General features: G+C 39.1%; 87 protein-coding genes, 7 tRNA genes and 18 pseudogenes (2 of these 112 running past the window's edge). 72 read left to right on the forward strand and 40 right to left on the reverse strand.

Annotated elements, in window-relative coordinates:
- The 3 genes from hrpA to ACZ1G6_RS06855 form a co-directional block, all read left to right on the forward strand.
- Positions 1–2004, forward strand: partial view of an ATP-dependent RNA helicase HrpA gene (hrpA, locus tag ACZ1G6_RS06845; protein WP_472618615.1) — the 3' portion only. 603 nt of this gene lie to the left of the window's left edge; only the last 2004 of its 2607 coding nucleotides appear in the window; its start codon lies off the left edge, out of view; it ends in the stop codon at positions 2002–2004.
- Positions 1994–3232 carry a DUF3418 domain-containing protein gene (locus ACZ1G6_RS06850; protein WP_472618616.1) on the forward strand — a complete coding sequence of 413 codons (1239 nt, stop codon included), beginning with the start codon at positions 1994–1996 and terminating at the stop codon, positions 3230–3232. The genes hrpA and ACZ1G6_RS06850 overlap by 11 nt, the downstream gene beginning before the upstream one ends.
- Before the next feature lie 61 nt (positions 3233–3293).
- The gene (locus ACZ1G6_RS06855) at positions 3294–3596 is read left to right on the forward strand and encodes a PilZ domain-containing protein (RefSeq protein WP_472618617.1); all 303 of its coding nucleotides are present in this window, start codon (positions 3294–3296) and stop codon (positions 3594–3596) included.
- Positions 3597–3601: 5 nt separating this feature from the next.
- Here ACZ1G6_RS06855 and ACZ1G6_RS06860 read toward each other — a convergent pair.
- Positions 3602–4804 (reverse strand): annotated as a pseudogene (locus ACZ1G6_RS06860) (class I SAM-dependent rRNA methyltransferase).
- On the reverse strand, positions 4801–5262 hold the full coding sequence (gene rnhA / locus ACZ1G6_RS06865) for a ribonuclease HI (protein WP_472618618.1): 462 nt from the start codon (positions 5260–5262) through the stop codon (positions 4801–4803). The pseudogene ACZ1G6_RS06860 and the gene rnhA overlap by 4 nt, the downstream one beginning before the upstream one ends.
- A gap of 95 nt (positions 5263–5357) precedes the next feature.
- On the opposite strand from rnhA, the gene dnaQ reads away from it, so the two are divergent.
- The 8 genes from dnaQ (at position 5358) to ACZ1G6_RS06905 (ending at position 10011) form a co-directional block, all read left to right on the forward strand.
- Positions 5358–6026: a DNA polymerase III subunit epsilon gene (gene dnaQ, locus ACZ1G6_RS06870; protein WP_472618619.1), complete on the forward strand. Its 669-nt coding sequence runs from the start codon at positions 5358–5360 to the stop codon at positions 6024–6026.
- Positions 6027–6118: 92 nt separating this feature from the next.
- The gene (locus ACZ1G6_RS06875; protein WP_472618620.1) at positions 6119–6466 is read left to right on the forward strand and encodes a hypothetical protein; all 348 of its coding nucleotides are present in this window, start codon (positions 6119–6121) and stop codon (positions 6464–6466) included.
- Positions 6467–6479: 13 nt separating this feature from the next.
- Entirely contained in the window at positions 6480–7502 is a 1023-nt protein-coding gene (locus ACZ1G6_RS06880; protein WP_472618621.1) for a hypothetical protein, read from the forward strand.
- A 156-nt stretch (positions 7503–7658) separates the two neighbouring features.
- A tRNA-Asp gene (locus ACZ1G6_RS06885) sits at positions 7659–7735 on the forward strand.
- Positions 7736–7771: 36 nt separating this feature from the next.
- Positions 7772–7848: transfer RNA gene (locus ACZ1G6_RS06890), tRNA-Asp, on the forward strand.
- A 31-nt stretch (positions 7849–7879) separates the two neighbouring features.
- Positions 7880–7956 (forward strand) — tRNA-Asp (locus tag ACZ1G6_RS06895).
- Between the two features lie 127 nt (positions 7957–8083).
- The gene (gene lolD, locus ACZ1G6_RS06900; RefSeq protein ID WP_472618622.1) at positions 8084–8749 is read left to right on the forward strand and encodes a lipoprotein-releasing ABC transporter ATP-binding protein LolD; all 666 of its coding nucleotides are present in this window, start codon (positions 8084–8086) and stop codon (positions 8747–8749) included.
- Positions 8750–8787: 38 nt separating this feature from the next.
- Complete coding sequence (locus ACZ1G6_RS06905) at positions 8788–10011, forward strand: FtsX-like permease family protein (RefSeq protein WP_472618623.1); 1224 nt, start codon at positions 8788–8790, stop codon at positions 10009–10011.
- A gap of 54 nt (positions 10012–10065) precedes the next feature.
- On the opposite strand, the pseudogene ACZ1G6_RS06910 reads toward ACZ1G6_RS06905, so the two are convergent.
- Positions 10066–11368, reverse strand: a pseudogene (locus ACZ1G6_RS06910) (dicarboxylate/amino acid:cation symporter).
- 139 nt (positions 11369–11507) lie between these two features.
- Here ACZ1G6_RS06910 and ACZ1G6_RS06915 point away from each other — a divergent pair.
- Positions 11508–13424 (forward strand): Ig-like domain-containing protein, encoded by a 1917-nt coding sequence (locus tag ACZ1G6_RS06915; RefSeq protein ID WP_472618624.1) that lies wholly within the window; start codon positions 11508–11510, stop codon positions 13422–13424.
- Positions 13421–13669: a hypothetical protein gene (locus ACZ1G6_RS06920; protein WP_472618625.1), complete on the forward strand. Its 249-nt coding sequence runs from the start codon at positions 13421–13423 to the stop codon at positions 13667–13669. Before ACZ1G6_RS06915 ends, ACZ1G6_RS06920 begins: the two co-directional genes overlap by 4 nt.
- Before the next feature lie 65 nt (positions 13670–13734).
- Here the strand turns inward: ACZ1G6_RS06920 and astB are convergent, their stop codons facing one another.
- A complete protein-coding gene (gene astB / locus ACZ1G6_RS06925) occupies positions 13735–15075 on the reverse strand; it encodes an N-succinylarginine dihydrolase (RefSeq protein ID WP_472618626.1) in 1341 nt (446 codons plus the stop codon).
- A 285-nt stretch (positions 15076–15360) separates the two neighbouring features.
- Between astB and topA the strand changes: the two are divergent.
- A pseudogene (topA, locus tag ACZ1G6_RS06930) lies at positions 15361–18032 on the forward strand (type I DNA topoisomerase).
- Positions 18033–18166: 134 nt separating this feature from the next.
- Here the strand turns inward: topA and rne are convergent.
- Complete coding sequence (rne, locus tag ACZ1G6_RS06935; protein WP_472618946.1) at positions 18167–21130, reverse strand: ribonuclease E; 2964 nt, start codon at positions 21128–21130, stop codon at positions 18167–18169.
- Between the two features lie 682 nt (positions 21131–21812).
- Here rne and rluC point away from each other — a divergent pair.
- From rluC to rmf, 22 genes and pseudogenes are all read left to right on the forward strand, one after another.
- Positions 21813–22778, forward strand: coding sequence for a 23S rRNA pseudouridine(955/2504/2580) synthase RluC (gene rluC, locus ACZ1G6_RS06940; RefSeq protein WP_472618627.1), 966 nt, complete (start codon positions 21813–21815; stop codon positions 22776–22778).
- 37 nt (positions 22779–22815) lie between these two features.
- Complete coding sequence (locus tag ACZ1G6_RS06945) at positions 22816–23466, forward strand: HAD-IA family hydrolase (protein WP_472618628.1); 651 nt, start codon at positions 22816–22818, stop codon at positions 23464–23466.
- A 27-nt stretch (positions 23467–23493) separates the two neighbouring features.
- Positions 23494–23946 carry a GAF domain-containing protein gene (locus tag ACZ1G6_RS06950; RefSeq protein WP_472618629.1) on the forward strand — a complete coding sequence of 151 codons (453 nt, stop codon included), beginning with the start codon at positions 23494–23496 and terminating at the stop codon, positions 23944–23946.
- 27 nt (positions 23947–23973) lie between these two features.
- The gene (locus tag ACZ1G6_RS06955) at positions 23974–24273 is read left to right on the forward strand and encodes a hypothetical protein (RefSeq protein ID WP_472618630.1); all 300 of its coding nucleotides are present in this window, start codon (positions 23974–23976) and stop codon (positions 24271–24273) included.
- A gap of 84 nt (positions 24274–24357) precedes the next feature.
- The gene (proQ, locus tag ACZ1G6_RS06960; RefSeq protein ID WP_472618631.1) at positions 24358–25053 is read left to right on the forward strand and encodes an RNA chaperone ProQ; all 696 of its coding nucleotides are present in this window, start codon (positions 24358–24360) and stop codon (positions 25051–25053) included.
- Between the two features lie 51 nt (positions 25054–25104).
- Positions 25105–27229, forward strand: a pseudogene (gene prc / locus ACZ1G6_RS06965) (carboxy terminal-processing peptidase).
- Between the two features lie 92 nt (positions 27230–27321).
- A complete protein-coding gene (locus ACZ1G6_RS06970; protein ID WP_472618632.1) occupies positions 27322–28650 on the forward strand; it encodes a sodium-dependent transporter in 1329 nt (442 codons plus the stop codon).
- Positions 28650–30133, forward strand: a pseudogene (gene nhaC / locus ACZ1G6_RS06975) (Na+/H+ antiporter NhaC). The gene ACZ1G6_RS06970 and the pseudogene nhaC overlap by 1 nt, the downstream one beginning before the upstream one ends.
- A 12-nt stretch (positions 30134–30145) precedes the next feature.
- Positions 30146–32752 (forward strand): aminopeptidase N, encoded by a 2607-nt coding sequence (pepN, locus tag ACZ1G6_RS06980; protein WP_472618633.1) that lies wholly within the window; start codon positions 30146–30148, stop codon positions 32750–32752.
- Positions 32749–32928 (forward strand): DUF2835 family protein, encoded by a 180-nt coding sequence (locus ACZ1G6_RS06985; protein WP_472618634.1) that lies wholly within the window; start codon positions 32749–32751, stop codon positions 32926–32928. The genes pepN and ACZ1G6_RS06985 overlap by 4 nt, the downstream gene beginning before the upstream one ends.
- A gap of 247 nt (positions 32929–33175) precedes the next feature.
- A pseudogene (locus ACZ1G6_RS06990) lies at positions 33176–35244 on the forward strand (DUF1302 domain-containing protein).
- A 10-nt stretch (positions 35245–35254) separates the two neighbouring features.
- Positions 35255–36623, forward strand: a pseudogene (locus ACZ1G6_RS06995) (DUF1329 domain-containing protein).
- Positions 36624–36674: 51 nt separating this feature from the next.
- Positions 36675–37706: a WD40/YVTN/BNR-like repeat-containing protein gene (locus ACZ1G6_RS07000; RefSeq protein ID WP_472618635.1), complete on the forward strand. Its 1032-nt coding sequence runs from the start codon at positions 36675–36677 to the stop codon at positions 37704–37706.
- 1 nt (position 37707) lies between these two features.
- Positions 37708–40027, forward strand: a pseudogene (locus ACZ1G6_RS07005) (efflux RND transporter permease subunit).
- Between the two features lie 187 nt (positions 40028–40214).
- A complete protein-coding gene (locus ACZ1G6_RS07010) occupies positions 40215–45059 on the forward strand; it encodes an NAD-glutamate dehydrogenase (protein WP_472618636.1) in 4845 nt (1614 codons plus the stop codon).
- 80 nt (positions 45060–45139) lie between these two features.
- Positions 45140–46143, forward strand: a pseudogene (gene pyrD, locus ACZ1G6_RS07015) (quinone-dependent dihydroorotate dehydrogenase).
- The gene (gene rlmKL / locus ACZ1G6_RS07020; protein WP_472618637.1) at positions 46136–48253 is read left to right on the forward strand and encodes a bifunctional 23S rRNA (guanine(2069)-N(7))-methyltransferase RlmK/23S rRNA (guanine(2445)-N(2))-methyltransferase RlmL; all 2118 of its coding nucleotides are present in this window, start codon (positions 46136–46138) and stop codon (positions 48251–48253) included. The pseudogene pyrD and the gene rlmKL overlap by 8 nt, the downstream one beginning before the upstream one ends.
- Complete coding sequence (locus ACZ1G6_RS07025; protein ID WP_472618638.1) at positions 48250–48480, forward strand: glutaredoxin family protein; 231 nt, start codon at positions 48250–48252, stop codon at positions 48478–48480. The genes rlmKL and ACZ1G6_RS07025 overlap by 4 nt, the downstream gene beginning before the upstream one ends.
- Complete coding sequence (gene uup / locus ACZ1G6_RS07030) at positions 48477–50411, forward strand: ATP-binding cassette ATPase Uup (protein ID WP_472618639.1); 1935 nt, start codon at positions 48477–48479, stop codon at positions 50409–50411. The genes ACZ1G6_RS07025 and uup overlap by 4 nt, the downstream gene beginning before the upstream one ends.
- Positions 50412–50425: 14 nt before the next feature.
- Positions 50426–50935 (forward strand): hypothetical protein, encoded by a 510-nt coding sequence (locus tag ACZ1G6_RS07035; protein WP_472618640.1) that lies wholly within the window; start codon positions 50426–50428, stop codon positions 50933–50935.
- The gene (locus ACZ1G6_RS07040; protein ID WP_472618641.1) at positions 50932–52098 is read left to right on the forward strand and encodes a DUF3466 family protein; all 1167 of its coding nucleotides are present in this window, start codon (positions 50932–50934) and stop codon (positions 52096–52098) included. Before ACZ1G6_RS07035 ends, ACZ1G6_RS07040 begins: the two co-directional genes overlap by 4 nt.
- Positions 52099–52407: 309 nt before the next feature.
- Complete coding sequence (rmf, locus tag ACZ1G6_RS07045) at positions 52408–52584, forward strand: ribosome modulation factor (RefSeq protein WP_472618642.1); 177 nt, start codon at positions 52408–52410, stop codon at positions 52582–52584.
- Between the two features lie 47 nt (positions 52585–52631).
- Here the strand turns inward: rmf and fabA are convergent, their stop codons facing one another.
- Positions 52632–53150, reverse strand: a complete 519-nt coding sequence (gene fabA / locus ACZ1G6_RS07050) for a bifunctional 3-hydroxydecanoyl-ACP dehydratase/trans-2-decenoyl-ACP isomerase (RefSeq protein WP_472618643.1) — start codon at positions 53148–53150, stop codon at positions 52632–52634.
- 135 nt (positions 53151–53285) lie between these two features.
- On the opposite strand from fabA, the gene ACZ1G6_RS07055 reads away from it, so the two are divergent.
- Positions 53286–53603: a hypothetical protein gene (locus tag ACZ1G6_RS07055; RefSeq protein ID WP_472618644.1), complete on the forward strand. Its 318-nt coding sequence runs from the start codon at positions 53286–53288 to the stop codon at positions 53601–53603.
- Positions 53604–53606: 3 nt separating this feature from the next.
- On the opposite strand, the gene ACZ1G6_RS07060 is transcribed toward ACZ1G6_RS07055, so the two are convergent.
- The 3 genes from ACZ1G6_RS07060 to ACZ1G6_RS07070 form a co-directional block, all read right to left on the reverse strand.
- Positions 53607–54221 carry an FAD-binding domain-containing protein gene (locus ACZ1G6_RS07060; protein WP_472618645.1) on the reverse strand — a complete coding sequence of 205 codons (615 nt, stop codon included), beginning with the start codon at positions 54219–54221 and terminating at the stop codon, positions 53607–53609.
- Between the two features lie 82 nt (positions 54222–54303).
- A complete protein-coding gene (locus tag ACZ1G6_RS07065; protein ID WP_472618646.1) occupies positions 54304–55110 on the reverse strand; it encodes a deoxyribodipyrimidine photo-lyase in 807 nt (268 codons plus the stop codon).
- Positions 55101–56459 carry a DASH family cryptochrome gene (locus ACZ1G6_RS07070; protein WP_472618647.1) on the reverse strand — a complete coding sequence of 453 codons (1359 nt, stop codon included), beginning with the start codon at positions 56457–56459 and terminating at the stop codon, positions 55101–55103. Before ACZ1G6_RS07070 ends, ACZ1G6_RS07065 begins: the two co-directional genes overlap by 10 nt.
- 122 nt (positions 56460–56581) lie before the next feature.
- Between ACZ1G6_RS07070 and ACZ1G6_RS07075 the strand changes: the two genes are divergently transcribed.
- From ACZ1G6_RS07075 to ACZ1G6_RS07085, 3 genes and pseudogenes are all read left to right on the forward strand, one after another.
- On the forward strand, positions 56582–58003 hold the full coding sequence (locus ACZ1G6_RS07075; RefSeq protein ID WP_472618648.1) for a cryptochrome/photolyase family protein: 1422 nt from the start codon (positions 56582–56584) through the stop codon (positions 58001–58003).
- Between the two features lie 11 nt (positions 58004–58014).
- Positions 58015–59556: pseudogene (locus ACZ1G6_RS07080) on the forward strand (cryptochrome/photolyase family protein).
- The gene (locus ACZ1G6_RS07085; RefSeq protein ID WP_472618649.1) at positions 59543–59689 is read left to right on the forward strand and encodes a DUF2256 domain-containing protein; all 147 of its coding nucleotides are present in this window, start codon (positions 59543–59545) and stop codon (positions 59687–59689) included. Before ACZ1G6_RS07080 ends, ACZ1G6_RS07085 begins: the two are co-directional and overlap by 14 nt.
- 1 nt (position 59690) lies before the next feature.
- Here ACZ1G6_RS07085 and ACZ1G6_RS07090 read toward each other — a convergent pair whose 3' ends face one another.
- Positions 59691–60446, reverse strand: coding sequence for a DUF3307 domain-containing protein (locus ACZ1G6_RS07090; RefSeq protein WP_472618650.1), 756 nt, complete (start codon positions 60444–60446; stop codon positions 59691–59693).
- Positions 60447–60448: 2 nt separating this feature from the next.
- The gene (locus tag ACZ1G6_RS07095; RefSeq protein WP_472618651.1) at positions 60449–61093 is read right to left on the reverse strand and encodes a hypothetical protein; all 645 of its coding nucleotides are present in this window, start codon (positions 61091–61093) and stop codon (positions 60449–60451) included.
- A gap of 125 nt (positions 61094–61218) precedes the next feature.
- Between ACZ1G6_RS07095 and ACZ1G6_RS07100 the strand changes: the two genes are divergently transcribed.
- Both ACZ1G6_RS07100 and ACZ1G6_RS07105 read left to right on the forward strand, forming a co-directional pair.
- Positions 61219–62586: an SLC13 family permease gene (locus ACZ1G6_RS07100; protein ID WP_472618652.1), complete on the forward strand. Its 1368-nt coding sequence runs from the start codon at positions 61219–61221 to the stop codon at positions 62584–62586.
- Between the two features lie 14 nt (positions 62587–62600).
- Complete coding sequence (locus ACZ1G6_RS07105) at positions 62601–63044, forward strand: YaiI/YqxD family protein (protein WP_472618653.1); 444 nt, start codon at positions 62601–62603, stop codon at positions 63042–63044.
- A 10-nt stretch (positions 63045–63054) separates the two neighbouring features.
- Here ACZ1G6_RS07105 and ACZ1G6_RS07110 read toward each other — a convergent pair whose 3' ends face one another.
- Positions 63055–63924 (reverse strand): NAD(P)-dependent oxidoreductase, encoded by an 870-nt coding sequence (locus ACZ1G6_RS07110; protein WP_472618654.1) that lies wholly within the window; start codon positions 63922–63924, stop codon positions 63055–63057.
- A 59-nt stretch (positions 63925–63983) separates the two neighbouring features.
- Complete coding sequence (locus ACZ1G6_RS07115) at positions 63984–64868, reverse strand: hypothetical protein (RefSeq protein WP_472618655.1); 885 nt, start codon at positions 64866–64868, stop codon at positions 63984–63986.
- Positions 64869–65070: 202 nt separating this feature from the next.
- On the opposite strand from ACZ1G6_RS07115, the gene ACZ1G6_RS07120 reads away from it, so the two are divergent.
- Together ACZ1G6_RS07120 and ACZ1G6_RS07125 are read left to right on the forward strand one after the other, a co-directional pair.
- Positions 65071–66606 (forward strand): DUF3612 domain-containing protein, encoded by a 1536-nt coding sequence (locus tag ACZ1G6_RS07120; protein ID WP_472618656.1) that lies wholly within the window; start codon positions 65071–65073, stop codon positions 66604–66606.
- Between the two features lie 583 nt (positions 66607–67189).
- Positions 67190–68050 (forward strand): tetratricopeptide repeat protein, encoded by an 861-nt coding sequence (locus ACZ1G6_RS07125; RefSeq protein ID WP_472618657.1) that lies wholly within the window; start codon positions 67190–67192, stop codon positions 68048–68050.
- A 459-nt stretch (positions 68051–68509) separates the two neighbouring features.
- Here the strand turns inward: ACZ1G6_RS07125 and ACZ1G6_RS07130 are convergent, their stop codons facing one another.
- The 4 genes from ACZ1G6_RS07130 to ACZ1G6_RS07145 all read right to left on the reverse strand — a co-directional run bounded on the left by ACZ1G6_RS07130 (position 68510) and on the right by ACZ1G6_RS07145 (position 71534).
- Positions 68510–68860 (reverse strand): hypothetical protein, encoded by a 351-nt coding sequence (locus tag ACZ1G6_RS07130; protein ID WP_472618658.1) that lies wholly within the window; start codon positions 68858–68860, stop codon positions 68510–68512.
- 82 nt (positions 68861–68942) lie between these two features.
- The gene (locus ACZ1G6_RS07135; protein ID WP_472618947.1) at positions 68943–69224 is read right to left on the reverse strand and encodes an RHS repeat domain-containing protein; all 282 of its coding nucleotides are present in this window, start codon (positions 69222–69224) and stop codon (positions 68943–68945) included.
- Between the two features lie 90 nt (positions 69225–69314).
- Positions 69315–70520, reverse strand: a complete 1206-nt coding sequence (locus tag ACZ1G6_RS07140; RefSeq protein ID WP_472618659.1) for a cytochrome-c peroxidase — start codon at positions 70518–70520, stop codon at positions 69315–69317.
- Positions 70521–70649: 129 nt separating this feature from the next.
- On the reverse strand, positions 70650–71534 hold the full coding sequence (locus ACZ1G6_RS07145; RefSeq protein WP_472618660.1) for an alpha/beta hydrolase family protein: 885 nt from the start codon (positions 71532–71534) through the stop codon (positions 70650–70652).
- 217 nt (positions 71535–71751) lie between these two features.
- On the opposite strand from ACZ1G6_RS07145, the gene ACZ1G6_RS07150 reads away from it, so the two are divergent.
- From ACZ1G6_RS07150 to bfr (ACZ1G6_RS07195), 10 genes are all read left to right on the forward strand, one after another.
- Positions 71752–72828: an efflux RND transporter periplasmic adaptor subunit gene (locus ACZ1G6_RS07150; RefSeq protein ID WP_472618661.1), complete on the forward strand. Its 1077-nt coding sequence runs from the start codon at positions 71752–71754 to the stop codon at positions 72826–72828.
- Positions 72829–72886: 58 nt separating this feature from the next.
- A complete protein-coding gene (locus ACZ1G6_RS07155; RefSeq protein ID WP_472618662.1) occupies positions 72887–73180 on the forward strand; it encodes an efflux RND transporter permease subunit in 294 nt (97 codons plus the stop codon).
- 43 nt (positions 73181–73223) lie between these two features.
- The gene (locus tag ACZ1G6_RS07160; protein WP_472618663.1) at positions 73224–75953 is read left to right on the forward strand and encodes an efflux RND transporter permease subunit; all 2730 of its coding nucleotides are present in this window, start codon (positions 73224–73226) and stop codon (positions 75951–75953) included.
- Between the two features lie 141 nt (positions 75954–76094).
- On the forward strand, positions 76095–78803 hold the full coding sequence (locus ACZ1G6_RS07165; protein ID WP_472618664.1) for a DUF2339 domain-containing protein: 2709 nt from the start codon (positions 76095–76097) through the stop codon (positions 78801–78803).
- Between the two features lie 44 nt (positions 78804–78847).
- A complete protein-coding gene (locus ACZ1G6_RS07170) occupies positions 78848–80302 on the forward strand; it encodes a flavin-containing monooxygenase (RefSeq protein WP_472618665.1) in 1455 nt (484 codons plus the stop codon).
- Positions 80302–81231, forward strand: a complete 930-nt coding sequence (locus ACZ1G6_RS07175) for an alpha/beta fold hydrolase (RefSeq protein ID WP_472618666.1) — start codon at positions 80302–80304, stop codon at positions 81229–81231. The genes ACZ1G6_RS07170 and ACZ1G6_RS07175 overlap by 1 nt, the downstream gene beginning before the upstream one ends.
- A 106-nt stretch (positions 81232–81337) precedes the next feature.
- Positions 81338–81538, forward strand: coding sequence for a hypothetical protein (locus ACZ1G6_RS07180; protein ID WP_472618667.1), 201 nt, complete (start codon positions 81338–81340; stop codon positions 81536–81538).
- A 146-nt stretch (positions 81539–81684) separates the two neighbouring features.
- Entirely contained in the window at positions 81685–83280 is a 1596-nt protein-coding gene (locus tag ACZ1G6_RS07185) for a cation:proton antiporter domain-containing protein (protein ID WP_472618668.1), read from the forward strand.
- A gap of 139 nt (positions 83281–83419) precedes the next feature.
- The gene (gene bfr, locus ACZ1G6_RS07190) at positions 83420–83890 is read left to right on the forward strand and encodes a bacterioferritin (protein WP_472618669.1); all 471 of its coding nucleotides are present in this window, start codon (positions 83420–83422) and stop codon (positions 83888–83890) included.
- Positions 83891–83895: 5 nt separating this feature from the next.
- The gene (gene bfr / locus ACZ1G6_RS07195; protein ID WP_472618670.1) at positions 83896–84363 is read left to right on the forward strand and encodes a bacterioferritin; all 468 of its coding nucleotides are present in this window, start codon (positions 83896–83898) and stop codon (positions 84361–84363) included.
- A gap of 4 nt (positions 84364–84367) precedes the next feature.
- Here bfr (ACZ1G6_RS07195) and ACZ1G6_RS07200 read toward each other — a convergent pair whose 3' ends face one another.
- The gene (locus tag ACZ1G6_RS07200; RefSeq protein WP_472618671.1) at positions 84368–84817 is read right to left on the reverse strand and encodes a hypothetical protein; all 450 of its coding nucleotides are present in this window, start codon (positions 84815–84817) and stop codon (positions 84368–84370) included.
- 205 nt (positions 84818–85022) lie between these two features.
- Between ACZ1G6_RS07200 and ccoN the strand changes: the two genes are divergently transcribed.
- From ccoN to rssA, 12 genes and pseudogenes are all read left to right on the forward strand, one after another.
- Entirely contained in the window at positions 85023–86477 is a 1455-nt protein-coding gene (gene ccoN / locus ACZ1G6_RS07205) for a cytochrome-c oxidase, cbb3-type subunit I (RefSeq protein WP_472618672.1), read from the forward strand.
- A pseudogene (ccoO, locus tag ACZ1G6_RS07210) lies at positions 86474–87080 on the forward strand (cytochrome-c oxidase, cbb3-type subunit II). Before ccoN ends, ccoO begins: the two are co-directional and overlap by 4 nt.
- 11 nt (positions 87081–87091) lie before the next feature.
- The gene (locus tag ACZ1G6_RS07215; RefSeq protein WP_472618673.1) at positions 87092–87274 is read left to right on the forward strand and encodes a cbb3-type cytochrome oxidase subunit 3; all 183 of its coding nucleotides are present in this window, start codon (positions 87092–87094) and stop codon (positions 87272–87274) included.
- 4 nt (positions 87275–87278) lie between these two features.
- Positions 87279–88233 (forward strand): annotated as a pseudogene (gene ccoP / locus ACZ1G6_RS07220) (cytochrome-c oxidase, cbb3-type subunit III).
- A gap of 117 nt (positions 88234–88350) precedes the next feature.
- Positions 88351–88845, forward strand: a complete 495-nt coding sequence (locus ACZ1G6_RS07225) for a FixH family protein (RefSeq protein WP_472618674.1) — start codon at positions 88351–88353, stop codon at positions 88843–88845.
- Between the two features lie 30 nt (positions 88846–88875).
- Positions 88876–89296: pseudogene (locus ACZ1G6_RS07230) on the forward strand (heavy metal translocating P-type ATPase metal-binding domain-containing protein); the annotation flags it as partial.
- A gap of 330 nt (positions 89297–89626) precedes the next feature.
- On the forward strand, positions 89627–91315 hold the full coding sequence (locus ACZ1G6_RS07235) for a heavy metal translocating P-type ATPase (RefSeq protein ID WP_472618948.1): 1689 nt from the start codon (positions 89627–89629) through the stop codon (positions 91313–91315).
- Positions 91316–91341: 26 nt separating this feature from the next.
- Entirely contained in the window at positions 91342–91557 is a 216-nt protein-coding gene (gene ccoS, locus ACZ1G6_RS07240) for a cbb3-type cytochrome oxidase assembly protein CcoS (RefSeq protein WP_472618675.1), read from the forward strand.
- Positions 91532–92224 (forward strand): sulfite exporter TauE/SafE family protein, encoded by a 693-nt coding sequence (locus ACZ1G6_RS07245; RefSeq protein ID WP_472618676.1) that lies wholly within the window; start codon positions 91532–91534, stop codon positions 92222–92224. Before ccoS ends, ACZ1G6_RS07245 begins: the two co-directional genes overlap by 26 nt.
- A 22-nt stretch (positions 92225–92246) precedes the next feature.
- Positions 92247–92984 carry a fumarate/nitrate reduction transcriptional regulator Fnr gene (gene fnr / locus ACZ1G6_RS07250; protein ID WP_472618677.1) on the forward strand — a complete coding sequence of 246 codons (738 nt, stop codon included), beginning with the start codon at positions 92247–92249 and terminating at the stop codon, positions 92982–92984.
- Between the two features lie 174 nt (positions 92985–93158).
- A complete protein-coding gene (gene ttcA / locus ACZ1G6_RS07255; RefSeq protein WP_472618678.1) occupies positions 93159–94067 on the forward strand; it encodes a tRNA 2-thiocytidine(32) synthetase TtcA in 909 nt (302 codons plus the stop codon).
- 8 nt (positions 94068–94075) lie between these two features.
- Positions 94076–94997, forward strand: a pseudogene (gene rssA, locus ACZ1G6_RS07260) (patatin-like phospholipase RssA).
- 1 nt (position 94998) lies between these two features.
- Here the strand turns inward: rssA and ACZ1G6_RS07265 are convergent.
- The 12 genes and pseudogenes from ACZ1G6_RS07265 to ACZ1G6_RS07320 form a co-directional block, all read right to left on the reverse strand.
- A complete protein-coding gene (locus ACZ1G6_RS07265; protein ID WP_472618679.1) occupies positions 94999–95631 on the reverse strand; it encodes a DUF2987 domain-containing protein in 633 nt (210 codons plus the stop codon).
- Positions 95628–96401 (reverse strand): glucosaminidase domain-containing protein, encoded by a 774-nt coding sequence (locus ACZ1G6_RS07270; RefSeq protein WP_472618680.1) that lies wholly within the window; start codon positions 96399–96401, stop codon positions 95628–95630. The genes ACZ1G6_RS07265 and ACZ1G6_RS07270 overlap by 4 nt, the downstream gene beginning before the upstream one ends.
- Positions 96394–97152, reverse strand: coding sequence for a hypothetical protein (locus ACZ1G6_RS07275; protein ID WP_472618681.1), 759 nt, complete (start codon positions 97150–97152; stop codon positions 96394–96396). The genes ACZ1G6_RS07270 and ACZ1G6_RS07275 overlap by 8 nt, the downstream gene beginning before the upstream one ends.
- Positions 97153–97189: 37 nt before the next feature.
- Positions 97190–97825, reverse strand: coding sequence for a LysE family translocator (locus tag ACZ1G6_RS07280; protein WP_472618682.1), 636 nt, complete (start codon positions 97823–97825; stop codon positions 97190–97192).
- A complete protein-coding gene (locus ACZ1G6_RS07285; protein ID WP_472618683.1) occupies positions 97818–98732 on the reverse strand; it encodes a sulfurtransferase in 915 nt (304 codons plus the stop codon). The genes ACZ1G6_RS07280 and ACZ1G6_RS07285 overlap by 8 nt, the downstream gene beginning before the upstream one ends.
- A gap of 124 nt (positions 98733–98856) precedes the next feature.
- Positions 98857–98943 (reverse strand) — tRNA-Leu (locus ACZ1G6_RS07290).
- A 39-nt stretch (positions 98944–98982) separates the two neighbouring features.
- A tRNA-Cys gene (locus ACZ1G6_RS07295) sits at positions 98983–99056 on the reverse strand.
- Positions 99057–99111: 55 nt separating this feature from the next.
- Positions 99112–99187, reverse strand: a tRNA-Gly gene (locus ACZ1G6_RS07300).
- A 97-nt stretch (positions 99188–99284) separates the two neighbouring features.
- A complete protein-coding gene (pgsA, locus tag ACZ1G6_RS07305) occupies positions 99285–99854 on the reverse strand; it encodes a CDP-diacylglycerol--glycerol-3-phosphate 3-phosphatidyltransferase (RefSeq protein WP_472618949.1) in 570 nt (189 codons plus the stop codon).
- 55 nt (positions 99855–99909) lie between these two features.
- Positions 99910–101734: pseudogene (uvrC, locus tag ACZ1G6_RS07310) on the reverse strand (excinuclease ABC subunit UvrC).
- A 5-nt stretch (positions 101735–101739) separates the two neighbouring features.
- A pseudogene (gene uvrY, locus ACZ1G6_RS07315) lies at positions 101740–102382 on the reverse strand (UvrY/SirA/GacA family response regulator transcription factor).
- 148 nt (positions 102383–102530) lie between these two features.
- A tRNA-Ser gene (locus ACZ1G6_RS07320) sits at positions 102531–102622 on the reverse strand.
- A gap of 209 nt (positions 102623–102831) precedes the next feature.
- Here ACZ1G6_RS07320 and ACZ1G6_RS07325 point away from each other — a divergent pair.
- Genes ACZ1G6_RS07325 through ACZ1G6_RS07345 form a run of 5 tightly spaced genes read left to right on the forward strand, consistent with a single transcriptional unit; the run spans position 102832 to position 104922 of the window.
- A complete protein-coding gene (locus tag ACZ1G6_RS07325; protein ID WP_472618684.1) occupies positions 102832–103491 on the forward strand; it encodes a Bax inhibitor-1/YccA family protein in 660 nt (219 codons plus the stop codon).
- 44 nt (positions 103492–103535) lie between these two features.
- A complete protein-coding gene (tusD, locus tag ACZ1G6_RS07330; protein ID WP_472618685.1) occupies positions 103536–103961 on the forward strand; it encodes a sulfurtransferase complex subunit TusD in 426 nt (141 codons plus the stop codon).
- Positions 103958–104311: a DsrE family protein gene (locus ACZ1G6_RS07335; protein WP_472618686.1), complete on the forward strand. Its 354-nt coding sequence runs from the start codon at positions 103958–103960 to the stop codon at positions 104309–104311. The genes tusD and ACZ1G6_RS07335 overlap by 4 nt, the downstream gene beginning before the upstream one ends.
- A complete protein-coding gene (locus ACZ1G6_RS07340) occupies positions 104311–104562 on the forward strand; it encodes a hypothetical protein (protein ID WP_472618687.1) in 252 nt (83 codons plus the stop codon). Before ACZ1G6_RS07335 ends, ACZ1G6_RS07340 begins: the two co-directional genes overlap by 1 nt.
- Before the next feature lie 24 nt (positions 104563–104586).
- Positions 104587–104922: a TusE/DsrC/DsvC family sulfur relay protein gene (locus tag ACZ1G6_RS07345; RefSeq protein WP_472618688.1), complete on the forward strand. Its 336-nt coding sequence runs from the start codon at positions 104587–104589 to the stop codon at positions 104920–104922.
- A 14-nt stretch (positions 104923–104936) separates the two neighbouring features.
- Here the strand turns inward: ACZ1G6_RS07345 and serS are convergent, their stop codons facing one another.
- From serS to lrp, 6 genes and pseudogenes are all read right to left on the reverse strand, one after another.
- Positions 104937–106226, reverse strand: a complete 1290-nt coding sequence (serS, locus tag ACZ1G6_RS07350) for a serine--tRNA ligase (RefSeq protein ID WP_472618689.1) — start codon at positions 106224–106226, stop codon at positions 104937–104939.
- Positions 106227–106234: 8 nt separating this feature from the next.
- Positions 106235–106618, reverse strand: a complete 384-nt coding sequence (gene crcB, locus ACZ1G6_RS07355; RefSeq protein ID WP_472618690.1) for a fluoride efflux transporter CrcB — start codon at positions 106616–106618, stop codon at positions 106235–106237.
- 4 nt (positions 106619–106622) lie between these two features.
- Positions 106623–107801, reverse strand: a complete 1179-nt coding sequence (locus tag ACZ1G6_RS07360; protein ID WP_472618691.1) for a replication-associated recombination protein A — start codon at positions 107799–107801, stop codon at positions 106623–106625.
- A gap of 112 nt (positions 107802–107913) precedes the next feature.
- Positions 107914–108606, reverse strand: coding sequence for an outer membrane lipoprotein periplasmic chaperone LolA (gene lolA, locus ACZ1G6_RS07365; RefSeq protein WP_472618692.1), 693 nt, complete (start codon positions 108604–108606; stop codon positions 107914–107916).
- 1 nt (position 108607) lies between these two features.
- Positions 108608–111040, reverse strand: coding sequence for a DNA translocase FtsK (locus ACZ1G6_RS07370; protein ID WP_472618693.1), 2433 nt, complete (start codon positions 111038–111040; stop codon positions 108608–108610).
- Positions 111041–111170: 130 nt separating this feature from the next.
- A pseudogene (gene lrp, locus ACZ1G6_RS07375) lies at positions 111171–111654 on the reverse strand (leucine-responsive transcriptional regulator Lrp).
- Positions 111655–111775: 121 nt separating this feature from the next.
- On the opposite strand from lrp, the pseudogene ald reads away from it, so the two are divergent.
- Positions 111776–112908: pseudogene (gene ald, locus ACZ1G6_RS07380) on the forward strand (alanine dehydrogenase).
- 73 nt (positions 112909–112981) lie between these two features.
- Here the strand turns inward: ald and pyrF are convergent.
- The 4 genes in view from pyrF to ACZ1G6_RS07400 are tightly spaced (at most 31 nt apart) and all read right to left on the reverse strand, a layout consistent with a single transcriptional unit that may run on beyond the window.
- Positions 112982–113680 carry an orotidine-5'-phosphate decarboxylase gene (pyrF, locus tag ACZ1G6_RS07385; RefSeq protein ID WP_472618694.1) on the reverse strand — a complete coding sequence of 233 codons (699 nt, stop codon included), beginning with the start codon at positions 113678–113680 and terminating at the stop codon, positions 112982–112984.
- A 13-nt stretch (positions 113681–113693) separates the two neighbouring features.
- Positions 113694–114863, reverse strand: coding sequence for a lipopolysaccharide assembly protein LapB (gene lapB, locus ACZ1G6_RS07390; protein ID WP_472618695.1), 1170 nt, complete (start codon positions 114861–114863; stop codon positions 113694–113696).
- On the reverse strand, positions 114863–115123 hold the full coding sequence (locus ACZ1G6_RS07395) for a lipopolysaccharide assembly protein LapA domain-containing protein (RefSeq protein ID WP_472618696.1): 261 nt from the start codon (positions 115121–115123) through the stop codon (positions 114863–114865). Before ACZ1G6_RS07395 ends, lapB begins: the two co-directional genes overlap by 1 nt.
- A 31-nt stretch (positions 115124–115154) precedes the next feature.
- Positions 115155–115343, reverse strand: partial view of an integration host factor subunit beta gene (locus tag ACZ1G6_RS07400; RefSeq protein ID WP_472618697.1) — the 3' portion only. Its footprint extends 90 nt past the window's final position; only the last 189 of its 279 coding nucleotides appear in the window; its start codon lies off the right edge, out of view — the gene reads right to left on this strand; its stop codon occupies positions 115155–115157.

Genomic DNA, 115343 nt, shown 5'->3' on the forward strand with positions numbered 1-115343 from the left:
TCAGCCACAATAGATCCACAGCGTTTTTCAAAACATTTTGACGATGCACCAATTGTTGAAGTCAGTGGTAGAAGTTTTCCCGTTGATATTCAATATCGAACCTACATTGAAGAAGATCAAGCACAAGACCAAGTAGAAGCGATAGCCTTGGCAATTGATGAACTTTTCAGTCATGGCAAAGGGGATGTATTAGTTTTTTTAAGCGGTGAACGAGAAATAAGAGAAACCCAGCAATTCTTGCAAAAACGCGCATACAAGGGGACTGAGGTCATTCCTTTGTATGCAAGATTATCCGCAAGTGAGCAACAAAAGATTTTTCATCCAAAAGGTGGAAGGCGAATCGTATTATCAACGAATGTCGCCGAAACATCACTCACTGTGCCGGGTATTAAATATGTTGTGGATACGGGCCTCGTAAGGATGTCACGTTATAGCCACCGTTTAAAGGTTCAAAGATTGCCAATTGAAGCTATTTCACAGGCTTCTGCAAAGCAACGAGCAGGTCGCTGTGGGAGGACCTCTTGCGGTATTTGCATTCGATTGTATAGTGAACAAGATTTTTTATCTCGAGACGAGTTTACAGACCCCGAAATCACCCGTACTCACTTAAGTAGTGTCATATTACAAATGCTTTCTTTGGGCTTAGGAGAGATAAATAAATTTGATTTTCTTCAAGCGCCCGAAGAAAAATACATAAATGACGGCGTGAGATTGTTGCAAGAACTACAGGCAGTTGAGCTTCACAACAGACGTTTACGGTTAACATCATTGGGTCGTAAAATGTCAAAACTGCCTTTAGACCCTAAATATGCTCGCATGCTATTGCACGCAGGACAGTTAGACTGTGTATATGAAGTGATGGTCATAACTGCTGGTTTAAGCGTCCAAGACCCTAAAGAGCGCCCTCATGATAAACAGGCTAAGGCTGATGAGGCTCACCAAGGCTTTGCTGATAAAAATTCAGACCTTATGAGCTTACTAAACTTGTTTGAAGCATTTAAAACCGAACAAAAATCGTTGACTCAAAATCAATTACGAAAATGGTGTATTAGTCATTTCATTCACTATCAACGAATGCGTGAGTGGCAGGATATTGTGCATCAAATTAAGCATATGTTGGTGCCCATTGGTTTGAACCTAAATACACAAGTTGCTCAGTACAAAACAATACACTGTTGTATGATTGTTGGCTTGTTGTCGCAATTAGGTGTAAAAGATCAAAAAGGGCAGTATTTAGGTGCTAGAAATAGTCAATTTAAAATATTTCATGGTTCATCGGTGTTTTCGGCACAACCAAAATGGATTCTAAGTGCTGAGTTAGTAGAGACATCTCAGCTTTTCGCACGGCAAGTTGCTCGAATAGATGTTGAATGGGTTGAATCCCTCGCTGAACATTTATTAAAAAGAAACTATGTTGAAGCGCACTGGAGTAAAAAACGTGGTGCTGTGATGGCCTACATGAATGCCTTGTTATTTGGTTTACCTATTGTAAGTCGCCGTGTCATTAATTATTCACATATCAATCCTGTAGAGTCGCGCGAACTGTTTATTAGAAGCGCTTTAGTAGAAGGGGATACCAAGCTTAATTATTCGTTCTTGCGTGACAATCAAAATTTAGTCAATGATGTTGAATTATTGGAGAAAAAATCTCGCCGCAGAGACATATTAGTCGATGAGCAGGAGCTAGTTGAGTTTTATGAACAACGATTACCTGTGCATGTATGTAGTGAGGCTTCCTTTAAAAAGTGGTGGAATAAAACGAGTCAAACAGACAAAGAATGTCTTAACTTCTCACAACATCAATTGCTTAAGCGTGAAGCAAATGACGTAACTGTCGCTGATTTTCCTGATACGTGGCAGCAGGGCGACTTACTCTTGCCATTAAGCTATCAGTTTGAGCCTAACAGTGATCATGATGGTGTATGTCTTGATATTCCCATCAGTGTGCTCAATCAAATTCAAGACATAGGGTTTGATTGGCTGGTACCTGAGTATGCGCCATGAATTATTGGTTGCTTTAATTAAAGCCTTGCCTAAACGTTTACGCCGTAACTTTGTTCCTGCGCCTGATTATGCGAACGCGTGCATGCATGAGTTAAAAATGTTTGATAAAAATGGCGCTATTCAATCGATTACTCAGGCGCTTGCGACCAAATTGTTCAGAATGTCCGGCACAGAGGTTAAAGCGGATGATTTTGACCTCGATAGCTTGGCAAAACACCTGCGTTTCAATTTTGCTGTAAAGGATGATAGAGGTAATATTTTAGCTCGCGGAAAATCTCTTGGTGATATGAAAAAAGAGTTACAGGGCCAAATAAATAGTACGATTAAAAAGGTAGTAAAAGATAATATTGAGCAAAGTCAGTTAACTAATTTTGACATGCCTTCATTACCTACCATTTACACTCGAAAGCAAAATGGGTTCGAAGTTAAGGCTTTTCCCGCTTTTAAGGTGGTTAATAATAAAGTTGACGTTAAATTATATACTAATCCAAAGGAGGCGAATGAATCACATCAAAATGGTATTATCCATTTGCTGAAACTAAATGTGCCATCACCGGTGAAATACCTTCAAGAAAAACTTCCAAACAAAGCTAAATTAAGTCTTTATTTCAACCCTTTTGGCCAAGTTCATTTATTAATTGATGACATAATTGTTGCAGCGATACAAGCAATTGTCGAAGAACATTGCCCAACAGCGTCACTTAGAGAACAAAATAGCTTTAAAAAAATTCAAGAACAGGTGCGTAATCAACTAAACGATAAAGCATTATCGATAGCCCAAGAGGTCGAAACCGGTCTAGCTACCGCAAATCAAATACAAAAGCAATGCAAAGGCTCGATTCCCTTAAACATGGTGGCTAACATTTCTGCAATTAAAACGCATCTAAACAGTTTGGTTTTCAAAGGTTTTGTTGCGCAAACAAAAGCGAAAAACTTAACAAATTGGAATCGATATTTAAAAGCACTTTTGCATAGGAGTGAAAAGCTAAAAGTAGATCTTAATCGAGACAGGCTAAACCAGCTTGAAGTAGACAAAGCAGTAGCCCTTTATGAAGATAGCGTTGATGAATTCACAAAACAATTAAAGGATGTGGATGAATTGCTGATAATTAAAGAAATGATAGAGGAGTTTAGGATTTCGTTGTTTGCTCAAGCATTAAAAACACAGTATCCAATTTCTCTTAAACGTATCAAAAATAAATTGATAGATATTACAAACAATAGTTGACTTGAATGTCGGCAAACAATATAACATTAATGAAAGCTAATAATATGAACAGGAGTAACTCATGTTAGGGTTCGATGATAAACGTAATTTTTACCGAATGATGGTAAATTCACCTTGCCAAGTCGTATTGGTAGAACAACCTAAATCAAAGCCAATAAATGCTATTTGTAATGATATTAGCGCCACCGGCATGTCAATTGAGGTTGAAATTGCCGCAATAGAGCAGGGTACAATTATCGAAGTAACTATTGAATCCAATAACGAGCAAATATCCACGCTTGTAGCAAAAACTAAGGTGGTTCGTTGTGACAATATCAACGAAAACCAAAGCCAGATTGGCGTGGAAATTTTAGAGATGAACTAAGACGTTTATTGTTTGCTTTTTATGCACACTAAACCTTTTAAGTAATAACCTTCTGGAAAGTAGCTTGCCACTAAGTGATCTGAATCTTGGTGGAGTCTTTCTACTGTTTGTAGTTTCACATTAGCGTCAAGCGCTGCATCTGCAACAATCTTTGAAAATAAGTCACTTGGCATCAAGCCAGAGCAACTAAATGTTAACAACACTCCTTGCTCATTAAGAAGTTCACACGCTAATCGATTAATATCCTTATAACCTCTTGCCGCGCGAGTTAAGTGCCTTTTATTTTCAATGAATTTAGGAGGATCAAGCACAATTACATCAAATTTTTGTCCTTCGTCTTTGTATTTTCGCAACATTTCAAATACATCAGCCTTAAGATACTTTACTTTTCTTGCTTGCTGGTCGTCGAAGTTTAGCGCAACATTTCGTTTTGATGTTTCTAGCGCAGTGGATGAAACATCGACATTGATCACCTCATCTGCACCACCATTTAGCGCATAAAGTCCAAAAGTGCCAGTGTAGCTAAAACAATTGAGTACCTTTTTAGATTGACAATACTTCCCAGCAATTAAACGGTTCATTCTTTGGTCAAGGTAAAAGCCAGTTTTGTGGCCATTAATAAGATCTACTTCGATGTTGATTCCGTTTTCGGTGATAACTACCGTGTCAGGTAATATGCCATGGTGTGTTTCCACTAAAGGTTCAAGTCCTTCTTTTTGCCTAACTGCAACGTCGCTTCGCTCGTGTATTACATAGTCTGGGTATAGCGTTTTAAGTGCGTAGATAATTTTATTTCGATGTTTATCAGCACCTGCGCTTAGTAATTGCATTACAAGCACATTTTTATAGACATCAATCGTAACGCCTGTAGCAGTCCATCTGATTCAGCGGCAATTAAACGATAACTATTAGTTTGTTTGAAAAATGGTAAGCTTTCGCGTATTTTTTTTGCGTTTATTAGCTTATTTTTAAAGAAATTATCATCAATGATAACATCTTTCGAAAACGTCCAAACCCTTGCTCTTATTTGTGAATGAGGGGAATATGCGGCTTTGGCTAACCATTCACCTTTACTCGACAACACATCAACACTTGCGCCTATTTTGGGCGTGCCTTTCACATGTGCAATAGCACCTTCAAATATCCATGGGTGGTGCCTTAGTAAGTGATTTTTCGCGTTCTGGGTGTAACACAATGGTGTGGTTCATGCATTAAAACCCTCATCTTTGAGCAATTCGCTTGAGCAGGCAGCTTCCCTTGCTAGGTCGTCTACCGCTTCATTCTGAGGATGCCCATTGTGAGCTTTGACCCAGTGCCATTTGACGCTATGTCTAGTGCAAGCTTCATCTAAAGCGCGCCATAAATCCACGTTTTTAACTTCCTTCTTGGCACTTGTTTTCCAGCCGTTACGTTTCCAATTATGAATCCACTTGTTGATGCCATCCTTTACATATTGACTGTCGGTGTAAAGATTAACTTCGCATTGTTCATTTAACTTATTTAACGCAACAATAGGCGCCATAAGTTCCATTCGATTATTAGTAGTGTGTTTAAAACCTTGACTCAAGTTTATATGTTTATCTTTATATTCAAGCAAGGCGCCATAACCACTAGAGCCTGGATTACCTAAGCATGATCCATCTGTATAAATTGTTACTTTTTTCATGCGATACAGGTCGTAAAATAGTATAGTGATACACATTATACAGAGGTCAACGATCTTTGCTTTACTTAGATGAATAAAAACAAAAGGTTTATCGCATGCGTCAAATCGTTTTAGACACAGAAACGACAGGAATAGATCCCAAACAGGGACATCGAATTATAGAAATTGGTTGTGTTGAGATGATCGATCGGAAATTAACCGGCAACACATATCATGTTTATATTAATCCAGATCGTATGGTTGAAGAAGAAGCAATTGCCGTTCATGGAATTACGAACGAATTTTTAGCAGATAAGCCAAGGTTCAAAGAAATTGCCAGCGACTTTATCAATTTTATCAAGGGGGCTGAACTTGTTATACACAATGCGCCTTTTGATGTCGGATTTATGGATCATGAATTTGCATTGTTACGGGCAAATTTAGCGCAAACTGAAGAGATTTGTAATGTCTTAGATACCTTGGTTTTAGCCCGTAAAATGCGTCCAGGCCAAAAAAATAGTTTGGATGCCCTTTGTAAAGTATACGCTGTAGACAACAGTAGGCGGACTTATCATGGAGCCCTATTAGATTCTGAAATTTTGGCAGAAGTCTACTTGTATATGACTGGAGGGCAAACAAGTTTAAAACTAGCTGCCGGACAAGAGGAAAATTCAAGTGATGGCTTAGAAACGCCAAAACTCTTAGATAAAGCTCCGCAACTTAAGGTTTTACATGCATCTGCCGATGATATTGAGAAGCAAAACTCATTATTTTCCTTACAGTGATCATAGATAAGCATATATTACCGCAGCTGAGCATTCAGCATAAATCGTTAGCACATCATAAGGGACCAAAAGGTCTATGGTATTCTTGTGCTTTGTATTTATCTACTGTGGCAAACATAACGCTAGTCTGCCTGTTTCTTTTATCGATATGCTTACCCATTGCTCACTCACAAGAAAACAGCGCTTATCAACAAAAAGTCATACCTATCGGTTCGCAATATTTAAATAGCATTGAATTACTTAATAATCGTTTTAGAGTAGACGCAGATGTTGAGGCCGTTACGCTCATTTTTTTCAGAGAATTCGGTTCGGCGCCAATAGTATTAGTTCGCCCTGATGGGTCTAAATTGTATTTAGAAAACGCCGCGGATGATGATACCTATAATTGGTTTGAAACTGACACCTACGACATGATAGAACTGATTGCCCCAATGCCTTAGTCCATGGCAAGCTGTGGGTGATATTTTAGAGGGTAGTAAAGTAATGGTAATTGCCAATCTAACACTTGAAGCTTCTGAAATACCATTAAGGGTCTATAAGGGCGAGACCCTTAAACAAACTGCTCAGCTAATGAATGCAGGGAGTATCATTGACTCTAAGTCTTTTAGTAATGTTGTTGCGCTATCTATTGAATTTGTTAGCACCAATAATCCAGATTATCGAAATTTTGGCTTGGGCTCTAAAGCAATTGCAAGGTTTGAAGATAACGGATTAGTATTAGATGAACAGGCGCAAGATGGCGTGTTTACAGGTGAATTCAATTTGAATCTAGTTGAAGGGGAGTGGCGCCCAATATATACGGTAAGAACGCCGCTATTTTCAAGGCAAAAAATAAACCCGAATGTAATGGTCTTGCCAAGTCCTGTACTCATGAGTCATGAAATTGCTTCTTCAGACCAAAATGATATTGAGTTTGAATCTAATACGCTTGGTCAAAGTACATCTAGTACACATATATTGTCAGTTGATGTAGATAGAAGCGAACTTGACATTAATTCTCTTATTTTAGATGGCACGGTAAGTTTGCCAAGTGGTGACCCTTTTAGTTTCTCACAGACTAATAAAAGTGATAGTTTGCGGATAATCCAGATTCCAGACTCCGGTGAAGGTTTATATTCGATCGACCTAAAGGTGTTTGCAAAAACCCTAGATGGCAGAGATATCATGCTACAAGCTGCCGATTATTCTTTTGTCGTTGAACCACCATTAATTGAAGAGCCCATTGAAACGCCAATGCCTGTCAATGAGGTCGTTATCACACCCGAAATACTCGAAGAGCTAAGCCCAAAGCAATCTAAAGAAGCGATATCGCTTACGTTTATCATTATCCTTAATGCTTGCCTTTTGATAATTGGCATATTGGTACTATTATTAATTGCTTATAAACGTAAAAATCCTAATGAAAATATATTGTTAAAAATAAAATCAATAGCGACCAGCGCATTTAGCAAAAAAACAACAGCAAGTCTTTCATAAGCTTAAATTTTAGGCGATTGATGAAAAAGCAATCAACAAGCTAATTCTTTACAAAAAGCAGTTGACTCATATTACATCTAGCCTTATTATCTGCGCCGCGTTTGAGTATGTAGCAGTTGCTAGAAATCAAACGGCGCTAGTTAAGCAGTGCATTGCGGAGTGGTAGTTCAGTTGGTTAGAATACCGGCCTGTCACGCCGGGGGTCGCGGGTTCGAGTCCCGTCCACTCCGCCAATCATTGTTTTTCTGGTTTATTGAGCGCACTTCATTGGAGTGGTAGTTCAGTTGGTTAGAATACCGGCCTGTCACGCCGGGGGTCGCGGGTTCGAGTCCCGTCCACTCCGCCAACGCTTGTGCTCAATTTATCTCATACCATGTGGAGTGGTAGTTCAGTTGGTTAGAATACCGGCCTGTCACGCCGGGGGTCGCGGGTTCGAGTCCCGTCCACTCCGCCATTATCTTGTTCATTTCATTTACCTTTCGTAATGATAACTTTTTAGAGTGCTAACCTAGCTTTTTCTTGGGTTAAGTGGTCTAAACAAGTAAACTATTGTCATTCACAATCGAAAAAGCCTATTTTATATGTTGCTAAAAGGCCAAAATATATCAAAGTCTTATCGCGATGCTGATACAGATATTAAAGTGTTAAATGATGTGTCAATCGAGATAGACCAAGGACAAATGCTTGCTATTTTGGGAGCTTCAGGCTCGGGTAAAAGCACATTGTTGCATATATTGGGAACCCTTGACTCTCCAACAAAGGGCGAAGTGTTTTTTAAAAATGAAAATTTAAGTGTGCTTAATGCTAAACAGCAAGCTGCATTTAGAAATCAAGAACTTGGCTTTGTTTATCAGTTTCATCATTTGTTGCCAGAATTCTCCGCGGTAGAAAATGTAGCAATGCCATTATTAATTTCAGGTGAAGTCAAGAAGGCTGCGTTTGTCCGCGCACAAGGCTTACTAGATAGAGTTGGGCTTTCTCATCGCTATAGCCATAAACCACAACAATTATCTGGTGGCGAAAGGCAACGCGTAGCTATTGCTCGAGCACTTGTTAATTCGCCTAGTATAATCATGGCTGATGAGCCTACAGGTAATCTAGACAGTCAATCAAGTAAAGAGGTCTTAGCTTTATTAAAAGATATAAACCAAACCGAAAAAACTAGTTTTATTATTGTGACCCATGATATCGGTCTAACCAAAACCTTGGACCGTACCTTGAAGATAGAAAGTGGGGATTTACAATGATACTACCTGTTATAACGAGAACGGATGTGTGATTACAAATGAGTCTTTACACCCTTGAAATAGCTAAGCGGTTTAGCCAATCAAAATCACAAGATGCGTATATCCGATTTGTTTCTTCATCATCTGCTATAGGTATTGGCTTAGGTGCAGCAGTTCTGATTATTTTACTATCGGTCATGAATGGATTTGAATATGAACTGCGCAATAGCCTATTGAAGGTCATCCCTCATGCAGAAATTTTTGCATATAACAATAAGGGCTTGCGCCCAGCGCCAAGATTTATTGAAAGATTAGACGCTGACGCTAGAGTCGACTCTGTATTTGTTTTGAACAAAGCCACTGGTTTACTACAGTCATCAGGTCAGATGAAATCAGTGTCCTTAATTGGTGTTGATGAAGACTATTTGTCAAAGAAACTAGCAAACAATAGCGCCCTTGAACAGCTCAAAACACACCCTCAAGCAATAGTGTTGGGTGAAGATATTATCAGTAGACTTAATCTTAAAATAGGTGACCAGTTTCAACTTCTTCTACCCTCAAGTTCTGAAGATTTGGGTTTTAGCGCACCTACATCAAGCTACTTAACCTTGGTTGGCAGCTTAACGTTGGGCGGCGAACTTGATAATCAACTAGGGGTAGTAAATCGAGAATACCTTGCCACATTATTAAACTTTGACGATCAATATACCCATATAGAAATTTTACTATACGATGCATTTGACGCCTTTGACTTAGTGCGTGAATATGGGTTTCAATTTGATCAAGCTGCCTACATTTCTGATTGGACTAGAACTAATGGTCATTTATATCAAGATATTCAATTGATCAGGACGGTTGTCTATATTGTGCTAGTGCTTGTTATCGCCGTAGCAAGTTTTAATATCGTTTCTGCTTTAGTAATGTCAGTGAAAGAAAAAAGCAGTGAGATTGCGATTCTTAAAACAATAGGGGCAAGAAATAAGCATATTGCCCAGATTTTTATAATGAAGGGCCTGAAAAGCGGAATCTTGGGCGTTTTTTGGGGAACGCTAATTGGAACACTTGTTGCCTTCTACTTATCGAATATTATTAGTTTTTTTGAAACGCTTTTTGCAACAGAACTGTTGCCTAGCGGGTTATACTTTACCAGCTCTATTCCATCTGATTTGAAACTTGGTGATGTTTTATTAACTATTGCGGTTGTTTTGACTATTTCAGTGCTATCTACTCTATACCCGGCTATTAAAGCGGCTCGAATAGAGCCTGCTAGAAACCTACACTAAGATGAATCCTCACAAGTAAATCTTGTAAACTTGTGAGGTATCTGTTGCCACGAACTAGATGTTCTTATCATTAAATACAGTTTCGTCTAATTCGTTTTCAGATTTTGCAACAATACAGGCAACTGTAGTGTCACCAGTAACATTAACAACTGTTCGGGTCATATCTAAAAGCCTATCAATACCTATAATAAGTGCGATGCCTTCTACAGGTAGATTTACTTGTTGGAGTACCATTGCCAGCATAATCAAACCAACCCCAGGCACACCAGCAGTTCCAACAGATGCCAAGGTCGCAGTTAACACCACCATTAGTAAGTCCGCTGTTGACAAGTCAACGCCATAGACCTGCGCAATAAAAACAGTTGCAACACCTTGCATAATTGCTGTGCCGTCCATGTTAATCGTCGCGCCTAATGGGATGGTAAACGAAGATACAGAGCGGCTGACTCCCATTTTATTGCGAGCTGTAGCCATTGTGACAGGGAGGGTTGCACTGCTGCTTGAAGAGCTAAACGCAAATATTGCTGTATCTTTCATTTTATACAGTAGTGTCAAAGGATTTAAACGAGCTAAGCTTGCCAATAAAATGGGGTAGGTGATAAGTGCATGTGCGATAAGTAAAACAAAAACCAAGAAGAAATAAGACAATATACTGCCAAAATCTGCTAACTTGATGGTCGCACCGAGCTTTGCCATTAAGAAAAACACGCCATAAGGCGCCAAATTCATAATTATCATGACAATTTTCATAATGACTTCATTGAGAGATTCAAAGGCCGCTTGAATTTTTTTACCATGTTCTTTGGCTTTGGTAATTGCGATACCAAAAAGTAAAGAAAATACAATAATTTGTAACATATTGCCTTCAGCCATCGAAGCAATTGGGTTAGAAGGGAACATGTTAATAAAAACTTGCGCTAAACCAAGGCGCTTCTTTTGGCGCAAATGTCGCATCAGTAGAGATTGAAAAACCTTCACCAGGCTGTACAATTAGCGCCATAATGATGGCAAAAGTCACAGCGATTCCGGTGGTAGAAATATAAAGTGCTAAAGATTTGCCTCCGAGTCTTCCTAATTTACTAGGGTCTGATAGACTACTAACACCACAAACTAAAGATACAAATACTAATGGAACTACGAGCATCTTTAATGAATTTACAAATATTTTACCACCAACTTCAAATATTCCCTCGACAAATAAGCCTTGAAATGAAATATTTATACCTAAGAGGCTTGGTGCGAAGTCACCTGTTTCATCAAAAGTTGATTGTATCAAAGCACCTATAACGATTCCGGCAATCATGCCGATAAGGATGCGTAAGGTTAAGTTATTTTTCAGATTTACGTTAATTGACATACTTCAAGACCTGTTATTTTGTTATTAGTCTAAATACCTAAGGTTAACAAGTATAACGCAAAATCTAAAACGTTTTATAAACTCTGCTATCACGACTGTGAATTGGCTAAACAAGACAGTAATAAAAATAGGTAATCCAATGAAAACCGCTAAGTTAATAGTAATTAATATATTTGCCCTTCTAATGTTAGTGGCATGTGGGGGCGAGTCTTTAACGACTGGCGAAGTGCCAGACGACGGTCAAACGACTGATCCAACGGTCATTAGCATTGCGCTTAGCCTTCAAGATGCGCAAGGTAATGCAAGTAATCAGCTTGGTGATGGTGCACCTATCACTGTGTTAGCAACGGTGACAAACCAAAACAACGCCGCGCTAGAGGGTGTCGTTGTTAACTTTACACTTAGCCAAAATGAACTTGCTACATTCAGTAACGATACTGGTACTGGATTAACAAACGCCCAAGGCGTCGCAACGATAGTAATGTCGGTTGGCAATTTGTCTGGTAGCGGAACCGTTACCGCAAGCGTTACTGACGGCACGCCAGTTTCTGCTGGTTTTGAAAGCAGTGGCATTCAGCAACAACGTCCTTCTTCTTTAGAAGTGTTTGCAAGTGCGATTCAACTGGCTTCTAGTGGCGGTGACACGGTTGAAATTATTGCGACGGTAAAGAATGACCAAAATGTACTTTTACCCGATGTACCCGTATCATTTTCAGCATCTAATGGCGCTTCGTTATTTAACGCTGATACCTTAACGCAGGCTGACGGTACTGCACGAGCGACCTTAAGTACCGCTAACAACAAAGAAAATAGAGACATTATTGTTGAATCGAGTGTTGGCGCTTTGAGCGAATCTGTTACTGTTGCTGTCGTTGGAACCGAAGTTAATATTAACGGTGCAAACTCTGCCATCATCAATGATAGTGTGCCGATTACTATTGTGTTATCCGATTCAGATGGTGCTGGTATTGCGGGGCAGACTATTACGCTAAGCAGTAATATTGGTACTTTGTCTAACACGGCGCCGATTACTGGTGCGAATGGTCAAGTCTCGGTTGATTTAAGCTCTAATGTATCAGGTGCTGCAACGATCACAGCTTCTGCACTAAACGCCAGCTCTAGCTTTGAAGTACAAATACAACAAGACGATTTTAGTTTTGTTGCCTTACCAACTAGCGAAATTCCTCTTGATACTCCACAGCTTTTGACCCTTCGTTGGTTCAGAGATGGTAGTGCACTAGCAAATGGTTCTGTCACGATTACAAGCTCTCGTGGCTCATTATCAAGTGAGACTGTACAAACAGATGCTAATGGTATCGCAACAGTAAGCATTGAATCAGGCTTTGCCGGCGTAGCGACTCTTTCAGCGATAGGTGAAGACTCAATGGGTAATCAAGTTAGCGCAAGAGGAGAGGTTGAATTTATTGCCTCGGACGTTGAGAGTATTTTCGTTGATGCGACCCCTGATTTGATTAGTCCCGAGGGGCAGACATCTACTATAACCGCTATACTAAGAGATGCTCGTGGTAATTCTATTAAAGGTAAAGTAGTAAACTTTAGACTTGAAGCTGATGCTTCTGGTGGTTCTATTTCCCCTAATTCAGCGATAACGGATAGTAATGGCATTGCGTCGACTGTGTACACTTCAAATGCAGTTAGCGGTGATAATGGTGTTACTATTTCAGCTGAAAGCGATGGTGTTGTTGAAACGACCGATCTAACGGTCGGTGACCGAGCGTTCGACATAAGTTTAGGAACCGGTAACACAATCTCTAATGATGGTGCTACCTCTTATGTTAAAGAGTTTGCAGTATTTGTGACTGATGCCTCAGGTCGTCCTATCGCTAACGCATCTCTTGGTGCTTCCATCGTGCCTACTTTAGAAAACGCTTACACTAAAGGCTTTTTTCAGTGGGACGAAGCGTCAAGCTTATATCGTGCTGTTGTAAGAACGGTGTGTGACAGTGAAGATGTGAATCAAAATGGTATCCTAGATGACGGAGAAGACACTAATGGTGATGGCCAATTAACACTTAAGGTAACGCTGCTATCGTGACGTTTAAAGATAATGATTCAACGACTAATGAGTTTGGCCAAGCAATTCTAGAGGTTCGTTATGCTAAGCAATTTGCAATTTGGACTCGCGTGAATTTGACAGTGTTTGGTCAGTCCTCTGGTACTGAGTCAAGAGAATCTCAAAGTTTCAATCTGCCAATTGCGTCTGATGACATTACTGATGAGCCTAACCCGCCACCATCAAACCCATTTGGTTCTAGCTTTATTTGTTCTGATACCAATTAATACTGCTTAAAAACAAAAAAACCTGTTGTGTCAAACAACAGGTTTTTTTTGCCTAACAATAATAACTATGTCATTTGGAATGGATAAATTGACCCTAGGTTCATTATTTGTGTAAGTTCATCAAGGGCTGTTCTTGTCTCGGTAAGAAAGGCAGCGTCAGCTAGGTCTTTTGCTTCTAATCTATCTCTATAATGCTTGTTTACCCAAGTATTAAGCTTGTTAAATTGCTTTTCATTCATAAGGGTATCTTGATTTACACAAGATAATTGAGCATCAGTCAATACAACTCTGAGTCTTAAGCAAGCTGGTCCGCCTCCATTTTGCATACTTTGTTTAACGTCGAAAAACTTCACGCCCTTAATTGGATTCGCATCTAAGACAACACTTTCAAGATATTGATTAACTGCATCATTTTCTTGGCATTCCATTGGCGCAATAATCACCATGTCATCATTGGGTAAATTAATAAGTTGCGTGTTAAACAAATAGCTTTTTACTGCGTCGTTTACGCTGACACGCTGGGTTGGTGCTTCGATAAAATGAAAGTCATCATTACCAAAAGCGCGTAAAATATCATTTTTGACTTCGCTTGTGTCTAGAAAAGCTTGTTCATGGTAAAACAACACATTTCTATTACCCACAGCTATTACATCATTATGAAATACGCCTTGGTCTATCACATCGGGGTTTTGTTGCGCAAAAACAGTATTTTGTGGGTGTAGTTGATGTAAACGAGCAACCGCGAGGCTGGCTTCTTTGGTCTGCCTAGCGGGGAATTTTTTAGGCGCTATTTTGGCATCATTAAATGCGTATTTCCCATACACAAAAAATTCAACGCCATTTTCACCGTATTGCTTACAAAATCTTGTGTGGTTTGCGGCACCTTCATCACCAAAATGATCATTTTCAGGAAGGTGAGCATGATGAACAAAATGTTCATCGTTATTAAAAGTTGCTTTTAGCACTCTACCGGTTTGAACAGGTTCAATAGCTCGATGGAACTTGTTAGTTAAGTTTGCAGGCGTAAAATGTATTTTACCATCAAAGGCATCTGCGCTAGGGGAAACCGTAGCAGCATTAGCTGTCCACATACTTGATGCAGAACAGCAAGCAAGAAATAGTTCAGGGGCCTGCTTACTGGCATCTGTAAGCACTTTTTGATCACTCCCACTAAATCCTAGCTTTCTCATAGTAAATACGTCTGGGCGCTCCTGAGGCGCTAGTACGCCTTGCACCATACCTAAATCTGCCAAGGCTTTCATTTTTTGAAGTCCTTGTAACGCAGCTTGTTTTGGATTGCTAATAGCATTTGCATTGGATTTAGATGCAACATTACCAAATGATAATCCCGCATAATTATGACTAGGACCAACAAGGCCATCAAAATTTGCTTCTATTGCTTTCATACATTACCCTTCGCGCCAATTAGAATAAACAGTATTATTTATTCCTTGATTCACACACATGTGTTGCAGAATTATACGTACTTAAAATTAGTTGCCAATAAAATTTTTAGAAAACACTAATAAAATCAATGGTTTTATAGTATAGCTTATAGATAATTATATAGTTCAGCTTGTTTTCTATTCACTTTGCAGATATATCTAAAAGGAAGAAAACAATTTTGCGTCAGTTTTTATGTACCTTTTTATTTAGGTACAACATTATTTTTACAAGGTTTTTATAATTAAATGAGCAAATCACTCGTTATAGTAGAGTCACCCGCTAAAGCAAAAACAATAAATAAATATTTAGGTAAAGATTTTATTGTTAAATCTAGTGTTGGGCACATCCGCGACCTCCCAACAAAGTCATTAGGACTAGTTCCTGCTAAAAAATCAGCAAAAGAGCTCAAAGAGTGGGATGAAGATGAGAAACAAGATTATTTAAAGAAATATGAGTACAGTAAGTTAGTCGATAGGATGGGAGTAGATCCCCAGCAAAATTGGCACGCACACTATCAGATACTACAAGGTAAAGAAAAAGTCGTTAATGAGCTCAAAAAGCTCGCCAAACAAGCTGATACAATATATCTAGCAACGGATTTGGATAGAGAAGGTGAGGCGATTGCGTGGCACTTACAAGAGTTATTACAAGCAAAGGGCAAAGAGTTTCAACGTGTTGTTTTTAATGAAATAACCAAAACTGCTATTCAAGACGCATTTTCTAAACCCAGTGATGTCAACATTAATCGAGTTAATGCACAACAAGCCCGCCGCTTTTTAGATAGAGTTGTCGGTTTTATGCTGTCGCCTCTATTATGGAAAAAAGTAGCACGAGGGTTATCAGCTGGAAGGGTACAATCTGTTGCGGTAAGGCTTGTGGTTGAAAGAGAAAGAGAAATTAAAGCCTTTGTTCCTGAAGAATTTTGGGATATACATGCAGATCTAGGCGCTAGTGTTGCTGGTAAGCAGTACGATTTGCGTATGATGGTGACTAAGCAAGATTCAAAGGCATTTAAACCTACCAACAAATCGCAAGCGGATGCTGCGGTAAGTGTGCTTGAAACTGCTGATTACGAAGTGATTAGTCGAGAATCAAAGCCGACTCAAAGTAAGCCATCTGCGCCGTTTATTACCTCTACTTTACAACAAGCAGCCAGCACTAGATTAGGTTTTGGTGTCAAAAAGACAATGACTATGGCACAGCGCTTATATGAGGCTGGACATATTACTTATATGCGTACGGACTCTACTAATTTAAGTGGTGAAGCAGTTAATGCGTGTCGTGAATATATTAATGATAAATTTGGTGCTCAATATATTCCGGACAATCCAATCAGATATGGCAGTAAAGATGGTGCTCAAGAAGCTCACGAAGCGATTAGGCCCTCTAATGTTAACGTAAGCGCTGCCGTACTATCTGACATGGAAAGGGATGCTCAACGTCTGTATGAATTGATCTGGCGTCAGTTTTTGGCTTGTCAGATGACAAACGCTAAATATGATGCGACCACAATTAAAGTAAAAGCGAAGGACTTTGAGTTAAATACCAAAGGGCGAGTATTGGTTTTTGATGGTTGGACAAGGGTGTTATCGCAATTAAAACGCAAGGGCGAAGAGCAACCAGAGTTACCTAACGTAAAACACAGGCGATGTCTTAAGTTTTAAAGCGCTTGATCCAAAGCAACATTTCACTAAGCCAATCGCAAGGTTCAATGAAGCGTCGTTAGTTAAAGAGCTAGAAAAACGCGGTATTGGTAGGCCTTCAACTTATGCCAGCATCATCTCAACTATCCAAGATAGAGGCTATGTCAGACTTGATAATAAGCGGTTTTATGCTGAAAAAATGGGCGAAATAGTGAATGATCGTTTAGTTGATAATTTCACAGACCTAATCAGCTATGATTTTACTGCTAATATGGAACAAAGACTTGATGATATTGCACATGGTGAGCTTGATTGGAAAAAAGTGTTAGATAACTTTTATGGAGAATTTTCTGAAAAGTTATTAAAAGCTGAACAATCCCAAGATGAAGGTGGAATGTTACCTAATCAAGCCGTTCCTGTAGACATTGAATGTAAAACTTGTAATCGTCACATGAATCTTCGCACAGCCAGTACAGGGGTATTTTTAGGCTGCTCAGGTTATGGTTTACCGCCTAAAGAACGCTGTACTCAAACAATGAACTTAGTGCCTTAGTGAAGAAGTTGTTAAAGTCGATGATGAAGAAGATTTAGAAACCGAAGTGCTGCGAGCAAAACATAGATGCCCAGTTTGTGAAACAGCAATGGATAGCTACTTGGTTGATGAAAATAGAAAGCTTCATATTTGCGGTAATGCGCCAAGTTGCATGGGTTATGAAATAGAAAAAGGAACGTTTAAATTAAAAGGCTATGATGGCCCAATTATTGAGTGCGACAAATGTCAAAGTGACATGGAGCTTAAAAATGGTCGGTTTGGTAAATATTTTGGTTGTACTAACGAAGAGTGCAAGAATACCCGCAAACTTCTTAGAAATGGCGAAGCTGCTCCTCCAAAAGAAGATCCCGTTTTTATTCCAGAACTACCATGTGAAAATTCAGACGCTCATTTTGTGTTACGTGACGGAGCATCTGGTATCTTTTTAGCCGCATCCACCTTTCCAAAATCTAGAGAAACACGTGCTCCTAAGGTGGAAGAACTTGCGCGCTTTAGAGACCGCATCTCACCAAAGTTTTATTACTTAGCTGATGCTCCTGCGCTTGACCCTGATGGGAACCCTTCAATTGTTCGCTATAGCCGCAAAACCAAGCAGCAGTATGTAATGTCAGAAAATGCGGATAAGAAGGCAACCGGTTGGTCAGCTTGGTATCAAGATAATAAATGGGTGGTGGATGATAAACGTAAGCCAACGGCCAAAAAAAGCCAGCAAGGAAAGTAAAAAAGAAAAGCTGATAGATTATTTACATGGTAAATAGTCTACCGCGGTCTGCTACTCTAAAGACACAAAAAAAGCGCTTGATGAAGCTCTTATTTCAAGAGTCCAACAAGCGCTTTTTCGTTTTGGTTTACGCGCTAAAGGGTAGTTGGTTTTGTCATTTGCGCGCTTGCTTTGCTAGTGACTTGATTCATTGATGCATGTTTACCTTTTGCTTCATATGTTGCTCTATCTTCGTTAGACATCGCTTTTACCACAAACACTTCTGTTGGCATATCAACCTTGCTTGGTTGTGTCATTGGCGATGAAGTAAACGACATTGGCTTATAGACATGTTGTTCACCCACTTTTTTGGTAGCAGGTTTTTTCTTCGTCACTCGCTTTTTGGGTTTATCAACGTTTTCAGTAACATTTGCAGACTCATCTGATAATTCAACGCTATCAACTTTTGCAGAGCCCTCAGGCGTAATATCTTCAAGCGATTCGGTAGCGGAGTCTAGCTGCTCATTTACCACTTTATCTTCAACGACCTCTTGACTGCTGCTATCGGTATTTTCAGAAAGTTCTTCTATTTGATTTGTTGTGTTTTCTTGTGAACCACTTTCTTCTGGTTGAGCAGGTGCATTATTATCATCTACCTTATCGATCGCAACCGATGATTCAGCTTGTTGCTTACTCATTTCCTCATCAAACATGAGCTCAACTTGTTGAACAGGCTCAACTGGAACTGATTGTTCGTCTGCCGCTTTTGTTTTAGTAGCTTTGGGTTTATCTTGTCTAGTTGTTTTTCGGCCTTTGCCTTTTTTAGGGGCGCTTGTTTCATTTTCGACACCAGTAGCTTCAGGTTTGACGCCATCAGCTGCCGATGTGTCCGCTGACCCAAGCTCTGAGGTTTCGATTGTTTGACTTTCAGCTACTGGTATTTCTATTGATTGCTGATCTTTCTTCGCTAAAGCTTTTTCAATAGTATTTGAGTTTTCAATCGTCTCAATGTCTTGTTTGTCAATATTATCAGACCCTATATCGTCACTAGGCTTAACTTCTGATTCGTAAGCCGTATTGCTATGCTTAGGAGCATCGTCAGAGACTCTTACACTTGCTCTTGCTGGTCTTCGATTTCGCCTAGCCTGAGGCTTCTTTTTAGCAGGCTTTGGCTTGTCTTGCTGGGGTTTGTTTTCATTTACAGGCTTTGCATCTAGATCTACCGAATCATTGGCTTTAAGCTTATCACCTTTCGCTTCTGAGTTAGATACACCTTTTTTATCAGATTCTGGTCTATTTTTCTTTGCATTTCGATTTCTATTGCGGTTGTTTCTCTCGCCACGCTCGCCTTTGCTATCGTTTTTAGCATGTCGACGCCTGTTATTTGATTTATGCTTAGGTTTCGGCTTTTCTTCAATGACAGGCTCAGGTGCTTTAAACAAGGAACCAACCCATTGTGATAATTTTGTCATCAAACCTGATTCATTTGTCTGCGTGCTACTTGATTTTGCTTTAGGTGGTACTTCAGACATCGCTGGCGCAGTCATGCCCTTTAAAGCAGGCTCTTCTCGCGTTATTGTTTTGGCTGCAGGTGTGTCTGCTGCTGTGTCTTGCTCAATCAGCAAATCGGCTTTGTAACTTAACTCACTGCTTACTTCTGCAGTTTTACGTCTCAAAATTTGATATTTTGGCGTTTCTAAATTTGGATTTGGAATAATAACTAAGGTAATACTATGACGCGCTTCTAGTTTTTGAACAGCGCTTCTTTTTTCATTTAACAAATAGGTTGCCATAGTGACTGGCAATTGTGCTTCAATTTGTCCGGTGTTGTCCTTTATGCACTCTTCTTCTATCAAACGTAAAACCGATAATGCCAGTGATTCTATTCCTCTTATTGTGCCATGACCTTCGCATCGAGGACATACATTGTGAGCCGAGTCTCCAAGTGATGGGCGAAGACGTTGCCTTGACATTTCAAGCAGACCAAAGCGTGAAATTTTACTCAATTGAATACGAGCTCTGTCTGAACGGACCGCATCCTTCATTCTGTTTTCAACTTCGCGCTGATGTTTAATAGGCGTCATATCAATAAAGTCGATAACAACTAAGCCCCCTAAGTCACGCAGTCTTAGCTGCCGTGCTATTTCATCCGCGGCTTCTAAATTGGTGTTATAAGCAGTTTCTTCAATGTCACCGCCTTTTGTTGCTCTTGCGCTGTTGATATCAATTGAGGTTAATGCTTCAGTTGGATCGATTACAATTGAACCGCCAGAAGGTAGCCTAACTTCGCGATTAAATGCTGAATCAATCTGTGATTCAATTTGATAGCGAGAGAAGAGGGGAACCTCGCCGTCATATAGCTTGACGCGATTTACAAAATCAGGGCGCACAAGCTTGATATGATTAAGTGCTCGTTCAAACGTTTCTGGGCGATCAATTAAGATTTCACCTACGTCACGACGCAAGTAATCTCGAATGGCTCGAACAATCACATCACTTTCTTGATGAATGAGTAAAGGTGCTGGTGTGTTATCTGCTACTTCTGTAATCGCTGCCCAATGATGAACTAATACGTGAAGATCATTTTTAAGCTCTTCTGCAGATTTACCCACACCGGCGGTGCGCACAATTAAGCCCATACCATCAGGTACATCAAGCTCGCTAAGTGCTGCTTTTAACTCTGTGCGTTCTTCACCCTCGATACGACGTGATATACCGCCTGCTCGAGGGTTATTAGGCATTAATACAAGGTAACTACCTGCTAGAGAAATGAACGTAGTCAATGCAGCGCCTTTTTGCCCGCGCTCTTCCTTGTCAATTTGAACTATGACTTCAGTCCCTTCAGAAATTACTTCCTTAATGCTAGGGCGGCCATCGTATTTATAGTTTTTGGGAAAGTAGGTTTTTGCGATTTCTTTTAAAGGTAAAAATCCGTGTCGATTTGCACCATAATCAACAAAAGCCGCCTCTAGGCTGGGCTCTACTCGAGTAATGGTACCTTTATAAATATTTGCTTTTTTTTGTTCATGACTAGGGCTTTCAATATCTAAGTCATAAAGTTTTTGCCCATCTACTAGGGCTACGCGCAACTCTTCTTTCTGAGTTGCATTAATTAGCATTCTTTTCATGTTTATTAGCTCTGTTTAAGACAGATCTAACAGCAAACCGAGGCAGAAGCTCACGCTTGTGCCCACTTTATGAGTTATGAACAAAGACGTTCATATTTATTTTGATTATAAATGTATCCACCTTTGTAGATACTATTTTGGACCTATGTCGCCAAAAATAAATGTGCTTATAATTTGCTGATATAACTGTCACGTTTAGTTAGTAATAAGCCATGCTTGTCATTAGTAAAATAGGCTTATTACGTGAATTCACATGTGCGTAGAGATGTATGTCATCATTAATTGCATTAAGCGTTTTCTTTGAATCTAGAGTTTAAGAGAAACTCAAATCATGTTGTCTATGATTGCCTTATTTAAAAAAGCAGAAGTCCAGTGTGCGCTTATATATCTATTGAAATAAACAAGAAATCACAAGCCAATTAATTGCGATAAATAATATCACTAATATTTATCGTTGCATCGTTATTAGCAATGTGTGCATCTACGTACGTCGCGATAGTATCATAATGCAAGACACAGTCCTACCAAAATCAACTGAAAATTCATGCTTTTAGCGAATAAATATTAATAAATTCTCGTATGTTTAATTCAAAGGACTAAAAAACCAAGAAATAGAGTGTATTGTCGATGAATATTAGTAAAATAAGAAGAGGTATCAAAAAGGTTGTAATTAATGAGTTCAAGTTTCGATAAAGTGCAAATGTTAACTGTTAGTGAAGACAATTCATTGCAGCGTGTTGATAACTTTTTGCTTTCAAAACTCAAAGGTGTACCAAAAAGTAAAATTTACAAAATCATCAGAAAAGGTGAGGTTAGGGTAAATAAGAAAAGGGTAAAGCCTGAATATAAACTGCAACTTAATGACCAAGTTAGAGTCCCTCCAGTTAATACAGTGCAAACAAGTAACGCGACTTTACCCGTTGATAAACTAAAGTATTTGGAATCAGCAGTTATTTTTGAAGATGATAGACTATTGGTAGTAAACAAGCCATCAGGGATAGCTGTTCATGGCGGAAGCGGTTTGCACTTTGGCTTAATTGAAGCTTTTCGGGCACTACGGCCAGCAGCTCCTTTTTTAGAGTTAGTTCATCGCATTGACAGGGATACTTCAGGGTGTATTGTCATAGCAAAGAAGCGCTCTGCTTTACGCAGTCTTCATGATCAACTTCGTGAGGGGAGGATGGATAAGACGTATCATGCACTTGTTCGAGGCCATTGGCCCGAAAAACGAAGTAAAGTGACTGCACCTCTTGTAAAGAATACCCTTCAAAGTGGAGAGCGAATGGTGTTTGCTGATCAAAACGGTAAGCCAAGTGAAACACGCTATAAGATATTAAAGCGTTTTGCTTTTGCAACCTTAATGGAAGCAAAACCAATTACAGGGCGAACACATCAAATAAGGGTACACTGTCAATTTGCTGGACACCAGATAGCGAATGATAAGAAATATGGTGATGAGGCCTTCACAAAGAAATGCTTTGAGCTCGGCAGTAAGCGGCTTTTTCTTCATGCAAAAGCCATAAAATTTACGCATCCACTTAGTCAACAAGTGGTAAGTTTTGACGCACAATATGATGAATCGCTTAGTCGCTTAATTCATAACTTATCGCTAGAATATGCATCAAGTAAACAAGTTTAATGTTATTTTATCGCCCCATATTTTTGCAAGGTAAGTTATGAGTAATATCACCCACGTAATTTTTGATTGGGATGGCACTTTAATGGACTCTGCGAACAAAATTGTTAGTTGTATGCAAATAGCTGCTGTTAAGGCGTCCTTGCCAGAGCCTAGCGATGAGCAAGTCAAAGAAATTATTGGTATAAGTCTCGTACCTGCTATACAACAATTGTTTCGTGTAGATGAATCAACAGCAAACCGCATCAAAGACCATTATAAACAAGCGTTTATGTGCCAAGATGAAACACCGTGCCCGCTATTTGATGGCGCAGTTTCGACTTTAAATATGTTATCAACAAACTACACATTAGGAGTTGCGACGGGTAAAGCCCGCAGAGGGCTAGTGCGAGCAATGACCGCTTCGTCAACACAATCATTTTTTGACCAAACGCGCACTGCAGATGATGCTCCATCAAAACCGTCTCCTGACATGCTGATACAGCTTTTAGATTTATGGAAAATAAATGCTAATCAAGCCTTAATGGTTGGTGATACTGTATATGATATGAAAATGGCAGAGGCGATAAACATGCCAAGAGTAGGAGTGAGCTTTGGCGTTCATTCCAAAAAGCGCTTGTTACAACATAATCCTGTTGCAGTGATTGATAGTTTAACCGAGCTACCCAGTATAATAAAAACGATTATTTAAATTTCACCATCACAATACGAAGAATTAATGGAAACAAATTATCCTCTTGTCATACAACAAATACGTTCGCTAGTAACAGGTGAACCCGATCTTATTGCCAATATGGCAAACATAAGTGCCGTACTTTTCAATAACATGCCAGATGTAAACTGGGCGGGTTTTTATTTACTTAAACAAGAAGAACTCGTTTTGGGCCCTTTCCAAGGTAACCCTGCCTGTATCAGAATTGCGATGGGCAAGGGAGTTTGTGGCACAGCTGCAAAAGATAAACAAACACTTATTGTTGAAGATGTTCATACATTTAAAGGTCATATTGCTTGTGATGCTGCGTCGAATTCTGAAATAGTATTGCCTGTCATTCATAATGGGGTTTTGCTGGGTGTTTTAGATATTGATAGTCCAAAATTCGCACGATTTTCTAAAGTTGACCAAGTAAACTTAGAAAATGTCGTGCGTTTATTAATTGATACAATGGCATAAAAGAAATTTCGGATAATAGGAAAATTGGTGAAAAATTTAATAGATATCCACACATTGCTTGCAACACCAGCTGACATGGAAGATATTCATGAAAACCCAGAAGCAGCTAGTGATAAGCTTAATGAGGTATTGCATTTATTATACGAACAATCCGATGAAGATATTTCGGTTGCAACCCTTGAAAATATGTTAAGTCAAACATGGGAACATTGGCACCAAGACAGACATTTAGCGGATATTGAAACGGAAGATTTAATTGATTGGGTTGATCATTTTGTCCGTACTTGGGAAGATGACAATGAGAATTTTGAAGAAGATTTCACTTAATACAAGCAATTAATACCTAGTTTGGGTTATGCTTAGCGCCCTAGGTTAAATGAACACACTACAGCACAGAAGAAATATCGATTAATGGAACAAGAAAAACTAGCGAGTCAAAAAGAAGCTTTAGTCTTCTTATGCCAACAATATCCTAAATGCTTCTCAATTGAAGGGCCTGCCAAGCCATTAAAGATCGGTATATTTCAAGATCTAGTCAATGACTTAGCGCCACAAGAGTGCATCAGTAATAGATTATTAAGAACCACCCTCCGATATTACACAAGCAGTTGGCGCTATCTAAGTTGTATACAAGAAGGTGAGCATCGAGTTGACATCAATGGTGAGAACGTTGAAGTTATCGAAAAACAACATTCTGAGCATGCACAAGAGCAATTAAAAGAAAGTAAAGCTAAAGCGAAGCGAGCTAAGGCTGATTCAATAAAAGCAAGTAAAGCGAATAAATATAAAAGTTATGACGGCAAAGATGTTACACCAACATCAGCTGGCAAACCTAAAAAGAAAGTGAGCAACCCGCCAAAACGTGCAAATGCCAACAAATCTAAACAGCCAACAATTAAAAAACACTTCGATGATAAACTTGTTTTGACTGATGGTGATATAAACAGAGGCGACGAAGCTTTAGTTAAGCTAGGTAAAGACCCAATGCCTGTGACAATTGTAGATGTGCATAAAGACGGTGTTAGTGTGCAACTTAAATCAGGAATGACAGTCAAAGTTCAAGCAAATCAATTGTTTTCACCAAAGGCGTTAACAAGCACAAAATAAAATACTACTGCGAGAGATATTATGCTGTTGAGAATGAATAAGCGGAACAAAATGAAGCATATACAAAAAGCTAGTTTAGCGTTGAGTATATTAGCCTTGGGCATGAGCCTTACACTTCGTGCACAAGAACAGGTCCCGCTTGAACAGGAAACTACAGTTGCTGCAGTGACGCAGGAGCTTCAAAAACAAGAAGTTTTATTAATTCCAGAGTTGATGCAAGAAAAGCAGCATTCTATTGCCGCCAAGCGTATATCTGATTTGTTTACGCGAGCGCATTATAAAAAATTTAAAATCGATGATGAGCTCTCTTCAGAAGTATTTGAGCGCTATTTAGATATATTAGATAGTAATAAGCATTTTTTCTTAGCTGATGATATTGCTTCTTTTCAATCCTTATCTACGAAATTTGACGAAGCAATTAAATTGGGAGACTTATCTCCAGCATACTCTCTGTATCAGGCAAACTTAGAACGCAGAAAAGAACGGTTTGAATACGCGTTGGGCTTGTTGAATGGCTCTTTTGATTTTGAAAAAGAAAATGATAAGTTTTTTTATGATAGAGAAGACGCGACATGGGCAAAGTCAAAAACTGAACTTGATGAAGTCTGGAGACAACGCGTCAAATATGATGCGCTGAATTTAAAGCTATCAGATAAAGCCTTAGGAAGAAACGCAAGAGCTTCTAGGTAAACGTTATAAAAGAGCAATTCGACGATTAACTCAGACTAATAGTGAAGATGTCTTCCAGACAGTCATGAACGCTTTTTCTAGAAGTATTGAAGCACATACCAGCTACCTATCTCCTAGGAGAACTGAACGTTTCCAAATGGATATGAATTTATCGTTAGAGGGAATTGGAGCTGTTCTGCGTCTTGAAGATGATCATACCGTTATTATGAGCTTGGTGGCAGGCGGTCCAGCGGATAAATCAGGACAAATTAAGCCTGAGGATAAAATTATAGGCGTTGCGCAAGAAGACGAAGAAGCGTTTGTTGATGTCGTAGGGTGGCGTTTGGATGAAGTCGTTGACTTGATTAAAGGACCAAAAGGCTCGATAGTCAGATTGCAGGTGCAAAAGGGCGGTACCGACAGTAAAAGTATAAAAGAGGTTGAAATTACCCGAGACAAAGTGAAGTTAGAGGACAGACAAGCCAAAGCGGAAGTTTACACGCCTGATGATGGCCCTAATCTCGGCAAAAAACTGGGTGTAATCGAAATCCCGTCTTTTTATCACAAGTTGCATGTTGATGTGATTAAATTAATAAACGAATTAAAGGCGGAGGAAGTAGAGGGTATTATTGTTGATTTACGCGGTAATGGTGGAGGAAGTCTTCCTGAAGCTATCGCACTTAGTGGTCTTTTTATTGACGAAGGGCCTGTTGTTCAAGTGAGATATGAAAGCGGCCGTATTGATATCGAAAGTAACAAAGACGGTATCACCCATTATGCTGGACCACTGACAATAATGGTAGATAGGTTTAGTGCATCAGCAAGCGAAATTTTCGCAGCTGCTATGCAGGACTTTAATCGGGCAGTAGTGATTGGCGAGCAGACCTTTGGCAAAGGCACAGTGCAACAACATCGAACCTTGCGACGCGTGTATGATTTTTTTGAAAATCCACTTGGCGCAGTGCAGTTTACAACAGGTAAGTTTTATCGTATCAACGGTGGTAGCACCCAGCATTTAGGGGTATTGCCCGATATTTTATATCCTTCGGCAATTGACCCTTCTGAATGGGGAGAGAGCAGTGAAGAAACTGCCCTACCTTGGGACAGTATTAAAAAAGCAAGTTATCGGGCTTTCCCTAAGATTGACGGCATGATAGCTCAGCTAAATGAAAAGCATCAGAAAAGAGCGCAACTGGAACCAGAGTTTCAATACATATTTGATGATATTGCTGAATATCAGAAAAATAAGGACAAAAATTTTGTCTCTCTTGTTGAATCTGAGAGGCTTGCCGAGAAGCGCGAAAACGATGAAAAGCGCTTAACGCGAATCAATGAACGTTTAACGAGGCTTGGGCTTGCTAAGATTGAGAGTCTTGACGATGATTTACCTGAGGCTTTGGAAAGTATTGACCCGTTCTTAAAAGAAGCGGCAAATATTACCTTTGATATGATTGGCAATAAAAGTTACGCTTTCAACCTTAACAATAGTGAGCAAAGTGTTCAGTAGTTTTGATTCAATATCAATAATGTAGCCTTTGAAAGCTGTTTTACTATAATTTATAAACACGCAATATTATAAAAATAAAAAAAGAGGTGCTTATGAGTGCTCGTGGACAGTTTTCCTCGCGCTTAGGCTTTGTTCTTGCGGCCGCAGGTTCCGCTGTAGGACTTGGCAATATTTGGGGTTTTCCTACAAAGGTTGCCGAAAATGGTGGGGCAGCGTTTGTACTAATGTATTTAGTAATGGCATTTTTACTGGCTTACCCAGTACTAATGGCTGAGTTAATTATTGGCCGTGCAAAGCGAGCCAACATGATTGATGCCCTCAGGCAAATATCAGGAAATATTTTTGGCACCATTACCGGTAGCGTTGGTGCCATCACCGTTATTCTGATTTTATCCTTTTATGCAATTGTTGCTGGCTGGATGATTTCATTCTTTTTTGACTCCATATTAAGTGTTGCGTCAATTAATATTCCATGGCTAACCGATGATTCTAGCTTAAGAAGCCTTTTCTTTATGGCCATGTTTCTTGTGTTGACCTGTTTTGTTGTCATTGGTGGCGTAGCAAATGGTATTGAGCGTTGGTCTGTTCGACTAATGCCAACACTACTTGTACTAATTGTCGCTTTAATTATTTATGTCAGCACTTTAGATGGCGCTATGAAAGGTTGGGAAGTTTTCCTAAAACCGGATTTTACGCGCGTACTGGCGCCTGATTTAATGATTGATGCAATGGGACAAGCTTTCTTCTCTATGTCCTTAGGTGTTGGTACGATGCTAGTTTACGGGTCATATATTCAAAAGAAAGAGAATTTGCCAAAGCTAGGAGCATCTGTTGCTTTAGTTGACATAGGCGTGGCTGTATTGGCCGGCATGCTGATTATTCCAGCGATGTATGTAGCCCTAGCAAATGGAGTGCAAATTTTTGATGAATCAAATAATCTTATTCAAGGTCCCAGTTTAATCTTTCAAGTACTTCCTTCATTGTTTGCGTCAATGGGTTATATAGGCACTATTGTAGCCTGCGCATTTTTTGCATTAATGGTAATTGCCGCACTTACGTCTTCAATCTCTATGTTAGAAGTACCCGTTGCGTTCATTGTTGATAACAAAGGAATGAAGCGCAAAAAAGCAACGATTTTGCTGACATGTTTAGTGTTTTTATTAAGTGCAATTATCGTGATGAATTTTGAGCTTTTGTTTGGATTCGTTATTGCTTTAACAACTCAGTATAGCCAGCCTCTCCTTGGCTTAGTTTTATGCATATTTGCAGGATGGATTTGGAAGCGCGATCAAATCTTAGATGAGCTTAAGCAAGGTGCTCCGAATATTGGAAGCGGTATGTTTTGGAAAATATGGCCATGGTATGTAAAGTTAGTGTGCCCATTGGTTATTGGTTTTATGTTTTATAGGTCAATTATATGATGGATACTACACAACAAAACGGATTGAAAGCTCCTAGTCTATTAGATGCGTTAATTCCTATTATTTCTTTAATTGTAATGATGTTTTCTGCTGTTTATTTGTTTGGGAGTGACTCTTCATATGGTCCAAATCAAATTGCTTTGCTTATAGGAATGTTCTTAGCAGCAGGTATTGGCCTTAAAAACGGATACAAATGGAAAGACATAGAGCAGGGTATGGTCAAAGGGATTTCAATGTCACTTGGAGCTTGCCTGATTTTGCTAGCGGTAGGTTCACTTATTGGCACTTGGATGCTCGCAGGAACGGTTCCTACGCTTATTTATTATGGTTTATCGATGTTAAACCCAACCTTCTTTTATGCAGCAAGCTGTCTTATTTGTGCTGTTGTCGCCATGAGTATTGGCAGTAGCTGGACAACTGCAGCCACAATAGGTGTTGCTCTTATAGGCGTGGCAACGGGTATGGACTTATCCTTAGCAATCACTGCAGGCGCGATAGTATCAGGCGCTTATTTTGGCGACAAGCTTTCCCCATTATCAGAAACTACAAACCTTGCACCCGCGATAGCAGGGACTGATTTATTTGAGCATATTAAATATATGCTTTGGACAACCGTGCCCAGCATCACTATCGCATTAATTCTGTTTGTTATTTTAGGTTTACAAGAAGATATAGCAACTTCAGCAGACCGTATTGAACAAATGCAATCAACCTTGTTAGTTGAGTTTAATATTGCTTGGTATAATCTATTTCCATTGCTTGTTTTATTGTTACTTGCCGTGAATAAGATGCCTGCTTTTCCTGCGGTTTCTATCGGTGCTTTGCTAGGTGGAATATGGGCCTTGTTATTTCAACAAGAAGTTGTGTCAAGTATGCTAACAAACGAGTTTCCTCCTTTTATTAGTAATTTAATGGTCGTGTGGACGGCGCTTTTTGATGGCGTATCGTTTTCAACGCCCGATGACAATCTCAATAGCCTTTTAAGTCGCGGAGGCATGTCCAACATGTTGAATACCATTTGGCTGATTATATGTGCCATGTCATTTGGTGCGGTGCTTGAAAAAGTTGGATTACTGACCGCTATCGTATCTGCTTTTTTACGTGGAGCAAAATCTGCAGGCGATATGGTAACACGTACTATTTTGACGTGTATTGGTACAAATATAGTCACAGCTGACCAATACATAGCAATTGTTATGCCTGAGCGTATGTATAAAGAAGAGTTTGAAAAAGAAATTTGCATCAACTTAATTTATCCAGAAGCCTGGAGGATGGCGGTACAATTACGTCACCGTTAATTCCTTGGAATACATGCGGTGCATACATGCACGGTGTATTAGGCGTAAATCCACTTGACTATATCTACTATGCCTTCTTTAATTTAATCAACCCAGTGCTAGCCGTGATATATGCATTTATGGGGATTAAGATTCTAAGACTAGAACCGCCTAAAGTTGAAATTAAAGGCACATCTCAAATTTAAAAAAGGTATATTATGACGAAAAGTCCTTTAACCAAAAAGCGACTAGATTATTCTCCACCAGACTATACTATTTCTCATGTGGATTTGAGCTTCACGCTAGAAGCTGAATCCACAGTTGTATCGACGCAATTGCGCGTCAAAAAGCTAAACACCGAAGCGTCAGTGCTTATCCTTGACGGTGATGGTTTATCCTTAGAAAAAATGGTGATTGATGGTAAACCAGCAATCCAGGGAAAAGACTTCTTTTTTGATAACGATAAGTTAAACGTAAATTGCACTAGCGATAACTTTTTGCTTGAAATTACTAATACAATCAATCCAAAAGCAAATACTTCTTTAGAGGGACTCTACTTTTCAAATAATGCTTACTGTACTCAATGCGAAGCTGAAGGCTTTCGCAAGATCACTTATTTTTTAGATAGACCGGATGTGCTATCTATCTATACGGTGAACATTATTAGTAGTGACGAACAAAATACCTACATGCTAAGTAATGGTAATTTAGTCTGTGATACACAAGATGAAAAGGGTACTAGAGTGTGTCAATGGCAAGACCCACATCCAAAACCATGTTATTTGTTTGCACTTGTTGCTGGTGACTTTGACTTATTAGTTGATACCTTTACTACTTGCTCAGGCAAACAAGTGTCTTTGCAATTATATGTTGATAAAGGTAGAAAACATCAAGGCCAGCACGCATTAGATAGCCTTAAAAAGGCGATGGCTTGGGACGAATTACGCTATGGTTTAGAATATGATTTAGAAATTTATATGGTCGTTGCCGTAGATTTCTTCAACATGGGGGCAATGGAAAACAAAGGATTAAATGTATTTAATTCTAAGTATGTATTGGCCGACCCAAATACCGCAACAGATGAAGATTATTTTAATATTGAGTCGATTATTGCCCACGAGTATTTCCATAATTGGACAGGAAACAGAGTAACGTGTCGAGATTGGTTTCAGTTAAGTCTAAAAGAGGGGCTAACGGTATTTAGAGATCAGCAATTTTCAGCAGACATGTTTAGCCCTTTAGCGACTCGAATTTCGCAAGTCAAAGTAATGCGCGAACATCAATTTCCAGAAGATTCAGGGCCGATGAGTCATCCAATCAGACCTGATGAAGTCATAGAGATGAATAATTTCTATACGGTTACTGTGTATGATAAGGGAGCCGAAGTGATACGTATGTTGCATACCTTACTAGGCGCTAATGGCTTTCGAAAAGGATGTGATTTGTATTTTGAGCGCCACGATGGCCAAGCAGTTACCTGTGATGACTTTGTTAATGCTATGCAAGATGCAAATAATCATGATTTATCACAATTTAGACGTTGGTACTCACAGGCGGGTACGCCGGTTGTAACAGCGCACTTAAGTTCAATTGATACTCATCAAAGTGAGTTGATTTTTACTCAAGATATCGAGAGCGATAATGATTATCCTGCATTATACATTCCAATAAAACTTGAATGTATTGACAGGCAAGGTGAGCCTATTGATCTTGGAATTAACAATAACACCTTTGTTCTTGATTCAAAAACTAAGTCTTTGGTGATTGACAGAGCATTTGAAGATATCACATTTTCATTGCTTCAAGACTTTTCAGCGCCCGTTAAAATGAATGTAAGCTATGACAATAAAGACTTACTTCATATTTTGACACACTCACAAAGCAATTATGCTAAGTGGGAGTCAAATCAATTGTTATTGATTAAATGTGTTAATAACGTCTATCAAAGTACACAGATTGGAGAGTGTGAAACACGCTTATTACATGAGTTGGCAAACACCTTGGTTAACGTAAATGTTCCATATGAGACAATGATGCAATTGTTGTCGCCTCCGTCCATAGAGGCGTGTATCGAAGGGATTAATTCTTCTGAAGGCGTATGCCCAAATAGAGCCATAGTAGCAAGGTTACAGGTGCTTGATTGTTTACAAGAAACGCTATCGTCTTTTTGCTTAAAGCTTTATGAAGATTTGCACAATAATGACGAATATCATTATGAAAAAGAGCATGTCATTAATAGAGGTGTAAAAAATGCCTGTTTAATGATGCTATCGAATGAGCGAAAACAGTCTTATTCACAGCTTATCGAGAAACAATATTACGATACCAATAATATGACGGATAAATTAAGTGCTTTAAAGGCCGCACAGCATCATGATGAAGACTTGTTTTACAGACTAATGGAAAGCTTTGAGAGTGAATTTAGCAATGACAGTGTCGTTATGGATAAATGGTTTGCGTTGCACGGTACTAATCCAGCTGTCGATGTTCTGTCACAACTAGACCTTCTGCAGACTCATGCATTATTTTCGATTGAAAACCCTAATAAAGTGCGTTCTCTAATTGGTTCTTTTGCAACGTATAACATAAAGGGTTTTCATGACAAAAATGGATTAGGCTATCAATACTTAACAGATTACTTAATAAGGTTGGATAAAATCAACCCGCAAGTGTCGGCCCGAATGGTTACGCCTTTAATTCAACATTCTCACTTAGAAAAGCACTACCAAGAACTAATGATTAAACAACTTAATAGACTACTGGGCTTAAAAGGCTTGAGCAATGATCTATTTGAAAAAGTGAGTAAAGCAATAGCCAAAAAATGAACAAAACCCGTTTTCAGTTTACTGCCCAGCTAAGCTACCTAGAATGTGAAGATCTTTATCGGTCTCATGTTAAGTACTTGATGGTGACTTCGGTTGACAACAAGCGAATTCAATTACCGAAACAAAACATGCAAAAATTTATTACTCCGGTAGGTATCCAGGAAAATTTGAGTTAATTATTGACCAAAATAATAAAATAATCGGTATTAATAGAATAACAGAGACATAGCAGACTAAGGTTTTTTGTATATAAACTCGTCAATTTGTTAATTGATAGTGAATAAAAAAACGAATAAATAACGATAATTACACAACTGGTACGATTAGTTCTTGCGATTGGGCTAAAATGATGTAATCATTTTGTTAATTTAATATACGCGGATTATCTCGCGTTATCTACTGGATTTGGAGAAGGTAAAACCCATGACAAACAAGCCTAGTGCATATAATAAGACGTCTATCGCAATAGGTGTTGCCCTGACTCTTGCGGCTGCTTCACACACTGTTAATGCAGCAGATTGGAATTTTGGTGACCTCGAAATAAATTTGGACTCAAACTTTACGCTTGCAACAAGTATTCGTACAGAAGATCGCGATTTTGACCTTATAGGAAACAGTAACCATCCTCAGTTTAATTGGGATGGCTATAACGCAGCTACCAACGTTATTTATCCTAGTGCAGACGTTTGGGCATTGTCAGATGGCGCGTATTCGACTAATGGTGACCTTGGAAACCTAAGTTTTGATCCCGGTGAAGCGTTTTCTACTCAATTTGTGGGTTTACATGAGCTTGATATACGTTACGGAGACTTTGGCTTCTTCGCACGTGGTTTCTATTTTTACGATTTTGAATTAATGGATAGTGATAGAGATTGGGCTAACCCAATCACTGGTGTCACCGTTGACCCATGTCGAGACCCTGAAGCACGGGACGAATTGTGTCGTGACGCAAGAATGTTAGATTTCTTCTTATATTACGATTTTTATGCGGGTGATATGCCAGTTAGCATTCGCTTGGGTGACTACAGGTAGTAAGCTGGGGAGAAAGTACGTTTATCCAACACGGAATTAATACGACTAACCCTGTGGATGTTACCCGTGCACGTGCGCCAGGTGCCGAGTTGAAAGAAATTTTTATTCCAGTTGGGATGATTTATGGTTCAATTGGTTTAACCGATACGATTGGTCTTGAAGCCTATTACCAGTACGAATACGAGCGTTCCTTATTGCCAGTAGCAGGTAGCTATTTTGCAGGTAATGACTTTGCAGGAGAGGGTGGTTCATTTAATAATATTCAGCTTGGCTTTACTGGCAATCCTGATATAGACGCAGATACCTTGCTTACGCAATTAAACGGCATTGGTGCAGCGTTAAGAACGGGTCAAATAATTGCAGCTGATGCTGGTCAGGCATACTTGGCATACCCAACAAAAGTTGCTGTAAGAGCACCAAGCGATGCTGCGCATCATGAGGCCAGTGATTCTGGTCAATACGGTATTAAATTATCATGGTTTGCTACTGACTTAAACGAAACTGAGTTTGGCTTATACCATATCAATTATCATTCGCAACGCCCTTTAGTATCAGGTATTACATCTAATTTTACTCCTGAAGCTATCGCTAGGGATTTAAACAGATTAGCAAGTGGTAACGTAACTCGCGATAATTTGACTGATTTAGAAGCGTTTACCGAGACACGTTTTGCTTACCCTGAAGATATTGCTCTTTATGGGTTCAGCTTTAACACAACGGTCGGTGAAACGGCACTTGCGGGTGAAATTGCCTATAGAGTAGATGAACCATTACAAATTGATGATGTCGAACTTTTGTATACGGCAATGCCTGAGCAGCTAGCTAACGCAGGTCTAAGACCTGATTTAGAAGGGATTTCTCAGCTTAACAACATTGGGCGTAATGTTGGGCTAGGAGAGACTGCAGAAGGTTTCTTACTTTCAGATACTGTTCAGTTCCAAATGACAGCAACGCATATTTTTGGTCCGATGCTTGGTACTGATAATTTAATTGTTTTAGGTGAAGCTGGTTATGTGAAAATTCAGGACTTTCCAGATCCAGATGTCATTCGTCTGAACTCTCCTGGCACAAGTCGCACACCTTCACTTGAACCAACAGCTAGTGGAGCATCTAGAGAAGGGTTGCACATTGGCTTATCAAATGGTCCCGAAACTAACCCATTTAGCACTGATGATGCGTGGGGTTATCGAATGGCAGTAGTGGCTGATTTTAATGATGTGTTTGCCGGTTTTAACTTAAGAGCCCGTGCAACATTTTCACATGATGTAGACGGTACGACGCCTGATCCACTGTTTTTATTCTTAGAAGATAGAAAGTCTGCAAATGTTGGTTTCACTTTTGATTATTTAAGCAAATGGTCGTTCACTGCTTCATACAGTGCATTTTGGGGCGGTATAGGTACAACAAATGCCTTGGCCGACCGTGACTTCGCTTCGTTTAATATAAAATACGCAATTTAAGGACGTAATAATGAGAAAAAACTTAGGTGTAATTGCTGCTAGTATTGCAATCGCTGTTGTTAGCTCGCAAGCCTTTGCTAAGGTTTCAGACGCAGAAGCTGCAAAGTTAGGTGCTAGCTTAACGCCCTTAGGTGCTGAAATGGCTGGTAATGCTGATGGAAGCATTCCTGCATGGACTGGTGGCATTACCGAAGCTCCTGCTGGTTATACTCCAGGCGACTTTCATGTTGATCCATTTCCTGCTGATAAGCCACTATTTGAAATTACGGGCGCAAACTACAAAGACTATGTAGATAATTTGTCGCCTTGGTCAGATAAAATTGTTCGAAACCTATCCTGACACTTATAAAATGCCGGTTTATCAAACTCGCAGAACTGCATCTAATCCACAATTTGTGTACGATGCAACTAAAGTGAACGCGGTAAATGCTGAGCTATTAGCAGGTGGTAATGGAATAAAAGGTGCTTCAATGGGCATTCCGTTTCCAATTCCTCAAAATGGTTTAGAAGCGATCTGGAATCACATTCTTCGTTATCGCGGTGAAGCTGTTCAGCGTAATGGTGGACAAGCTGCAGTTACAGCAGGTGGTGACTTTAACGTGATTGGGTTCGAAGAACAATTAATGATTAAATACTCTGAACCTGGAGTCACGCCAGAGCAACTTACGCAAGATAATGTCCTATTTAAGTTTAAGCAGTCAGTAACGAAGCCAGCTCGCCTTGCTGGAACTGCATTATTGGTTCATGAGACAGTTGATCAAGTTGCACAACCTCGCCAGGCTTGGACTTACAATACAGGTCAACGTCGCGTAAGAAGAGCGCCGAATATTGCTTATGATGCACCAGGAACTTCAGCTGATGGCCTGCGCACCACTGACGATTTTGATATGTTTAATGGGTCACCTAATCGTTATAACTGGGAACTAAAAGGAAAGCAAGAGCTATATGTTGCATACAATAACTATGCAATTCATAGTGACCAAGTTTCGTATGATGACATTTTGCATGCAGGGCATGTGAACCCAGACTTAACTCGATTTGAAAAGCATCGTGTATGGGTCGTAGAAGCGACATTGAAAGATGAATTTCGCCATGTTTATCAAAAACGCGTATTCTACATAGATGAGGACAGTTGGCAGATCCAAGTTGCAGATATGTATGATAATCGTGGTGATTTATATCGTGTCGCGATCGCACATGGTGTAAACTATTATGATGTTAAGACACATTGGTCTACACTCGATGTGTATCATGATTTAAATTCGCGCCGTTATCTTGCCATTGGCTTAGATAACGAAGAAGAGATGTATGATTTTACTGTTGAGTTAAATGACCGTGATTTCACACCGCAAGCTCTGAGGCGACAAGGTAAGCGTTAATCAAAATTGGTTGGCATTTGCCAACCTTTTTTTTATTGTAAGTGAGGAATCGTGAAGGTTTATTCATATACTCTAGGTTGTATTTTGGGATTAAGCTCAGTAATGAGTATGTCGCAAGAATCTTATATCGCTCCACTAGTGAAAGAGTCTTTGCTGTTAGATATATCTGATGGCGATGGAGATCTTATTGTGGGCGAACGTGGTCATATCCTTAAGCTAGTTGACGGTGAGTATAGTCAAATTAAAGCGCCAAGCACTGTTACACTGACAGGTATCGAATCAAAGGGTAATTTAGCATGGGCTGTAGGGCACGATGCTACAATTATTAAATCTTCAGATGCAGGTAATACTTGGTCGGTGGTGTTTAACGAACCAACGTTAGATAGGCCATTTTTAGATATTGTATTTTTTGATGAGCTAGAAGGTATTGCCATTGGTGCATACGGTTTATTTTATCGAAGTATCGATGGTGGTGAATCTTGGGTGCAAGAACGGCATCCGTCCGTCTTGTCTGAAGATGATAAAGACTATTTAGAAAGCATTAAGGATGACATTGCCTTTTATAATGAAGAACTGTCATTTATATCACCGCATTTGAATAAAGTCAGCTATCTTGACGGTACACTGTATTTAGCCGGTGAATCAGGTCTTATTGCGACAAGTAAGGACCGAGGCAAATCATGGGAGCGCTTAGATATCGGCTATGAAGGCTCATTTTTTGATGTAAGCAAGTTATCAAATGATTTAGTTTTAGCAGTTGGTCTTCGAGGTAACATGTTTGTTAAGGCCGCTGAGCAATGGACTGCACTTGAAACTTGTGTCACTACATCACTTAACGCAATTAGCATTGAACAGGACAGAATCGCGGTACTTGGCAACAACGGTGTCGTGTTTTCGATTGATCCCACTAAATTACAAAGTGATGAATTTACAACGGCTAATGCTGAAGGTTGTAAACAGCACATTGCCCTGACACGAGTTGAAACTGACTTTTCTGAGGCCCTCTTAAATGCTGTTTTCCGCGACAACACATTGCTTAGCATTTCTGCCGCAGGTATTAAAACTTTGGAGTTAAACGATTAATATGGAAAGTATTGTCAATTCTATTGAAAAATTGATTTTTAGAAATCGCTTAGCCGTTATTGTTGTATTTGCTTTAGCAACACTCTTCTTGGTGTATCAAGCATCATTACTCAAGCTAGATGCAGGTTTTACAAAAAATATTCCTTTGCAACATGAATACATGCAAACTTATATTAAGCATCAATCTGATTTTGGCGGTGCAAATAATGTATTAGTGTCGGTATGTGATAAAAATGGCAATATTTTTAACCAACCATTTTTTGATACGCTTAAAGACGTTCATGACCAATTGTTTTTTATCAACGGCGTTGATCGTTCGCTTGTTATATCTTTATTCGCTCCCTCTACACGTTTTACAGAAATTGTAGAAGGTGGATTTTCTGGCGGACCAGTTATTCCTGCCGATTTTGATTCGTCTAATCCGAATGCTTTAGAAACAGTGCGAAAGAACATTGATAAAGCGGGAATAGTTGGTCGACAAGTATCTAATGATTTTTCTTGTGCAATGGTGACCGCGCAGCTTTTAGAGATTGATCCTGAAACTGGGGAAGTGCTTGATACCTTGTTTATTGCAGAGCAGTTAGAGCAACAACTCCGTGGTCAATTTGAAAATGAACAAACCTCTATTCATATTATAGGGTTTGCAAAAATGATTGGTGATGTTGCTAACGGAGCGAAAGATGTTGTGTTGTTTTTCGCAATTGCTATCGCGATCACTGCTGTCATGGTTTATTTTTTCTGTAAATCAGCCATGCTTACTTTTCTTCCACTCCTGTGTTCATTTATCGCAGTTGTTTGGCAACTTGGATTGCTGACCCTTTTTGGCTTTGGACTTGATCCAATGTCGATTTTGGTACCATTTTTAGTTTTTGCCATAGGCGTAAGCCATGGTGTGCAAATGATTAATGCTGTTGGAAAAAAAGCAGCGCTAGGAACAGATGTAAAAGTTGCTGCGCAGCATGCATTTAGAAGCCTTTTGGTGCTAGGAGGCGTCGCGCTATTGTCCGATACGATAGGCTTTATGACTTTATTAGTCATTGATATAGGCATTATAAAAGAACTTGCAATCACAGCTAGCATGGGTGTTGCAGTAATAATATTAACTAATTTATTATTGCTTCCAGTACTGATGTCATACGTCAAATTATCTGAGGCTAATAAAAAGAAGTATATTGAAAGTAATGATGTCTCTCCATTTTGGCAACGAGTATCTTCATGTGCCTCTCCTAAAACAGCGATAATAATTGTTGGTTTGACTGCTTTGTTATTTGCTTGGGGAACGTATCAGTCACAATCACTTAAAATTGGTGATTTACATGCTGGTGCTCCGGCTTTGCATAGTGATTCTCGCTACAATATCGATACGGCATTAATTACTGACCGTTACGAAATTACTGTTGATTACATTAGCCTCATTGTTGAAACATCGCCAGAGTCTTGCACACGTCACGACATTATGACTTCAATTGATGATTTCCAATGGAAAATGCAAAATGTACTCAGGCGTACAATCAGCAATTTCACTTGCATCTGTTGCTAAACGCGTTAATGCAGGATACAACGAAGGTAATCCTAAGTGGCAAGTATTGCCGCGTAATCAATCGACACTTGTGCAGGCTGTTGGCCGAGTTCCTACGTCTTCCGGTTTGTTAAATGGTGATTGTTCGGTGATGCCAATCATATTGTTCATGGAAGATCATAAAGCAGAAACGATAAACGTTATCGTTGATGCTGTTAAAGAAATCAGACAACAATATGAAAGCGATGAGCTTAGTATTAAGTTAGCATCTGGGCCAGTTGGCGTTATGGCGGCGACTAACGAAGCTGTAGAAGAATCACAAAACCCAATGCTATATTACGTGTTTGGTGCAGTAATCATTTTATGTTTGATTAGCTTCAGGTCGATTAGGGCAACACTTGCAGTAGTTATCCCTCTTTATGTAGTTTCTGTATTGGCACAAGCATTGATGACCTATTTGCAAATCGGCTTAACCGTATCCACACTGCCTGTTATTGCATTAGGTGTAGGTATTGGGGTTGATTATGGTATTTATATACTGTCAACAATGACTCAAAGGATTAGACAAGGAGATAACGTACAAGTCGCTTATTTAGCCGCTTTACAAGAACGAGGAAGTGCCGTTTTATTTACCGGTATCACCTTGGCTATTGGCGTAAGTACATGGGTCTTTTCTAGTCTTAAATTTCAAATGGATATGGGAATATTATTGACCTTTATGTTCGTTGTTAACATGTTGGGGGCAATTTTTGTACTACCAGCCATTGCAAGACTGGTTTGGTATAAAACTAACGAAAAATAATTTCGCTTAATTATGTAAAAAAAGACCGAGAGGTCTTTTTTTTATGCAAATTTTATAAATCCTTATGCAAATTGTAAATTTATCGTTAATAATAACTGGTAAACCATTAATTATTTTAGGAAAATGACGATATAGAAAGATAATCCGTCTTTCAATTCACTAATTATTCACAACGAGAACACAATTTATGTCTGTTTCACATGGTCAGCATTCAGTCTTGTTAGAACGCGTTTTTGCTCTTATTAACGAAAAAGTTGATAGTTCATATTCCGCAAAAGTTATTCAATTTGGTAATTTACTGCTAAAGAATATGTCGTTTGACGACTTAGACGGCAGAAGCGACAGCGACTTGTATGGCTCGATACTTAGCCTCTGGCAATTACTTGAAAATAAAAAGTTATCTAAAGAGCCATCGATAAAGGTATTTAATCCAGAAATAGCGAAACATGGGTGGCAATCTTCGCATACCGTAATAGAAGTTATTGTAGATGATATGCCGTTCTTAGTAGATTCAATCCGAATGGCTATTAATCGACTAAATATTACTTCTCATCTTATTTTACACACCCCCATGCACATTGAACGTAATAAATCAGGCAAAGTGCAGGGTTTTGTTGATAAAGTCGATGAAAAGAATGATGCGCATTTTTCAGAGACAGTCTTCTACATTGAAATAGATAGGCAATCAGCCGGTAAATCCATTGAGTCTCTACGAGCAGACATCCGTTCAGTAGTAAGCGAAGTGTCACTTTCTGTGAGTGATTGGCAATCAATGCGACAAAAATTAAGCGGTATCACCGAATCTTTTTCTAAGTCTAACAGTAAAGCTAGTGCTGCTGTTAAGTCACAATGTAAAACCTTCCTTAATTGGTTAAATGATCATAATTTTACACTGATGGGTTACCGTTATTATGATGTTGTAGCCATAGAGGGTGACCATAGATGGTGTCCTAATAACGATACTTCTTTGGGCTTAATGAAAAACTCAATTAGCGACCGAGAAAGGCTCTTATCTAATGTGCCAGCAAATGCTAGAGCTGAAGCACTTAGCAGTAATCCAATGCTATTGACAAAAACGAATACTAAAGCGCGTGTTCACAGACCAGCATACATGGATTACATAGGTATTAAAGAATTTGATAAAAAAGGTAATGTAATTGGTGAGCACCGCTTTGTCGGCTTGTATTCAGCATCATTTTACAATAACAGTGCTATTGAACTACCTGTTTTACGCGAAAAAATTGACCGTATGTGTGCAATCGCAGGCTTTGAGAAGGGCACGCATGCATATAAAGCGTTTGTAAACATAGTAGAAACTTATCCAAGAGATGAATTACTGCAAACCTCAGATGAAGAGCTTGCCAATATCATTATGGGCATTTTCCAAATGCAAGAAAGAGGAATGTCTAAGTTATTTGTGCGCAAGGATACCTTTGGGCGCTTCTTTTCATGCATGGTGTATGTTCCAAGAGAACGTTACAACACAAAACTGCGTAAAGACACTCAGGATTTATTAAAGCGTTCGTTTAGTGCTCAGGGCGAAGTTGAATTTAATACTTATTTCTCAGAATCGGTTTATGCCAGAACACACTATATCGCAAGAGTCGACAACAACAATTTGGAAATCGATGTGAACGAGATTGAAAAGAACTTAATCGAATTAACAAAAACATGGCAGGATAAGCTTCATACTAAAATTGTGTCAGTATTTGGTGAAGAGAAAGGTAAAGCAATCAGCCAAAAGTATGATAATGCCTTTTCTAGAAGTTATGCTGAAGAGAATCTTCCAAGCGCAGCGTTGGTAGATCTGCAACGGATAGATAAGCTAAGTGAGCATAAAAAACTCGATATATTGTTCTACAGACCACAAGAAGAGCAGGCACAAAGTGATATTGTTAAGCTAAAGCTATATCACAAAAATGAGCCTATACACTTATCCGATGTTCTTCCAATCCTTGAAAACTTTGGCTTGCGCGTTGTTGACGAAAGTCCTTATCGTGTTACTAACAGCAGTGGTGAAGTTTCTTGGGTGATGGATTTCACGATGCTCTACAAAAAGAATGATTCTTTTGACATGGAAACCTCCCAAGAGCTATTTCAAGAGGCATTCTCAGCAACTTGGGATGGTTTGTTAGAAGATGACGGTTTTAATCGCTTAATACTTGGAGCAGGCATTACTGGTCGCAAAGTTACAATAGTCAGAGCCTATGCTAAATATATGCGTCAAATTGGCTCGTCTTTTAGTATTGAATACATCGCCAATACTATGGCAAGTTATCCTCAGATTGCCAAATTGCTTATCGATCTATTTCATCAAAAATTTAGTCCAAAACTTAGACGAAACAAAAGCAAAGTGGATTCTATTTTAGAAAACATTATGGCTAAGTTAGATAAAGTCTCTAACCTTGACGATGATAGAATTGTGAGACGTTATGTCGATTTGATCCAAGCAACATTAAGAACAAACTTTTATCAACAAGATGAGCATGGTGTTGATAAACCGTATGTGTCTTTCAAATTATTACCAGAAATGATTCCTGAAATGCCTTTACCCATGCCTAAGTTTGAGATTTTTGTTTATTCACCGAGAGTTGAAGGTGTGCATCTTAGAGGTGGAAAAGTTGCAAGGGGCGGTTTGCGATGGTCTGACCGTATGGAAGACTTTAGAACTGAAATATTAGGGCTCGTAAAAGCCCAACAAGTAAAAAACACCGTCATTGTTCCAGTAGGCGCGAAAGGTGGTTTCGTTTGTAAAAGGATGCCTGTAGGTGCTGATAGAGCTACCATACAACAAGAAGGGCAAGCCTGTTACAAGATTTTCATTACCAGTTTGTTGGATATTACAGACAATATTAAAGATGGTGTCATTATACCGCCTCATGATGTTGTCAGGCTTGATGAAGACGACCCATATTTAGTTGTTGCTGCTGATAAAGGAACGGCTACTTTTTCAGATATAGCCAATAGTATTTCAGATAAGTTTAACTTTTGGTTAGGTGATGCGTTCGCATCTGGTGGTAGTGTTGGTTACGACCACAAGAAAATGGGTATCACTGCACGTGGAGCTTGGGAATCAGTTAAACGGCATTTCCGTGAGATTGGTATTGATTGTCAAACTACGCCATTTACTTGTGTGGGTGTTGGAGATATGTCGGGAGACGTATTTGGTAATGGCATGCTGTTGTCAGAGCAAACCAAAATAGTATGTGCTTTTAACCATATGCATATCTTTTTTGACCCAACGCCTGATCCAAAATCGACTTACAAAGAAAGAAAGCGTTTGTTTGATGATCCGAGTTTGAGTTGGGATGATTATAATCGTGATTTAATTTCTAAAGGCGGTGGTATATTCAAACGAAGTGAGAAGTCAATCAAACTTAGTCCTGAAATGAAAAAATGTTTAGGGACTAAGCAAAGTAATATGACACCTACTGAATTACTTCATAATGTTCTCAAAATGCCAGTCGATTTGATATGGAATGGCGGCATTGGAACATATGTTAAAAGCTCAAAAGAGAGCCATTCCGATGTGGGTGACCGTGCTAATGATACTTTACGTGTAAATGGTAAAGATGTTAGAGCTAAAATTGTAGGTGAGGGCGGTAATCTAGGGCTAACGCAATTAGGTCGTATTGAATATGCCGCCAATGGTGGACGTGTAAATACAGACTTCATTGATAATGTAGGAGGCGTCGATTGCTCAGACAACGAAGTTAACATTAAGATTCTACTCAATACCTTGGTTAACGCTGGTGATTTGACTGTCAAACAACGAAATAAATTGTTATACGACATGACAGATGATGTCAGTGAAATTGTACTTCAAGATTGTTATCGTCAAACACAATCGATATCAATTACACAACTGATGGGCGTTAAACAGCTAAAAGAACAACTTCGATTTATTCATACCCTAGAAAGAATGGGGTCCTTGAATCGAGAGCTTGAATTCATACCCAGTGACGAGGAAATTTCAGAAAGAGTAGCGACGGGCCAAGGACTAACTAGACCCGAGCTTTCTGTGCTCATCGCATATGGTAAAATGGTACTGAAAGAAGAATTAAATATTGAGACAATCACAAGTAATCCTTTTTATGATAAGTATCTAATCAATGCTTTTCCTCCGGTATTGAGAAAGAAATACTCCCAACAGATGCAAGAGCACCCATTGAGAAGTGAAATTATTGCAACTAAATTAACAAATGAAATTGTTAACGATATGGGCCTTAATTTTGTTCATCGTTTGATGGAGGAAACCGGAGCAAATGTTACTGAGATTTGTCACGCTTACTCTATTGTCAAAGCAATCTTTGGAATGGGTGACTTATGGGAGGCTGTAGAAAATCTTGATAATGTAATTGAATCAGACCTTCAGCTTGAACTTCTTGATCAAATGAGACGAACACTCAGAAGAACCGTTCGTTGGTTTATACGTCATGGTGAATCAGATATTGCGATCGATGATGCTATTGCTAAATATGCACCTGCATTTTCTACAATAAGCAGTCAACTAACGGCATTTTTAGTGCCTGATGAAGTCAAAGAAGTTGAGAATAGAACAGCATATTTGAAAAAATCAAATGTACCTGCAGATCAAGCCTATCAATTAGCTTGTTTAAGTAATTTATTCTCAAGTTTAGATTTAGCGCAGTTAGCTGAAATTGAGAAGCGTCCTGTTGAAGTAGTTGCTCGTTTATATTATCAACTTGGTAGTATATTTGAACTGCATTGGTTCTTAACTCAAATAAACAATCAAAGTGTAAGCAACCATTGGCAGGCGTTAGCAAGGGCATCGTATCGCGAAGAGCTAGACTGGCAACAACGTGCGATTACATCTGTATTGCTTAACTCTGCGTTAAAAAGTAATGACGCAGATGAGATGCTAAACGATTGGATTACGCAAAATGAGACTAAACTAGCTAGGTGGTATCACATGATGACTGAGTTTAAAACGACAGATAATCACGAATTTGCTAAGTTTTCTGTCGCTTTACGTGAATTGATGCTGTTAAGTATCAGTTCAAACCATTAAACTACTCGATTAAGTCAGTTAGTATAAAAAGCCCTGCCTTGCAGGGCTTTTGTTTTTTGTATTCTTAATCGAGTAAACAAGTGTATTCAATTGTATTAAAAACTTTATTGAAGTGTGACCCGGAGTGGAGTCACGATTTTTCCTTAGGTTTTCTAGCAAAATCCCAACATACGCCATTACAAAAGCTATATGCACAAAAAGTTCCTGCTAAGCCTACTACTTGTATGGGTATCAATTTCCCCAACTCAGTTGGCCTTGCGGCGGGTCTGGATAAAAATGGACAATGCATTGATGCGTTTGCAGCAATGGGATTTGGTTTTATTGAAATCGGTACAACAACGCCTAAGCCTCAAGAGGGTAACCCTAAGCCTAGAATGTTTAGATTGCCTGAACACCAAGCACTGATAAATCGTATGGGGTTTAACAATAAAGGTGTTGATTACTTAGTTGAACAAGTTAAAAAAAGTAGTTTCCAAGGTGTATTAGGTATTAATATCGGTAAAAATAAAGACACGCCTGAAGATAAAGCACTAGATGACTACTTAATCTGTATGAGAAAGGTTTATCAGTATGCTTCTTATATTACAGTCAACATTTCATCACCCAACACGCCAGGACTTAGGGATTTACAATATGGTAAAGCCTTAGATGATTTACTAAATGGCATTAAGAAAGAGCAACTAGTGCTTGAGCTTACACATGGTAAATATGTCCCCATCGTCGTTAAAATTGCGCCCGATTTAGATGATGTAGCGATAGAGCAAATAGCACATGCCTTATTATCCAGTAAAATGGACGGGGTGATCGCAACAAACACGACGCTTGATAGAACAACTGTTGACTCACATAAACACGCTGGTGAGGCAGGGGGCTTAGTGGCGCGGTTTTAAAACAAAAAAGTAACGACATAACCGAAAAGTTATATCAGGCATTAAAAGGTAATATACCTATTATAGGTGTAGGCGGCATCAGCAACGCAGAAGACGCAAAACAACGATTAGCTTCTGGCGCACAGTTATTACAAGTCTATACAGGCTTTATTTATCAGGGCCCATCACTCATTAAAGAAATTATCAATGCATAAATTAATTGTTACAGCGGCTAGGGGACTTGATGAGTTGTTAAAACTCGAGTTAGCACAGCTGTTAGATATACCGCAAAATGATGTCCAATCACGATTCAAGTTACAACCTGGTCAATTAACCTTTGAGGCACAACTGTCCGATGCGTATCGTATTTGTATACACTCTAGGCTAGCCAATAGAGTCCTTTTAGTTTTACAGGATGGACGCGTTTCAAATTCTGATGATTTGTATGATCTAGCAAGCATTATTGATTGGCCTGCACAGTTTTCAAATCAGTCTAATTTTGCAGTACAGTTTGTCGGGACAAGTAAGAGTATCAACAATAGTCAATTTGGTGCCTTAAGAGTAAAAGACGCGATTGTCGATGCTTTTGTAGATGATGGTCAAGAACGGCCAAACGTCGAGCGAGTAAACCCCGATGTTCAGGTTCATGCGCGTTTACGACGCGATCATGTTGCTATTTGTATTGATTTGTCTGGAACAAGCTTGCATCAACGTGGCTACCGCAGTGAAACAGGCGATGCTCCATTGAAAGAACAAATAGCGTGTGCGATGCTGTATCGAAGTAATTGGGCAACAAATCAAGAAGCGGTGTTACTTGATCCCATGTGTGGAGCAGGAACAATTGCTATAGAAGCTGCATTGATGGCAACAAATACTCCTCCAAATTTACACAGACGATTTTGGGGCTTTGATTATTGGTTTGGGCATCAAAAACAAATGTTTGATGCAATAAAAGAACAAGCAACTGCTGACATTATAACTAGCTGCCCTCCAATTTATGCCTCTGATTTAAGTACTAAAGTCGTCGAAATTGCAAAAGTTAACGCTCAAAATGCTGGAGTTGATCAATATATTGAATTTAAACAGTGTGACGCACTGTCTATTAGGCTAGACCATAATAATGGATATATCGTTAGTAATCCGCCTTATGGTGAAAGGCTCGATGATTATGTTAGTTTGCTGCCTTTCTACACTAAACTAGGCCAACATCTAAAAAATGAATTTGCTAATTGGTTTGTCAATCTGTTGTGTTCAAACGAGCAATTATTAAAAGCCCTAAAATTGAGAGCTAGTAAGCGCTATAAATTCTTTAACGGAAAATTGGAAACAACATTAGCGTGTTACCATTTGGCAAAAGAAAACTTAGAGAGTTTCTCGGCTAAACCCAGTGATGACGAATTCAGCAACAGACTTAAAAAAAATCGTAAAAAAATAAAATCTTGGCTAAAAAAAGCCAATACAAATGCTTACCGTATTTATGATGCTGATTTACCTAATTTTAATTTCGCCATCGATTTATACGGTGATTATTGTATCGTTCAAGAATATGCAGCACCAAAAGATATCCCGCAAAGCGTAACACAAGAACGCTTAGCACAAGCTCTTTTGCATATTCCACATGTATTAGATATAGATAAACGAAAAATAGTGTTAAAAGTACGAGATAAGCAACAAGGTACTCAGCAATATCAAAAACTTGATAGTACTGAACGTAAAGTCAAAGTGCATGAAAATGGATTATCATTTTTAATTAATCCCTATGATTATCTTGACGTCGGTTTATTCTTAGATCATCGAATCACTCGTTCTCTTTTTGCAAATGCATGTAACGATAAACATGTGCTAAACCTTTTTTGTTATACCGGCAGTGTTTCCGTTTATGCGGCTAAGGCAGGAGCGAAATCAGTAACATCTGTTGATATGTCAAAAACATATTTAGAATGGGCTAAGCAAAACTTTGAGCTTAACAAGCTTAAGGGAGCATATGAGTTTCTGCAGGCAGACTGTCTTGAATGGTTGAAAACACCTAAGGCATCAAACAACTTCGATTTGATGTTTATTGACCCGCCTTCTTTTTCTAACTCCAAGCGAATGAAAGAGTCGTTTGACGTTCAACGAGACCACGTTGAGTTATTGTCAAATGCCATGAAAAAGCTAAACCTTGGCGGTAAAATCTATTTTAGTAATAATTTGAGAAGCTTTAAACTAGATCATGCGCAACTAGAAAAGTTGGGTTTTAGCATTGAAGATATATCGCTAAGAACGATTGATGATGATTTTAAGCGACATATTAAAATACATCAGTGTTGGATTCTTTCATTATGAATGTTGTTTTGTATACAGGGCCTAACTGTTCCCTTTGTGATGATGCGCTAGCACTAATAAATCAGATAAATGATCATGACATACATCTTGAAAAGAAAAACATAAGACAAGACGCATCTCTTTATCACTTATATGCGGTGCGAATTCCTGTTATAAAACGCCTAGATACCAATCAAGAATTAGGATGGCCTTTTGACTTAACCCAATTATCGGCATTTCTGTCATGAATTTAGTCCAAATTAAAAATGCGAGTGTGATATTCGGTCATCCCCCCTTACTTGATAATGCAAATTTTAATCTTCAAGAAAATGAACGTGTTTGTATTGTTGGTCGAAATGGAGCTGGTAAGTCTACGCTTTTAAAGGTCATAAGTGGTGAACTAACGCTAGATGACGGACAACGCATCGTGGCAGGGCACGTTAGCATTGCAAGATTAGCTCAAGATCCCCCGGTAAATAATGATATTAGCCTGTTTGACTATGTTGCAGAAGGGCTAAGTGAGAATGCTTCCATCGTTAAAGAGTATTTTGCACAAACTAAAATAGTTGCGGACGACCCGAGCGATAAAGCCCTAACAAAATTACAAATACTTCAAGAGCAACTTGATGCAAATAATGGATGGTTGCTAGAGCAACAAATCACTAATGCACTTGATAAGCTTGGATTAGATGGCGCTGTCAGCCTTTCGGGCTTATCTGGAGGATGGAGAAGAAAAGCCGCGCTTGCCAGAGCATTAGTTTGTGAGCCAACTATTTTATTGCTGGATGAACCGACTAACCACCTCGATATAGATATGGTCAAATGGCTAGAAAATATGTTGTCTTCATATAATGGCACCATTGTTTTTATTAGCCACGATAGAGCGTTCATTCGAAGCATGGCCACTCGAATCTTAGATATAGATAGAGGGCAGGTAGTCTCTTATCCAGGTGACTATGAAACTTACTTGGTGCAAAAAAGCCATGATTTAGAAGTTCAAGAAGCCCAGCAAAAAGAATTTGATAAGAAGTTAGCCAAAGAAGAAGTATGGATACGACAAGGGATCAAAGCAAGACGAACCCGAAATGAAGGAAGAGTTAGAGCACTAAAAGCGCTGCGAGAAGAATATAAACAGCGCCGCAAGCAGATGGGGAGTGCTATTATAACCAGTGCTCAAGTCAATCAGTCTGGTAAGCGAGTGATTGAACTTGAAAACGTCAGTTATGCTTATTCTGATGCGCCAATCATAAGCAACTTTAGTACACTGATTTCCAGAGGCGATAAAATCGCATTAATTGGGCCAAACGGTAGTGGTAAAACGACCTTAATCAATCTTCTGATAGGTAAGATTCAAGCCGATAGTGGCGATGTATTTATTGGAACTAATCTTGAGCTTGCTTACTTTGACCAACACCGAAGTCAACTTGATTTAGACAAAAAGTTAATCGATGTCATTGCAGATGGTAAAAGAGAAATTGATATTAATGGAAGTAGCCGTCATGTTATTAGCTATTTGCAAGACTATTTGTTTTCACCTGAACGGGTAAATGTACCAGTATCAGCTCTATCTGGTGGGGAAAAAAATCGCTTGATGCTTGCTAAACTCATGAGCAAACCAAGTAATTTACTGATTTTAGATGAACCTACAAATGATCTTGATGTCGAAACCCTCGAATTACTAGAGTCTTTGCTTGTTGACTATAGCGGAACGGTTTTGTTAGTTAGCCATGACCGAGAATTTATCGATAATGTGGTAACTAGCAGTATAGTATTTGAAGGAGATGGAAGACTTACGCAGTTTGTAGGCGGATATAATGATGTCTATCAATGGTATTTGGCACAAGAAACAACAAAATCTGCGTCTAAACACGCAGATTCTGTCCAATCTAGCCAATTAGTAAAAGAAAATGACGGTAAATCATCAGTTTCATCTACTAAGACTAAGGCGAAAAAGTTATCATATAAAGAGATAAGAGAATTAGAGTCTTTACCTGCGAAATTAGACCTTCTCGAGACAGAAATAGAAGCGTTACAATCGCAAGTGAACCAAGCAGGTTTTTTTAATCAAGAATTAAGTGAGACTCAAGCCGTACTAGATAAGCTTGCGGCACTAGAACAAGAGCTAGATGAAGCTTTTATTCGCTGGGAATCCTTGGAAGAAAAACAAAATAATCAGTAGTGACAGGAAATTTCATGAAAGTAAATCGCATAACAGCTTTGTTAATGCTAAGTGGTATTACATGCAGCGCATTTGGTCAGGCGTACGATATTGTCGAATTACCGACAAACTCTATTTCAAACAATCAATTTGCAAGTTCGATTGATAATACTGGTCTGGTATTAACCATTGTTAATACGCCGTATAATCCACCGATTGATTTATCACTTTTTGATTTATCTGGTTTTGACTTAACCGACCCCGATGCCGCTGCGCAAGGTGATTTCAATGCGGCTGATCTTGCTACCCTGGCTAGCCGAGCTGTTAGTCAAGCTCAAGGCAATATAGAATTTGGTCAAAAGCTGGCCAGTAATATAGCTTACCAAACAGATGGAACTGATTTTAGTTACGTAAATGGGTTTGATACGCAAACCGATGCGACTAACGGTTTTACATTCTCAATGACTACCCAATTGGGTGATTCAGTGGGGGGACTCACATTGTCGGAACCATGCAAGGGCCTTTTCAGAAAATTCCATTTGTGAACAATGACGAAATTGAGCGCACCTATGTAGTTAATGAATTTAATTTACGAGGATTCGTCCAGGTCGGGGATGAAGTAACTGAATTGCTGCCAAGTGACTTAACGGCAGGCGGTCTTAGCACTGCGTCAGCAATTAATAGTAATTTCCAAGTGGCTGGTACAGTCAGTATTAAAGCTAGTGATGCGGTGTTAGAAGCGGTAGCCGACTGTGATACGTCTGTTGAAGATTTAGATAGACCGGTAGAAGCATGTTTGTATAATTTGATAAATAGAACCTCAACAGACCGTTTTGGTAATTCTTCAAATGCTTTCGTGCCTCAACTGACGCGTCGCGCTGCCGTGTGGGATTTGGATAACAATGGCGATGTTGTTAATACTACCGTTTATGGCTTAACGTTTGAACAAGATGCTGAATCAACTAATATATTTTCTAGTGCTGCTCTTGATATTAACGATAACGGTATTGCTGTAGGTACAACACCTGTTGAAGGAAATGGAACATTTTTTGACGCGGCCGCGACCTTTACCAATGGCGTGACTACACGGTTAATTGATGACAATAATTTATTACCAAATACTGCAACGGGTATCAATAACAATGGCTATGTGACAGGCTTTAGAACGCTTTTAATAAACAATGTTGCTGCCACAAAGTTTTTTGTCTACAACTTAAATAATGACGAGCTAACATTTCCTGATGATTTTTTTGTAAGCTCTTCAAGCATTCCACGCGCAATAAACAATAATAATTTGGTTGTTGGTGATGGAGAGATTGATTCAGATACGCGGCAAAGAAATGCTTTCTTGTATGACATTGATGCGAATACCTTCACCAATTTAAATGATCTTGTTCCATGTGACGCTAATTTTCAAATTATTGCTGCTAATGATATTAACGATAATAATGAAATCGTTGCTGATGCATTAACAACCAGGCCTTTTAGAAACTCAAAAGGAGAGGCTGTACTAAATGATGATGGTGAGCAAACACTTGTAGATACTGTTGTCACTATCAAGCTTGTGCCAAATGGCGGGACACCACCGAATTGTGAGCCAAGTGAAGAAGAACTTGCCGAGACTCAGCGTCAAGGAGCATCTTTGAGTGTTTTCTTAATAGTAGGATTAGGTTTAATTACTTTTGTTCGTCGAAGATTAAAAAAGTAAGTTTGCCGCCTTTATTAGGATAATCATCCTAAAATGCCGAAAGCCCACTGTTTATGTGGGCTTTTTGTTTTTAATATCTATGAGTAATTAAATCAATATTTTTTAGCATTATTTGGTTTATTAAATTCATCGCTACTAATCAAGTACTTAGGCACATTTATACCTTATTCATAATTTCATACTTGAATCAATGCTGACGAGGGTGTATCACTATATATGTAACATTAATAAATAATGAAGTTGAGATACCAAAAGGTATGTTGCATTTATGAATGGTGTTACATTTATTTTGGCAAAGAGAGGCTATTAATGAAAAGACAAAAAAGAGATAAGTTAAGCAGAGCGCACGCTAAAGGTTATCAAGCTGGCATTACAGGTCGTTCAAAAGAAAATTGTCCATTTCAGTCGTCGGACGCAAGATCACATTGGTTAGGAGGATGGCGAGAGGCATCCACTGACAGGCAATTAGTATCGAATACTAGATAAAATAGAATTTTAAAAAGAAAACCCCGAATACTCGGGGTTTTTTATATTTAAAATTTGGATGTATCCTGAAATAGCCCAACCTTTAAGTCTTTTGCTGTATATATTACACGCCCATCAACTGAAACTGAGCCATCAGCAAGTCCCATAAACAGTTTGCGTTTTATTACTCGTTTAAAGTCTATTCGATAAGTCACTTTTGTCGCATTAGGGAGTATTTGTCCCGTGAACTTTACTTCTCCAACACCAAGCGCTCTTCCTTTACCTGGACCACCTGACCAACCCAAGAAAAATCCAACTAATTGCCACATTGCATCTAGACCAAGACAATCAGGCATAACAGGGTCTCCAGGAAAGTGGCAATCAAAGAACCACAAATCAGGTGTAATATCTAATTCTGCTTCAATAAAACCCTTATCATGTTCTCCACCGTCTTCATAAATGCTAGTGATTCTATCCATCATCAACATATTAGGGGCGGGCAGTTGACTATTACCTGGCCCGAATAAGTCTCCTGCACTACAGGCTAGTAAGTCTTCTTTGGTAAAACTATTTTTATCTATCGACATTTAATTTACTTCATTATGTTATCCAGACACTATTTTAGCGAACACTTGTACGCTTAACTACTCTGAACAGTGAAAAATTGTAAATTAATTGTCTTTTTGATTACACTTTACCTAAAACGCACTACAATGCCGCTTATGAAAAATAAAAAACTTGTGGCTAACGCCGAAAAACAAAAACGGTTTAGAGAAAGACAAAAGGCTCTAGGCAAAAAGCTGGTTAGGGGTTATGTAACGCCTACTGCAATGGAAAATTATAAAGAAATTGTAGAAAAAACGGGTTGGACAGACAGTGATATAATCTCAAATTCGTTACGCATAACCTATGCGGCGTATAAAAATGGGCAGATACGATTTTTGAATAAATGGTTACTTGAAGAAGAGCGTAAAAAACGTATCAGCAAACGCTTACCAGCAGAAAGTCCAGAACCCCCTAAAAAAAATGAACTTGAATAGTGTCTAATTCAACACTGCGTGCTTTATTAAGATGCGGCACGCTTCGGTTTTGACGTCATCTCTATCACGAAACGCCCAAAGTCTGTCTCTAGCTTCTTTGCTTGCAGTTTTGATATCAATAATAGGGAGAAAATAGTCTCTTTGGCAATCAAAGTTAATCATAGCTGCCTCAATCGGGGGAATTAAATGAGGCTCGTGTATATAGTTTTCAGGTATGTCATTCAATTCAGGTAGCCACTTTTTAATAAAAATTCCCTGCGGATCTTTTTCTAAAGACTGCTTTATTGGGTTATATAGACGAATTGTATTAGTGCCTGTAATGCCTGCTTGCATTTGAAACTGTGGATAATGTATGCCCGGTTCAAAATCTAAAAAAAGACGGCCTAAATACACAACACCCTCTTGCCAGTCCACATTTAAATGATGACACAGAAAACTAACTACCATTGCTCTCATTCTGAAGTTTAAATAGCCTGTTGCAATTAATGCTCTCATGCATGCATCTATCAAAGGAAACCCTGTGTTGCCTTGCTTCCAAGCTTGAAGCTTTGTTTGCGCGAAGTCGCTTCTATCGTATTGATAGTGTAAGTAAGCTTTATTGACGGGCCGTACTTCCATTTCCGATTCGCTTTCAAATTTTTGAATAAAGTGACAATGCCAATGAAGCCTCGAGCTAAGTGCGCTTACTGAGCGTCTCCAACTAAGGTCTTTTGTTATGAGTCTGAGTGTATTGATACACTTGTCGAAGTGAAATGTTTCCCCACGCTATATATGGAGAGAGCCTAGAACATGTCTGTCTAGAAATCGTCGGGTTACCAATATTCCCAAAGTACCGTTTCCCTCGCGCTTCAAAAAAGTGACGCATGGTATACCAAGCCTTTCTCTCTCCGCCAACTTGAAAAGCCTTATCTAGTTGTTCCCATTGTTTGGGAACCTGATACACCTTATTTGGCACAGGTGCATCAGAGATTGCAACACATAATTGTTCAATATTAACATCATTAGTATGCCGCAATATTCTAGTTTGCCAGTGCGTGCGCCAATTGAAACGGTGATTCAGTGGGCGCTTTACCGCGCCATAGCTCGACTCATTCCAATTTATATTATGCTTTTGACACCAATCCGATATGTCATTGTCTCGGTTATAAGTGTGTTTAAGACCTATTTCTTGATGACTAAAAATATGACTTAACCCTTGTTGATGTAGGGTATTCAATACTTCGATACAATCACCAAAGAGTATATTTACTTTTACACTGTTTCGATTTTTTAAACTCTCCAATTCATTAGCTTTCATTTTGAGTTGCGAATTCAAGTCAAGTAATGATTGATAAATAAAGCGCCAATGGCGAATATCCATGTGCGGATCAGCCAACATCATGGGCTCAACAATGTAAACCAACATTATTGGCTTGTTAAGCGCAAGTGCGTCACAAAGGGGCTTGTGATCCCGTAGCCGCAGATCTCGTTTAAGCCAGACTAATGAGAAGGTTTTTGCTATTGCCACTTTTTAATAAACCGCAAATTGGGGTCATATATCTGAGTTTGCTTTTCAAGGTTAAATTGTCTATGTCCCCTTGGATCAGAGCCTACGCCCGCTAAATATTGCCAATTCCCGTAGTTGCTTGCGACATCAAAATCAATCAGCATGTGCTCAAAGTAAGCAGCTCCGTAACGCCAATCAAGATTGAGTTCATGCACAAAGCAACTCGCAACAAGCTGTCGACCTCTATTTGACATAAATCCAGTCTTTGCCAATTGTTTCATACACGCATCAACAATCGGATAACCGGTCTCGCCATCTGTCCAATTTTTGAATTTATCTAGGTCCATGATGCTGTTAGGCACATGACCTTGAATCCCGCTAAATGAAAACATTAGCGCACCGTGTTTTTCTAATTGCCAATTAAAAAACTCTCGCCAAAGTAATTCAAAAAACAACCAATACGTCGAGTCGTTAGCTATGTGTTCAGTTTCGTATTGTTTAATTTGTTGATAAACATAAGCTGCTGAAACATTTCCATGAGCAAGATAAGCAGATAAGCGACTAGAAAAATCCCAACCATCGAGCCCATTTCGCGTTTCTTTATATTTTGCAATATTATGTGATTCAAAAAAATACGACTGAATTCTATTTTTTCCCGCAATCTCCCCTCCAGTATACTCATTATCAATTTTACCAGCGTCTTCTTGTTGATAATCGTTAAAAACCTCAAACTCTTGTGCAATGGTATCCATAAGGGCCGGGGAACAGCTTGTGCATTTGTCGGGTTGACCTAAGGCATCCCTTACGAATAGTTTTTTTTCTACTTTGCGCCTAAAGGGGGAAAAAACATTCGGTAATTCATCGATAGAAAAGGGCATATCAGATGGTGAAAAAAGGTAATTGCTATATTCACAAATTACGTCAATGCTTTTACACACTGTATTGATAGCTACAATCTGCGCTTTTTCATAAACGCCACTATGGTGCTCGTAACTTATAGCACTAATCTGCTCACGCTGTTGAATATGTTCAATAAGTGATATTGACGTCTGTGCTAATGGTCCAGCTATGGCAATAAAATCATATGATAAAGCTTTACACTGTTTATCAAGAACGTTAAGCGACTCCATCAAAAAAGCATAGCGATGCGGCCCTAGATGGCCTGTTGATTTATTGCTAAAGCAAGTATGAAAGTCAGGCGACTCTGGTGAGTTCAGGCTAGCGGTTGTGATCCAATTTGGGTCAAATATATAAGCAACTAATATTCGGTCACATTTTTTTCTTAAAGAATGGATAGCCAAATTATCTATTAGCCTTTGGTCATGCCTGACAAAGTGTATGCCTAGTTTTTCTTGCTTAATTTGGGTCATGTAAATACATCTTGATGATTCAATTTTAACTTTCTACAAGTAAAACAACAAAAGCGATCTTTCCTTGTTAATTATTACTATACAACTGCATAAGCAACCTGACATTTTCAATTGACACTTTTATGACTGTAAGCATTTATTGGTTCAGAAACGACCTTCGTCTTCAAGATAATCCTGCATTAGTTGAAGCGTTAAAACACGATAAAGTAATGTTTGTTTATATAATGGATGAACAAACTCCTCAAGCGGCAAAACTTGGAGGCGCTTCAAAGTGGTGGTTACATCATGCGTTAAGTGCATTGAATAAGAGCTTAGATGGAAAATTACTGATCTACAAAGGTGATGCAAAACAAATAATTATGAATTTGGTAGATGAGTATGATGCACAACTTGTCACCTGGAATAGGATGTACGATGATTGGGCAATACAACGTGATACGTTTATAAAAACTGCATGCAAACAAAGAGATGTGCATGTCGAGAGCTTTAACGGGAGTTTGTTATGGGAACCATGGCAAGTATTAAAAAATGATGGAACACCTTACAAAGTATTTACTCCTTATTACAGAAGAGGGTGTTTAAGCAAAACAAGTCCACGATACCCAGTTGCTACTCCTAACTTTGCTAGTGTCGTTGCAATTAAAGATAACAGCGCAATTTCTATCGATAGCTTAGCTCTAAAACCAACCATACCATGGGATGCCACTATGGAGACAATGTGGGATGTAAGTGAAATAGGTGCTCAGGATCGTTTGTCTAGATTTATTAAATCCGCAATTACTCAATATAGTGATAAACGAAATATCCCGTCTATCAAAGGAACATCTTTACTATCTCCCTATTTGCACTTTGGCCAAATATCACCTAATCAGATTTGGTATGCAGTCTTAGACGCGTTTGGTGGTGACACATCAAATGATGGTGTCGATACATATTTGAGCGAATTGGGTTGGCGGGAGTTTTCATATTATTTGCTTTATCATTTAAAAAATATTGGGTATGAAAATGTTAATCGGAAATTTGATGCATTTGCATGGCGCGATTCAAAAGATGATTTAAAAGCATGGCAGATTGGTCACACAGGTATTCCTATTGTTGATGCTGGCATGAGAGAGTTATACGAAACAGGCTACATGCATAATAGAGTGCGTATGATTGTTGGTTCTTTTCTAGTGAAAAATCTAATGATTGATTGGCGTCATGGTGAGCGTTGGTTTTGGGATTGCTTGCTAGATGCTGATTCAGCAAGTAATTCAGCAAGTTGGCAGTGGGTTGCTGGCTCTGGCGCAGATGCTTCTCCGTTTTTCAGAATTTTCAATCCTATACTGCAAGGGGAAAAATTCGACAAGGAGGGCGAATATGTAAAAAAATATTGTCCAGAGCTAACAAAAATGCCTAGTAAGTTTATTCACAAACCGTGGGAAGCACCAAGCAATATACTTGAATATGCTGGGGTAAGCTTGGGTAAAGATTATCCCAAGCCGATTGTGGATCTGAAAATTACTCGTGAACGAGCTTTATCCGCTTATAAAGATATTAAATAGGGGCCGCCACTATGACAAAAAAAATCTGCCTGCTATTAGGTGACCAGCTCAATCTTCAAATGGCTTCTTTGGCATGTATAAATAAAGAAAAAGACATAGTGTTAATGGCTGAGGTCAAAAATGAAGCAACTTATGTGAAGCACCACAAGCAAAAAATAGCGTTTTTATTTTCAGCAATGCGGCATTTTGCTCAAGAATTGAAAGACGAAGGCTATCAACTTGAATATATAGATTATGAACACGAGCATAACAAAGGCGATTTGGGTGCTCAGGTGGCGCACTGCGCAAAAACTCATAAGGTTGACACAGTGCTTGTCTCTAAACCTTAGTGAATATCGTTTATGGCAAGATATCTTAAGTTGGTCAGACACGTATAAATTTAAGGTAGAGATAAAGTCAGATAATCGTTTCATCGCAACTGAAAACGATTTCTCTTCGTGGGCCAATGGTCGAAAGCAATTGCGCATGGAATTTTTTTATCGTGAGATGCGTCACAAAACAGGGTACTTAATGGAAGATAAGAAACCTGTGGGAGACAAATGGAATTATGATGCTGATAATAGAAAAAAGCTACCTAAGGACATGGTTCCGCCAGAGCCTAGTAAATTTGAGCAAGATGAAATAACAAAGGACGTTATCCATTTAGTCAATCGTGAGTTTTCAGACCATTTTGGTGAGCTTGAGGACTTTCATTATGCAGTAACAAGAGAGCAAGCACTTGAAGTCTTAAATACATTTATAAAGGAACGCTTATCTTTGTTTGGGCAATATCAAGATGCGATGGTGCAGGATGAACCATGGATGTATCACGCCCATGTTTCCTTTTATTTAAATGCTGGCATGCTCGGCCCTAAAGAAGTCCTAGATGCTGCTCACAATGCCTATTATGAAAATGAACTTCCTATTAATTCTGTCGAAGGGTTTATTCGTCAAATATTAGGATGGCGAGAATATATTAGAGGTTTTTATTGGTATTTCATGCCAGACCTTAAAGATAAAAATCATCTGCAGGCAAAGGCAAGCTTGCCTTCCTTTTTTGGGATGCAGACACTGACATGAATTGCATCAGTCAAAGTGTTAAGCAGACTAAACAATACGCTTATGCGCATCATATTCAGCGGCTAATGGTGCTGGGTAACTTTGCATTGCTAGCAGGGCTAGATCCCCAAGAGGTTAACCAGTGGTATCTTATTGTGTATGCTGATGCTTATGAGTGGGTGGAGTTACCAAACGTGAGTTCAATGGTGTTATTTGCTGATGGTGGTGAATTGGCGAGCAAGCCATATGCTGCAAGTGGTTCTTATATCAATAAGATGTCTAATTACTGTCAACATTGCCAATACAGCGTGAAAGAAAAAACTGGCCCACAAGCATGTCCTTTTAATTATTTATATTGGGGATTTCTCAATAAGCACAAACACAGGTTTGAGAAAAACCCCAGAATGGCAATGATTTATCGCACGATGAATAAAATGGACCCGCAAAAACTTGATCATATGTTTGAAGATACTGATACATTTTTATTAAAGTTATCAAACAATGAAAAAGTCTGAACTACCCTCTAAAACCTGCCTTGTGTGTAATCTGCCCTTTAATTGGCGTAAAAAATGGGCACGTAATTGGGATGAGGTGAAATATTGTTCACAACGATGCCGACGAAACAAACAAAATAAGTTACAACGATAGCTTATTGGATGGCAAACTTGTCTATAAGTAAGCCCAATATTAGGGCGAGACTAAAACTTAATAAAGTCCCCAACATTATATATTCAGTGAGCTTTCTGTCCTGCTGACGGCGCATATCACCAAATCGAAACACGCTTTTTGCCGCCAGTAAAAAACCAATACCCGCAAATTGATCAATCAATACAAAGGTGATGATTAAGAAGCGTTCTAGGGCACCAATGTGCTCACCAGCCGCTTGCAAACCATCATTACTATCTTTTGTTTGATCAAATTGAAGAGTGTAGGGACGCAACATTAATTGAATAAGGATGGATAATGGACGATAAGCAAGCAAATAGGCCAGTATAACAATTAGAACATGCATGTTATCTAGCACAAAGATTGAAGAGAAATAGGGCAAAAAGGTGTCAAAACTTAGCCAAATACTGACACCGCTTATAATAATGAAATGCCCAAGCTGATCCATCACAAAATAGGTAGTGGTAAACCCCATATATGTTTTCCAAATATCTATTACGTAGTGGCTTAAGATGATAATTGCTAGTGCGATAACAAGGTTTGCATCAAACCCATGGCCTGTGCTGATAAACCAGCTTAAATGGAGAGCCAAGCCAGTTAAAACAGTGTGCACACACATATGCTTAAATAAACCAAATGAGTTTTCTTTATATTGCACCTTATCCATTATCCAGCTATGTGGTTGTAGATAAAAATCCGCTAATATGTGAACAAATAATAAAAATATAAAGATTGTCATATTCAACTATTCCTAAGGTTTTGTTCAAAAAGCATGATTAAGTGCTTAAATAAATCTGCATTTGCTCGCTTTAAGTGTGTATTAATGTTTTGTCTAGTCATTTTTAACTGTTTAGCAATATCTTTTTGCCCAGTAAAATCTAGGTCAATATAATGAAGCAGGACGAGCGCCTGTTTTTGAGTGAGTGTCGTTAAATGACGGTTAACAAATAGCATCAATAGATCAAAATCTTTGCTAAAACAATGGTGAGTATTACTAATAACAAGCTGTCCTTTGTCTACTTTATCTAGCTGCCTTCCCGATTCTATAAAAGCTTGATGCATGTTTTGACCTAGCGGTGCATTCAAGTCAAGTTCACTTTCACTAAACCCCAAGCAAGTTGATTGGGTAAGCGATATATCAAAAAAACCTTTAAGATAAAGTTTATTGCAAAGAGAATGCTTTAAAGCATGAGTAGCATTGATATACAGTATTTGATAGGAGTCACCTCTGAACATTTCATAATATTGATGACTTGCTTGGTGATGTCCAGTATCAGTACTTATCCTTTCAAATCGTGCTTTTAATGCAGTTACAATGCGAGCAAAATCAGAACTCCCAAGCGTTGTTGAGCCAACAATATCACCTGTTTCTACTGCAAATAACATAAATCTCTACCTTCTTGTATACTCTGTTAGTAAGCATTACATAAGCACAATGACAAAGCAAACTATAACATTTGCTTTATCATTTTGAAAACGAATTTAATTGACGGAAGCAGAGAGCAATAACAATGAAGTCTTTTTTCATATTTTCGCCCCCAATATTAGCATTAGCCTTATACGTAATTTTATCATCCGTTGGAGTAGATCACTTTATTTCTGCAACTGCCGCTATTACTTTACTAACGGTTATTTGGTGGGTAAGTGAGGCAATACCAATACCTGTAACTTCGCTTGTTCCCTTTGTTTTATTACCTTTGTTAAATGTCACTGATCATAAAATTGTATCCTCTGCGTTAGGAAGCCACGTAATTCTATTGCTGATGGGCGCCTTCATGCTGTCAAAAGCACTTGAAAAGTCAATGGTACATAAACGGCTTGCAATAAATATGGTAAGCCTTATTGGAACAAACAGTAAAAAACGTCTGGTTTTCTCGTTTATGATGGCAACCGCGTTATTAAGTATGTGGATTTCAAATACCGCTACAGTGTTGATAATGTTTCCAATAGCCTTAGCTGTTTTAGATAAACTCAATGATAAAAAGCTACAGATTGCCCTTATTTTAGGAATAGCATATGCAGCAAGTGTGGGCGGTTTGGGTACCATCATAGGTACTCCACCCAATGTGATTTTTGCAGGGATTTATGAAGCGCAAACTGGTAGTGAGTTTGGATTTGTCACTTGGATGAAAATCGGGATACCCGTCGTACTAATTGTTGTTCCTATTATGGCTATATGGCTAACTAGAGCCTTAAGAGGACCTGTTGAAATAGAACTTGAACATTTAGGCCCGTGGCGAATAGAAGAAAAACGTACCCTACTTGTTTTCGCTTGCGCCGTTGTTGCATGGATTACACGTAATGCTCCCTTTGGTGGCTGGAGTGAGTTGTTATCTATTACAGGAGCGGGAGACAGTACGGTTGCACTTTTGTTTGTTGTCATTATGTTTATCGTACCAGATGGAAAAGGTGGTCGTATTCTTGATTGGAAATCAGCAGTCTCAATTCCTTGGGGAATGCTATTACTGTTTGCAGGTGGCATTGCGTTAGCCAAAGGCTTTACTGAATCTGGACTCAGTAGCATGATAGGAGAGGGTTTGTCATCATTTACCCAATTTCCACTACTAATTACGGTCTTACTTTTGTGTTTAAGCGTGACTTATTTAACGGAAGTGACGAGTAATACTGCAACTGCGACTCTATTAATGCCTATTTTGTATTTAGTCGCCATTAATCAAGGAGCAGATCCTGTTATCTTCATGGTACTAGCAGCAATGGCAGCAAGTTGTGCATTTATGTTGCCTGTAGCGACAGCACCCAATGCAATTGCATATTCAACGGGTACGTTTAAGATAGTAGATATGGTTAAAGAAGGCGCAGTATTAAGCTTTATCGTTTCGTGTATTATAGGCATATTGAGTTATGTGATTTTACGTTAACAATAAATGAAACTATGAAAATTATCGTCGATGCTGACGCCTGCCCAGTCGTCATAAAAGAAATTTTGTTTAAAGCTGCACAACGTACCAAAGTGCCTTTGCTGCTAATTGCTAATCATTCGATGCGCATACCACCATCGCCAAACATAAGTTTCTTACAAGTCGGATCCGGTTTTGATATTGCTGATGATGAAATTGTAAAACGAAGCGAAGCAGGAGATTTGGTGATCACAGCAGATATTCCATTATCTGCTGAAGTGATTGAAAAGGGCGCACACATTTTATCGCCAAGAGGGGAAGTACTCGATAAACAAAATATAAGAGGGCGTCTTAGTACCCGTGACTTCATGGATACCTTGCGCTCAAGCGGGATTCAAACGGGAGGACCACCCCCTATGAGTCAACGAGAGCGCAAAGAATTTGCGGGTCACTTAGATAAGTTTTTAGCTAGGGCTTAGACATAAGTTGTTATTTTTTCTTATCTAATAGTGTAATCAAGCTAGAAGTATCATAGCGGCCTCCGCCGTTTTGCTGCACCTGTGCATAGAATTGATCAACTAGGGCTGTAATTGGCAAGGTACTGCCGTTTCGTTTAGCCTCGTTTAATACAATATCTAAGTCTTTGCGCATCCAATCTACCGCAAACCCAAAATCAAATTGATTATCGACCATTGTTTTCCAGCGATTTTCCATTTGCCAACTTTGAGCAGCTCCTTTACTGATAACATCAATGACTTTATCACTCGATAGGTTTGCTTTTTGGGCAAAATGAAGCGCTTCAGATAATCCTTGTACTACACCGGCGATGCATATTTGATTTACCATTTTGGTTAGTTGGCCTGAACCAACATCGCCCATTAATGCATGTTTTTGTGACATTACATCTAAAATGGGCTTAAGTTGCTGATATGTTGATTGCTCACCTCCCAACATTATCGTTAACTTTGCGTTTACGGCGCCTGCTTGACCACCTGAAACAGGCGCATCCATAAATCTTAGATTATGCTTGCGACAAGTTGAGGCAAGCTCTCGCGCCAATTCAGCAGAGGTTGTAGTATGATCAACTAAAATTGCATCATTGTTCATTGCATTAATGACACCATGTTCGCCATAAGCGACTTGGCGCACATCATCGTCATTACCTACACACATCAATACGATATCAGCATCCGCTGCGGCCAGTGCTGGGGTGCTATAAGCATTATATTGAAATTCATTTGTCCAGCGTTTGGCTTTGTCAGGACTTCTATTAAAGACTTTGAGATGGTGCCCTGCATTAGCAAGATGACCTGCCATAGGATATCCCATGGCACCTAATCCTATAAACGCAATTATCATAATTCCTCCCGCATTTCTGATTAAAACAAAAGATTAGCTTGTTCATTGAGATTTTACACTTATTTTTCTTCTTCTAAGCCTTTGTTTTTATGTCGGTCTATGAATTGTTGAAAATCAGGCGTTTCTGTACAGGTAAGTATTCCGCCCGTTATGCCAGAAATAAAAGCCAAGGTCGCTTTTTCACCCTGTGAGCAGTCAATATTAATTTTCTTTCCAGGTGATTTTTCAAGCGTGGTGTCGATTGAATTTTGAGTGTCGATTAGCCCAGCAAGTTGAAGATTGCGATAGTTATTCGTTTGCTCTATTAACAGGGCATCAAATGCTGCGGTCTCTTGCGTGTAAATTAGCTCAGTTTTTACCCGATTTAGGATATTAGAGTCCACCTTAACGCTATCTGGAGAATTAGTATTTTCAAGCGGAATTGTTTGACTATTATTGGTTATTGTTTGTGTAGGTACAGTTTTAGTAATGTCGTCTTGTGATTTTGCTTGTTCCCGAGCTATCAATTTAGCCTCTGTAGTCTTTGTAACAGTAACCCTTGGATTTGCTGAGTCAGAAACAGGTAAATCTTGTTTCACCCCTAGCAAGCTTTCTTGCGGTTCTGTGCTTATGTCTTGTGGCGTGCTCTGTGAGGGCGTAACTACAACTAAATATGATTTTATATTTTGTTGATAACTAGAGTGAGACTTGTTATCTGCAATGGGCGCTTTAACGTCACTAAAGCTGGTGAAAATGAGTATAAAAATAAGCCCAGCATGAATCGCAACAGAAAATAATCCCCATCTAGAATACAAGCGATACTGCTTGTTTTTAGTGAGTGTAAGGTGTTCGCTATTATCATATAAGTCTACTAATACCTTAGGTACTGCGGCATCATCAATATGTACCTCTTCGACTTTAATGACCTTATGTTGCTCAGATAATGTAGGTAAATTATGTTGCATATAGATGAGTAAAATACTGAGCAAAATACGATTATATAACAGACCCTTAAGTAAGATAAAAGTTCTTATATCATAGATATTACCGACATTTAGTACAAACTGTTACTTGCTTTGATATTTAAAACACATACACTTAAGTTATAATTTTACACTAATTATTTCACAACGTTTTTTTTACAACTTTTACTCGAAGGTACGTTTGATGAAAAATACAAAAAGCCTTATTCGTAAGTCACACCTATTGGGCACGAAAATTCGAAATTTACGTAAACGAAATAATTTAACGATGGAAGATTTGTCTGCGCGTTGTGTACGAATTGATGCAGAACTTGCACCTTCTGTGTCTTATTTATCGATGATTGAAAGAGGTAAAAGAGTCCCAAGTGCCGATATGCTTGAGGTTATTGCAAACGTTTTTCAAAAAGAAGTCGATTGGTTTTTAGATGATGTTCCAGAAAAAGGTGATATTACCCCGATAAAAGGAAATAAAGGTGGTATTAAAGGAATGCCTCTGGAGCCAAGCTTTCTTTTTTCTAATGATATTCTTCAAATAGCAATCCCCGAAATGCTATCGCAAACAGGTATTAGTGGTCGTCAATTTGCACACTTGTTAATCAGAGCCCATCAGGAATTGCACCAAAATCACTTTCCTGATTTGGAACGAGCAGCAGAGGAAATAGGGCACAAACACCTTGGTTATTCTGCAGATGACTTGATGAATATTGCAAAAAGTGTTGGTTTAAAAATATCTTGGTTTACTCAGCTGGCAAAACGCACCGTTGATGATTTAGGTGTGTCGACAAACACCTTGGTTACATCTTACTTAGAGCCGCCTAATCAACTGCAATTAAACAAGATCCTCTTGGACTATCCATGGCGCTTGAAATACGATTTAGCCGTGCATATAGGCCACAGTGTCCTACACAACCAAGACGGATTAAGAAGTACGCTAACTGCAGGCAGAACGCGTTTCGATATCATGCCTGAAGATCCAAATAATATTCAAGAATCATCAACTGTAAATGCGCAAGATATTTTGCATGCTTGGCGTGATTTTGAATCCAGTTTTTTTGCTGGTGCTTTATTATGTCCAAAAGCTCCTTTTAGGCAATTATTAGACAGCAGCGGTTATGAAATTGATGTCCACAAAAAAGTGGGCGTGTCTGCCGCGGTTGCCATGAGAAGAATGACGGCTGTATCGCCTTATCGACATTGGCATTATTTTGATGCATATGCGCCAGGCAAGCTAAAAGCTGTTTATCGAGGAAATGGCATTCCTTTACCTTGGGGAAATATGCGCACAGTAGAAGATCCTTGTCAGCACTGGGCGGTATTTAGGATGATTGATGCGCCGATATCTGGAACATCGGCACAAATATCCATACTGAATGTTGATAATGAACCTCGTATATACTGTTGCGAATCTACAAGTGTTAAAGATATGGCCAACAACAATCATGTTTTATGCACAGGGATAGACTTAAACCCAGCTATAGAAGCGCAAGGTTCAGACGCCAAGCAACTTGCTGAAGACCTCAAAAAGGTATGTGTATCACAAGGTGGCAGCGCAATTATTCCTAGTAGTATCAAAAACAAACTTTCTAGTGTTTCTAAAATACTTAATATTAATTGGGTAGAACGTGGCATCGAGTCAGACGCTAGGATGATTTGCTCAAGAGGTAATGTTTGTCCACGCCAACCTAGTTGTTACTCATCTGGTAGCACGTGTGCAAATTAATAATTCAATAATCGACGATAATACTATTATTATTACTCAGGCTATAAGGCCATAACATGCATAAAAGCCATATGAATTAGTACGTTCAGCGTTTGCATGCATTTTATCCACCTATAATTAAATAGCGTATAATGTATATTATGTTAAATTAATTATTATCCCCATTTAATCCACATTGTTTGTTGTTTACCCTACTCTTTGTGAATATCTCGATGATATTGAAGCTAAAGGTATTTCAGTTAGAGATGTACTAAAAACAATTGCTTGATTTCTTAGTAACGAATCTAAGTGATACCAAAGGTTCACAATCTCGTTTCCGCAACGAAGCGAAACGTTACCTTCTGTTGAAGATGTGAAACTTTATATTGATTGGATATGGAATCCTCCAAAGAGCTTAGTTTCTGATACACCCATTTCCGGTCGCTTCAAAAGCAGGTCGAAATCTGACGTGAGAATTGTTAATAATTACAGTAAATATACAAGCTAGTACATCATCTTGTTTAGCAGTATCTTCTACTGTAGTATCTCTAGATAATTAAGTATTGGCATGCTGTTTTGTAGCAGAAAAAGGACCTGTTTAATCATGCGGAAAATAAAGTATTTGTTGTTTTACTCACTACTGTCATTCCATATCACTACCAGTGCAGATTCCTCAGATTTAAATGACATAAAAGTTATTGCTATTGATGGTATCGAAGCTATTGAGAGTATCGAAGCTGTTCAGCTTACTAGAGTTGATAAAGAAGCAGCTCAATTGTTACAAATGGCCGCAATCAATGGAGATTCTTTCGCCCAATACAATCTAGGGTTAATGTATGGTAATGGTCTTGGAGTTGACAAAGATGATAAAGAATCCATGAAATGGTATCGCATGTCAGCAGAGCAAGGTTTCGCCGAAGCTCAATTACAAATGGGTATTATGTACAGTTATGGTATAGGTGATGTAAAAGACTACAAGGAAGCATTGAAATGGTTTCGTATGTCGGCAGAAAAAGGCAATGCAGCGGCTCAATATAGTCTTGGGGTTTTTTATGATGAGGGTCAAGGGGTTTTAAAAGACGAAAAAAAAGCATTGAAATGGTATCGCATGTCAGCAGAGCAAGGGTTTTCAGATGCTCAGTTCAACTTGGCAGTAATGTACAGTACTGGAACGGGTACCTTGCAAGATTACAAAGAAGCTGTAAAGTGGCATCGCATGGCGGCCGAGCAAGGTAATGGAATGTCTCAATATAATTTAGCAATATTGTACGCAAAGGGGCAAGGAGTTGTAAAAAATTATATTAGTGCATACTCTTGGGCTAATATATCAAGGAACAATATGGGAAACGAGGCAATGGACGGAATCTTCCAATTTCTGAATGATAAAATGACAGTTGGCGATGTTTTAGAAGCTCAAGAGTTGTCCAAAAAATGTTTGGACAGTGATTATAAAGACTGTGAGTGAGCATTACAGGCTGGCTCTTCGAGGGACCGATAGGGCCAAACTATTCAAAAAAGCTAATGTCAATGTTTAGTGGAGCCTGTACAATAGGTCAACTCTATTGAACCACTTTTCCTATTAGAATCAATAGTTTATGTCTATCTAGTTAACAGGTGTGCTCTGATATTTCAACGAATACGGCAACCTAAGCCCAAACTATGTCTCTTTTATCAATAAGGTTTACAACTAAGCGTTCTTAAAACAGTATCTGTAAGCACCAAAGCCAAAACAAAGTGTCGCTAAAATAAGGTCTGCTACAACAACAAAGTAAAATATTGGACTTTCCGAATCAAATATTGTGCCCCTTAGAGATACTTTCCCTGCTTTTAAACAATAGAATGCAAGCATGAATAAAAACGCGCCGATTAACATTAAGACCAAGTCTTTTTTTTGTCCCATTTTATAACTTATAATCCAAATAACTTATCGTTCTTCTTTATCATCTACAATGTCCGTTACTAGACCGGCAGTTTGTGATGCACCTTCTGATACAGCCTTCTGTGCAATTTCTTCCAGACCCTGATTTTCGCAAAGTTTTAGGTTTTTAGCTAATTTGCTGTCGAGTTTGGAAGCAGCGGCGCTTGCTATTTCTTCATGCTCATCATAGACCGTTGAAAGGACTACTGGCAAGACAATCGCAGCGACCACTATTGGAGGAGTTGGAATTTGACCTGTTTGAACTGTCATTTTAAAAAATTCTGGACGGCCTAAATTATCTGCTATAGCTTTGGGGGCTCCTTGAACATGTTCTTTCGTTATTTCTTGTCCCTTCATTTCATTCGGCGCATTCGTACCTTACTACGCCAAAAATAGACTTGTAAAATCATATGACTGTCTTCTGTTTGGATCTACAAACTTATAGGGGGTGTTGTTGGCATATGCATACCTGTAAAACCATGGATTTCATTTTGAGTGCTAAATTGCGAAACAGCATCCACCGGATCATTTGAGTAAACCGCCCAATCACTGGATCATAATATCGTGCCTGCACATAGCTTAACCCAATACTAGTATCAAATTTGTGACCCGTATAGCCTACATCATCACTTTCGCCCTGAATACTACTAACAAATGGCGTTGTATGCTGCGTACCACTTGTGATCGCTTGTATATTTCCTACCCTTGCTGTTAGTTTAATAACTCCCCTACTTCTTTAGAAACAGCAAAATATTTTTTAGTAATTAATGTAAGGTGTAAAAAAGACAACTTAATAGCGTAAAAGTACGTCCTAGATAAATGGGTCACTCCACTTCACCTCTTCAGCAACACTTTGGTCCGTTAACGTTTTTAAAAATGCAACAAGCGCTGCCTTTTCGGTTTCAGTGAGATTCAAGCGCACTGGCTCTCCTTCGCCATCAGTTAAAGCCGGGGATAAAGTCGGATGGGCTTGTATGCCACTATTATAGTGTTCTACCACATCTTCTAAACTAGCAAATCTTCCATCATGCATATAGGGCGCACTTAATTCGATGTTTCTGAGCGTTGTGGTTTTAAAGCGCCCTTCAAACACAGGGTTATTAAACACCGCACCGGCACCTATATCTGTTGTAATTTCGTCTAAACCATTGTTTTGTGGTCCGGGGTTAGCACTTACAAAAGCCTCTGTGGTATGACAGCCAAAGCATGCACCGCCCCCATTAGGAATGGTTCTGAAGAATATATTCTTGCCCATATTTTCTTCGTCAGTAAAGTTTGTAAAATTACGTCCCGGTGCTGACGCTTGCGCCCGCCCTTCGTCGTATTTACTAGAAAAACTGACAATACTTCGTATAAACTGGGCTAGCGCTCTTGCTATTCGCTCGCTACTCACTTGGGTGGAGCCAAAGGCGTTTTCAAAAAGCTCATCGTAATACGGCTGCGCTTCTACAGTCGAAATAAGCTCCTCTAACGACATTCCCATTTCAATTGGATCTTGAAATGGCATAAGGACTTGTTCTTCAAGTGTACTTGCTCGTTCATCCCAAAAAAAACGACCACGCTGATAAAATAAGGCATTTATTAAAGTCATAGAATGACGTTCAGTTCTACCGCCCTCAAAACCAAGGCTTAAGGAAGCATCGTCAGAAAATGCCATAGATTGTTTGTGACACGATGCACATGCAACTGTTCCGTTGGCACTTAGTTTTTTATCATAAAAAAGTACACGACCTAATGTTGCACCATCGTTAGTGGTCGGGTTGTTATCTGGAGTGTTATCAAGACCATTAATAGATGTGGGCAGTGTTTGTCCATCTGGTTCAACAGTGAAGTGTTGTGGTAGATTTAAATTTTCATAGTCAAACACAACTTGGGGTAAATTAATTTCGCTTACTTGCTCCGGCAATTCTTGGCTAATAGCATTTTGAATATCGTTGTCTTGCTCAGTGTCACCAGAACATGCTGAAAGCAACAATAAGCTGCAGACATAACACATTACCTTAATAGAATTATTCATCTTTTACACCAGTTGAGGTTAAAACACATGCAATATAATAAAGGTAACGACGTAAAGATGTTTAAGTGTAGTGTAAAGTTTTGTAAAGATGACAAAGTATGCTTTGTGTTCGATTTTGACGGTGTTGGCTTAGTCTAAATGTTTAATATCGTCTATCAATCCATCCCAAATACTTTGTGCTTGTTTTCTGAAGTACCCCATGTGCCCTATTTCCTTTAAATTATAGTCACTTGGATCTAGGTTTTTAGTTTGTAGCTTTGCTTTTGAATAGTATGAGAAAAAAGCATCTCGAGATGCCGGTTGCGCCCATAAGTCATCAATTGCTGTTACTGCGTTTAGGGGCTTGTCATATCGTTTAAATAAGCGCTTCATTTCATCTGCGCAGCTTGGGTCGTCAAAGAAATAGTGTGGATATGAACACCATTTTTTCCATTGCTCAAAAACATCTTTTGGTAAGTTTTCTCCCATACCTAAAAATGACCAATGCAAATATCCTTTTACTCGCACAATAAGTGGACCAATCACATTCCATAATAATTTAACTTTAAGGCGTTCGATAAAAGGCATATAACCATGAAATCCTGAACCGCTACCATAGGTAAATGCTGCGTCTATATGCTCAATGTTTGGCAGCAGGCCTAATGCATGCCCTCCATATGAATGACCTATTAAGAGCAACTTTAGATCTGGTCTTGATGATTTTCTATATTCATTGGCATGCTCTACTACAGCGGCTAAATCTTTGCGCCCCCAATCTGAATAATGCATTTTCAATTGTTTGAGTGATTCAACCGATGATTGACCTACCCCTCTGTAATCAAGGGTGAAAACTTCAATTTGATGGCTAGTTAAATAATCACAAAACCTTGAATAAAAACCCTGTGGCACACCAGTTGCGCCAGCAACCACCACAATAGCTTGTAAAGGCTTATTTGTACGACATTTGTAATGATGGGCACCGATTACCATGCCATCGTTTGTATTGATAGAAAATGCTTTACATAAATTGTTCATTAGTTTTTATTAGTGTTCAGTCATACTGCAATATAAAACGATAATAAATGCTTAGTCATACACTTAGCAAAACAAATTTTTGATACTTAGGCTAAGTATTACGATACAAAATTAGTTTTGATTAAAAAGCTGTAATAAATGTAAATAATTAATGACAGTTTTGATCAAAACTGTCTTGTAATTTGTATATAAGGCATCAATTATTGTTCATAACAAAATGGTGTACTTGGTGTCTTATATACGTTTGTTTTTTATAGTATTTTTAATCTCACTACCTTTGATTTTGAATACTTCACTTGCACAGTCCCGTGGACCTAGTCAACCTACTTTAGTAATTACGCAAAAGGTTGAGTTTGAAGCAATTGAAACATCATTAGAAGCTGTAGGTACGGCCCAAGCTAGAAGAGCCGTAGACATCTTTCCCGCAGCTTCAGATCAAGTCATATCAGTTGATTTTGTTCCTAGTCAAATGGTAGAGCAAGGCCAGACACTGCTAACACTGGATAGTCGCCGTCAACGTGCTTCACTTCAAAGAGCGAAGATAGAGCTTGAAGATGCAAAACGAAACGTCGAACGCTTGGAAGCAAGTAAAATAAGAGGCGCATCTACTCAAAGTGCATTAGATGAAGCTTTAACCATCAAGGCATTAGCTGAAGTAGCGGTTATCGATGCTCAAACTGACCTCGATGACAGATTAGTCACTGCACCTTTTACAGGTATAGTTGGCTTTACTGATGTTGAGGTCGGCGACCGAATTGATACCAACACGCTTATTACAACCATCGATGACAGGCAAAAGCTATTTATTAACTTTACCGCACCTGAATCTAGCCTGCAGGCATTGAATGCCAAAAATGGTGGCGTTACAGTGCAACCTTGGAGTAATAGAAGCGTCACACTAGACGCAACAATTGAACAGCTCGATTCAAGAATCAATCAACAAAGCCGTTCTATTCGAGTGCGTGCTATTGTTGATAACTTTGACGATGCGTATTTGCCAGGCATGAGTTTTCGCGTCAACCTCAGCGTAACTGGAGAGAAGTATGCGGTTGTCCCTGAGTCAGGGCTTTCGTGGGGAACTGATGGTGCCTATGTGTGGAAAGCCATTGATGGAAAAGCCTACAGAACCGGTGTACAAATAATCCAAAGACTTCGTGGCCGGCTATTAGTAGAAGGTGACCTTTCTAGTGGTGATGTGCTTGTAATTGAAGGTATTCAGCGCTTACGTCCGGGTCAAAATATCAGGGTCGATGCAGTAGCATCTAACCCAACTGCTTCACAGGATAGAGCCTAATGAGTTTGCAATCATCTTCTCAAAAAAAGCAAAAATCAATACTAGCCAAGTAAATGACTTGCCGTCATTAGCTGTGCGCAGGCCAGTATTGACCGTGGTCCTTAACTTGTTAATCATCATTGCAGGAATTGCGTCTCTAGCCGGTTTAGAAGTACGTGAATTACCGGATGTAGACAGACCGATGCTAACTGTCTCAGCAAGTTTTCCAGGTGGTTCGCCAGAAACCGTAGATACTGAGGTTACTAGTCGTCTAGAAGGTGCTATTGCTAGGGTCAGTGGTGTTAAGTCAATTAGAGCAAGTAGTGAAGAGAACTCGTCCAGAACGCGCGTAGAATTTAGACCAAGGTATTAATATAGAAGATGCTGCTAATGAAACGCGTGAGGCGATCAGTCGAGTGCAAAGAGACTTACCACCAGAAGTTGAACGACTTGCCATCATAAAAGCTGATAACGACGCACAAGCGGTAGTTGAAATCGCAATCGCAAGTGATGCTATGAGTTTAGAGGCTTTGACAGAGGTCGTTGAAACAGATGTAGCGCCGCTATTTTTAAGTATCCCAGGTGTAGCCGATGTTCGTTTAAACGGAAATAGAGAACGCGTCCTTAGAGTCATTATTGATCCCCTGAGGTTAACTAGTTTTAATTTATCAGTAACTGATGTTGCCAATGCATTGCGCTCCGCTCCGTTTGATGTGCCTGCAGGTAGCCTGCGCTCTAGCGACCAAACACTTATTGTGCGAGCCGATGCCACTTCGATCACCACACAAGAAGTACAAAATATTATTGTCCAAGGCGATACTAGAATAAGTGATGTTGCCAGTGTGTTTTTTGGTCCTTCAGATGCTAATAGCATAGTCAGATTAGATGGTCGCCCAGTAATTGGATTGGGTGTACTGCGACAAGCCAGCTCCAATACCATTGAAATCTCTGATGAAGTTTTATCGATGATAGAGCAATTGGAGCTTCGTTTTCCTGAGTTAGATATATTTTTAACATCTGATGATGCAGAATTTATTCGCGGATCAGTTGAGGAGGTAATAACATCCCTGCTCTTCACTATATCACTTGTTGTTTTAACACTTTGGGTGTTTATAGGTTCAGGTCGCGCAACCATAGTACCAGCAATGGCTATACCGGTATCATTAGTGGGGTCACTGGCAGTTATTTGGATGTTAGGGTTTTCAATTAATATATTAACATTGTTAGCGCTTGTGCTAGCAACGGGATTAATTGTTGACGATGCTATAGTTGTATCCGAAAACATTCAACGTCGCAGAGCTGGGGGTATGGGCTCTCGAGCTGCCGCGGTGATTGGCACCCGCGAAGTATTCTTTGCAGTCATTGCCACAACTGCTGTTTTAGCTGCCGTTTTTATTCCCATTGCCTTTTTACCATCTACTGCCGGACGACTTTTTAGAGAATTTGGTGGGGTATTAGCGACCGCGGTAATCATTTCATCATTTGTCGCATTAACACTTGTTCCAGCGCTTACAGCCAAGTTGCCCATTAAGTCAAAAAATACCCACTTTCTTGAAAAGTTTGGAAATAGCTTAAGTAGTATGTATCAACGCTCGTTAAACTGGAGTTTACGCTGGGGTGTTGTCGTGGTGGCATTGAGTCTACTGACTGCTGGGGGCGCTTCTTATATTTATCAACAAATAGACAACGAACTATTACCCACAGAAGATCGAGGTATTGTCCGTGTTTTTGCGAGAGGACCCGACGGAGTGGGGATCAATTTTATGGATAGACAAGCCATACAAATGGAAGATGCTTTATTGCCGTACGTTGAATCGGGGGATATAAAATCAGTATATACCGTCGTTGGTCAGTGGGACCCTAACATTGTGTTTATTCGTGTCCCGCTCGAGCCGTGGGACAAAAGGAGCCAATCGCAACAAGATATTATTGATAAATTACGTCCAAAAGTAGGCGCCATTCCAGGTGCACCCGGCAGAGCTTTTGGTTCAAACAGCCTTAACCTTAGAGGACAAGGTGGTGGCATGGAATTTGCCATTACAGGTGACGATTATACAGAGATCTTTGAAGCTAGTCAGATTTTGGCTCAAGAAATAGAAAAACGCTACCCGGAGCTAGGCCAAGCTGATATTTCGTATCAACCAACACAGCCTCAGCTTCGAATCAATATTGATCGAAGACGTGCCGAAGAATTGGGGGTTTCCTTTTCTGATATTTCCAGCACCTTAAGAGCCGCGATAAATGGCGACGATGTTGCCGATTTAAACGTAGGCGACCAATCGATCCCCATTATATTGCAGGCGTCAAACGTCAATTTAAGCAACCCTTCTGATCTAACCAATCTATTTGTCTCGTCAGATAACGGTGGTTTAGTGCCGCTATCAAGCCTAGCTTACATTACCGAAGAAGGTGTTGCTGCTGAGCTAGAGCGTCATGCACAAAGACGGGCAATTGAAGTTGAACTTGACTTGGCAGACGATATTACAATGGAGTATGCCGTTGAAAACGTTCGTGAGCTGGCAATAGAAGTGTTGCCGGATAATATGGGCATTGTATTTTTAGGCGAAGCTCGCACCTTTCAAGAGACTTCAAACCAAGTGATGTTGACTTATGTATTAGCATTTATTGTAGTCTTGCTTGTATTAGCTGCGCAATTTGAATCGATAAACAGCGCAATAGTAGTAATGATTACCGTACCATTTGGCATTGCCGCTGCGATTTATGCCTTATTTATCACTGGGACAAGTATCAACATATATTCGCAAATAGGCTTAGTCATGTTGATTGGCTTGATTGCAAAAAACAGTATCCTACTTGTGGAGTTTGCAGATCAGATGCGCGACAAAGGACTGGATGTTAAAGATGCAATCTTAGAAGCAGGTAAAGTGCGGCTGCGCCCTATTATGATGACCTTAAGCTCGACTGTTTTAGGTGGTTTACCTCTTATCTTATCTACAGGTGCAGGAGCAGAAGCGCGCAACGCGATTGGTTGGGTTGTATTTGGTGGTTTAGGAATTGCCGTTATTTTCACTTTATATCTGACTCCTGTTGTGTATTATGCACTCGCACGATTCAGCAAACCAAGAGCAGATCAAGCCGAACAACTAAATAAAGAGCTTGCGTTAATTGAAGATAGCCAAAACTAATAACAAGCTTCAATCTACGAAATGGCTATTGCCTTGCGATAGCCATTGCCATTTCAACGCCCTTAAGACACTATTACCCTTCCATTAACAACACTCAATAGCTTGTTATTCACAAGTTAGGTCTTTATTAAGGAGAATGGCTTGGAGTTGTTTGTCATTGTTGGGCTTTTATTAGCCTTAGTGCTGCTTGTTGGGAGCATTCTATCTTTTATTAATTTAGGCAAACTCGGTCGACTTGAGCGACAAGTTCACCAACTGTCGATGCAACTGAGTCGCTTGCAAACATCAAGTGCTAAAATTACTCTTGTCTCAGCCTCCAAAGCCAATGTTTCTGACGACACCACTACTGATAGTCGCGATGCCATCATAAGTAACACTTTAAGCGATGCAATTGAAAATGATAAGTCACCTTCAGCAACCTTTGATATATCAGAACAAATGGTTAAAACACCTTCGCTACCAAGCTCACTAGAGCCAAAGGAAAACAAGCCTAAGTCTACACCGTCATTTAACTTGGAAACTTTCTTACAGGGAAGCGCTCTTTTATGGTTGGGAGCCGTTATTCTTGCTTTGGGCGGAATATTTCTGGCCAAGTATAGTATTGAAGCGGGTTTATTCCCGCCAGGCTTACGTATCACACTTGGCGCTATTTTTGGTGTTTTGTTGGTGGGTTTAGCGGAGTTTCTTTTCCGACACCCCAAACGATTTAATATTAATTCAAGTCTAATCAGTGCCTCTTTAGCAAGCGGTGGAGTAATTACTTGTTTTGCTATGACATTTGTCGCATTTGATTTCTATGCTTTCTTATCACCTTTAGTGACATTTTTTATATTAGCTATCATAGGTATTGCAGCAAGTTGGTTGTCGATTCGGTATGGACCGATCTTAGCGGCTATTGGTGTGTTAGGCGCATACATAGTGCCGGCTTTAGTTAGTACAGGCAATAATGATATAAATAGCTTGTTGGGATATGTTGCCTTAGTCACCCTATCTAATATTTTAGTTCATGCTAGGGTTCAAGCATTATGGTTATGGGCTTTGACCCTACTTGGTCACACTCTTTGGCTATCAGCAGCAATCTTTGTAAGTATCGATTTAGGTGAGCATAGTTTTGCCAGCGCAATTTTACTGTTTAGTTTATTTACAATTTATGTTTTTGTTCTGATGCCTATTATTGGCCCACGTTTAGAAGGGTTTAATGAGTCCGCACTTGACGTACGAACACTTTTATTGCCAAGAAAAGAGCAGCTAGGTGTAATTATTCCCTTTATCGCTTTGGTCTTCTTTAATGCAGCGCATGGCTATAGCGCATTTTTAATTATCAATATAGTGGTTTTTGCATTAGTGTTTTGTATCGCAGCATTTAGACACAGTGCATTTGACACATGGCCGTTTTTAGCACTTGCGTTTGTGTTATTTAGTTATTTTATGATGCCTTCACAATATGACTATTTAGACAACCTATTTGTATTTACTAGCGGATTTTTATTAGTTCAAGTGTCGGCCATCATCTGCATCCTATATGCATTGTTGATGCTTAGGTATTTCCCAGCTCGTAACGCGTTTAATTTATTCTTAGTTATCAGCCCATTGCTGCTTTTTGGCGTAAGTTATGCTGAATCAGATACAGCTGCTGGCAAGTATCTTTATTCAACTTATAGTGTGGAGCTTGCTTTAATTGCTAGTTTGTTTAGCTTTTTGGCAACACGTAGCAATATAAAGATACAACAAATGAGCTTTTTGTTACTAGCGAATGGCTGTATCACACTTATTGCGACAATCTTACTCGATACCAGTATTTTAAGTTTAAGCTTAGCTATTCAAGTCAGCTTGATGATATATTTGAGTAACAAAATGCAAATAAGCCTACCGAACTGGATTGTCAAAATTGCACTAGGATGCGTACTACTTAGGTTAACGATAGCGCCTTGGTTATCTGATTATGCGCAAGAAACAATATTAGGTTTGCCATGGACGATGCTTATTTACCCGCTTGTCATAGGCTTAATTTATTGGTGTGCTAAGCAATTAAGCAGTCCTGATCTGAAGCACTGGTTTCAAGGCGCGTTATTGCACCTAATCGCGCTTTTTGTGACAACGCAAACCAGTTATTTGCTGGTAGGAAATTATCCATCGTTTGATAATTTAACTTACATCGAGACAGTGGTGTTGTCCTTTAATTATACTTTGCTTGGGTTTGTTTATTTGTATAAAGGTTCAAATAGCTCATTACAAGCGTTATATCGGACGTTTGCGTTTATATTGTTGGCTGTTAGTGCATTTATGCATCTTGATATCTCGTTATTCAACAATCCATTTATCAGCGAACAAGCAACAGGCTCTCATCCCCTTGCTAACTTATTAGCATTGCAATGGCTACTACCCATAATACCTTTGATTGGAATATATTATTTTAGCTTGGTTGATAAAAACCTTGGCCGAATATCGATGGGGCTTGCAGGTGTGTTTTTTACTTTTTATATTAACGCTATTATTCGCCTGAGTTTTAACGATGGCATGCAACTAGACACATTTAGTATTCAACAAAGTGAGTTATATACTTACTCTATTGTTTGGCTATTAATAGCCTGTTTAGTTATTGTTTTGGGGCAGTACATAAAGACACCTAACATACACTTTAATCATTCAGACACGCTCAATAAAATTGGATTTAGCATTTTATTTGTTGTTGTTTTAAAAGCGTTTATTATTGATATGGCTAATTTAAGCGGCTTATATAGAGCATTATCATTTATTGGACTTGGGCTTTGTTTAGTTGCAATAGGCTGGTTGTTTCAACGCTTTACTACAATCCAAAAAAACGATAATCAAAGCAAGCCATCTACTTAATATAAGTGTATAAATTAGTATTACAAAAAGAAGAATATCACAATATGTATGACGTAATAATTATTGGTAGCGGTTTTGGTGGAATATCTGCCGCGCTGTCATTACAAAAGAAAGGCATTAGCAATTTTATCATTTTGGAAAGGCGTGAGTTTGCTGGTGGAACGTGGCTACAAAATTCCTACCCTGGAGCAGCAGTTGATGTGCCAAGTCCTTTATATAGCCTAACAGGAAAGCCTTATCCATGGTCTCATCTTTTTGCCAAACAAAACGAGCTAGCCGACTACACAAAAAACACCATCACTAATGCTAAGTTAGATTCCTTAATCAAGGTCAATAAAGAAGTCAGTAGAGCTAAATGGTGTGATACGTTTTGGGAATTAACACTAAGTACTAATGAAACCCTTCGCGCCAAGATTATTATCAACGCTACAGGGCCACTAAGTACGCCAGTTGTTCCCCATTTTGAAGGCTTAGACTCATTTGAGGGAAAAACCTTCCATACCAATAACTGGCAACACGATGTTGATATACAGGATAAAAATGTAGCCATCATTGGCAGTGGTGCAAGTGCCGTTCAAGTAATACCGGCAATTGTTAATAAAGTAAAAAATCTGCATGTATTACAACGTACACCTCACTGGGTTCTGCCAAGAAACGATTTGGCATTTACTGAAAAATTACGCCATTTTTTGGCACTAAGACCCATATACACCTTGATCAGGTGGTTCATATATTGGGCTATGGAGTTACGCGTAATAGCATTTAAATACAGCGATAAGGCACTGAATTTATTAGCAAAGCGCCCTGCTCTTAAACATCTTTATAAACAAGTATCTTCAAAAACATTACGTCAGCAACTGACGCCAGACTTTACCATTGGCTGCAAACGAATTTTAGTAAGTAATACCTACTACCCTGCACTGCAAAAACACAATTGCCATCTTCATGATAAACAAGATAGTCTTATACGGTTTACCAAGACTGGGCTTCAGTTAAAACAATCGGGTGAGCTTAAGGTTGATGTCGTTGTATTTGCAACAGGCTACGATGCAGTCGATGCAATGGTATCGTATGAGGTTGAGGGGCAAAATAACATTTCACTATCCAAGCAATGGTCTGAATATCCAAGGGCTTATTTAGGCACTTCGATACCTAATTTTCCAAATTTTTATGTGGTAACTGGGCCAAATACCGGTATTGGTCACACAAGCGCCCTCTTTGTCATTGAATCTCAATTGTTTTATATACAAAAGTGCGTTGATACCATACTTAAAACAGATGTAGCTTCGCTGCAGCCTTCGGTTCAAGCTGAAAGTGCGTATACTGAAATGATTCATTCTGAGATGAAAAAAACTGTCTGGCATCGCGGTGGATGCAATAGTTGGTATCAAAATGCAGATGGCAAAGTAATTGCCATGTTTCCCGGTTTTAGTTTTGTTTTCAGGCGATTGTGTAAAGCATTTAAATTAAACGATCACGTAATTGATGAGGGGCTGTAATGATTGTTTTTGGTTTGTTTATACTACTTGCACTGCTATATGTACTGTTTATTTCAAGCAGTAAAACGATGGGTAAGTTTTTATATGCTTTTAACAATAAGGTGGAGAGAAAAATAGCGAAACTATCACCACAACTATTGTCAATAGAACACGCCCCATATTCCATATTGAATAACAATAACCAATCTAAGCCTTATCTGTTTTTGCTTCATGGCTTTAGTGCAGATAAGGATATTTGGCTTAAATTTTGTCGACATGCTAGTTATCATTACCATCTTATTGTGCCTGACTTCATGGGACATGGTGATATCCCATATGACGCTCGCACCAACTACAGCGCGCGTGAACAAGCCAAGTATGTAGCAAAACTAATGCGACATTTGGATAATGGTAAACCAATGCTCATAGCAGGAAATTCTATGGGCGGGATGGTAGCTGCATTACTTGCTAGCGAGCATGCTAATAGCTTACCGAATCTTCATCATACTTTTTTACTAGACCCTGCTGGGGCAAAGACGGAATTTGCAATTCAAGCACATAAAGAAAATATTAATCCCTTTTTACATCGCACTCAAAATGAAGCAATCTCTTTCGCAAAGCAAGCCATGTCTAAGCCGCCTTATATTCCACCCAGTGTAATGCATTACGTTGCACAGCATAACTATCTACAAAAATTTGACCAGCTATCCCATATGTTTAAAGACTTTTTTGATATTGAAGAGTTTTTTAACGAGAAACTGAATGTAAAAGGCGACATGATTACTATTATTTGGGGGAAAGAAGATGCACTTTTACCTGTGTCTGACTTAGATAAATGGGCGCAACTAATTGATGGAGCATCAGTATCAATTATCAATGATATCGGACATATGCCCATGGTTGAATCACCCAAACAAACATTTACCTTAATGTTCTCTAGTTATACTTAAGTATTGAAAACTTTCTAGCAAAACGACACATATCTGCTAATCTAATTGTTAAATCCATGTAAACATGATGTTTGATGGTGTAACGAAATACACAAGGAGCGCAGTTATGACGGGCAAAGCATTTCTAAAAATGGTCACGCACAAAGGCATTCCATTAAGTTGCATAGCGGTAAGGCTAAATTGTAAACTCGCCACAATTAAAGCAATTGGATTTATGGAGACAGTTCCTAAACCATACATTGTTAAATTTATCAGCGCATTCAGAGATTCTCTCACCGACCATGACGTACAAGCATTGACTCATTAATATTTAGAGCTTGCCGATACTTTTCTTGTTATGTGCTAAATTATTTACTTACGTTACTATTTATCATCAGTTACCTGAAACTTGTGTCTTTTTATAGCTAAAGAACAAGCAGGTTATTTTTCATAATCGGCTAAAAGAAAACTCATATGGACTTTTTTGAATTGCTAGTGTGCGCATTTGTATGTGGCTTTGCGTGTAAGCTTATAAATATGCCTCCATTAATTGGTTATTTAATTGCAGGGTTTATATTAAATGCATGGGGATATGAAATTACCCCAGAACTTGAAACCTTAGCAAATCTTGGTATAACCATTATGTTATTTACCATTGGCCTTAAACTAAATATAAAAGACCTTGCTCGCAATGAAATATATTTAGTGACTATTCTACATACCTTTACATGGGTAATGCTTATAGGGGCCACTACACTCTTGTTAAGTGTTATCGCGCTTCCCTACTTTACTGAATTGACGTGGCAACAGTGCGCATTAATCGCCTTTGCCCTGAGTTTTAGTTCTACCGTCTGTGTGGTGAAGCTTTTAGAAGAGTCAGGAGAAAGCAAAACTAGGCATGGTAAAATTGCCATTGGAATTTTGGTTGTACAAGACATATTCGCCGTCATCTTTTTGGTTTTAGCGACGGGGAAAGTTCCATCTCTATATGCAATCGGGTTATTTTTACTCATTCCTGCAGTCCCTATTTTTCGAAGATTACTAAGCGCAGCTGGTCATGGCGAGTTATTACCACTATGCGGTCTAGTATTTGCGTTGGGGGCTTATGCTCTTTTTGAACTAGTGGGAGTTAAAGGTGATTTAGGCGCACTAGTTATTGGTATTCTATTGGCGAACAGTCCAAAAGCATCTGAACTATCCAAATCATTACTAAGCTTTAAAGATCTATTTTTAATAGGGTTTTTCTTAAGTATAGGTTTAATAGCGCTTCCTACTATTGAAATGACCCTATTAGCGCTATTGCTTAGCGTATTGCTACCGCTTAAATTCAAGCTATTTTTTGGATTTTTCTCAATTACTAAACTGCGTGCAAGAACATCTTATTTGAGTAGTTTGATTATGACCAACTACAGTGAATTTGGGCTCATTGTTGGCGCAGTTGCAGTCGGCGCTGGAATGCTTGATCCACAATGGTTAGTCATTCTAGCCTTGTGTGTTTCGTTCTCTTTCGTTTTGACAAGTGTTTTATATCCTAAGTCTCATGAGCACTACAGTCGTTTAAAAAATAAGCTAAAGGTATTTGAGCGAAAAAGCATTCTACCTGATGACCAGTACCCTAACCTCAACGATGCACAAATTCTTGTTATTGGCATGGGAAGAGTTGGAAAAGGTGCTTTTTATTCATTGCAAAAATCCTTAGGTAATACCGTTTGGGGTATGGATGCAGACGCACAGCGGATCAACTCCTTATGCGCATCATCAACTAATTTAATCGCAGGTGATGGTGAAAATATCGATATGTGGGAGAATCTTGATACACGCAATTTACAGCTCATTTTGCTTGCATTGCCGTCTATCGAGGATTCATCAAATATTACCGATCAATTGCGAGCGACCGGTTATAAAGGGCAAATTGCTGCCATCGCTCGTTATGAAGATGAAGTTGAGCCATTGCTTGAAAGAGGTGTTGATAGAGTATTTAACTTTTTCACTGACGCAGGTGTAGGTTTTGCCGAAGAAAGCATAAGCTTACTAAATGAGATTAAAGATAACGCCGAAGGTTTACCATAGCGATACTCTTAATCGCATTGCTAATGAGAATGATTTACTTTTGTATACCATTGAATTATATAGATTTTTTCTGAAATACACTTTGACTAAGACTACTTTTATGCTATTTTGAGACCATATGTGAACAAGAGGCATCATAATGAAAGGGTCTACGAAAGTTATTAGCGCATTAAACGAAATGCTTACGATCGAGTTAACGTCAATCAATCAATATTTTTTGCATGCAAGAATGCATAAAAATTGGGGCTTGGAAGGCTTAAACTCTGCGGCGTACAAAAAATCCATTAAGGATATGAAGCAAGCAGACAAATTAATAGAAAGAATTCTCTTTTTAGAGGGCCTGCCTAATTTACAGATGCTCGGCAAATTATATATTGGCGAGGATACAATCGAATCGCTGGCATGCGATTATAAGTTTGAGCAAGAACAAATCCCTAAGCTTAAAGCCTCAATCGCCCTATGCGAGCAAGAACAAGACTATGTCAGTCGTGATATGCTCAGCACAATTCTTGAAGATGAAGAAGAATATGCTGACTGGATTGAAACTCAACAACATCAAATTGACACGCTTGGATTAGAAAATTATCTACAATCACAAATAGAGGCCTAAGAATTATGGAAGGTAATCAAAAAGTAATAAACGGCTTGAATAGCCTTTTGGGGTATGAACTTGCCGCTATGGACCAATATTTCATTCATTCTCAAATGTATGATGATTGGGGATTAACTAAGTTATATGAAAGAATCAACCATGAGTTCGACGACGAAAAAGGTCACGCGACAAAGCTCATTGAACGGATGTTATTTTTAGGTGGTGTCCCAGATATGACAACGCGTACAGGGCTAGAAATTGGTTCTGAAGTGCCTGATATGTTAGCAAGTGATTTACGAGTTGAATATGAAGTAGCGGCAAAACTTAAAGATGTAATTGCGATTTGTGAACAAGAACAGGACTATGTGTCTAGAGATATGTTACTTGTGTTGCTTGATGATACTGAAATGGATCATGCACATTGGCTAGAGCAGCAACTAGGCTTAATTAAACGTTTGGGATTACAAAATTACTTACAATCACAGCTATAAACAGTCATTGATAAGTACTAAAAGAAGCCGATAGCAAAATCTTGTTATCGGTTTTTTTATTCGTAAATTCCACTAATAGTAACCATTTCATTTCAGCTAGATTACAGCTTCCCAGAAAAGTAAGCCCTATTCCTTTTTCTTGGCCGTCTTCAAAAATAATTGATGTTTTTCCCATGTACATATTTACGCCCTCAACCCACGCTTTAGAGATTTTAAAATCATCGTCGAATAAAAATTCAACAAACAATTCTTCTTCTACTTCTAGTGGTGAAATAAACCTAATACTAAAGTCTGCCCCCTCTTGTGTATAAAAACAGCGGCCATTGTTTAAATTACATTCACCAGAGTGATTGGTAGGCCTATTTGCATAATTTAAGTAAACCCCCGCCAACACAAAGCTGGCAAGGATAATCACCATGATTATTTGATTTTTTGTCGTGCTTTTAAGGCTCATTATCAAGCGTAAACTTTCCTTTATTGACCGAGATCAAGTGTTGCTTCACTTGTGTATCTTTTTGTATTTAAAAACATTAATATCTACACCTAGCTTAGTGCAAAGTTTACTCATCTTTATTGCATCACTCAACTAGGACGCATTTTGATTCGTAAATTAACACAAGTCTACACTGACATTTTTTCTCAAAGCGGAAGTTTTTATAATGAGTGAAACAAGCCAAGTTAAACCTGATTACAATTACAAAGTAGTTAGGCAATTTACGATTATGACGGTTGTTTGGGGCATCATTGGAATGTTGGTTGGAGTATTATTGGCAGCGCAGTTGTTTGCGCCGGCTTTAAACTTCGACCTGCCATGGTTAACATATTCTCGTCTACGTCCACTGCACACTAATGCAGTGATATTTGCATTTGGAGGCTGTGCCCTCTTTGCCACTAGTTATTATATTGTACAACGAACCTGTCAGGTACGTTTGTTCAGTGATAAATTGGCTGCATTTACCTTTTGGGGCTGGCAAGCGGTAATTGTATCAGCCGTTATTACATTGCCGCTAGGGATTACCGCAAGTAAAGAATATGCTGAACTAGAATGGCCTATTGATATTTTGATTACCTTAGTGTGGGTAGCATATGTCATAAACTTCTTTGGTACTTTGGTTGTTAGAAAGACCTCGCACATATATGTAGCGAATTGGTTTTTGGGCGCGTTCATGCTAACCGTTGCGGTATTACACATCGGCAACAGCTTAGCCATACCGGTGAGCTTGTTTAAGTCTTACTCGATATATGCTGGTGCAGTCGATGCGATGATGCAATGGTGGTATGGGCATAATGCGGTAGGCTTTTTCTTAACCGCTGGTTTCTTAGGGATGATGTATTATTTCGTGCCTAAACAAGCTGGTCGTCCCGTTTACTCATATCGATTATCGATTGTTCATTTTTGGGCCTTGGTTTCTCTTTACATATGGGCTGGTCCACATCACCTTCATTACACAGCGCTTCCCGATTGGACACAATCACTGGGGATGGTAATGTCTGTTATATTGTTTGTCCCTTCATGGGGCGGCATGATAAACGGGATTATGACTCTATCAGGTGCATGGCACAAATTGCGTACTGACCCTGTTCTTCGTTTCTTGATTGTATCTTTGTCGTTTTATGGGATGTCAACTTTCGAAGGTCCTATGATGGCAATAAAAACGGTTAATGCTTTATCTCACTACACAGACTGGACCGTCGGTCATGTGCATTCAGGTGCATTGGGTTGGGTTGCCATGGTCTCGATTGGTTCAATATACCACTTAGTACCTATTTTGTTCGCGCAACCTAAAATGTACAGCACAAGACTTATTAATATCCATTTTTGGTTAGCAACAATCGGAGTGGTGTTATATATCGTGGCAATGTGGATGTCTGGTGTACTTCAAGGAATGATGTGGAGAGCGGTCAATGCAGACGGCACATTAACCTACTCATTCGTAGAGTCTTTAGAAGCCTCTAAACCTTTCTACATTGTTCGATTTATTGGTGGACTATTTGTTGTCGCAGGTATGGTGATTATGGCATACAACGTATTTAAAACTGTCACTGCTCCGAAAGAAGAAGATAGTGCTGCGATTAATAATGGCGATGTTGAGGCACTAGGAGTAGCAAAATGAAAAATCCACATGAGATAATCGAAAAAAATGTTGGCCTTTTAACAATTTTGGTTTTAGTTGCGATTAGTTTTGGTGCAATGGCGCAAATACTGCCACTGATGTTCCAACAACAAGTCCTTGAACCTGTAAAAGGTCTACGTCCATATACAGCCTTAGAAATGGAAGGTCGAGATATCTATATTCGTGAAGGTTGCGTTGGATGTCATAGTCAAATGATACGCCCTTTTAGAGCTGAAACTGAGCGCTATGGTCACTATTCAGTCGCTGGCGAGTCTGTTTGGGAAAGGCCTTTCCTTTGGGGTTCGAAGCGCACTGGGCCTGATTTGGCGCGTGTTGGTGGACGCTACAGTGATGAATGGCATCGTGTACACCTAATTAATCCAAGAGCGGTTGTACCAGAGTCAAATATGCCTTAGTTACCCATGGTTAGAAGAGAATATATTAGACGGTGAACATATCGCTAAGAAGCTTGAAGTTAACAAAATGCTTGGTGTGCCATACACAGATGAAGATATCGCTGGCGCTAAAGCTGCTGTTGAGGGTAAAACTGAAATGGAAGCGTTAATTGCGTATCTTCAATCTCTTGGCACACATCTACAATAGAGGTCATTACAATGGATCAAGGTATTGTAGGTAGTATTTTCACAGTCGTAGTCTTTGTCGCATTTGTTGGAGCAGTATGGTGGGCTTTTAATGCTCGTAATAAAACAAAATTCGAAGAGGCCGCCAACATTATTTTTGAAGATGATGTTGAGCAAAATGACAACACGTTAAGCACAAAAGATCAGGAGTCATAATCTCATGACTATGTTTTGGACAATATGGATTAGTGTGATCACACTAGGCACAATTGTAGGATGTTATTTCCTACTAAAATGGACACTTGCGAATAAAACGGGTGTACCTGAAGGCGAAGAAATGGGCCACGAGTTTGATGGTATCGTGGAGTTAAATAATCAGTTACCTAAGTGGTGGACAAACTTATTCTACATTACGATGGTATGGGGAATAATATACTTAATTTTGTACTCTGGCTTGGGGTTCACATTTAAAGGTGTGTTAGGTTGGGAAAGCTCAAACCAAGGTGTAATAAGCTTGGCAGAATCTAGAGAAGAACTTGCCTCTGATATAGCACAAGGTAATTTAAATGAATACGCAGAAGAAATTAGAGTCGCAAACGAGCGTTTCGACCCTATTTTTGAAGAATACGCAAAAACACCAGTAGAAGAGCTTGCTTTAAACAGCGAAGCACTTGAAGTTGGGAAGCGCTTGTTTATTCAAAATTGTGCACAGTGTCACGGTTCTGACGCACGCGGGCAGCGTGGTGGTTTCCCTAATTTGACTGACAATGATTGGTTATATGGTGGAAGCGGCGAGAAAATCAAAGAAACCCTTATCAAAGGCCGTATTGGCGCAATGCCTTGGTTGGCTTCCTGCTTTTGGTGAACAAGGTATTGAAGAGATTGTTGCATACACACTAAGTTTAAGCGGGCGCGATGTTGATGACAATTTAGCGCAAGCAGGCAAAGCTAGGTTTGCGGCATGCGCAGCATGTCATGGCTTAGATGGTAAGGGCAATCAAATGATCGGTGCGCCTAACCTAACAGATAACATTTGGTTATATGGTGGTACTACGCCTGCAGTGACGCAAACGCTTAACTACGGCAGAAACGGTGTAATGCCTGCTTTTGACCAAACTCTTGGTGAAGATAAAGTGCATGTCGTTGCCGCCTACGTGTATAGCTTATCGCAGTAAAATTGTAAGTTACTGTCAGGTTAAAACGAAGAAAAACAGCCTCGATTTCGGGGCTTTTTAATGCCATTTTTGATACATTATAACTGTTATTTTATTTGCTAATTCAAGGGTATATAGATGCAAGAGCACGACACTCAACCTTGGTACAAACAATTTTGGCCGTGGTTTCTTATTTGTATCCCCCTATCGTCAGTGATAGTGGGTTCACAGGTATTTAGACTAGCGACAGATGGCACTAATAGCCTAGTAGTCGATGATTACTATAAAGAAGGCAAAAGTATCAATGCGAGGCTAGACAAAATTGAACGAGCAAAAGCATTAAACATAACGACTAAGCTTGATGTTCAACAATCAGATATCGCTTTAGAGTTTTTATCAGGCGCGCCGGAGACTGGAGAAGCACTTAAACTAGATTTTTTTCACGTCACTCAAGAAGCAAAAGACTTTACTGTTTTGTTAACACGAGATGCCAACGGTGTATATCGAAACAATGAAACCTTACCAATTGAAGGCAAATGGCGCTTGCGACTTACACCTATGGACGAAAGTTGGAAAGTACAAAAGCGGCTGGTGCTGCCACAACGTGTGCCATTTGATTTTAATCCCACTTAATAATTGCGACTATAAAAGCCAGTATTAAACATGAGCATAGTGATACCTCAAGGCGGATGCTTCCATTGTGGTCTGCCTAATTTAGAAAAAGATGCCTTTCCTGTCACCATTAGGTCAATCACTCACCACATGTGCTGCCCTTGGCTGTCAGGCAGTATCGCAAGCTATTGTCGACAATGGCTTGGAAGATTACTACGAATTTAGAACCGAATTAGCTGCACGAGGTGATGCGGCTCTTGAAAATACAATGGCAAAACTAGCCGTTTATGACGAGCCTGAACTGCAAGAGGAATTTGTGTTTGAACAGGGAAAACACAAAGAGATTCAGCTAACTGTCGAAGGGATAACATGCGCGGCTTGTGGCTGGTTAATTGAAAAACAACTGTCTAAGTTATCAGGCATTAAACAAGTTTCAGTAAATGTCTCTGCAAGACGCGCTATGGTGACATGGGATGACCACGAAATAAAACTCTCAGGCGTTTTATCTCGGTTAAAATCTATTGGATACGAATCACTTCCCTTCCAGCCTGATACTCATGAAGCATCATATAAAAAAGAACATAAAAGTTTTCTAAAGAAACTGGGTTTAGCGGGCATTATGACAATGCAAGTAATGATGCTGGCGATGGGGCAATACTTCGATATTTTTGGAAACATAGATGAAGATGCTATTGCATATTTTAATGCAGTCAGTCTTTTATTAACAACGCCAGTTGTATTGTATTCAGGTAGCATATTTTATATTAGTGCAATCAAGGCTATACAGGCTAAAACGGTCAACATGGACGTCCCTATTACAATTGCGATCGTTCTTACCTATATTGCGGGTGTAATGGCGGTCAATAAAAGTACAGGGGAAGTCTATTTTGAATCTATCTGCATGTTTGTTTTCTTTTTATTGATTAGCCGTTTTTTAGAACACCGCTCGCGTCATAAAGCGACTCTAATATCGTCAAACATGCTCAAATTAATTCCGGTCACCGCAACTAAATTAGAAGGCGAGAATTGGATATCTGTGTTAGCCAAACAGATTAAAAAAGGAGATGAGGTATTAGTAAAAGCGGGAGAAACGGTGCCAGTAGATGGGCTTATTCTAAGTGGAAAAAGTACCTTTGATGAATCAATGTTAACCGGCGAGTTTGAGCCTGTTGTCAAATCTAAGTCTGAAATCGTCTATGCAGGCTCGTTAAATCAACAAGGGGCCGTGACCATTAGAACCAGTGCTAGTGTAAAATATGCAATGATGAACCAAATTTTACGGCTACAAGAACAAGCACTAGCGAATAAACCGAAAGTTGCCGCTATTGCCGATATGTTATCTCGATACTTTGTCACGGTTGTTTTATTAGTATCGGCCTTAACATTTGCATTTTGGCATTGGCAGGGCAATGAACATGCGTTTTGGATAACCATATCGGTATTAGTTGCCACCTGCCCCTGCGCTCTTGGACTTGCTACACCTTCAGCATTAACATGTTCGATGGCCAGACTAAACCAATTAGGGATCTTGCTCAAAAGAGCGGATGCGCTAGAACAGTTGACTCACATAAGCGATATTATTTTTGACAAAACAGGAACATTAACTAAGGGGCAATTTTCGATAAATAAGCACTTTATCATTCCAGACGCGTTAAATGATTTGTCGCTAAACGAACATGATATATTATCAATGGCTTATTTGATTGAACAGCGCTCTGAGCATCCTATCGCTAGTGCGTTTAGTCGATATCAACTCGAACGCGATACGCCCGCGCTAATGAGTGATTTCAATGTTGAAATCGGCAAAGGCGTGAGCGCAACCCTAGACGGGTTTGCTTGTGTGATAGGGTCTAAGAAATATGTCGAAAGCCAAATAGATCTCGCCTCAATTAACTCGCTAAAAGAAAGTTTGCTGGGAGCTAATGTTCTTTTTTGCATCAATAAGAGGTTAGTTGGCGCATTTTGGGTGACAGATACTGTACAGGATGGAGCAAGTGACATCATCGCTATCCTATCTGATTATGAGTTAAGTGTGCTTAGCGGAGACGCACAAGCTAATGTTGAAGTTGTCGCAAAACAACTTAATATTAAGAACGCAATTGGTGATAGACATCCAGAAGCAAAATTGGCTTTTGTTCAACAAAAACATCAACAGGGCTCTCAAGTATTGATGCTCGGTGATGGCATTAATGACGCACCCGTACTAGCGGCAGCCGATGTGTCAATAGCGGTTGGAAACGCTTCTGATTTAGCAAAAAATGCAGCTGATATCGTATTATTAAACCCGAAGCTAAGCTCATTAATTGATGTACTATTTATGGCTAAGCAAACCAAACGAAAAATAAAGCAGAACATTGCTTGGGCACTAGGATACAATATCAGCGTTCTACCTTTTGCAGTCTTTGGTATATTGACACCATGGCAAGCTGCATTAGGAATGTCATTGAGTTCTGTCATCGTGGTTTACAACTCAACACGATTAATGCGATAAGCTATGATTTTAAAGAGTAAAATCTCATGAGTGTAATATTTGTTCTTATTCCATTGGCTGTTATTATTATTGCTATTGCGATTGGCGTGTTTTTTTGGGCCGTAAAATCTAACCAGTTCGATGATTTAGAACGACAAGGTTACAGTATTTTATTTGATGATGATTTAAAAGAAGAAAACAAACCCTCCTCATCAAAAACTTCGCCAAGCAAGCACGATGACAAAGGTAATACTGGTGCCTGAATGGTTGCCAATCACTGCTTTTTTAATTGGTCTAGCTGGCGGTGTTCATTGTATAGGTATGTGTGGCGGAATTGCGTCAGCATTTACCTTTGCTATTCCAAAAGGCGCATCGGTGCAGCCCTACATATGGTGCTATAACCTTGGCCGAATCTTTGCTTATACACTTGCTGGTGGGCTCACTGGGTTGATTGGCGGTATTGTTAGTAGCAGCCTACTAACAGGCTTAGTGATTTTACAATCTCTTAGTATTGTTTTTCTTGTATTATTGTCGCTCTATATTAGTGATATTTTTAAGGGCTTGATAGTCTTAGAAAAAGCCGGCGCATCGGTATGGCGGCATATTTCACCGTTAGCAAAACGTTTTATTCCATTTAAAAGTCCCCTTCATACTATCGCTTATGGTTTTATATGGGGCTGGTTACCCTGCGGCTTGGTTTACTCTGCATTAACATGGTCGTTATCGAGCACTAGTGCCTTGCAAGGCGCAATATTTATGTTTGCATTTGGCTTAGGCACTTTGCCGGCGCTTCTTGCTAGTAGCATGGGGGCAAGTTTCTTAATGCCACTGCTACAGAACATTAGAACTAGACAAATTATTGCTTTGTTACTATTTGTTTTTGCAATAATTTTGACCTTTGAATTATTTAAGAGTATAAATATGATCTAAAATACGCAAAGGTTAGTAGCTTATGCCTAAATTACCTGAAATGTCCATCCACTGCCAAAGCTGTAGCTTTAGTCATCTTTGTCTTCCTGTTAGTCTCAATAAAAATGAATTGGAGTCGCTTGACGAAATCATTGAGCGCAAGAAGCCTTTGCACAAACACGATAAGCTAGTGAATGCTGGTGATAAATTTCACTCTTTGTTTGCGGTTAGATCAGGTTCGTTTAAATCGTATATTAGCGGTAAAGACGGCGTTGAACAGGTTATTGGTTTTCATTTTCCTGGTGATATTATCGGTTTTGATGCTTTAAAGGACTCTCAACATCAAAGCTTCACGCAAGCACTAGAAACAGCTATGGTTTGCGAGTTACCCTACAACACCTTAGAAGAAGTATCAGCGAACTACCCTAAATTGCGTCAACAGATTATGAAGTTCATGAGCTCCGAAATTAAACATGATCATGATTTGATGATGCTACTGAGTAAAAGAAGTGCAGAAGAGCGTTTGTTACACTTCATCAGTCATTTATCGCAGCGATTTGATGAGCGTGGTTATTCTGCCAAACAATTCCATTTATCGATGACTCGCAATGAAATAGGAAACTATCTTGGTTTGACAGTTGAGACAATATCAAGGTTATTAACGCGTTTTCAAAAAGAAGGCCTTATTAGTGTCGAAGGTAAATTGATCACTATTCTTGACGATCAGGGCCTTAAACAGCGGATGCCTGAAAACGAAATTGCGATTACATCGGCCTGTTAACCGAAAGCCAAAACGCTACTTTAAAGGCTTCACAGTCTGTTGAATACATTCGAATGAATCAGTGAAGTCGCTCAAATACACCCGCATTAATGATACTTTTGGTCTTCAAATCATAGTCAAAGACTAGATCCTTGTTTATAATCACCCCGTTTTAAAATTTCTAAAGATGATACTGTGTTAGCTAAACAAAAAAGCTCTACCAACTTTAATAAACTTCAAAAACGTCTTAGACGTGAAACCGGAAAAGCCATACAAACTTACAATATGATTGAGGATGGCGATCATATAATGGTGTGCGTTTCTGGCGGTAAAGATAGTTATGCCCTGCTCGATATTTTAATGTATTTTCAGCGAATAGCCCCCATCAGCTTTAGTATCACGGCCGTTAATTTAGATCAAAAACAGCCCGGTTTTCCTGAACATGTGTTGCCTTCATACCTTAAAGCTTTGGGGGTAAGCTACAAAATTGTTGAAGAAGATACCTACAGTATAGTCACAGACAAAATCCCTGAAGGTAAAACGACCTGCTCCTTATGCTCGCGACTAAGAAGAGGTATATTGTATAGGACGGCGAAAGAAATAAAGGCGAGTAAAATTGCGCTAGGTCATCATAGAGATGACATGATAGAAACGATGATGTTAAACATGTTTTATGGCGGCAGACTAAAATCTATGCCGCCAAAGTTGGTCAGCGATGATAACGAAAATATTGTTATTCGTCCCCTCGCCTTTTGCCAAGAAAACGATTTACAAAAATATGCAAATGCGATGAGTTTCCCTATCATCCCTTGCAATTTGTGTGGTTCACAAGAAAACCTTCAACGTAAGAATATTAAGAAAATGCTACAAGACTGGCATTTACAATTTCCTGGACGAATAGAATCAATGTTTAGAGCGATGCAAAATATTGTACCCTCTCATTTGTTAGATAATCAGCATTTTGACTTTGACTCACTTACAAAAACAACTTCTATAAACGGTGAGAAAGATATTGCCTTTGACCCTCTTGTTGTTAGTAGTGATTCGATTAGTGATATCGATAAGCACGGCAAATTTGACATAGATGTTGTAGAGCTTAAATAAGGATTTATATGAAGATTGGTTTAGCTTTAGGCGCTGGAGCGGCAAGAGGATGGGCCCACATTGGCATAATTAACGCACTGCAAGAACTTGGTATCAAAATAGATATCGTTGCAGGCTGCTCTATCGGCGCTTACGTTGGTTCAGCATTCGCAAGTGGCAAACTAGACGAACTAGAGGCATGGGCAAATACGCTTAACGAATGGCAAGTATTTAGTCTATTAGGTATTGGATTTAGACGCGGTGGTCTCGCTAGTGGTCAAAAAGTATTTGAAAAACATAAAGAATCATTTTGTGCACCTTCCTTTGAACAAATGAATATTCCTTTTACAGCTGTTGCCACCGATCTATATTCTGGTAAGGAAGTTATCTTTGCTAAAGGTGATATAAACGATGCAATTCAAGCATCATGCGCAATTCCAGCTCTGTTTGCTCCAATTGAGCATGAAGGCAGATGGTTAGTTGACGGTGCCGTGGTGAACCCTGTCCCTGTGAACCAATGCCGTCAACTTGGTGCTGATTTTGTTATTGCCGTTAATCTTAGTGCTGATTTTAGACCGCAGCTAATAGAAAAGTATGAGCAAGAGCATCACGCTAATCAGGAAAGAACAGATGCATTTATGGATAAAGCAAACGACGGCTTTATGAAACAATGGTTTTCGCCTGATCCCAAGCCAAATAAAAGTAAAGCGCCTGAGTATCATGAGTGTAATGAGTTCATCCCTAGAGATATTGCAAGCACGAGTTACTCGTTCAAGACTTGCTGGCGATCCGCCTGATCTTCTTATTGAACCACAGCTACGAGATGTTGGCCTTTTGGAGTTCCATCGAGCTGAAGAACTCGCAATTAAGGGGCGACAATCGGTGGAGCGCATCGCAAAGCAAATTCAATATCAACTTAATATTGAAAAAATAGATAACTACGAAAGTTAAACTATTCGTTGGTTACAGCAGTTATGCGTAACGGTTTTGCAGGGAGTGTCACACCAGCAAGCTGGGTAAAATCGTCTGGTGTTATAACAATGTAGTTATCTTCAAGCCTTACAGGCAACTCATCAGTATTCTCCAGACTATCCTTATCAAAATAGATCTTTAAACCATTTACTTTGGGCATCATAAAGGATAAAAAACCACCCATTTCGTCGAAGAATGCGGTGTATTGATCAAAAACAAATTGAAGGTCGTCTAATGAATATGAATGTAGTAAATATTCTGGTTTCGTTTCAAGTTGCACAGACATGTCACAAACATTTGATGGTTCTACTAATTCAATCACTAGCACCGCGTCAGCAAGTCTCAACGCCCTCTCTTTAGGAACTGTGAACCTATTTTCAGGACTAACAACAATGGGAATTTGTTGTTTATCGGTACTAATACGAGCAGCACTTATTTCACACAATGCCTTTGAATGGATGTTCACAAAACCAAACGCAAATTGCAGCGCTTGTGTTGATTCATTATCAAGCTTTTTTACATGACTATAAAAGCTTTTATATTCAACTTCTAGCGTATTTGCATGTGTTAAGAAAGGCAATAACAAGCATATAAAGCCTAGTGATTTTATCATTCGATCAGTTCCTGATTAATTTTAAGCATTAGCTCTAGCTCATCAATGTATTCTTGTCCGCGCTCTGAATAACTATCTAATCCATCGATGAGTGCCTTAGCTTCTATTGTTTGTCCGTTTTGTCGTAAATTCGATCTAATATCGCGTAATTCTTCATACGGTCCAAGACGGTTAATGTTTCTCATATAAACATACATCGCAGTAGATAGGTTATCAAATTTAGCAACCTCATGTGATGCGCCTTCATCACGCTGCCTAGGAACGAAGCCACAACCTTTTGCAAAACACCACAAACCGAAGAAATTATAACCGTTTTGCGCAAAACGTGAGCTTCCCCACGCCGATTCATTTGCACTTTGCACTAGCACCAAAGCTTTTGGAATAATGTCTACTTTTAGTAGTAGGCGCTCAAACTTTTCTTCTTGTGAAAGGCTTTGATCGATTTGATACTCTTGAATCAACCACTTAAAATCTTCTAGTTGCTGCTCGGATAACGACTGCGCGCTTTGCATCTGTTTAATTTGCGCTCTAAGAGCCAATATATATTGATTTTGAGCTTCGACCGCTGGACTAAGATAGTCGAAAAAAGCGACTTTTTTTTCGGTTACATCACTAAATTCAGAGAAGCTTGGTACTGGTTCATAGGCATTATCTAGTACTGGAATTGCGGGCAGTTTACTGTCTGGCTGCCCAAGGTTTATCAATACCAGCGCAACAAGCCCGAACACCAGCGAACTAATAATGAGCGTTAACCAATATTTATTAAGCATTGAATAGCCCATCGTTAGTCATAGTTTCTTGGTTTTTATCATCTTGAATAGGAACGCAGAATAAATCTTCGTAAATTACAGCTTTAACATTGTAATAAAACGGCCCTACCCACAAATAGGCGAACCCAAAACTGATAAGAACTAACACCAACATAGCTAAAAAGATCATATACAACACTAACATTTTACCCAAATAAACATGGCTCATTTTGATTGAATAAATAATTGCTTGTAAGGGACGTAAGCCTTTGTCTGCGATTAGTGGCAACGTAAAGGTTGTTACTGCAAAAATATAAACGCCGGGTAAGAAAAACAACTTCAAACCCAGTTCAAGCACTGAACTGATAACAAAATATGCCAACGCAATCTTAGGTAGAATAATGAAATAATTAAAGACATTTGAAAATGCCCCATTGCCTTGTCTATTGTACTTTATTGCAAGCATACTAACACCCGTCCAAAGTGGAGCCTGAAGCAGCGTTATAGCGATAATAAGAATAAATTGCTGCCTTTGCGACAGCGTCACTTTTTGTTCAAAAAAAGCACTAAAATCAGAAATGCCAAATGCATTTAGTAGCATGTAATAACTGGCAAATAATATTGCTAACGTGGCAAGTAAGGCTTGTGCAATAAGCCAGTTATTTTGCACAGATAAGGTTTGTGCACGCTTAAAAATACTTTTAATGTCGAAATCGTAACTACCATCTAATTTATCCCCAAATTGGGAGTTGTTACTATTAGGTTGAATCATGTAATGGTAATACCTTTGTACGTGATGAATAAATCAATCATGATTGTAAGACTAGCAAAATTGCCATCAAAATTAAAACGACACCCATAAAACGGTCAAACCAATGACCATGTATTTGATAGTAAAAACGAATCTGTTTGCGACTTGTAATAATAGACAAAAAACAAAACCATACTGCGGTAGCTAACGCCAAATACACACCATAAAAGGCTTGAGTCATAAAATTAGTCGTCTCGGGTATCGCTGCGGTAAACAGCGCTAAGAAGAATAGAGTTGCTTTAGGATTTAAGCCATTTGTTAGAAAGCCAAGCCCAAATGCGCGATACCAAGTGCCAGTCGTTTTAGACACTTGAAAATCATTTACCTTGCTTGTTTGTGAACCTTGACTACGTAACCCTGATATTCCGATATATACAAAATATGCTGCGGCGATGTACAACAGTAAATGATATAACCAAGGAGTTGCTTTAATGACTAAGCTTACACCAAATATAGAGTAAGCGACATGGAGTAAGATTCCAGCACCAATTCCTAAGCTTGTATATAAAGCGGCATGTAAGCCTTTTTGGAGGCCTTGCTTCAGAACCACTGCAAAATCAGGCCCAGGACTGATAACGGCAACAAAGTGCATTACAGCAATGGTCAACCAAACAGAGTAATCTATATCAATCAATCACTTTACCCTTTTCTATATAGTGAGCGTTTTCTTTTTGCCATTGCGACCATGAGCCATCATACACACTTAAATGGCTTTGTCCTATCATATAGGCGGCCTGCGCTAATATGCATGCAGTCACGCCACTACCACAAGTAAATATAAAGTCTTGCGCTTTGTAGTCGCCCATTATTTTAGCAATTTCACTAATAGGTTTAAATAGCCCATGTTTAGTCAACAACTGGGCATAATGAAGATTTTTAGCATCAGGAATATGTCCTGATTTTGTTTCAGCGTCTTTTGTGCCTTCAAATCTTGCTTGACTTCTAGCATCAAGCAATAAAGCGTATTGTGTTGATGTATTGCTTTCAACAACTTGCATATCAACAAAGCGGAAGTCGGTTTGCGCCTTTGAAACGTATTGTTGTAGCTTACACTTATTCTCTAATTTGTTGGTAGTTGGTAATGAACTTTTCAACCAATTTGGTAAGCCACCATCTAACACGCTGACTTGATCATGCCCCATTACTTTAAACATAAACCAGACTCTGGATGCACAAAAATTGCCAAAATCATCATACACAAAAATTTTGTCATCATGTTTTAAACCTAATTTACTGGCTTGCTCTTCAAACTGCTCTTTATTGCACATCATGTGCTTTAATGATTGCGTAGAATCTGCAAACGCTGATTGAAAATCAAAATAACGACTATGGGGTATAAACTGCTTGGGATTATTATTGATGATGTCTGGTTTGACGGCAGGGCCAGAATTCATACTGGTATATAGGATCTTTATATCGTCCGGCCAGCACTGATTATTGCAACTATACAAAGACGCTAGCTCTGGCGCACTAATTAGTGAGTTGCGACTAGTTTCAAAGGTATTTAGATAATGCGCTACATTATTTTTTTTCGAGTCCATAATCTCTATTATCTATCATAATCAACAGATTTGCTAAGCCAAAAATTGGCTATTTGTTGGACGTATGAATATTTTCAGAGTATGAATCTGTTAGCGGAAACAACTATAAAGGAACAAAGAAAAATGGTGCCCGGGGCCGGACTTGAACCGGCACACTCTTACGAGCGAGGGATTTTAAATCCCTTGTGTCTACCAATTTCACCACCCGGGCACATTGTCTTACTAATTTGGTATGTCACGCCATGCTTTATGGAGGCGGAACCCGGAGTCGAACCGAGATCCACGGATTTGCAATCCGCTGCATAGCCATTCTGCCATTCCGCCGCAAAAGTTGCTAACGCTTTAGATTGCAAGCGCTACACATTTCATACCAAAAATTTGGAGCGGGAAACGAGATTCGAACTCGCGACCCCGACCTTGGCAAGGTCGTGCTCTACCAACTGAGCTATTCCCGCTCTGAAATGTGCGGTGAATTCTACATTTAATATTAAAGCTGTCAACACTAAATCTAGAGAAATATGACTGTTCAGTCAATTTTTAACCAAGTCTGCCTTAGTCTTGGGTTTTTACTAATGTTTTCCATGCTGCATTTGTATACTCAATCATCGACCACAAGGACAAAACAGCTGCGACATACAACAAGACTTTACCCAGACTTACCCAATATATGGGAAAACCCATAAATTCTTCTAAACCAGATAGCAAGCCAATGAGCGCTAACATTTGTGCCATCGTTTTAGCTTTCCCCAAAAAACTAACTTTCACAATATCGGACGCACCAATTTTTGACATCCACTCCCTTAATGCAGACACATAAATCTCTCTTACTAACAATATAATAGCGGGGATAGTAATGTATACAGATGCATATTCATGAGTAATCATTAACAAGGCGGCAGCAACAATAAGTTTATCTGCGACGGGGTCTAAAAAAGCGCCAAATGGGCTTGATTGTTCAAGTTTGCGCGCCAAATATCCGTCAAACCAATCTGTAATTGCAGCAAACCAGAATATAAATGCACCAAGCTCTTTCGCGTATTGCCATTCTAAGAAATACACACTTACAAAAACAGGAATTAGAACAACTCTAAAAACCGTAATAATATTAGGAACTGTCCAAATCACAATAATACTTCTACACAAATAAAACTAACATCAATCATATCAAATAATATCCCTAGACGTGCAGATAATCATAAATAGTCTCAGCTAACTCAATGCTAATCCCTGGGATTTTCGCTATCTCTGCTTTACTAGCTTTTTTCAAACCATGTAAACCACCCGTGTATTTTAACAGCGTTTGACGCTTTTTAGGGCCAATTCCAGGAATTCCTTCAAGTGGAGAACTTGTTTTAACCTTTTGACGACGATTTCTATGTCCGCTTATTGCAAATCTGTGCGATTCATCGCGTATATGTTGCACAAGATGTAAACCGGGTGAGTCAGATTCAACCGCTATTGTTTCATGTGTGAATGCGTAAATAAGCGTTTCTAGGCCAGGCTTTCTGCTTGTTCCCTTAGCTACTCCAATAATAAGTGGCTTGGTCTCTTGTGGCCAATCCTTGAAGTGTTTTTCGGCTTGTGACAACTGTCCTTTACCGCCATCAATTAGTAACAAATCAGGCATTTTGGCATCTTTACTAGATGCTTTTTTGTAGCGCCTTGTTAACGCTTGAGCCATAGCAGCGTAATCATCACTAAGGCGTAATACCTTCTATATTAAAGGTTCTGTAGTCCTGTTTTAATGGTCCATTACGATCAAATACAACACATGAAGCTACCGTTTGCTGGCCTGACGTATGGGAAATATCGAAGCACTCCATTCGTTTTATTGGACTATCTAATTCTAGCTTTGCCTCTAAATCTGTAAATCGAGCAAATATTGAACGCTGCTGATTCTGTTGAGTTTCAAGGGCGTTATTGGCATTATTATTTGCTAACTGCAAATATTTTCGCTTGTCTTCACGCGCCCCTACAAAAAACTGAACTTTTCGCTTTGCTTCGATGCTTAGTACCTTTTCTATGCTGGACATGTCTTCAAACACTGTTGCAACGACAATTTGTTTGGGAATAGTTTTGTTTCCTGCAAGGTAGAATTGTAAAATAAATGAGCTAAATACCTCTGGGGCCTCTACCCCTTTCGGGGTCTTAGGGAAAAACGCTTTGCTTCCTAACACTTGGCTGTCTCGAATAAACACACCAAAAATACAAGCAATGCCATTTTTAAAGGCAAACCCAAAGACATCAAGTTCCTCTTGGGTTCCTGCGACAAACTGTTGCTCTTGTATTTTTCGTAAGGCGCTAATTTGGTCGCGATACCTGACGGCAGCTTCAAAATTGAGTGATGTGCTAGCCTGTTCCATTTTATCCACTAAGGTTTCAATTACTTGTGCGTTCTTTCCATTTAAAAATAGAGACGCTAATTCAACTTGCTGTGAATATTCTTCATCACTAATATGACCTTCTACGCATGGCGCACTGCACCTTTGCATTTGATATTGCAAGCAAGGACGAGACCTTGCTCTGTAATAGCTATCTTCACATTGGCGAATTGGAAATATCTTTTGCATAGAGCGAAGACTTTCTCTTACTGACCAAGAGCTTGGATAAGGCCCAAAATATACGCCCTTTCTTTTTTTAGGGCCACGGTGAAAAGCTAGCCTTGGATGTTCATGGTCAGATAGAAAAATAAATGGATAAGATTTATCATCTCGCAGTACCACGTTATATCGAGGTCTGTACTTTTTAATATAGTTGTTTTCTAAAAGAAACGCTTCTGTTTCACTGCTGACAATTGTAATGTCAATATTGGCAATATTTTTAACCAATGTTTGTGTTTTAACACTGTCTACTTGCTGTCTAAAATAGCTACTTAAACGCTTTTTTAAATTCTTTGCTTTACCTACGTAAATGACATCATCTCGTATATCATACATACGATAAACGCCCGGCTCACTCGTCAAGTGTTGTAGGAAGGAGTTAGAGTCAAAATCTGTTGACATTACTGCTATGCCGTCGTTTGAATCAACTTATGGCGTAATGCTAAATGCACTAAATCAACGTCAGATTGAATATTTAATTTTTCAAATAAACGATACCGATAAGTATTAACCGTTTTAGCGCTAATATGAAGATGCTTTGCGATTTCGGGCACCTTCATTCCATTAACTAATTTAAGGGTGATTTCTAATTCTCTTTCGGATAGTTGTTCAAAGGGGTTGTCGACTGAAAAATCTAACTGCCCTATAGCGATTTGCTGAGCAATGTCAGGTGCAATATATTTTTGCCCAGAGTGAACCTTATAAATGGCGTTAACCATTTCGTTAGGCTCGGCATCTTTTGTTAAAAAGCCCCATGCACCTGCTTGCATAATTCTGGCTGGGATCGGATTTTCTTTGTGCATAGAGATACAAATTATTTTGGCTTCATCACATATTTTTTGTAATTTTTTGGTCGCTTCAACACCGCCAATGCCAAGGCATGGATACATCCATTAATACAATGCTAGGACTATTTTTGCGGCAATAGTCAATAGCCTCCTCACCAGAACCTAATTCAGCAACAACATTAAAGTCGTTTACATCATTTAATATACGAACAATTCCCGTGCGGACTAGGTCATGATCATCAACTACAAGAATATCAATCAACGTCTAACAACCTTCTTCTATCTTTTTATTATAAGTGACGCCATCGTTTGAGATGACGCGTCAGTAGTAACATAAAAATGAACCGAATTACAATGTAATATTTTTCAAGCACAAAAAAACCCGCAACGATTGCGGGCTTCTTTAAATATGGCGGAGAGCGAGGGATTCGAACCCCCGGAAGGTTTGACCCTTCGCTTGATTTCAAGTCAAGTGCATTCAACCGGACTCTGCCAGCTCTCCAAGTGGTGCGAATATTAGAGGTGAAAACCGCTCTTGTAAAGTATTTCTGTAAAAAATATCAGGTTTTTATGAACGTTCGAAGGTTTTTTATACAAACTTTACACTTTAGCCATTATTTTGTTCGAAAAATCTTGAAAAAATGAACAAAACACCATACATATAGACTAACTAATTGTAGTTATCATACCTTTTGTGTTTTGGAGAAAAAAATGGACAAGCGTACTTTGGATTCTAATGCAGTGCATAGCCCTGCGATAGAAATGAATAAGGTACTTCGCAATACCTACATGTTACTAGCATTAACAATAGGCTTTAGTGCAATCACTGCAACGATAACGTCGTTCTTAAACGTCGGGATTGTTGGTTATTTTGCAATGATAATCGGTGCGTTTATTTCACTGTTTATTGTTCAGAAAAAAGCGGATTCTGCAGCGGGTCTATTTTGGGTATTTGCTTTCACAGGTTTAATAGGCGGCTCTATCGGCCCCATTATCAGCGCGTACATCGCTGGTGGCGCAGGCGGATTAGTCGCTCAGGCACTCGGCGGAACAGCTGTAATATTCTTTAGTCTGTCTGCTTATGCACTAGTGTCTAAGAAGGACTTTAGTTTTATGGGCGGCTTCTTGATGATTGGTTTAGTGGTTGCACTAATCGCCATAATTGCCAACATCTTTTTCCAAATGCCAGCACTCACACTAGCCATAAACGCTGTTATTATATTCATTATGTCTGGGTTTATATTGTTTGATACAAGCCGCATAATAAACGGTGGTGAAACAAACTATATACGCGCCACGGTCAGCTTATATCTAAGTGTTTACAATATCTTTATGTCTTTGCTCTCGATTTTAAACTTGACTGATGACTAATATTCGATAATAAAATGTACAACGCCCCGTTTGGGGCGTTTTTTTTGTTACTTGTAAAGCTTACGTGTTTTGACGATACTATTGTGATGAGTAAAACATTTACCCTGATGCTAACCCAAGCACCCTATTGCGGTTTAAGTGCCCAAAACGCGATTGCTTTTTGCAAACATGCGCTAAAGCAGGGTCACACTATTGACCATGTGTTTTTCTATCATGACGGTGTACACAATAGCTCTAGTTTAGTTGTGCCTAATGCAGACGAAATAAATCTACACAGCGCGTGGATAGACTTGCATGAAACATATGACATCCCTTTGTATGTTTGTATAAGCGCAGCTGCTAGAAGAGGTGTTGTAGATAAAACGCTAGCAGATGAAAGTCGAGCTAACCTACTTGCCCCATTTAAACAAACAGGCGTGTTAACATATTTTGAAAGTATTGCGAAAGGTGCAATTGGCATTCAATTATGAATGATTATATTCTTATCCATACTACACAAGCCCCCTATACAACAGCATCGTTAGAAGCGTACGAGTTAGCGCTAGGCGCCTCAAGCTTAGAACTCTCGGTCAAAATGGTGTTTAGTGATTTGGCTGTAAACCAATGGTTACCTAATCAAAATACTATTAGTAGACAAAGTAAAAACATGTATAAAAAGTTAAAAGCATTGCCGTTTTTTGAAGTTGACGAACTTTTCATAATGCTTGGGGACACCCAAAGTAATTTACGATGCCAGCTTACTGATAAGGAGTATGAGTTTATTGATGGCACAGAATTTTGTAATTTGCTCAAAAATGCTTCACATGTATTGGTGTTTTGATGCTTATTTTATTTCGCAGTACTGATATTTCAAAGTTAGAAGTTTATCGTGATGAGGGCGTTGAAGTCATACTTTTGCAAAGTGCTGTTTATAGATACCAAGAGCTAATAATAAAATATCCTAATCTTAGGATAAGTGCATTAGCCCCTGATGTGCTTATTGCGGGGGTTTCCATTCCTGAATCTATACAAATTAATTATGATGAATGGGTGCATAAATGCGCCGAAAATGCGCCTATTGTCACGCTATAGTCTGTAAAAAGAAAACTGGGATATATGGAAAACATAATATTTGAGGGTCAAGTAATAAAAACAGACAAAGAAGGCTATCTTATAAATAGCCAAAACTGGACTGTTGAACTTGCAACGCTAATCGCTGAACGTGAACAAGTTGAAATGACTGAAGAAAGATGGCAAGTCGTGAATTTTGTCAGACATTTCTATGAGCAATATGACACTAGCCCAGCAATTCGAGCACTGGTGAACGCAATGAAGCAAGAGTATGGTCCGGAAAAAGGCAATAGCCGCTATCTATATCGTCTTTTTCCAAAAGGTCCTGCAAAAATAGCAACTAAAATAGCAGGCTTACCTAAGCCTGCTAAGTGTCTGTAACGCTATTAACAATATTACTTTATAGTGGTAACACCATTCATATAAGGCACTAGTGCCTCTGGTACAGTTACTGAACCGTCTTCTTGCTGATAGTTCTCTAGTATTGCAACAAGGGTTCGACCGACCGCTAATCCAGATCCATTTAATGTATGTAACAGCTCTGGCTTTTTCATATCATTAGACTTATACCTAGCTTGCATTCTACGAGCTTGGAAATCTCCCATATTAGAACACGAAGATATTTCTCGGTAAGTGTCTTGTGCAGGTAGCCATACTTCTAAGTCATAAGTCTTGCAAGCGCCAAAACCCATATCCCCACTGCATAAAACCACCTTACGATATGGTAATACTAATGCTTGAAGGATATTTTCTGCATGAGCAGTAAGCTCCTCTAAAGCATTCATGCTGGTATCAGGCAGCACTAGCTGAACCATTTCAACTTTATCGAACTGATGTTGCCTAATTAGTCCGCGAGTGTCTCTGCCGTACGATCCAGCTTCACTTCTAAAACATGGGGTATGAGCAGTCATCTTAATTGGAAGGTCGGTATCACTGTAAATCTCATTACGCGCAATATTTGTCAGTGGCACTTCAGCAGTCGGAATAAGTGACATGCCTTGACCTTCTTCTGTAGCTGGTTTTGTATGAAAAAGGTCTTCACCGAATTTTGGTAATTGCCCTGTTCCATATAAGCTGTCTGAATTTACTAAATAAGGTACATAAACTTCGTGATAACCATGGTTTTGAGTGTGCATATCTAACATAAATTGCGCTAATGCCCTATGCATTCGAGCAATCTGTCCATTCATCACCACAAATCGGCTACCTGAGAGTTTTGCCGCTGTTTCAAAGTCTAAGCCATTGCCAATTTTAGCTGCAATGTCGACATGATCCTGTGGAGTGAATTCAAATTGCTTTGGCGTTCCCCATTTTAAGATTTCTTGGTTATCGTCTTCGTCCTTTCCAACAGGAACATCCTCATGTGGGACGTTGGGGGTTTCTTGATAAAAGATATTCAGCGAATTTAAAACTTGCTCCAAGGCCAATTTAGCGTCATTTAGCTCATTACCTAATGTATCAACCTCAGCAAGCAAAGGCGCAATGTCACCGCCACTTGCTTTTACTTTTCCAATTGACTTTGAACGTACATTTCGTTCATTTTGTAACTCTTGCGTCTTAACTTGTAAATGCTTACGTTTTTCTTCGAGCTCATTATAAGCAGCAACATCTAATGTAAATCCGCGTTTTGCTAATGCATCAGCGGTTTGCTCAATATTGTTGCGTAATAATCGTGGATCTAACATGAAGACCTTTATCCTTTTACTAGAAACATTGCTAGCCACACGCCCAACAGGCATAAGCTAATATTTAAAATTGTATTTATAAGTGCTTTGACAAAATCACCTTCTTGAAGCAATAAAAAAGTGTCAAGTGTGAATGTAGAAAAAGTTGTCAATGCGCCAAAAACACCAACGCAAACAAACAAACGAATGTTGTCTGTTAGGTGTTGGTGTTGCTCTGCCCAAAAGTATACTAATCCTAAACCTATTGACCCTATAAAATTCACGCTAAGAATACCAAATGGAAAGCCCTTTCCCAATAGTTTTGTCAATTCACTGACACAAAAATAACGAAGGCAAGCTCCTAGTGCACCGCCAAGCGCGATAAACCAGTAAGCACTGAGATTTGCTAGCATTTTATTATTTGCTCCTATCTTTGAGTTTCGATAAAAACGCTTGTTTTTGAGCCAGTTTTTTCTCTAGGCCTCTATCATTTGCTACGTAAATTCTATCATGTTGTAGAGAATCGGGTAGATATTCTTGGTCCGGAGCAAATGCATAGTCAAAGTCGTGTGCATATTGATAGTTTTCATGTTTTTCAAGATCTAATGCATGTTTGTTGGCAGTATTTTTTAAATGAACAGGAACATCAAGATTTGACGTTGTTTTAGCAAGTTGTTTGGCCTTGTTAAACGCAAGATATAAGGCATTGCTTTTGGGGGCAAGTGAACAATAAACAATTGCTTGTGCAACAGCCCGTTCACCTTCGCTCTTACCAACTCTATGATAAGTATCCCAAGCATTTAAACAATGCTGAAGCGCGTTTGGATCCGCTGTTCCAATATCTTCAGTCGCAATAGCCAATAACCTTCGACAAATAGGCACTACATCAGTTGAGCCTAGTAACCAACGAGCAAACCAATATAACGCAGCGTCCGCATCCGATCCTCTTACCGATTTATGAAAAGCGCTTAGTACATCATAAAAATGATCGCCTTTATTATCGAAATGAGTTAACGGCTCTGAGCTTGCTTGTTCTAAGCATGCTAGTGATATAATTGAGCTACCCTCACTCAAAACATCAAGCGATGCTTCCAGCAAACCTAAAAATTGCCTAGCATCTCCATTTGCAAAATACAGTAAACGCTCTAATGCTTTGTTTTCAATACTAAACGCCTTACCCGAACAACTATAATATGATTGCGCCCTATTCAATAAAACCTTAAGTTCATCGCTTGTCAAAGGCTGTAATTTATACAGCCTTAGCCTAGACATTAAAGCCTTATTAATGCTAAATGAAGGGTTTTCAGTGGTTGCACCTATCAATATTACACTGCCATCTTCAACATAAGGCAAAAAAGCATCCTGTTGGGTTTTATTAAAACGATGGATTTCGTCTACAAAAACCACTTTAGGACCTGTTAACAGGCTAGTTGATGCGTCAACCACCTGCTTTATGTCTTTGATTCCACTATTAATCGCGCTTAGTGGGATGATATCGATATCCCAATAATGGGAAAGCACATTGACCAGCGATGTTTTGCCCGTCCCATAGGTGGCCCCCATAGTAACATTGAACTTGGCTTTTTCTTCGTACATAGTTCAAAGATAGGTTTACCGGGTGATACTAAGTGGCTTTGGCCAACATAATCTTCAAGGTTGGTAGGTCTAAGAAGGCTCGCAAGTGGCCCATGACTTGTCATTGTATTAGTTAGCGCTGATCATCTACGACCCAATTCTGGGGAATGCTGTAAGTAAAAACGGCTGGGGTTTCGATGTTATTTAGCTTAACATTTGAAAACGTCACTGTATTTGTCTGTTGTTGCTTATCAATTGAAATAAGCTTAATTAATTCATTTTTTTCATTAAAAATCAGCTGTACATTATCTATTGGCGAAGATGTTGACAAAGACCTTATTTGAAACGACAGATTATCTATCTTACTGATAATTGCCTCGTCCCATTGCTGATTATCATCGCTTATTAGTAACATTAAAGGATTACTGTTTGTTAAGCTAGATTGCGCGATCAAAGTGACTTGTTCTACAAATGGGTCAATGTTAAAAACTGTTTCACCATCAGCAATCAATAAAGATTCCTCAGGAGATAACAACTCCCAGCGTAACATTTGTGGCTTTTTTAAGGCCATCATCCCACTAGATTCTTGTAATGTATTGCCTTGAAAATCAACAATAATTTGTTGAAACTGCGCACTATAATTGTTTAACGAAGATAAAATAGTACGAAGTTCACGCTTTGCATTTTTATTTGACTCTATTGAAGGCTTAACTGTCACCTGAGAAGTCTGCATCACTTGATTTGCTAAAGTATCTTGCGCATCAGCAGCACCCATAAACACTACGTTGCCCGCTAATAAGGTAAGACTAATAAATAGATATTTCACACTAATCCCTAATTGGTGGTGGAGCCAATACTTCTCGGTTGCCGTTGTTTCCTGCTGTACTTACGACACCATTTTGCTCTAATTGTTCAACGATTCGCGCAGCTCTATTATACCCTATTCTAAACTTGCGCTGGATACTTGAAATAGACACCTTTCTAGTTTGCGTAACAAATGCTAACGCTTCATCGTAGACCGCGTCATACTCTTCATCTTGATTTTCAGAATGCTCTGAAGGCAACATGTTATCAGCCCCCATTTCGCCATTGAGTATTTCATCAATATAATCGGGCTCGCCACGAGCTTTCCAATCGGCAACTACAGCATGTACTTCATGATCATCAACAAACGCACCATGTACGCGTGTTGTAATGCTTGTTCCAGGTGGATTATAAAGCATATCCCCCATACCAAGTAATGATTCAGCGCCCTGTTGGTCTAAAATAGTACGAGAGTCAATTTTGCTAGACACTTGAAACGCTATTCTTGTTGGAATGTTAGCCTTAATTAGGCCAGTAATGACATCTACTGAAGGCCTTTGTGTTGCAAGAATAAGATGTATGCCTGCTGCCCTTGCTTTTTGCGCGATTCTTGCAATAAGTTCTTCAACTTTTTTCCCCACAATCATCATCATGTCAGCAAACTCGTCTACAACAACGACAATTGCTGGTAACTTTTCTAGCTCTGGTGCTGTGGTTTCCATACTTTCTTCAAACTTCCAGAGAGGATCTAACAAGGGTTCACCGGATTCTTTCGCCAATTTCACCTTTTTATTGTAGCCTTTTAGATTTCTTACCCCTAATGCTGACATCAATCTATATCGACGTTCCATTTCACCCACACACCAACGCAAGGCATTAGACGCTTCTTTCATATCAGTAACTACTTCTGCTAGTAAGTGAGGTATGCCTTCATAAACAGATAGCTCAAGCATCTTAGGGTCAATCATTATCATTCGAACATCTTCTGGGGAAGATTTATAAAGAAGGCTTAAAATCATCACGTTGACACCAACTGATTTACCCGAGCCAGTTGTGCCAGCGACTAACAAATGAGGCATTTTGGCAAGATCAACCACGACGGGCTCACCACTAATATCAGCCCCTAAAACCATCGTTAGTTCTGAAGGATTGTTTTGAAAATCATCACATGCAATAACTTCACTTAGTCTTACCATTTCACGGTGCTTATTGGGTAACTCAAGTCCAATAACTGACTTACTAGGAATCACTTCAACTACTCGAACTGAAATTGCCGACATTGCCCTAGCAAGGTCCTTCGCCAAAGTTGTAATTTTACTTACTTTAACACCCGGTGCTAAATCTAATTCAAAGCGCGTAATCACGGGCCCAGGAAGCACATCAACCACCGTCGCTTGAATATTAAAATCCGCTAATTTTAACTCTAATAGACGCGCTACCTGTTGAAGCTCTTCTTCGCTTATTGGATTTTCTCTTTTATCGGCACGCTGCAAAAGATCAAAAGAAGGAAGAGGAGCTATACTTTCATGCGTCTTTTGTGATTCCAAATCAGTACTAGAGTCATTAAAAGTATTGTGTTTTTGTTCGATGGGTGTCGACGATACACTTGCCTTTGGTTTTACTGGCGCTTTTGTATAAGCAGGTTCATTACCATCTTCAAATGACTGATGATTAGGAGATAAAGTGTCGTTTTGTACTGTACTGTCTTGCGTAAATTCAGCCTCATCAGGAAATTGAAAACTAGGTTCTTGTTTGCTCGGAGGCTCTGGCCGCATTGCAGTAATGGTTAATTCATCGTTTGATTTTTGTTTATTTGGTAATGGCTTAGTGCTGTCATTAGATTTCGGAGCACTTAATCGTAAAGCTTCAACTTTTTTGGGCAAAGAATAAACATATTTAGCACCTTTAATCGCAAAGTACCCTACTCCATCGATGGCATTTAACCATGAAATACCCGTTGCTAAGGTTACGCCAGTAAAAAAGAAACAAAGTAGTAAGAGTACAGAACCTACAAAGTAAAAGTGAGGCATTAACGCACTACTAATAATATCACCCATCGCGCCACCAGCAGAGACCATATAAAAATCATCAAAGTTGATACTTGCAATACCTGTAAAGCCAAAAACAAGTAAAACAATGCCAATGAGTCGTAACGCAATAGTTAAATAATCGAGATCTTGTAGGCGTTTAATGTGAAGAAATACAAACCACCCGACAAATGCAAGAACAAAAGGAACTAAATAGGCTGTTACCCCAAATATAAATAATAGGGCGTCCGCAAACTCAGCACCGACGGGTCCCATCATGTTCTGCGTATTAAATGCGGTACCAGCTTGACTCCACCCAGGATCACTTGGATGAAATGTTACTAAAGAAACCAACAAGAAAAAGGCAAACCCACACGAAGCGATAACGCCCACTTCCATAATTCTTTGAATGCCAGATAATCTAGCCATGTTATTTGTTAAATCTCATTTTGACGAAAGCATACATTTTTATTTTAGTTATAAGTCAGCAGACAACGCAGATAAGCGATAAATAGAGTAGCATAAGCGCCTTGATTGGACATCAAAAATTCTCATTGCTCTACATATTTATCTTAATATTGGCCGTATGTTTAACTTCTTCCATTACTACATAAGTACGAGACTCACTTACGCCTTGGTAAACGCAATAAAGTATCTCCTAATAATTTTCTGTAGCTCGACATATCGGCAACTCGTGTTTTTAACAAAAAATCAAAATTACCTGATACTAAATGGCACTCTTGTATATCTTCGTGCTTTTGAACTGCAGCAGAAAATTCGGCAAATATATCTACGCTCGTTTTTGTTAATGTAATCTCGACAAATACTAACATAGCTGCCCCTAATTTACTGGGGTCAAGTTTTGCATGATAAGACTGAATATATCCTTGGGATTCTAGTCTTTTTACTCTTTCAAGGCATGGGCTTGGACTAAGGCCCACTATTTTTGAAAGCTCCACGTTAGAAATTTTACCGTCTTTTTGAAGCTCTAATAAAATACGCCTGTCAATTCTATCGATGTGCTTAGGAGTTTTTACTAACAAAATATAATTCTGCATAAGGTAATTTAGTCAATATTTTATACTAAATATTTAAAAACTTCGAAATTTTTATTTTTAACAATTACATTACAATTATCGAAAATTTTTTATAGGAAGATTAATGATGATTGTAGGTGTACCAAAAGAAATTAAGAACCATGAGTATCGCGTGGGTTTAACACCAGCAGCAGTAAACGAATTCGTAAGTTATGGTCATGAAGTATTAGTAGAAACGAATGCTGGAACCGCTATCGGATTTACAGACGAACTTTATGTTTCTGCCGGCGCTACTATCATTAATACGGCTGAAGAAGTCTTTGCTAAAAGTGATATGATCGTAAAGGTAAAGGAGCCGCAGCCAAATGAATGTAAAATGCTTAGAGAAGACCAAGTGTTATATACATACCTGCATTTGGCACCAGATCCATTGCAAACTGAGCTATTAGTTGCTTCCAAAGCGACATGTATTGCCTATGAAACAGTAACTGATAGAGTTGGCGCTTTACCGTTATTAGCACCTATGAGTGAAGTGGCTGGCAGAATGTCAATACAAGCTGGTGCGCACTACCTTGAAAAAGCGCATGGCGGTAGTGGAACTTTATTAGGAGGCGTTCCAGGTGTTGCTGCGGGTAAAGTACTCATTATTGGTGGCGGTGTAGTTGGAACTAATGCAGCGAAAATGGCAGTAGGTTTAGGTGCTGATGTAACCATTCTTGACCGTTCACTTCCTCGCTTAAGAGAACTTGATGACATATTTAATTCCCAAATCAAAACGGTATATTCAACTGAGGATGCCATTGCCTACTACTCTTCGCGTGCTGATTTAGTTGTTGGTGCAGTGCTAATTCCGGGGGCAGCAGCGCCAAAATTACTAAACAAAGACCATATTAAGAATATGAAACCTTGGCTCTGTTTTAGTGGATGTTGCAATTGACCAAGGGGGATGTTTTGAAACATCTAGAGCGACTACCCATCAAGATCCCGTTTACGTTGTAGATGACGTAGTCCATTACTGTGTGGCCAATATGCTCTGGAGGAGTAGCAAGAACATCGACCATGGCATTGAATAACGCGACTTTACCGTTTGGTTTAGCAATCGCAAATAAAGGTGCTGTTAAAGCCATGAAAGATGACCTTCATTTGTTAAATGGCTTAAATGTTCACAAAGGCGTTGTTACATATAAAGCAGTTACCGATGCCTTAGGGGCTCAATTGGACTTAAGATATGTAGAGGCCTTGCAAGCCCTAGACATGTAATTCATTGTAGATAACAGCTCAAAAAAAGGCAGGAATGATTTTATCTTCCTGTCTTTTTAGTTTTTACATAGTTCTACTTTACGCTTTGATTGATAGCCTGTAATGAGACTAGGGGATCGGTATGTTTTGTTATGGGACGACCTATAACCATAAAGTCTACACCGTCTTTTTTTGCTTGTTGTGGCGTCACTATTCTTTGTTGATCGTCCACACTTGAACCTTGTGGTCTAATCCCTGGCGTAACCAATAAAAACTCATGTCCTAACATTGACTTTAGACCTGATGCCTCTTGTGCAGAACATACTACTCCATCTAATCCGCACTCTTTACTTAAGCTAGCTAAACGCTCAACATGTTGGTTTAGTTGTACCTTCGGCGTTACTTCGTTTAACTGCACCTGATTCATACTTGTTAACACCGTGACTGCGGTTAATAGTGGCTTGTGTTTAACATTACTTTGGGCAATTGCATTTACCGCAGCCTCCATCATAGGCCGACCACCTGTTGCATGCACATTCACCATCCATACGCCTAGCGAGGTAGCGGCACTAACCGCTTTTGCCACAGTATTAGGAATATCATGAAATTTTAAGTCTAAAAAAACATCAAAATCCTTATCGACTAAATATTCTACCCATTGCGGCCCGAATAAAGTAAACATTTCCTTGCCAACTTTTAAACGACAAAGGCTTGGGTCTAGGCGTTCAACTAGTTGTTTTGCATGATTAATATTATCAAAGTCAAGGGCAATAATGACAGGACATTTGTCCATTTAGTACTCCAATTTATTCGCCGTCTAAACCTTTAATAGGTTTGATTACAGACCATTTTTTGCAGGATGGGCATAACCAGTAGAGCTGACGTCCAGAGAAACCACAACTATGGCATCTATATTTTGGACGTTGTGCTATCTGTTTATCAATTAGTTCATGTAAATGTACAATGCTATTTTGTGTACGTTCATCAATGAGCATCTTTTGATAAAGGCTCAATAAGGCTTTAAACCCCCGCATTGTTGGATGCTGTTTTAATTGTTTGAGCAAAGTCTGTACAGCAGGTTCGGTCTCCCCTTTGCGAGCAAGGATGTTAACTTTAGCGATATAAGAAGACGCACACTTTTGCCAATAAGGCTCTAAAATATTTTCGAGTTTCTCCCAATTGTCAGTCTTACTAGCACAGGTTTCTAATAATGGTATCGCTTCGCTTAACCAATCAAGGTCCCGTTTCGGAATTTCACTCAAATAATCCATTGCTTGTACAAATTCATTTTGCTTGATAGCTAATTTACCTAGCTCAAGCCATGCTCTCACTTGCTTTCCTTCAACCATTACTGCTTTTTTTAAAGTCAGTTGCGCCTCATCTAATTTATCTTCTTCTATAAATGACAACGCTTGTTCACAATAAAAATGAGCCAATAATTGATATAAGTGTTCGTCATTAGGCGTGACTTTTAAACTACGGCTAGCAAGTTCAACGGCTTTGTTCCACTCTTTGGTAACCTGATAAATATTAAATAATTTTTGTTGAGAAACGCCAAAGTGCGTTTCATTTTCAAGCAATTGTATAAAAACACCTTCAGCCCTTTCTAGAAAGCCTGCTAACAGATAATCGGTGCCTAGTTCAATAAGCGCTAATGCCTCTTGCTGTTTATTAATTTCATCTCGGCTAATAAGATTCTGGTGTACCCTAATCGCCCTATCCAACTCTCCACGATGTCTGAAAAAATTTCCCATCGCAATGTGTGTCTCGATAGTGTCATTGTTGACACTTATCATTTTAATTAAAGTATCTACCGCCTTATCAGGCTCATCTGATAATAGAAAATTTAACCCTTTATAATAATGATTGGATAATATTGAAGACTGTTTACGCTGAGCGCTTCTTAAACTATTGCGACCCATTACCCAGCCATAAGCGGCAGCAACAGGCAATAATAAGAATAAAAGCTCTAGCATTAGGATTGTTCTTTTGAAAGTTTTTCTAAACGCCTACGCATCGAGGCAAATTTCACTTTGAGGGCAAGATATTTAGTTAATATCGTAAATGTGCCTAGTAAGAACCCTACTATTAGACAAATAACCATGAACACATGTACTTGCATAGGAATCTGCGCAATGAGTATGTTGACATCAATTATTTGAGCGTTTCGGGTACCAACGACAGCTGCAATGAGTATTAAGCATAGCGCTATAATAATCAGAATAATTCCTTTCATGCCGACCTTTTATCTTTGAATGTTAGTTATGCTAGAGATCAACTCTATCTCGTAATTCTTTACCCGCTTTAAAATGGGGTACATGTTTACCGGTTAACTCTACCTTTTCGCCTGTCTTGGGATTTCTACCGACACGTGGAGCTCTGTAGTGCAAAGAAAAGCTACCAAATCCTCGTATTTCAATACGACTACCTTTTTGTAGGGTTTGAGCCATTTGTTC

Source organism: Glaciecola sp. HA4-3 (assembly GCF_055693685.1).

Bases quoted from the DNA above. Each gene is read 5' to 3' on its own strand.
- ACZ1G6_RS06850 (WP_472618616.1), top strand. From the start codon at position 1,994: ATGCGCCATGAATTATTGGTTGCTTTAATTAAAGCCTTGCCTAAACGT.
- ACZ1G6_RS06855 (WP_472618617.1), top strand. From the start codon at position 3,294: ATGTTAGGGTTCGATGATAAACGTAATTTTTACCGAATGATGGTAAAT.
- rnhA (WP_472618618.1), bottom strand. From the start codon at position 5,262: ATGAAAAAAGTAACAATTTATACAGATGGATCATGCTTAGGTAATCCA.
- dnaQ (WP_472618619.1), top strand. From the start codon at position 5,358: ATGCGTCAAATCGTTTTAGACACAGAAACGACAGGAATAGATCCCAAA.
- lolD (WP_472618622.1), top strand. From the start codon at position 8,084: ATGTTGCTAAAAGGCCAAAATATATCAAAGTCTTATCGCGATGCTGAT.
- ACZ1G6_RS06905 (WP_472618623.1), top strand. From the start codon at position 8,788: ATGAGTCTTTACACCCTTGAAATAGCTAAGCGGTTTAGCCAATCAAAA.
- ACZ1G6_RS06915 (WP_472618624.1), top strand. From the start codon at position 11,508: ATGAAAACCGCTAAGTTAATAGTAATTAATATATTTGCCCTTCTAATG.
- astB (WP_472618626.1), bottom strand. From the start codon at position 15,075: ATGAAAGCAATAGAAGCAAATTTTGATGGCCTTGTTGGTCCTAGTCAT.
- rne (WP_472618946.1), bottom strand. From the start codon at position 21,130: ATGCTAATTAATGCAACTCAGAAAGAAGAGTTGCGCGTAGCCCTAGTA.
- rluC (WP_472618627.1), top strand. From the start codon at position 21,813: ATGAGTTCAAGTTTCGATAAAGTGCAAATGTTAACTGTTAGTGAAGAC.
- ACZ1G6_RS06945 (WP_472618628.1), top strand. From the start codon at position 22,816: ATGAGTAATATCACCCACGTAATTTTTGATTGGGATGGCACTTTAATG.
- ACZ1G6_RS06950 (WP_472618629.1), top strand. From the start codon at position 23,494: ATGGAAACAAATTATCCTCTTGTCATACAACAAATACGTTCGCTAGTA.
- proQ (WP_472618631.1), top strand. From the start codon at position 24,358: ATGGAACAAGAAAAACTAGCGAGTCAAAAAGAAGCTTTAGTCTTCTTA.
- ACZ1G6_RS06970 (WP_472618632.1), top strand. From the start codon at position 27,322: ATGAGTGCTCGTGGACAGTTTTCCTCGCGCTTAGGCTTTGTTCTTGCG.
- pepN (WP_472618633.1), top strand. From the start codon at position 30,146: ATGACGAAAAGTCCTTTAACCAAAAAGCGACTAGATTATTCTCCACCA.
- ACZ1G6_RS06985 (WP_472618634.1), top strand. From the start codon at position 32,749: ATGAACAAAACCCGTTTTCAGTTTACTGCCCAGCTAAGCTACCTAGAA.
- ACZ1G6_RS07010 (WP_472618636.1), top strand. From the start codon at position 40,215: ATGTCTGTTTCACATGGTCAGCATTCAGTCTTGTTAGAACGCGTTTTT.
- rlmKL (WP_472618637.1), top strand. From the start codon at position 46,136: ATGCATAAATTAATTGTTACAGCGGCTAGGGGACTTGATGAGTTGTTA.
- ACZ1G6_RS07025 (WP_472618638.1), top strand. From the start codon at position 48,250: ATGAATGTTGTTTTGTATACAGGGCCTAACTGTTCCCTTTGTGATGAT.
- uup (WP_472618639.1), top strand. From the start codon at position 48,477: ATGAATTTAGTCCAAATTAAAAATGCGAGTGTGATATTCGGTCATCCC.
- ACZ1G6_RS07035 (WP_472618640.1), top strand. From the start codon at position 50,426: ATGAAAGTAAATCGCATAACAGCTTTGTTAATGCTAAGTGGTATTACA.
- rmf (WP_472618642.1), top strand. From the start codon at position 52,408: ATGAAAAGACAAAAAAGAGATAAGTTAAGCAGAGCGCACGCTAAAGGT.
- fabA (WP_472618643.1), bottom strand. From the start codon at position 53,150: ATGTCGATAGATAAAAATAGTTTTACCAAAGAAGACTTACTAGCCTGT.
- ACZ1G6_RS07055 (WP_472618644.1), top strand. From the start codon at position 53,286: ATGAAAAATAAAAAACTTGTGGCTAACGCCGAAAAACAAAAACGGTTT.
- ACZ1G6_RS07060 (WP_472618645.1), bottom strand. From the start codon at position 54,221: ATGGAAGTACGGCCCGTCAATAAAGCTTACTTACACTATCAATACGAT.
- ACZ1G6_RS07070 (WP_472618647.1), bottom strand. From the start codon at position 56,459: ATGACCCAAATTAAGCAAGAAAAACTAGGCATACACTTTGTCAGGCAT.
- ACZ1G6_RS07075 (WP_472618648.1), top strand. From the start codon at position 56,582: ATGACTGTAAGCATTTATTGGTTCAGAAACGACCTTCGTCTTCAAGAT.
- ACZ1G6_RS07085 (WP_472618649.1), top strand. From the start codon at position 59,543: ATGAAAAAGTCTGAACTACCCTCTAAAACCTGCCTTGTGTGTAATCTG.
- ACZ1G6_RS07090 (WP_472618650.1), bottom strand. From the start codon at position 60,446: ATGACAATCTTTATATTTTTATTATTTGTTCACATATTAGCGGATTTT.
- ACZ1G6_RS07095 (WP_472618651.1), bottom strand. From the start codon at position 61,093: ATGTTATTTGCAGTAGAAACAGGTGATATTGTTGGCTCAACAACGCTT.
- ACZ1G6_RS07100 (WP_472618652.1), top strand. From the start codon at position 61,219: ATGAAGTCTTTTTTCATATTTTCGCCCCCAATATTAGCATTAGCCTTA.
- ACZ1G6_RS07105 (WP_472618653.1), top strand. From the start codon at position 62,601: ATGAAAATTATCGTCGATGCTGACGCCTGCCCAGTCGTCATAAAAGAA.
- ACZ1G6_RS07110 (WP_472618654.1), bottom strand. From the start codon at position 63,924: ATGATAATTGCGTTTATAGGATTAGGTGCCATGGGATATCCTATGGCA.
- ACZ1G6_RS07115 (WP_472618655.1), bottom strand. From the start codon at position 64,868: ATGCAACATAATTTACCTACATTATCTGAGCAACATAAGGTCATTAAA.
- ACZ1G6_RS07120 (WP_472618656.1), top strand. From the start codon at position 65,071: ATGAAAAATACAAAAAGCCTTATTCGTAAGTCACACCTATTGGGCACG.
- ACZ1G6_RS07125 (WP_472618657.1), top strand. From the start codon at position 67,190: ATGCGGAAAATAAAGTATTTGTTGTTTTACTCACTACTGTCATTCCAT.
- ACZ1G6_RS07130 (WP_472618658.1), bottom strand. From the start codon at position 68,860: ATGAAGGGACAAGAAATAACGAAAGAACATGTTCAAGGAGCCCCCAAA.
- ACZ1G6_RS07140 (WP_472618659.1), bottom strand. From the start codon at position 70,520: ATGAATAATTCTATTAAGGTAATGTGTTATGTCTGCAGCTTATTGTTG.
- ACZ1G6_RS07145 (WP_472618660.1), bottom strand. From the start codon at position 71,534: ATGAACAATTTATGTAAAGCATTTTCTATCAATACAAACGATGGCATG.
- ACZ1G6_RS07150 (WP_472618661.1), top strand. From the start codon at position 71,752: ATGGTGTACTTGGTGTCTTATATACGTTTGTTTTTTATAGTATTTTTA.
- ACZ1G6_RS07170 (WP_472618665.1), top strand. From the start codon at position 78,848: ATGTATGACGTAATAATTATTGGTAGCGGTTTTGGTGGAATATCTGCC.
- ACZ1G6_RS07175 (WP_472618666.1), top strand. From the start codon at position 80,302: ATGATTGTTTTTGGTTTGTTTATACTACTTGCACTGCTATATGTACTG.
- ACZ1G6_RS07180 (WP_472618667.1), top strand. From the start codon at position 81,338: ATGACGGGCAAAGCATTTCTAAAAATGGTCACGCACAAAGGCATTCCA.
- ACZ1G6_RS07185 (WP_472618668.1), top strand. From the start codon at position 81,685: ATGGACTTTTTTGAATTGCTAGTGTGCGCATTTGTATGTGGCTTTGCG.
- bfr (WP_472618669.1), top strand. From the start codon at position 83,420: ATGAAAGGGTCTACGAAAGTTATTAGCGCATTAAACGAAATGCTTACG.
- bfr (WP_472618670.1), top strand. From the start codon at position 83,896: ATGGAAGGTAATCAAAAAGTAATAAACGGCTTGAATAGCCTTTTGGGG.
- ACZ1G6_RS07200 (WP_472618671.1), bottom strand. From the start codon at position 84,817: ATGAGCCTTAAAAGCACGACAAAAAATCAAATAATCATGGTGATTATC.
- ccoN (WP_472618672.1), top strand. From the start codon at position 85,023: ATGAGTGAAACAAGCCAAGTTAAACCTGATTACAATTACAAAGTAGTT.
- ACZ1G6_RS07215 (WP_472618673.1), top strand. From the start codon at position 87,092: ATGGATCAAGGTATTGTAGGTAGTATTTTCACAGTCGTAGTCTTTGTC.
- ACZ1G6_RS07225 (WP_472618674.1), top strand. From the start codon at position 88,351: ATGCAAGAGCACGACACTCAACCTTGGTACAAACAATTTTGGCCGTGG.
- ACZ1G6_RS07235 (WP_472618948.1), top strand. From the start codon at position 89,627: ATGGACGTCCCTATTACAATTGCGATCGTTCTTACCTATATTGCGGGT.
- ccoS (WP_472618675.1), top strand. From the start codon at position 91,342: ATGAGTGTAATATTTGTTCTTATTCCATTGGCTGTTATTATTATTGCT.
- ACZ1G6_RS07245 (WP_472618676.1), top strand. From the start codon at position 91,532: ATGACAAAGGTAATACTGGTGCCTGAATGGTTGCCAATCACTGCTTTT.
- fnr (WP_472618677.1), top strand. From the start codon at position 92,247: ATGCCTAAATTACCTGAAATGTCCATCCACTGCCAAAGCTGTAGCTTT.
- ACZ1G6_RS07265 (WP_472618679.1), bottom strand. From the start codon at position 95,631: ATGATAAAATCACTAGGCTTTATATGCTTGTTATTGCCTTTCTTAACA.
- ACZ1G6_RS07270 (WP_472618680.1), bottom strand. From the start codon at position 96,401: ATGCTTAATAAATATTGGTTAACGCTCATTATTAGTTCGCTGGTGTTC.
- ACZ1G6_RS07275 (WP_472618681.1), bottom strand. From the start codon at position 97,152: ATGATTCAACCTAATAGTAACAACTCCCAATTTGGGGATAAATTAGAT.
- ACZ1G6_RS07285 (WP_472618683.1), bottom strand. From the start codon at position 98,732: ATGGACTCGAAAAAAAATAATGTAGCGCATTATCTAAATACCTTTGAA.
- ACZ1G6_RS07325 (WP_472618684.1), top strand. From the start codon at position 102,832: ATGGACAAGCGTACTTTGGATTCTAATGCAGTGCATAGCCCTGCGATA.
- ACZ1G6_RS07335 (WP_472618686.1), top strand. From the start codon at position 103,958: ATGAATGATTATATTCTTATCCATACTACACAAGCCCCCTATACAACA.
- ACZ1G6_RS07340 (WP_472618687.1), top strand. From the start codon at position 104,311: ATGCTTATTTTATTTCGCAGTACTGATATTTCAAAGTTAGAAGTTTAT.
- ACZ1G6_RS07345 (WP_472618688.1), top strand. From the start codon at position 104,587: ATGGAAAACATAATATTTGAGGGTCAAGTAATAAAAACAGACAAAGAA.
- serS (WP_472618689.1), bottom strand. From the start codon at position 106,226: ATGTTAGATCCACGATTATTACGCAACAATATTGAGCAAACCGCTGAT.
- crcB (WP_472618690.1), bottom strand. From the start codon at position 106,618: ATGCTAGCAAATCTCAGTGCTTACTGGTTTATCGCGCTTGGCGGTGCA.
- ACZ1G6_RS07360 (WP_472618691.1), bottom strand. From the start codon at position 107,801: ATGTACGAAGAAAAAGCCAAGTTCAATGTTACTATGGGGGCCACCTAT.
- ACZ1G6_RS07370 (WP_472618693.1), bottom strand. From the start codon at position 111,040: ATGGCTAGATTATCTGGCATTCAAAGAATTATGGAAGTGGGCGTTATC.
- pyrF (WP_472618694.1), bottom strand. From the start codon at position 113,680: ATGGACAAATGTCCTGTCATTATTGCCCTTGACTTTGATAATATTAAT.
- lapB (WP_472618695.1), bottom strand. From the start codon at position 114,863: ATGCTAGAGCTTTTATTCTTATTATTGCCTGTTGCTGCCGCTTATGGC.
- ACZ1G6_RS07395 (WP_472618696.1), bottom strand. From the start codon at position 115,123: ATGAAAGGAATTATTCTGATTATTATAGCGCTATGCTTAATACTCATT.